At 40.3% G+C, this 115,343-nt stretch carries 78 protein-coding genes and 3 pseudogenes (1 of these 81 running past the window's edge); 42 read left to right on the forward strand and 39 right to left on the reverse strand.

Annotated elements, in window-relative coordinates; genetic code table 11:
• Positions 1 to 723: 723 nt before the first annotated feature.
• On the reverse strand, positions 724 to 885 hold the full coding sequence (locus CYAN7822_RS36345) for a putative eal/GGDEF/PAS domain-containing protein (RefSeq protein WP_013334772.1): 162 nt from the start codon (positions 883 to 885) through the stop codon (positions 724 to 726).
• A 321-nt stretch (positions 886 to 1,206) separates the two neighbouring features.
• Between CYAN7822_RS36345 and CYAN7822_RS34990 the strand changes: the two genes are divergently transcribed.
• The 10 genes from CYAN7822_RS34990 (at position 1,207) to CYAN7822_RS30415 (ending at position 11,520) form a co-directional block, all read left to right on the forward strand.
• Positions 1,207 to 2,934, forward strand: coding sequence for a DUF3854 domain-containing protein (locus tag CYAN7822_RS34990; protein ID WP_049802779.1), 1,728 nt, complete (start codon positions 1,207 to 1,209; stop codon positions 2,932 to 2,934).
• A 31-nt stretch (positions 2,935 to 2,965) separates the two neighbouring features.
• Positions 2,966 to 4,375 carry a hypothetical protein gene (locus tag CYAN7822_RS34995; RefSeq protein ID WP_049802780.1) on the forward strand — a complete coding sequence of 470 codons (1,410 nt, stop codon included), beginning with the start codon at positions 2,966 to 2,968 and terminating at the stop codon, positions 4,373 to 4,375.
• 115 nt (positions 4,376 to 4,490) lie between these two features.
• The gene (locus CYAN7822_RS30385; protein WP_013334773.1) at positions 4,491 to 4,733 is read left to right on the forward strand and encodes a type II toxin-antitoxin system Phd/YefM family antitoxin; all 243 of its coding nucleotides are present in this window, start codon (positions 4,491 to 4,493) and stop codon (positions 4,731 to 4,733) included.
• Entirely contained in the window at positions 4,730 to 5,101 is a 372-nt protein-coding gene (locus tag CYAN7822_RS30390; RefSeq protein ID WP_013334774.1) for a type II toxin-antitoxin system VapC family toxin, read from the forward strand. Before CYAN7822_RS30385 ends, CYAN7822_RS30390 begins: the two co-directional genes overlap by 4 nt.
• 127 nt (positions 5,102 to 5,228) lie before the next feature.
• The gene (locus tag CYAN7822_RS30395) at positions 5,229 to 7,784 is read left to right on the forward strand and encodes a protelomerase family protein (protein WP_013334775.1); all 2,556 of its coding nucleotides are present in this window, start codon (positions 5,229 to 5,231) and stop codon (positions 7,782 to 7,784) included.
• A 116-nt stretch (positions 7,785 to 7,900) separates the two neighbouring features.
• Positions 7,901 to 8,983: an IS1 family transposase gene (locus CYAN7822_RS30400; RefSeq protein ID WP_013334776.1), complete on the forward strand. Its 1,083-nt coding sequence runs from the start codon at positions 7,901 to 7,903 to the stop codon at positions 8,981 to 8,983.
• A gap of 237 nt (positions 8,984 to 9,220) precedes the next feature.
• A complete protein-coding gene (locus CYAN7822_RS30405; protein WP_041934240.1) occupies positions 9,221 to 9,577 on the forward strand; it encodes a hypothetical protein in 357 nt (118 codons plus the stop codon).
• Between the two features lie 106 nt (positions 9,578 to 9,683).
• Positions 9,684 to 9,893: a hypothetical protein gene (locus CYAN7822_RS35000; protein WP_049802781.1), complete on the forward strand. Its 210-nt coding sequence runs from the start codon at positions 9,684 to 9,686 to the stop codon at positions 9,891 to 9,893.
• Positions 9,859 to 10,608: a hypothetical protein gene (locus CYAN7822_RS36350; protein ID WP_049802782.1), complete on the forward strand. Its 750-nt coding sequence runs from the start codon at positions 9,859 to 9,861 to the stop codon at positions 10,606 to 10,608. Before CYAN7822_RS35000 ends, CYAN7822_RS36350 begins: the two co-directional genes overlap by 35 nt.
• Before the next feature lie 396 nt (positions 10,609 to 11,004).
• A complete protein-coding gene (locus CYAN7822_RS30415) occupies positions 11,005 to 11,520 on the forward strand; it encodes a hypothetical protein (protein WP_041934241.1) in 516 nt (171 codons plus the stop codon).
• Positions 11,521 to 11,690: 170 nt separating this feature from the next.
• On the opposite strand, the gene CYAN7822_RS30420 is transcribed toward CYAN7822_RS30415, so the two are convergent.
• Complete coding sequence (locus CYAN7822_RS30420) at positions 11,691 to 12,161, reverse strand: type II toxin-antitoxin system HicB family antitoxin (protein WP_013334778.1); 471 nt, start codon at positions 12,159 to 12,161, stop codon at positions 11,691 to 11,693.
• A gap of 73 nt (positions 12,162 to 12,234) precedes the next feature.
• Between CYAN7822_RS30420 and CYAN7822_RS30425 the strand changes: the two genes are divergently transcribed.
• A complete protein-coding gene (locus CYAN7822_RS30425; protein ID WP_013334779.1) occupies positions 12,235 to 12,594 on the forward strand; it encodes a hypothetical protein in 360 nt (119 codons plus the stop codon).
• A 15-nt stretch (positions 12,595 to 12,609) separates the two neighbouring features.
• On the opposite strand, the gene CYAN7822_RS30430 is transcribed toward CYAN7822_RS30425, so the two are convergent.
• Genes CYAN7822_RS30430 through CYAN7822_RS30440 form a run of 3 tightly spaced genes read right to left on the reverse strand, consistent with a single transcriptional unit; the run spans position 12,610 to position 15,646 of the window.
• On the reverse strand, positions 12,610 to 13,122 hold the full coding sequence (locus CYAN7822_RS30430; RefSeq protein ID WP_013334780.1) for a TniQ family protein: 513 nt from the start codon (positions 13,120 to 13,122) through the stop codon (positions 12,610 to 12,612).
• On the reverse strand, positions 13,119 to 13,967 hold the full coding sequence (locus CYAN7822_RS30435; RefSeq protein ID WP_013334781.1) for a TniB family NTP-binding protein: 849 nt from the start codon (positions 13,965 to 13,967) through the stop codon (positions 13,119 to 13,121). The genes CYAN7822_RS30430 and CYAN7822_RS30435 overlap by 4 nt, the downstream gene beginning before the upstream one ends.
• Positions 13,961 to 15,646: a Mu transposase C-terminal domain-containing protein gene (locus CYAN7822_RS30440; protein WP_013334782.1), complete on the reverse strand. Its 1,686-nt coding sequence runs from the start codon at positions 15,644 to 15,646 to the stop codon at positions 13,961 to 13,963. The genes CYAN7822_RS30435 and CYAN7822_RS30440 overlap by 7 nt, the downstream gene beginning before the upstream one ends.
• 222 nt (positions 15,647 to 15,868) lie before the next feature.
• Between CYAN7822_RS30440 and CYAN7822_RS30445 the strand changes: the two genes are divergently transcribed.
• Positions 15,869 to 17,401: a hypothetical protein gene (locus CYAN7822_RS30445; RefSeq protein WP_013334783.1), complete on the forward strand. Its 1,533-nt coding sequence runs from the start codon at positions 15,869 to 15,871 to the stop codon at positions 17,399 to 17,401.
• Between the two features lie 154 nt (positions 17,402 to 17,555).
• Here the strand turns inward: CYAN7822_RS30445 and CYAN7822_RS39235 are convergent, their stop codons facing one another.
• Positions 17,556 to 17,750: a hypothetical protein gene (locus tag CYAN7822_RS39235; RefSeq protein ID WP_041934242.1), complete on the reverse strand. Its 195-nt coding sequence runs from the start codon at positions 17,748 to 17,750 to the stop codon at positions 17,556 to 17,558.
• A 106-nt stretch (positions 17,751 to 17,856) separates the two neighbouring features.
• On the opposite strand from CYAN7822_RS39235, the gene CYAN7822_RS40270 reads away from it, so the two are divergent.
• Positions 17,857 to 17,985, forward strand: coding sequence for a hypothetical protein (locus CYAN7822_RS40270; protein WP_280990439.1), 129 nt, complete (start codon positions 17,857 to 17,859; stop codon positions 17,983 to 17,985).
• 389 nt (positions 17,986 to 18,374) lie between these two features.
• On the opposite strand, the gene CYAN7822_RS30460 is transcribed toward CYAN7822_RS40270, so the two are convergent.
• Together CYAN7822_RS30460 and CYAN7822_RS35010 are read right to left on the reverse strand one after the other, a co-directional pair.
• A complete protein-coding gene (locus tag CYAN7822_RS30460) occupies positions 18,375 to 19,820 on the reverse strand; it encodes an IS4 family transposase (RefSeq protein ID WP_013334785.1) in 1,446 nt (481 codons plus the stop codon).
• Between the two features lie 580 nt (positions 19,821 to 20,400).
• Complete coding sequence (locus CYAN7822_RS35010) at positions 20,401 to 23,400, reverse strand: phage/plasmid primase, P4 family (RefSeq protein ID WP_013334786.1); 3,000 nt, start codon at positions 23,398 to 23,400, stop codon at positions 20,401 to 20,403.
• A gap of 1,412 nt (positions 23,401 to 24,812) precedes the next feature.
• Between CYAN7822_RS35010 and CYAN7822_RS35015 the strand changes: the two genes are divergently transcribed.
• The 3 genes from CYAN7822_RS35015 to CYAN7822_RS30490 all read left to right on the forward strand — a co-directional run bounded on the left by CYAN7822_RS35015 (position 24,813) and on the right by CYAN7822_RS30490 (position 31,794).
• Complete coding sequence (locus tag CYAN7822_RS35015; RefSeq protein ID WP_013334788.1) at positions 24,813 to 29,456, forward strand: bluetail domain-containing putative surface protein; 4,644 nt, start codon at positions 24,813 to 24,815, stop codon at positions 29,454 to 29,456.
• A 68-nt stretch (positions 29,457 to 29,524) separates the two neighbouring features.
• A complete protein-coding gene (locus CYAN7822_RS30485; RefSeq protein ID WP_013334789.1) occupies positions 29,525 to 30,139 on the forward strand; it encodes a PEP-CTERM sorting domain-containing protein in 615 nt (204 codons plus the stop codon).
• Between the two features lie 266 nt (positions 30,140 to 30,405).
• Positions 30,406 to 31,794, forward strand: a complete 1,389-nt coding sequence (locus CYAN7822_RS30490; RefSeq protein ID WP_013334790.1) for a transposase — start codon at positions 30,406 to 30,408, stop codon at positions 31,792 to 31,794.
• A gap of 177 nt (positions 31,795 to 31,971) precedes the next feature.
• Here CYAN7822_RS30490 and CYAN7822_RS39835 read toward each other — a convergent pair whose 3' ends face one another.
• Entirely contained in the window at positions 31,972 to 32,262 is a 291-nt protein-coding gene (locus tag CYAN7822_RS39835) for a hypothetical protein (RefSeq protein ID WP_162052190.1), read from the reverse strand.
• Between the two features lie 13 nt (positions 32,263 to 32,275).
• On the opposite strand from CYAN7822_RS39835, the gene CYAN7822_RS30495 reads away from it, so the two are divergent.
• The 3 genes and pseudogenes from CYAN7822_RS30495 to CYAN7822_RS39245 form a co-directional block, all read left to right on the forward strand.
• Positions 32,276 to 32,587, forward strand: coding sequence for a hypothetical protein (locus tag CYAN7822_RS30495; RefSeq protein WP_245602836.1), 312 nt, complete (start codon positions 32,276 to 32,278; stop codon positions 32,585 to 32,587).
• A gap of 319 nt (positions 32,588 to 32,906) precedes the next feature.
• Positions 32,907 to 33,407, forward strand: a complete 501-nt coding sequence (locus CYAN7822_RS39240) for a hypothetical protein (RefSeq protein ID WP_049802783.1) — start codon at positions 32,907 to 32,909, stop codon at positions 33,405 to 33,407.
• Between the two features lie 338 nt (positions 33,408 to 33,745).
• Positions 33,746 to 34,240, forward strand: a pseudogene (locus tag CYAN7822_RS39245) (IS1634 family transposase); the annotation flags it as partial.
• Positions 34,241 to 34,340: 100 nt separating this feature from the next.
• On the opposite strand, the gene CYAN7822_RS30510 reads toward CYAN7822_RS39245, so the two are convergent.
• Positions 34,341 to 34,697, reverse strand: coding sequence for a hypothetical protein (locus tag CYAN7822_RS30510; RefSeq protein ID WP_013334792.1), 357 nt, complete (start codon positions 34,695 to 34,697; stop codon positions 34,341 to 34,343).
• Between the two features lie 124 nt (positions 34,698 to 34,821).
• Here CYAN7822_RS30510 and CYAN7822_RS30515 point away from each other — a divergent pair, with 124 nt between their 5' ends.
• The gene (locus CYAN7822_RS30515) at positions 34,822 to 35,166 is read left to right on the forward strand and encodes a hypothetical protein (RefSeq protein ID WP_013334793.1); all 345 of its coding nucleotides are present in this window, start codon (positions 34,822 to 34,824) and stop codon (positions 35,164 to 35,166) included.
• A 221-nt stretch (positions 35,167 to 35,387) separates the two neighbouring features.
• Here the strand turns inward: CYAN7822_RS30515 and CYAN7822_RS30520 are convergent, their stop codons facing one another.
• The 5 genes from CYAN7822_RS30520 to CYAN7822_RS37055 form a co-directional block, all read right to left on the reverse strand.
• Positions 35,388 to 35,699, reverse strand: a complete 312-nt coding sequence (locus CYAN7822_RS30520; protein ID WP_013334794.1) for a hypothetical protein — start codon at positions 35,697 to 35,699, stop codon at positions 35,388 to 35,390.
• Positions 35,696 to 36,187, reverse strand: coding sequence for a cysteine peptidase family C39 domain-containing protein (locus CYAN7822_RS30525; protein WP_013334795.1), 492 nt, complete (start codon positions 36,185 to 36,187; stop codon positions 35,696 to 35,698). The genes CYAN7822_RS30520 and CYAN7822_RS30525 overlap by 4 nt, the downstream gene beginning before the upstream one ends.
• A gap of 137 nt (positions 36,188 to 36,324) precedes the next feature.
• Positions 36,325 to 36,573, reverse strand: a complete 249-nt coding sequence (locus CYAN7822_RS30530) for a hypothetical protein (RefSeq protein WP_157872016.1) — start codon at positions 36,571 to 36,573, stop codon at positions 36,325 to 36,327.
• 369 nt (positions 36,574 to 36,942) lie between these two features.
• Positions 36,943 to 37,815 (reverse strand): NF038130 family PEP-CTERM protein, encoded by an 873-nt coding sequence (locus CYAN7822_RS30535; protein ID WP_013334797.1) that lies wholly within the window; start codon positions 37,813 to 37,815, stop codon positions 36,943 to 36,945.
• Positions 37,816 to 37,950: 135 nt separating this feature from the next.
• Complete coding sequence (locus CYAN7822_RS37055; protein ID WP_013334798.1) at positions 37,951 to 38,151, reverse strand: hypothetical protein; 201 nt, start codon at positions 38,149 to 38,151, stop codon at positions 37,951 to 37,953.
• Positions 38,152 to 39,315: 1,164 nt separating this feature from the next.
• Here CYAN7822_RS37055 and CYAN7822_RS30540 point away from each other — a divergent pair.
• Positions 39,316 to 60,090: pseudogene (locus CYAN7822_RS30540) on the forward strand (CARDB domain-containing protein); the annotation flags it as partial.
• 114 nt (positions 60,091 to 60,204) lie between these two features.
• On the opposite strand, the gene CYAN7822_RS40600 reads toward CYAN7822_RS30540, so the two are convergent.
• Positions 60,205 to 60,822 carry a pentapeptide repeat-containing protein gene (locus tag CYAN7822_RS40600; RefSeq protein ID WP_425365354.1) on the reverse strand — a complete coding sequence of 206 codons (618 nt, stop codon included), beginning with the start codon at positions 60,820 to 60,822 and terminating at the stop codon, positions 60,205 to 60,207.
• Positions 60,823 to 61,932: 1,110 nt separating this feature from the next.
• Here CYAN7822_RS40600 and CYAN7822_RS40605 point away from each other — a divergent pair.
• Positions 61,933 to 62,340: pseudogene (locus CYAN7822_RS40605) on the forward strand (Ig-like domain-containing protein); the annotation flags it as partial.
• On the opposite strand, the gene CYAN7822_RS37060 reads toward CYAN7822_RS40605, so the two are convergent.
• Together CYAN7822_RS37060 and CYAN7822_RS30555 are read right to left on the reverse strand one after the other, a co-directional pair.
• A protein-coding gene (locus CYAN7822_RS37060) for an IS5 family transposase (protein WP_173362888.1) occupies positions 62,303 to 63,084 on the reverse strand; the annotation gives its coding sequence in 2 pieces (ribosomal slippage) (positions 62,303 to 62,757 and positions 62,757 to 63,084; 783 coding nt in all). The pseudogene CYAN7822_RS40605 and the gene CYAN7822_RS37060 sit on opposite strands and share 38 nt — an antisense overlap.
• Positions 63,085 to 63,797: 713 nt before the next feature.
• A complete protein-coding gene (locus tag CYAN7822_RS30555) occupies positions 63,798 to 65,519 on the reverse strand; it encodes an endonuclease (RefSeq protein WP_013334800.1) in 1,722 nt (573 codons plus the stop codon).
• A gap of 736 nt (positions 65,520 to 66,255) precedes the next feature.
• Between CYAN7822_RS30555 and CYAN7822_RS30565 the strand changes: the two genes are divergently transcribed.
• Positions 66,256 to 67,887, forward strand: a complete 1,632-nt coding sequence (locus CYAN7822_RS30565; RefSeq protein WP_013334801.1) for a ShlB/FhaC/HecB family hemolysin secretion/activation protein — start codon at positions 66,256 to 66,258, stop codon at positions 67,885 to 67,887.
• Here the strand turns inward: CYAN7822_RS30565 and CYAN7822_RS30570 are convergent.
• On the reverse strand, positions 67,884 to 70,301 hold the full coding sequence (locus CYAN7822_RS30570) for a two-partner secretion domain-containing protein (protein WP_013334802.1): 2,418 nt from the start codon (positions 70,299 to 70,301) through the stop codon (positions 67,884 to 67,886). The genes CYAN7822_RS30565 and CYAN7822_RS30570 overlap by 4 nt on opposite strands.
• A 55-nt stretch (positions 70,302 to 70,356) precedes the next feature.
• On the opposite strand from CYAN7822_RS30570, the gene CYAN7822_RS30575 reads away from it, so the two are divergent.
• Entirely contained in the window at positions 70,357 to 71,052 is a 696-nt protein-coding gene (locus CYAN7822_RS30575) for a ferritin-like domain-containing protein (protein WP_013334803.1), read from the forward strand.
• Between the two features lie 157 nt (positions 71,053 to 71,209).
• Here the strand turns inward: CYAN7822_RS30575 and CYAN7822_RS30580 are convergent, their stop codons facing one another.
• Positions 71,210 to 73,330: a CHAT domain-containing protein gene (locus CYAN7822_RS30580; protein WP_157872018.1), complete on the reverse strand. Its 2,121-nt coding sequence runs from the start codon at positions 73,328 to 73,330 to the stop codon at positions 71,210 to 71,212.
• Positions 73,331 to 73,529: 199 nt separating this feature from the next.
• Between CYAN7822_RS30580 and CYAN7822_RS30585 the strand changes: the two genes are divergently transcribed.
• Complete coding sequence (locus tag CYAN7822_RS30585; protein ID WP_157872019.1) at positions 73,530 to 73,868, forward strand: hypothetical protein; 339 nt, start codon at positions 73,530 to 73,532, stop codon at positions 73,866 to 73,868.
• 16 nt (positions 73,869 to 73,884) lie between these two features.
• Positions 73,885 to 75,879: a CHASE2 domain-containing protein gene (locus CYAN7822_RS35025; protein WP_013334806.1), complete on the forward strand. Its 1,995-nt coding sequence runs from the start codon at positions 73,885 to 73,887 to the stop codon at positions 75,877 to 75,879.
• Here the strand turns inward: CYAN7822_RS35025 and CYAN7822_RS30595 are convergent.
• Complete coding sequence (locus CYAN7822_RS30595; protein WP_013334807.1) at positions 75,876 to 76,136, reverse strand: helix-turn-helix domain-containing protein; 261 nt, start codon at positions 76,134 to 76,136, stop codon at positions 75,876 to 75,878. The genes CYAN7822_RS35025 and CYAN7822_RS30595 overlap by 4 nt on opposite strands.
• A gap of 264 nt (positions 76,137 to 76,400) precedes the next feature.
• On the opposite strand from CYAN7822_RS30595, the gene CYAN7822_RS30600 reads away from it, so the two are divergent.
• From CYAN7822_RS30600 to CYAN7822_RS38200, 6 genes are all read left to right on the forward strand, one after another.
• Positions 76,401 to 77,165 carry a hypothetical protein gene (locus CYAN7822_RS30600; protein WP_013334808.1) on the forward strand — a complete coding sequence of 255 codons (765 nt, stop codon included), beginning with the start codon at positions 76,401 to 76,403 and terminating at the stop codon, positions 77,163 to 77,165.
• Positions 77,166 to 77,679: 514 nt separating this feature from the next.
• Positions 77,680 to 79,320 carry a hypothetical protein gene (locus CYAN7822_RS30605; protein ID WP_013334810.1) on the forward strand — a complete coding sequence of 547 codons (1,641 nt, stop codon included), beginning with the start codon at positions 77,680 to 77,682 and terminating at the stop codon, positions 79,318 to 79,320.
• A gap of 344 nt (positions 79,321 to 79,664) precedes the next feature.
• Positions 79,665 to 79,892 carry a hypothetical protein gene (locus CYAN7822_RS30610; RefSeq protein ID WP_013334811.1) on the forward strand — a complete coding sequence of 76 codons (228 nt, stop codon included), beginning with the start codon at positions 79,665 to 79,667 and terminating at the stop codon, positions 79,890 to 79,892.
• 333 nt (positions 79,893 to 80,225) lie between these two features.
• On the forward strand, positions 80,226 to 81,182 hold the full coding sequence (locus tag CYAN7822_RS30615; RefSeq protein ID WP_013334812.1) for a tyrosine-type recombinase/integrase: 957 nt from the start codon (positions 80,226 to 80,228) through the stop codon (positions 81,180 to 81,182).
• Positions 81,183 to 81,766: 584 nt separating this feature from the next.
• On the forward strand, positions 81,767 to 82,450 hold the full coding sequence (locus tag CYAN7822_RS39840) for a crossover junction endodeoxyribonuclease RuvC (RefSeq protein ID WP_245602837.1): 684 nt from the start codon (positions 81,767 to 81,769) through the stop codon (positions 82,448 to 82,450).
• 607 nt (positions 82,451 to 83,057) lie between these two features.
• Positions 83,058 to 83,216 carry a hypothetical protein gene (locus tag CYAN7822_RS38200; protein WP_013334814.1) on the forward strand — a complete coding sequence of 53 codons (159 nt, stop codon included), beginning with the start codon at positions 83,058 to 83,060 and terminating at the stop codon, positions 83,214 to 83,216.
• A 406-nt stretch (positions 83,217 to 83,622) separates the two neighbouring features.
• Here CYAN7822_RS38200 and CYAN7822_RS38205 read toward each other — a convergent pair whose 3' ends face one another.
• Complete coding sequence (locus CYAN7822_RS38205) at positions 83,623 to 83,790, reverse strand: hypothetical protein (RefSeq protein WP_157872020.1); 168 nt, start codon at positions 83,788 to 83,790, stop codon at positions 83,623 to 83,625.
• A gap of 68 nt (positions 83,791 to 83,858) precedes the next feature.
• Between CYAN7822_RS38205 and CYAN7822_RS35035 the strand changes: the two genes are divergently transcribed.
• Positions 83,859 to 86,066: an AAA family ATPase gene (locus CYAN7822_RS35035; RefSeq protein ID WP_013334816.1), complete on the forward strand. Its 2,208-nt coding sequence runs from the start codon at positions 83,859 to 83,861 to the stop codon at positions 86,064 to 86,066.
• 735 nt (positions 86,067 to 86,801) lie between these two features.
• On the forward strand, positions 86,802 to 86,873 hold the full coding sequence (locus tag CYAN7822_RS36360; protein WP_071881462.1) for a DUF2949 domain-containing protein: 72 nt from the start codon (positions 86,802 to 86,804) through the stop codon (positions 86,871 to 86,873).
• Positions 86,874 to 87,313: 440 nt separating this feature from the next.
• Here the strand turns inward: CYAN7822_RS36360 and CYAN7822_RS30640 are convergent, their stop codons facing one another.
• Positions 87,314 to 87,748 (reverse strand): response regulator transcription factor, encoded by a 435-nt coding sequence (locus tag CYAN7822_RS30640; RefSeq protein WP_157872021.1) that lies wholly within the window; start codon positions 87,746 to 87,748, stop codon positions 87,314 to 87,316.
• 233 nt (positions 87,749 to 87,981) lie between these two features.
• Between CYAN7822_RS30640 and CYAN7822_RS30645 the strand changes: the two genes are divergently transcribed.
• Together CYAN7822_RS30645 and CYAN7822_RS30650 are read left to right on the forward strand one after the other, a co-directional pair.
• Entirely contained in the window at positions 87,982 to 88,197 is a 216-nt protein-coding gene (locus tag CYAN7822_RS30645) for a response regulator transcription factor (protein ID WP_013334818.1), read from the forward strand.
• 59 nt (positions 88,198 to 88,256) lie between these two features.
• Positions 88,257 to 88,979, forward strand: a complete 723-nt coding sequence (locus CYAN7822_RS30650) for a sigma factor (RefSeq protein WP_013334819.1) — start codon at positions 88,257 to 88,259, stop codon at positions 88,977 to 88,979.
• Here the strand turns inward: CYAN7822_RS30650 and CYAN7822_RS30655 are convergent.
• The 16 genes from CYAN7822_RS30655 to CYAN7822_RS30730 all read right to left on the reverse strand — a co-directional run bounded on the left by CYAN7822_RS30655 (position 88,958) and on the right by CYAN7822_RS30730 (position 109,842).
• The gene (locus CYAN7822_RS30655; RefSeq protein ID WP_013334820.1) at positions 88,958 to 89,374 is read right to left on the reverse strand and encodes a hypothetical protein; all 417 of its coding nucleotides are present in this window, start codon (positions 89,372 to 89,374) and stop codon (positions 88,958 to 88,960) included. The two genes, CYAN7822_RS30650 and CYAN7822_RS30655, sit on opposite strands and share 22 nt — an antisense overlap.
• A 169-nt stretch (positions 89,375 to 89,543) precedes the next feature.
• A complete protein-coding gene (locus CYAN7822_RS30660; RefSeq protein WP_013334821.1) occupies positions 89,544 to 91,271 on the reverse strand; it encodes a hypothetical protein in 1,728 nt (575 codons plus the stop codon).
• Positions 91,272 to 91,286: 15 nt separating this feature from the next.
• Complete coding sequence (locus tag CYAN7822_RS30665) at positions 91,287 to 92,477, reverse strand: hypothetical protein (protein WP_013334822.1); 1,191 nt, start codon at positions 92,475 to 92,477, stop codon at positions 91,287 to 91,289.
• Between the two features lie 72 nt (positions 92,478 to 92,549).
• Positions 92,550 to 94,532, reverse strand: coding sequence for a hypothetical protein (locus tag CYAN7822_RS30670; protein WP_013334823.1), 1,983 nt, complete (start codon positions 94,530 to 94,532; stop codon positions 92,550 to 92,552).
• Positions 94,533 to 94,641: 109 nt separating this feature from the next.
• Complete coding sequence (locus CYAN7822_RS30675) at positions 94,642 to 95,052, reverse strand: hypothetical protein (protein ID WP_013334824.1); 411 nt, start codon at positions 95,050 to 95,052, stop codon at positions 94,642 to 94,644.
• 73 nt (positions 95,053 to 95,125) lie between these two features.
• Entirely contained in the window at positions 95,126 to 95,941 is an 816-nt protein-coding gene (locus CYAN7822_RS30680; protein WP_013334825.1) for a hypothetical protein, read from the reverse strand.
• Between the two features lie 2 nt (positions 95,942 to 95,943).
• Positions 95,944 to 97,704: a type IV secretory system conjugative DNA transfer family protein gene (locus CYAN7822_RS30685; protein ID WP_013334826.1), complete on the reverse strand. Its 1,761-nt coding sequence runs from the start codon at positions 97,702 to 97,704 to the stop codon at positions 95,944 to 95,946.
• Positions 97,701 to 98,363: a hypothetical protein gene (locus CYAN7822_RS30690; protein WP_013334827.1), complete on the reverse strand. Its 663-nt coding sequence runs from the start codon at positions 98,361 to 98,363 to the stop codon at positions 97,701 to 97,703. The genes CYAN7822_RS30685 and CYAN7822_RS30690 overlap by 4 nt, the downstream gene beginning before the upstream one ends.
• Positions 98,363 to 100,033, reverse strand: a complete 1,671-nt coding sequence (locus CYAN7822_RS30695; protein WP_013334828.1) for a hypothetical protein — start codon at positions 100,031 to 100,033, stop codon at positions 98,363 to 98,365. Before CYAN7822_RS30695 ends, CYAN7822_RS30690 begins: the two co-directional genes overlap by 1 nt.
• An 8-nt stretch (positions 100,034 to 100,041) precedes the next feature.
• A complete protein-coding gene (locus CYAN7822_RS30700) occupies positions 100,042 to 100,767 on the reverse strand; it encodes a hypothetical protein (RefSeq protein ID WP_013334829.1) in 726 nt (241 codons plus the stop codon).
• Between the two features lie 7 nt (positions 100,768 to 100,774).
• Positions 100,775 to 101,917: a hypothetical protein gene (locus CYAN7822_RS30705; RefSeq protein ID WP_013334830.1), complete on the reverse strand. Its 1,143-nt coding sequence runs from the start codon at positions 101,915 to 101,917 to the stop codon at positions 100,775 to 100,777.
• A gap of 11 nt (positions 101,918 to 101,928) precedes the next feature.
• Positions 101,929 to 102,975, reverse strand: a complete 1,047-nt coding sequence (locus CYAN7822_RS30710; RefSeq protein WP_013334831.1) for a hypothetical protein — start codon at positions 102,973 to 102,975, stop codon at positions 101,929 to 101,931.
• Position 102,976: 1 nt separating this feature from the next.
• Complete coding sequence (locus CYAN7822_RS30715) at positions 102,977 to 106,117, reverse strand: hypothetical protein (protein ID WP_013334832.1); 3,141 nt, start codon at positions 106,115 to 106,117, stop codon at positions 102,977 to 102,979.
• 32 nt (positions 106,118 to 106,149) lie between these two features.
• Positions 106,150 to 106,782, reverse strand: a complete 633-nt coding sequence (locus CYAN7822_RS30720; protein WP_157872022.1) for a hypothetical protein — start codon at positions 106,780 to 106,782, stop codon at positions 106,150 to 106,152.
• Positions 106,783 to 106,867: 85 nt separating this feature from the next.
• A complete protein-coding gene (locus CYAN7822_RS30725; RefSeq protein WP_157872023.1) occupies positions 106,868 to 108,589 on the reverse strand; it encodes a hypothetical protein in 1,722 nt (573 codons plus the stop codon).
• 143 nt (positions 108,590 to 108,732) lie between these two features.
• Entirely contained in the window at positions 108,733 to 109,842 is a 1,110-nt protein-coding gene (locus CYAN7822_RS30730) for a relaxase/mobilization nuclease domain-containing protein (protein WP_049802788.1), read from the reverse strand.
• A 549-nt stretch (positions 109,843 to 110,391) separates the two neighbouring features.
• Between CYAN7822_RS30730 and CYAN7822_RS30735 the strand changes: the two genes are divergently transcribed.
• The 6 genes in view from CYAN7822_RS30735 to CYAN7822_RS30760 are tightly spaced (at most 24 nt apart) and all read left to right on the forward strand, a layout consistent with a single transcriptional unit that may run on beyond the window.
• A complete protein-coding gene (locus CYAN7822_RS30735) occupies positions 110,392 to 111,501 on the forward strand; it encodes a ParM/StbA family protein (protein ID WP_013334836.1) in 1,110 nt (369 codons plus the stop codon).
• 6 nt (positions 111,502 to 111,507) lie between these two features.
• Positions 111,508 to 111,873 carry a hypothetical protein gene (locus tag CYAN7822_RS30740; RefSeq protein WP_157872024.1) on the forward strand — a complete coding sequence of 122 codons (366 nt, stop codon included), beginning with the start codon at positions 111,508 to 111,510 and terminating at the stop codon, positions 111,871 to 111,873.
• A gap of 23 nt (positions 111,874 to 111,896) precedes the next feature.
• Positions 111,897 to 112,802, forward strand: a complete 906-nt coding sequence (locus tag CYAN7822_RS30745) for a hypothetical protein (protein WP_157872025.1) — start codon at positions 111,897 to 111,899, stop codon at positions 112,800 to 112,802.
• Positions 112,799 to 113,524 (forward strand): DUF6753 family protein, encoded by a 726-nt coding sequence (locus CYAN7822_RS30750; RefSeq protein ID WP_013334839.1) that lies wholly within the window; start codon positions 112,799 to 112,801, stop codon positions 113,522 to 113,524. The genes CYAN7822_RS30745 and CYAN7822_RS30750 overlap by 4 nt, the downstream gene beginning before the upstream one ends.
• Before the next feature lie 24 nt (positions 113,525 to 113,548).
• Positions 113,549 to 115,042 (forward strand): ATP-binding protein, encoded by a 1,494-nt coding sequence (locus CYAN7822_RS35040; protein ID WP_013334840.1) that lies wholly within the window; start codon positions 113,549 to 113,551, stop codon positions 115,040 to 115,042.
• Positions 115,020 to 115,343, forward strand: the 5' portion of a protein-coding gene (locus CYAN7822_RS30760) for a hypothetical protein (RefSeq protein ID WP_013334841.1). Its footprint extends 18 nt past the window's final position; 324 of the gene's 342 nt are visible here — the first part of the coding sequence; it begins with the start codon at positions 115,020 to 115,022; the stop codon falls past the right edge of the window. Before CYAN7822_RS35040 ends, CYAN7822_RS30760 begins: the two co-directional genes overlap by 23 nt.

Consider the following 115,343-nt stretch of genomic DNA (forward strand, 5'->3'; position numbering starts at 1 on the left):
TTGATTATGCTGAGTGATATCCCGAGCTCGCCGGCGGGCCCGTCCACTAGAAGTCTTATTTAGCAATCGTTTCAGACATTTCATTAACATCTTTATCTTTATCTAATTAAAATGATTAGTCTGACAAAGAGTTATCTTTATCGATTTAGGATCAGATGCGCTTTCGCGCAATTTGTTAAACAGTTTTTCGATTAACAATTCCGGTTCTCCACGTTGAAGTATGCTAGTTCATCCTTATAAGCCATATAAGCCGTCGGTTTTAATTAATTTCTAACCTTAACTAACTCAAGTTCTTGTTGTACAAAGCTCAGAGGGGTTCAGTTAGCATACTTCAGCTTGTAGAGCCACAATTCCATGATCACATTATAGGTGATTATGGGAAAATTGGCTATTTTCAGCTTCAAACTGTTATAGGGTAAGCTTTTGGGGCTTACTGAACTTAAGCCGCTGGGAGTTGGTTCAGCCGCGCTCTCGAAAAAATAATTGATCAACTCAGATAAAGCTCACTCAAGGCTAAAGTGAATTTATTGCTAGTTAAGGGTTTGGGCTGTTTTTAACTTTATCTTTATTTAAATAAATGTGATAAGGATAAGCTCACGTCACGTCAGACAAATTTTTTAAAAACTTTTTCTAGCCGCTTTGTGTGCCTTCAATTTTTTCATTATTGTTGAAATCAAAGTTTTTTTTGGGTCATCGTTTCTTGTCTTCAGCAGATGTGATCGTTCATTCTTTTTTAGATTCTTCAAGCTTCAAGCCTTCAGCAATTAAAATAGCCGCCGCCTGGCTTACAGACCAGTGTTTTGACTGGGCATATTTTTTGAGCTTTTCTTTTAGCTCTTTAGAAACCACTGCTGTGATCGCGTCGCTATTTTTTCCCCTAGGCATAGTTGTTTCATTACAGTTCTAAACTTATCATAACTTGTATGCACTTCTTTAGCACAATAAGTTATTATAAGTTATGTACTTCTTTGAACTTAAAAGTTAAAAGGAAACAAAAATCAGTGTCTTTGGGGTAAGACACTATGACTGGACGGTTACTTTTTAAAAACAAAAGGCTGGCTGCTTCCGAATCGTAAATTTTTGAAAAAATTTAGGAGACTAAAACCAACCCCTTTCTAATTATCTAATTAATATTATTGTCTCTTAATTTTTGGAAAATTGGTACTACAGGGAACACTGGCATTCAACTAATTGCTGGAAGGTTTCATGAATCAAAAATTAATTGACGTTCAAACCCAAATAGACTGGCATTCATTTCATTTAAAAGAATGGATAAACGGCAGTGCAATTTCACCAGAACTTACTCATAAATGGCTTGAACATTACTCAAATAAGGATGCGATTGCTGCTCTACTAGGTTGGAAAAGTTACCACCATACTCCGGGTTGGGCAGTGCGTTCTGTTGACCCATTAACGGGCAACCGCACCAATTCCGGCCAATTCAAACCGAATGAACCACTTTTATTCCCTGACTCGGGTAAACCCGCCAAATACTTCAGCTTCCCCAAAAATGGCAAATCTGACCCCTTGTTCAGCGTCATGGTTTTAAACGAGTGGGTTATAATTTCTGAAAATGTCGGAGTCCCGATAGATAACGAGGATATTGATGAAAACTGTGACGATTTAGGATTTTGGCGATGGGTCATCAAAAACCCTACTATTCCCATTGTCATCACCGAAGGAGCCAAAAAAGCCGCTTCTTTATTAAATCATGGTCATGTGACAATTGCTCTGGCCGGGGTGTGGAATGGCCAATTAAAGAAAAAACTGCACCCAATTCTCAAACATTTCCTCGTTAGTGGCCGTCGGGTTTATCTCGCCTTCGATGCTGATGTGGTGGTTAAGGAAAACGTGGAAGCCGCTTTAAAACTGTTTGGTTCTCTTTGTGAGAAGCAGAATACCTCTGTTTATATCGTCCAATGGGTTTTAGAATTAGGGAAAGGGGTCGATGATTTGATTGTTAAGGGAGGGGTAGAAGCGTTTAGGGCTGCTATGGAACAAGCACACTCTTATACTGATTGGCGACAAAGTTTAGAGGATAAATATCGTGCTGCCTGTATTGAAGATGAAGATAAGGCAGATTCAGCATCGGTTAGCCGCAACAAGAAGAAAAAACAACCGCCATCCCCAAACCGCACCGCCATTAAACTCTTTGGAAAATATCGCTCCTTATTGGCTTGGGATGATGCCGCTTCTACCTGGATGCGCTATGAAGCCGTCACTAAAGGGGTTTGGAGTCCTGAAACCCGTTTAGCTGTAGAAGCCGCTATCGCCGCCGAACTCGAATCCGATCCGAACATTGGAGTCGACTACAGCAAAAATTACCTGACAGAGGTTGTTTACCATTTAAGGTTAAAGGTATTGGTTAAACAGTGGGTGCAGGCCGACAGCCGCCAATGGGTTCCTATGCTTGATGGGGTCTTAGAATTAGCTACAATGAAACTGCACTCGCACTCTCCTGGGTTCCGCCTAACGTGGTGTCTGCCTTATCGATGGGCAGATCGTCATATAGGTTGTCAACCGATTAAAGATTGGTTGCTAGAAATTATGGAGGGAGATCCTATAGTTGCTGAACTGTTACGGGCTTATCTTCGTGCTATCGTTACTGGTTCGACTCATCTTCAACGTTTTTTAGAACTCATCGGTCCAGGGGGGACAGGAAAAAGCACATACTTAAAATTAGCGAGTGCATTGGTAGGGAATGAAAACTGCGTCGTTACCGAACTCAAGCACCTAGAGCAAAACCGTTTTGAATTAGCCACCCTCATTCATAAGCGGCTAGTGGTCATCACCGACGCTGATAAATACGGCGGCTCGGTTAATGCCCTTAAAGCGATCACCGGTGAAGATCATCTTAGAATTGAAAAGAAACATATTCAGGCTGACGGTAAGGGCATTAAATCTCAAGCTATGGTGTTGATAGCGGAAGAGTGAAGTTATTCAGTCGTCTGATTACACGAGCGGCTTGGGTCGTCGTCGCTTAACTCTTAATTTTCAGTGCCAAGTACCAGAAAACCAACAGCGTCCTTTAATTGAGATGGAACCAGAGGGGATAAGCGGAGAATTTGCCCCCTATCTTCCTGGATTGCTAGAGTGGGTCTTAGAGATGGATAGGAATCGCATGACCCAATTAATCAAGAATACCGCCGTCAGCGTCCCACACCTTAACCGCATTCGATTAGAGAAGCTGTGCGAGACTAACCCTTTGGCTGATTGGGCGGATTTTTGTTTGTCATTGTCCAAAAACGCCAGAACTTACATAGGAATAGCCAAAAAGGATAAATCACCTGATAGTCCCAACATCTACATCGGTGTGAGTCAATGGATTTACCCAAGCTATTGTGAATACACTACAGCTACAGGACATAAGCCCATCTCGCAGCGTCGTTTTACTGGGCTATTACATGACCTATTGGTGTGTCAGCTTAAATTGACGGACATTAGTCGTGGCAAAGATCGCAACGGGTCATTTTTTGAGGGGATCTGTATTCGGACTGATAACGATTTTTCCCCCAGAATAATATCGGGTACGGAACTCCGTACCATTGACCCTGATATTCCTCTGACTGGTTCATTGAGTTCATCGAATAATAATCCTTGTGATGGGTCAGCCTACGTTAGTGATGAGTCTGTGATGGCTAGAACCGTTACCGGCGACGGATGTGATGGGTGTGATGGGTTATTGACCACCCTTGAAAAAAATAAAAATTATGAAGCTGAAAATGTAGATGATACTCGATCAGTCCGGTTATCTGACAAAAAAGTCGCTCGTGACCCCTTCAATGATTGTTCAACTCCCAAAAATCCTTCACCACAAGGCGTTGACCCATCACACGACCCATCACACACCCATCACGCACCCCTCACGGACTATCACACACCCGTCATAACTCATCAAAATGCCCATTTACTGCCTTATCTAAATCTTATTGGCAGTAGAGTAAGTTCGGTTGCTCACCGAAGAAACGGCATTGTTATGGGTTTGAGCGTCAATGAAAATTTAATTTTCCTCCACGTTCAACTCGACGGCGACAATTTCCTCGTTCCCATCGATGTCAAGAAATTAGTATTAGAAGATGGACGACCTGTTTACAAAAATTTAGGGGTTGCTCAGGGGAAAAATACCCCTCCTCACCCCGATTACTCCACTTACCCTCATCCTACTTCGGCTGATCAACGGGCTGCTATTAATCGCGCTATGGCGGTTAAAAATGCATTATTAAGTGCGGGAGATAAGGCACAACTTGAATCTCTCTGTTCACAGTACAACCGTTCCGAGTTGATTTGGGTTTACCGCCATCTGTTGAGCGATAGCCAACGAGACAACCTCAAACAAATTGCTGCTACTGTACAGTTAAATCTTTGGAACACTTAAACTATCGAATAAATAAAGATATAGGAGAGGGCGCACCCGGCGCAATCCTATTCTTTTTTGGGCTACACTATAACTAAGCTAAACTTAGCTAAGAAATCGGACTCTTAGATTGAAAATGAAAATTACTAACATACACCAAGCCAAAACACACTTATCCCAATTGATCGAAGCTGTTTTGCAAGGAGAAGAAGTAGTTATCGCTAAAGCCGGAGAACCCTTAGTTCGCTTGATTCCTTATACTCCCTCTATTCCCACAAGAACGCCTGGGTTTTGGCAGGGACAGGTTAAGATGTCCCCCGACTTCGATCAAACTCCAGAAGATGTGATCTCTGTTTTCAACGACGATACACAGCTATGAGCTATTTACTCGATACTCATACTCTGCTGTGGTGGCTCGATAACGATCCCTCTATTCCCGAGCGGGTCCTTAACATCATCGCTCCTTCAACGAATATTATTTTTGTATCTTCTGTCAGTGCTTGGGAAATTTCTATCAAAAAGGCCATTGGCAAGTTACAAGCTCCTGATAATTTAGCAGAAGCCATCGCTGTTAACCACTTTGAGCCTCTTAATATTAAGATTTCACATGGGATACTAGCAGGCTCTTTACCCCCTTATCACAATGATCCCTTTGATCGGATGCTGATTGCTCAAGCGATGAGTGAAAATCTCTCGATCATTACCAGAGACTCTCAATTTGCTCAGTATAAAGTATCTACTATTTAGGATTGATTGAGCAATTATTCATTATTCAGGCTTAAACTAATTGATTGTTAATTGGGCTTGACAATTCCCTTATCGGCTTTTAAGATAAAGATGAATTAACAGATAAGGATAACTCAGTCCCTTCCTTATGCCTCGAAGCAATCAACCCAAGTTACCCGATGCGACTCAGATAGAACAAATCAATCAAACCATTAAACAGCTAGGGACACAAACCGTCAGGGATAAAGTTGTAGCTGCCTACAATCAACGCTTAGATGAAATCGAATCAGCTTCACATCAGTTAACCCCCGATGATAGGGCCCGTAAACGCTTCCGTAAGCTATCAAATGACGAGTTGCTGATGTTAGCCCTGACCTTTGTGGCTAATCTGATTGAGATGAACAAAGGCGGCACTGATACCGAAGAGAAAGTTAAAGAACTCTGTGAAGCCGAAACCGCACTCCTAGAGAGAGGTTATCCCCAAGAAACTATTGCCAAAAACCATCACCCCCTCTACGTCAACCTGGTTAATGCGGCTATTTACGAGGGGCAGCTAACTCTAAATGAGCAAAATTCCTATTCGTTCGACATCTACAAGCAGTCGGGGGAGTTAGAGACAATAACGGCTCACTACGCCCAACTTTATCTTAAATATGACAGGGAGTTCTACCGGCAAGTCAAACAACAATCCAACGAGCGCAATAACATTAAGCAGGATACCCCAAAACCGGTTCGGCTTTATCCTTATCTCGATAAGATTAAGGAGTTATTGCAGTCCGAACATCACACCGAACTCGCCGCCGCCATCGCCGCAGCGACGGGACGACGATTCTCGGAGGTCATCGAAAGGGGTACATTTGTCATACCCGATAAGCCTTCATCAGCTTATGAGTTAATTTTTTCTGGGCAGTTGAAGAAGGCGACGGAGGCTCCTGCCTATTCTACCTACTCAATTGTTCCTGCCGCTCTAGTTGTAGCCGCACTTTACAAACTGCGCTCTATTCCTAAAATAGCGGCTTTAAAGGGAGCTACAGTGCAGAAGATTAATACTTTGCTGCCTACGGTTAATTACCAGATTAAGCGGCATTTTATGGAGACGGGTATCGTTGAAGTGTTGGAGGGGGAAATCAATGTAACCGTTCATAATTTACGCGGCATTTACGGTGCTATAGCCGCTCACTTCTTTTGCCCTAATTTAGCTCAATTCCCGCGTTTCCTCTCACAACAGTTAGGGCATTTGATTGGGGATGAAGCTGTTGATAGTAATTTAAGCCGCTCTACTGAGCATTACTTTCATTATTACCTTGTGGCAGAAAATGGTTATAAAATAGAGGCTATGGGGATTAAACTCGATGAGCCTCAACCGCTCTCAAGTTTTGTTGAATTAGCTGAACAATTCATAGAAAGTGATGATGAATGGTGTAAGCTCACCGGTGTCATTGCGGCTACTGGGGTAGCTCCTGACGATCTCCTCAAACACTATATTTATAAAGAAGTTGCAAATACTAACACCATCCTCTACACCGAACAGCTTCACGCCCCTAATACTCCCTACTATAAGTTAATTACTCTTGTGGAGGCACAATTAGTCTGGGATACCATAATTTCCCTGAAAAATCATCCCGAACTAAAGCCTTACCTTGATACCCATACGGGCAAACAAACTCTAGCTTATGTACGTGAGCGAATAGCTGACTATTTGGGACAGTTGGGGGTAGAAACTTATCAGTTGGCTATCGATCAATATAAAGTGTTAGCCGCACAATTGGGAATCCCACAAGAGATTGAGACTCCAGGGGGCATTGATGAACTTGAAACTAAAACGGTTTCTATTAAAACCGTTGCTTGGGTTAAAAAAGAACTTGAGCAATTTAAAGCTATCTTAGGTACATCCACTCACAACGAAACCCTCATAGAAATTATTCAGTTAGCCCGTCAAGCTTTAGCCGCTCAAGAAAATCAAGTTGAGCCGCATTTATCGGTTATTGGGGATGAACGCTCTAGCCCATCTATTGATGGTGACACGAATTTGACTGATGAGAGCGCTCCCTTTGAGATTATCCCACCTCCTCCTACAACCGGCGAACCCACATCCTCAACAGGGGAACTATCTGTTAATGGAGACAACCCACCCGTCGAACCAACAGAACCAATTATCTCTGTTGCAGAGGAGATAACAGAGTCATCATTGGAACGCCAAACCGAGAACGCCCCCCTCGATGTCATCAACTCTATCCAGGAGTTGGATATTCCTTTAACTCCCCCGATCACAACCACCAACGACTCTGCCCTCAACAAAATCGTTGATTACTTAGCCGCCTTAAACTCTAGATTTGATCGCTTTTTCGACTCCTTTGCCGCACCAACACACCATCGCCTTACTTCAAGTAATGTTGATCACCCCCCCCCAAGACGGACTCGGGGTAGTGCGGCTACCGAAAAACGAATAACATCGGCTATTGATGCCCTGATGAATTATAACGCCGGGGTAGATTACCAAAGGCGTTGGTATATCAGCGCCCCCGTCATCAAGTCCCTGGCTGGTGGGGCACAAGTTACTATCAATGAGACTCTAAAAAATAGGAAGGATGAACTTGATGCTCATCATCAATCATTAGGGTTGCGACCACAACATAATCGTTCTTTCCATCAGGGGCATAATATTACCGATTTTGTTACAGTCTTTGAAAATGCACATTATTAGTTTATGCAGTATTAACTTTATTTTTTCTGGGTAGTCCCTACAAAACCTTGGAGTTAAAGTTGTTACGGCAGTTCAATCCGTTAAACTAATAAGAAGTCGTCAACTTTTTTACGGCAATGACAATTGAGGCTTATAACCCAGATTCTACCCATGTTCTTTTTCCCCATTTTTGTCCCTGTAAAGATTGTCCTTATTATTTAGATCTCGACAATTATATTACCAAAGATGGGACATATTCAGTTAAAAATGGTAGTAACAAAAGGCAAAGATTCTATTGTCACGGCGGGGGACATCGTTTTTCAGAAATGGCCTATTCACCCTTATTCGGTCATCATGGCAGCTTTAAAGAATATACTCAAACAGCTAAGATGAGTAGCTATGGCCTCAGTTGCGACCAAATAGCCGATGTTTTAGAACGGGATTCCAGAACTATTGGGCAATGGCAAAAAGCTCTAGGGCAAAAAAGTCGAAGTGTCCACCTAGCTTTATGTTGCTTGATCGGGTTAACTTTAAGTTTCTTACAAATCGATGAAATCTGGTCATATTTGAAGAGGAAGAAAAGGCAATTGTGGGTTTTTATTACTTTAGAAGCACAGACCAAGTTTTGGGTTAATTTTGAATTAGGAAGCCGTACTACTCATACAGCAAATCGTTTACTCAAAGGGATTATTTATTTAAAACCTTGGGGATTTGAAAAGTTTTTCTCGATTGTAACCGATAACTTAGCCGCCTATCAACGAGCGATTTTTTTCTATCTCCGTACAGTTCAATTTGCTTACCTTCAAATCATTAAACAGAGACGAAATAAACGACTGGTTGCTGTTAAAAAACGCTTACTTTGTGGACAGGAAAGCGATTTTCCAGAAAAGTCTCAAAATACTTCTTATATCGAACGATTTAATTTAACTTTACGTCAAAGAGTTTCTTTCCTCAACCGCAAAACTTTAGGCTATTGTAAGAACCAGAACAAGGGAAAATGGTTAATGTGGATTAACCTTTTTAATTATAACTATTGCCAGTTCCATAAAAGCCTACGTGAGGATTTAAGCGGCCAGCCAATTAAATTTCAACGTCGATACAATCACCTAACTCCGGCTATGAAAATGGGGTTAACTACAACTCAGTTGACTTGGAGAGATTTGATTGTTGCTCCTATTGCCGAAAACGCTCACAAATTCCCCACCTCCACTGTTTGGTAAGGACTTCGTAAAATTGTTGATGTTATTGAACCTATTACTGAATCGTCATTAAGTAATGAATCTGACTCACAATTCATTACTCAATTACAGCATCGTGAGTCGTCAATAACTCCAAAGCCCGAATCAAATCATCCCACTGCCCCACCAGAACCAGCCGCACACCCAATAACTCAACCCGAACCCGGTTTTATTCGTGAAGCGGCTAAATTCTTAGAGTCCGATGATCCTTGGTGTAAGTTGACGGGTTTGATCGCTCTGACTGGTGCTGCCCCCGATAATTTGCTCAAACTCTTTGTTTTAAAAGGCATTAAAGATGATCATGCTATTTGGTACACTTTACAAGTCCATCCGGTTGATACTCCTTATTATCAATTAGTCACTCTTGTTAAGGCTAAACTTGTTTGGAAAGCAATAGCTGATCTCAGAAGCCACTCGGAAATTAAACCCTACATTGATACACATACTGGGGGGCAAATTAACGCCTATGTACGCGAGAGGATCGCTGACTATTTGGGGCAGCTAGGGGTTGAAACTTACCCACTCGCCATTGAACAGTATAAAGAGATTGTTAATGATTATAGGCACTCCGAGTAGAGATTAATTTTTATTAGTTATACCTGTTTATTCTTTAACTACTGTTTCCGTTGTCGTCCGACAGATCATTAAGGTAGGTAATAGCTACCGGGGAGTAGCTAAAACAATGGAGCTAGTCTCATCACATTCTTCTTTCGGAACTCCTCATTATAGTAGTATTAAAACTTGGGTTGGAAGAATTGGTTTATATGAATTACAACGTCCCAAAGAAAAACGTAACGATTGGTTATTCATTGCCGACTTAACTGTAGAATTAGGTAAGTCTAAAGCTTTGGTTATTTATGGCATTCCTAATCGCTATTGGCTCCCGATATAAATTACGTCATCCAAACTCTTCCCTTCCAACTGATGGACAAATCCTTGCTCTTGAAGTCACCGACGAAGCCACTGGTGATTGGATTTATAACGTCTTACAATCCGTGAGCGAACAAGTCGGCACTCCTCTACAAATTATTAGCGATAGAGCCAGTAATCTCTATAAAGGCATTCAACTTTTTCGAGCCGTACATTCTGGAGTCATTCACACCTATGATGTTACTCATGCGATGGCTAACCTGTTAAAAAAACAGTTATCTTTTGATGAAACCTTTCAAAATTTTTTAACCGACTGCCATCAATGTAAGCTCCAACTTCAACAAACTGAATTAGCTTTTGCCGCTCCTCCGGCTCAAAGAATCCAATGTCGTTATTTTAACCTTGAACGTTTAGTTAATTGGGCTAGTCATATCCTTAAAAGTGATTTAGCTTTATTCTCCGAACTCCTCCCCAACTTGTCCCTTTCTCATCTTTCTTCTAGATTAGAAGATAAATTTGGTTGGTTGAGGACTTACCTTGAGCCGATTAAAATTTGGAAACATCTCCTTTTTATGACTCGCACATTGGAGAAGCAACTTAAGTTTTTCGGTTTAAACCCTGGCTCAACTTCTTCTTTTTTGGAGCGGTTATCTCACCGTAAAATCCCTCATTTTCTCCAACCTTTTCAACAGCAAATTTTTTCTTATGAGCGAAGAACAAGTTTCTCAAGCATTTGATTTTACTCTTTTAGCAACTTCCGATGTTCTTGAGTCTCTATTTGGTCGTTATAAATATTTTTCGTTCTCGCTGTTCAATTAAAGAGCTTCGTTCTCTACTTTTGACGATTCCTTTAAGTACCGTTCATTTTACCGATCAGTTTATTAGAGAGGCTTTAACTACCGTTCGTTGCTCAGATTTATCGATTGGGGGTTAATAATACTTTTGGACAATCCATGCTTTCTAAAAGAAAAATTCTTTTTTCAAGTTAATTTCTATTTTTAGCCCGCTCACTTCCAGCCGCATGAATATTGTGTCTAAAATTTTACCGCTTTTATCCAATTTTCAACATCCTACCATCTGTCGAACCAACAGAACAAATTATCTCTGTTGCAGAGGACATAACGGAATCGTCATTGGATCACCTCACAGTGAATGCCCCCCTCGATGACATCAAGAAGACCCAGGTGTTGGATATCCCTTCAACTCCCCCGGTCACAACCACCGACGACTCTGCCCTCAACAAAATCGTTGATTATCTAGCCGCCTTAAACTCTAGATTTGACCGCTTTTTCGACGAAGTTGCCACATCAACACACTATCGGAAAAGTTCAGGTAATATTGATCAACCCCCCCCAAGACGGACTCGGGGTAGTGCGGCTACCGAAAAACGAATAACGGCGGCTATTGATGCTTTGATGAATTATAACGCCGGGGTAGATTACCAAGGGCGTTGGTATATCAGCGCCCCCGTCATCAAGTCCCTGGCTGGCGGCGCTCAAGTTACCATCAATGAGACGCTTAAAAATCGCAAAGATGAACTTGATGCTCATCATCAATCATTAGGGTTGCGACCACAGCATAATCGTTCCTTCCATCAGGGTCATAATATTACTGATTTTGTTACAGTCTTTGAAGATGCACATTATTAGTTTATGCAGTATTAACTTTATTTTTTCTGGGTAGTCCCTACAAAACCTTAAGGGCTTATTTATTTAAAACATTGGGGAGAAAGAAAAGTTTTTATCGATTGTAACCGATAATTTAGCCGCCTATCAACGGGCAATTTTTCTCTATCTTCGTCCTATTAATATACTTATACTCAATCTAGATTAATCAAGCCAAGTTCAATAGCAAATCCCAAAACGGCTAAAGCTCGTTCTAGAGTTGATACTTTTGTTGGGTGAGACGGATCTAGAATTCTTCTGGCCTCTTTTTCATCTACTCCCAATCTCCTAGCTAATTCTACTTTTGTTAATTGTGCTTGGCTCATCGCTATATTTAAAGCCCCTTTGAGAGCCATTTGAATTGGTACACCTATATAAATTTCTCCTTCAATTAGACTGCTGGGTGTCGGGAGCAAATTCCCTTTTTTAATGGATGTGGCGATCACGCCTTCCAAACATTTCCTTGATGCTGCGATCGCTTCATCGTAAGTTTTCTCCACAATTTTTAGTTCCGGCAAATCCCGAAATGTTACTATCACTCCTTCGGGTAACGATGAAGTTATTTTGGCAGCAAAAGTAAAAAGGGGTGTGTTCCCACTTGGTTTGCGCTTTTTTGGACTATTCATGCTACAATTTCGGTCAATATTGTCCGACCTGCGGATTACGTTTATAACTATTTACCTATAATTGTTCACACAGATGCCATCAGACCAACAACCCAAAATTGAGTTCACCAACGAGATTGCCACTCCCGAACAAATCATCAATACCATGATTGACTTGCGCCTTGCTGTTTATGAACTCGAACAACAAATTGAGACTTTACGCCCCGATTTCTTTGCCGCTTGCCTAGCTCTCAATACCGAAAAAATCACCTTAGAAAAAGCCATTATCACCAAAAAACTCACACCGGGAGTTTGGAATTACTCACCTGAAGTTAAATCTACCGAAGCTCTATTGAAACAACTTAAACGTCAATTTCAAGAAGATCATGAACCTATCCGTGGTCGGGATATTACTTGGATCATTAAACTTTTAGCCGTAAAGGAAGCTTATTGAGCCAAATCGCTCATTCTAATTGATTTTAACGGGCTTTTGATAGTTACCCATTTCGACAAAGCTTAACCAGCATCGCTCACACTGCCCCAGTTCCCACTTCGCCGGTAGGCGAAACTCGGTTCCACATCCTGGACAAGTTGATAATAATTCTAGAAGATGAATTTCACACTTTGTTGTTGTGGCCAATTGCCATATTTTTTGGTGAACGGGTTTTTCACCGTAACACTTTCCGCACAAGCGCGTTCTTAAATATAACTGTAATCCCTGTGCCGGTAGCATTTGCGATAAAGTCTCGACAGGGACTTTTAGGTAGCCAGATAAAACCATTAATTGTTGGTAATTGGGAGGTTTTCTTTTTGAGGGTACTTCCCATACTGTTAAATCATTTTTTTTCATTTTTATAAGTTCTGCCAATCCCTGAAGCGAGAGACGATTGGCTCGTCTAAATCGTGCTAAAAAATGTTCAAAGCTTTCTCCTGGGTAGGGCGAAGGAGTAAATAGCCAACCCATTCCCTCTTTTTCCCTCATTTATATTCTCCTACCACTTCTTTCAATTGACTTTCGCTGATCTTTGCCTCTCCTTTTTTCAAGCTGCGAATAGCTGCTTCTCGTAAAATCATATCCAATATTCCTATATATCCTCGCGTTGCTGGTGCAAGAATCCTCTGCATTTTACTATTGCCCAAATTTGATTTTGAAGGGAGTTTAAGCACTCTTTCCTCCCAAATTACGCTAGTTTGTGCCAACTGGCGTGGGTTCATTCTTTGAAATCTATGACAGGACATAAAACGATGATAAACTTGCTCATCTCGGCGAACGACTGCATCAAGTCTATCTGTCCCCACTAACACCACTGAAATCTCTAATTTATCAAAAATGTCTCGGATTTCGGCAAAGGTTTGGCTACGTAAACGATGAGCTTCATCGATAATCACCATCTCCACCTGACAGGCTTCTAAAGCCAAATAAACCCTTTCTCGCATCTCGGATACAGTGCCTCGACTTAGTTGATATTTTAAATAATCAAGGATTCCTTTAAACAGATCACCCGGTCCACTCTCTGGGGAAGATTGCCAATACACTACCGAGATCGAAGGAGGTTCTCCACGCTTTAATACTGGTGGTGAGAGCAGACGATAGGCATTACAGGCTACGCTTTTTCCCGTTCTTGATTCTCCTACCACTCGGCAAGCTTGGCGGGATAATTTTTTACCATCCAACCATTCGTGTAATGACTTCATCTGTTCTAATTGAACGATCACTCTTCGCTGCAATCTTTGTATTTGCTCTGAAATTGTTTCGTCCTCTACGACGGATTTGAGGGGATTTAATACCTCTTGAGTCATTAAAGCGGTCACTTCTTTCTCTACCATCCGTATTCTCTCTCTAATTCTTCATAATCATATACCCGTACATCGGGCACTTCAATTGGCTCTTCTTCAATATCTTCTTTGTTTAACTCAGGGGGCATAATTTCGGGGATAACTTGTTCAAAATTTTCAGGCTCGCTCTTTCGCCGAGCGGTTTTTTGGGGGTTTCTTTGGGATTTTTTACCTCTTTTGAGCGAAAAATTGCGGATGCTTTCTACATATTCATCCCTATCCCTTACTTCTTCTAACAACGATTGATTTGTTACTACTTTAGCTTGTTCTCTTAAACGACGCGCGATCGCTCTAGCCTCTGCCATCGATAAACTTTCAGTTTCCCAATCCCTAGCGTGTGCCCGGCTGATAAACACTTCCGCTCTACCTTCAAGCTGATATACCCACACTGTCGTGATATCTCGTGGGTTATACCTTAGTATTACCCATTCTCCGGCATATCCCTGCAAATGCTCTCCTTTATATACTAAATTCGCTAATTGTACATAACCTTCTTTATATACTCTTCTCTTAATCCGCTTCATCAAACATCGATCTAATTCTCTCTCTCCAATCAGTGCAATTTCTCCGGTCCTTCCCCCTTCCCATCTGCCCAATCGGGTTTGTTCCCCTACTCTGGCATCTATTCCCCCGTTATAGCGATGCACTATGTAGCGCACCAGAATTTTTTCTAATTGATCCAATGTCAGACAAGCTTCGGCTTCAGCTTTTGATGAACGGCTTTCCCGATTTCTTCCCGTATATCCTGGTAAGCTGGCAAATACTTCCCTATTGAAGGTTCCAAATGGTCTTTCCACTATTCCTCCTTCGGCTGGATACCTTCTTCTACAACAGACTATCCCTAGTTCCGTAGCGATCTGCTCTATGTGTTTTGAGGCAAATTCTTTTCCTCCATCTGTATATAAGTATGACGGAATGCCATAAGTTCCCCATTCACTCTTTAATTGATACTCACTTCCATACTGTTTTGGCAAAATTCCGTGCCTTAAGGCTAATGCTACTATAGCTGCACTCGGAGTTTCCATCCCCAAATAAATTCCCATGATGCACCGAGAATAACTGTCTATTACCGTCGTCAACCACGGCCTTCCCAATATTTCTCCACTTCGATCCACTACAAATACATCTACTTTGGTATGGTCGCATTGCCAGACTTGATTGCTGTATTCTACTTCAATCTCTATGCCTTCTCGACTTTTTAAAGTCAATTTTTCCCCTTTCCACCCCAAACTTCGGATTATCTTGGTCTGGCTTTCTACAAGGCGCGACAATACCCTGTACACCGTTGCTCTTGATGGATAATTTTCTTCTCCCAATGCCACCGCTCGTGCCTCGACTCGAACGGCTACCTGGGCCCGACTCATATGAAGTGAACCTCGATTGCCCTCTCGGTATGTTTTGAGGATGTATTCCTCCCATTCTTGCGTAATTCTATGTTTTCCTTTATCTTCTCTTTGATGTCTCGTTAAGCCGCTTGTTCCTTTTTCCTGCCAAGCTTTTACCATCCTTTGAAGGCTTCTGAGGCTTATTCCCAATTTTTGGGCTATTTCTTTCTGCTTTTGCCTGTAGCTCGTCTTGTCCCCTGCCGCCAACAAGCTTTTTACCGCTTCTATCCTTTCTTTCTCTTGGGGGGTGAACTCAATTATCTGTCTTTTTGGTTTTGGCTCCATTTTTTTCTTTTAGGTTTTTTCTTTGCCCCATTTTATGACATTTAAAGTGATATTTTCAAGCTGTAATTTACGTCATTTATTTTGAGACAATTTTGGGGGGCTTTTTTTCCTGTACTACTTTGGCTTGTGATCCTTATCTGACATTCATTGTAGCCTTTTTACAACGCGACAAATAATTTGAGACTCGCGTCATTTAATTTGAGATTCGACACCAACTCTTCGATGCCCATCAGTCGCCAGCTTCGTTATCAACAACAGTGTCGGGATAACTGGAAAGAGAATGCGACTAAAAAACAAGAAAAAATTCGGGAATATGTACAACTTACTCGCTCCCTTAAAAAAAGCCGAGATAGCTGGAAAGACCGGGCAAAAAAAGCCGAACAAAGAGTCAAAGAATTAGAGAAACAAATGGGAATTACTTCTTCTACTGAAAATGCTAAGAATTCTTCCCCTGACTCTTCATCTGATAACGATGATAATGACGAGGATTGCGATCGCATTGCTCATCATCACTACACCCTTTCCACTATCTCTATTGCCGTTCAACAGATTATAACTGTGGGGCATAGTTATCGAGGTGTCGCTAAAACGATGAAGCTTACTTCCAGGGATGATTCTCCTCATTACAGTAGCATTAAAACATGGGTTGAACGCATTGGTTTATATGAGCTACAACGCCCTAAACAAAGTCGTGATGATTGGATATATCTTGTCGACTTAACTGTTGAATTAGGGAACACCAAATCTCTAGTTATTTACGGCATTCCTCACACTATTTGGCTGACACAAATTCTGCCAAAGAATCGAGGATTAAAACCTACAGATGGAGAAATTCTTACAGTTGAAGTCACTGAACAAGCTACCGGTGAATGGGTTTATTCGGCTTTAGCTTCCCTTAGTCAAAAAACCGGAACTCCTTTTCAAATTATTTCCGACCAGGCCAGTAATCTTAAAAAGGGAATTGAATTATTTCAAACCTTACACCCTCAAGTTATTTACACTTATGATGTTACTCATGCGATGGCTAATTTATTAAAAAGAAAGCTGTTAGATGATGAACTTTTTCAAAACTTTTTGCAAGAATGTCATCTATGCAGACAGCAAGTTCAGCAAACCGAATTAGCTTTCGCCGCTCCTCCTTCCCAAAGAAGCAAGTGCCGTTATTTTAACCTGTATGGTTTAATCAATTGGGCGACCAAAATTTTGGGTTCAAGTCTCTCTTTATTCTCCCAACTTATTCCGGGTATTTCTCTGTCTCAACTTGCCCTGAGATTAGAAGAAAAATTCGGCTGGCTTTCCGCTTACGGTTTCTCTCTCTGGCTTTGGCAATATCTAATATTAATGACTCACACGCTCTTAAAACAGCTAAAAACTTTAGGTTTAAATTCGGATTCAGTTACCCTTTATAAACAGTCTTTATCTTCCTTGAAAATTCCTGAGAGTCTCGCTCCTTTTACTGAGCAAATTTTGACTTATTTGAACCAGCAAATTCATTCAACTCATTCCCTGCCTCTTCTGGCTACAACTGACGTTCTTGAATCAATTTTTGGGCGCTACAAATATTTCTCAGAACGTTCCCCCATCAAAGAACTTCGTTCATCGCTTCTCACTATTCCTTTAACTACCATTAATTTTACACCTGAGTTTATTAGAAATGCTTTAACTACTGTACGTTCTGTTGACTTATCCCAATGGGTTAATAAAACTTTTGGACAATCTCAGCTTACAAAAAGAAAAATACTTTTTTCTCATTAATCTTTATCTTTTCATTCTTATTTAATTGATGACATGAAAATTGTGTACACAATCTAGTGAAATGACGACATAAAAGTTGTGTATAAAATATAGTTATACCTCCCTAAATTTTCCACTTCCTAGCGATAGGGCAACTTGTTACCCTTCTATCCCATCAAACTACACCGCTTGATAAGTCTTTATCTGGACCTAACCCTACACCGGCTCCCACGGAGTCAACATCAAACCATAGGAGTCGCACTACCAAAGAAACTACCCCTAACTCTACCGATACGGAGTCAACATCAGTACCTGTCAAGCCGAAAAATACTGCGTCTCTTGAAAAGATTAATAGAGCGATCAATGCCATTATCGATTTAAATAACTCGGCAACGGCTAAGAAGGATAAATGGTTAGTTTCCTTAAGCGCCCTCAAACAACTGACGAAATGTGGACAAGACACTATAGCGCGGGTGTTGGCTGATCGGGCATCGGAAATTGAACAGCATCATGCCGCTCATGAATTGGGCAAATTTCACAATAATAAGGGCAAGTTCGCACCAGCCATTACTGAGGTGATTCAATTAGCTCCCCCAATAGAATAACCCCTCATTCCTTTCTGGCGATACAATGAGCGGCAAAAACCCCCAAATTGTAGTATGAGGCAAAAATTGCCTCAATATACTACAAACGATTTGACGAGCTTTCAATCCTCTATTTTCGGGTAAATACATCTCGCTCCTGTAGTATGCCCGCTCACTTATGCCTGCAAGCCTGCTTTTTCACCGGAAAAAAGTTCTCTTGTTTAGCCATTATTGCCAGCAGGCAACGGGACACTTTTATTGACAATCAGGTATTAACGCGGGCACTCTGTACGAAAGAACCCGCTTTCATTCCACAATTAGTTTCTGCACATTCTGCCTTATCTAAAGAGGAACAACTTTAGATAAGGCAAAATTGACTCATAATTCATTTTTTTCAGTCTCTTTGTACCTTAGTCACATATTTTGTTACAATTTCCTTTCACTCTCTCCATATCTTTATCTTTATCGCTATCCAATTCTTTTAACACGGCTACCATAAGTTTCCACATTGCGGCATAGTCCATTAATCTTTGCCAACCTCGCCATAATGTCATTACACCGGGTTCGCCATCCCCTTTCCTGCCTAAAAAACCTCCCAATCTTGCTATCCACCTTACACATTGATATATAGTCGGTATTTCTTGGGGTAGCTCCAGTTTCTTATTGATTGTACAATATAACGACTGCCATTCCTCTTCTTCTAGGGCTACTGTTGCCGGCTGATGGGGATCTAATCTTGAAGTATAAGTTAACCACAGCAAACGCCAAGCGACAATTGAATAACAGGCTAACGCTCTTAGCAACCGCTCCCCCGTTTCTAACTGTAATTCTTCGATTTTACAACCTGACTTAAGTACATAATGATAACGTTCAATTAGCCACCTCATACTGTACCATTTTAAGTAATTAAAAGCATCAGACACATTATTGATCGGCAAAGTTGTTAATAATAACCAACTGACTTTTTGTTCTTTGGGTGGTGGGTTAATTTCTTCAGCTAAAATTGCTCCTACTTCCACTGGTTCTAGATATTTTAGATGAGGGTTGTTATTGGGAACCGTTAGCTGCAATGTAGTGTATTTGACCTGTATTTTCGCTTTTCTCGGTTTTCGCCTGGGGGTTCTTTGCAGATCTAAAACCATTTCTCCCTTTACTTGCTGACTTTTTAAGTGGCTAAATAGTTTTTGCACTTCTTCTGGTTGTTTTGAACTTTTTACCGTGCGATCTTGCGCCGCTCTAATCAATAAATGGGATTTTTCTCGCCTCGGAAAAGCGAATAATTCAAATATATCTCCTTCCCGGTCACATATCGTTACTACTTCCGTTTGAGCGGGCACTAACTCCTGTGTCTCTTTCAAAGATTCTAACCATCTGTAACTTTCTTTTTCTTCTATCTTTCGTTTCCTCTCTTCATAAGTTTTTCCCTTTCTCATCTTTTTTCTTACCCAGGCTTTTTGTTTAATTAATCCTAACGGTATGCCTTCTGAGGTAACAGCTAATACGTTATGAACTTTTATTCCTTCTGCCCCCTGTTTACTAATTTCTCCTAAACCCCTTCTTGTGGCTAGTGAGGCAAATTCCAAGTCCGTCGTATCTTGTATTACTAATACTATTGAGTGATTTTTAATTCTTAAAAGTGTAGCGTCTCTATGAGCCGCTATTATTTGTGACGCTTTAACATGAGGATTACTCCAAAACTCATACGCGGCTTGGGCTTGTGAGGGATTTTCAAATGTTTGGGGTATGGTCTTGTCAGGTTTTGAAGCCAAGCCTTCTACAATGACACTCAGCCTTTTATTTAATCTTTTATCTCCCAAATCTGCCGTTTTTAGTTCTTCCGTTACCCAGTTATTCATTTTTTATCCTCCCTCTTAAATACACTATTTAATTTTTTAATATTTTTGATTTATTTTTTATTATTACTTTGTCTATTTAGTTAACTTAGGTTGGTCAACATCTTTATTTTTTTTGAATAATTAATCTTAACTTGTATTTGTTTATCACCCTTATTTATATTAGCTTTTTTGAGTTCCTTTTAATAATTATTATTGAGCGACCCCTAACTCCTTTTTTGCACTCCTCTGTCGCCAACTGCTACAACCTGAGTCAACATTTTTTTTAAATTGGATTCAATATTTCTTTTATGCCGCTTTTTAGGAACTGAGTAGTTACTATGATCTTTTTTAAGAAGAGTAACAAAATTTTGCTAGAGATTTTGGATACTTTATACTCTATAAGCTTTTTGGAGTTTTCACCGATTTTTAAGCTTCTTTTCGGTAACAGTTATTATTTATTCAAATTGTTTTACTTAATTTAAAATTGTTTTACCGTAGTTTAATTATCTTTTTATTTCTTCATCTTATTGACTCAAAAAGGCAATTTGTGACAAGCTCAAAATAGCTCAAAGCCTTATCAATCTTAGCTTTTAGATTTCCATTAATTGTTAAGATACATGTGACTAAAAGATAGCACATCATCCGTCACCATGCCGTCACAAGGGGAAGAATTGTTAAGGTCTGTAACAGAATGCGGGTCTGTTGATGAATATGGAGCGTGATTATTAGGTGAGTGACCATTGGGGGGTAAATTAGTCGGAGACGGCGGGGGTGACGAGCCGCTAATTAACAACGGGTCAAGATCTTCGTCATCTCTGAGTTTCAGCCCCAACAAATAAGCCCCATAGCGGTCACGTCCTTTGGTAACATTCAAGTTCAATTGGTTAAGCGACAGGTCATGTAACAAATTGACGAATCGGCGAACTGAAACGGCTTTAGCCCCAGTTGCGTGACAAAATTGGGCGTAATTAGCATAGAGCCACCGGTCAGTATTGAGGAACCAGTTAGGGCTATCAGATGACTTATCTCGGTTGGCTACCCCTATAGGACTTCTGTAATTGTTTCTAATCACCACCGATACATCCATCCAGTCAGCTATAGGGTTGGTTTCGGTGAGAATTTGGGCTTTATAATATTGGAACTGATGATGTAGCGTTGGGGTTTCTTTAATGATCTGTTCGGTGTCAGACGGGGACATCGATAGCACCCAGTTCATCAACCCAGGCAGATAGGGCACAAAATCTCCCGTTACTCCCTTATTGTTTAAGGAAATTAGGGTTTTCTGGGATTTTAGGGGAATTTTATTGGTCATGTAAACCGTTTGCCGCCGCCGCTCTAAACCCGATGTATAATCAGCCGATTGTATTGGTTCATTAGCGCAGATCATGACACGGCCACGAAAGTAAAACCCATCTAGCGGCTGCTTAAATTTCTCCTCATAACGTAGCTTATCCTGACCGGTCAAGGCTTTGAGGACTGATACGTCGCCACCCCATTTCTCGGCATCGGTGATGACCACCAAACGGGCATTATATAATCTAGCAGTGTCAAAACGATTTTCCTCTAAGTTGCGGAGTGTGGTGCTGATGGTGTTGCGATCTCCGATTAAAGCAGTGGCCAATCGCGTTATGGTTCCCTTACCGGTTCCACCAGGCCCAATTAACTCCAAGTAACTTTGGATGTCAACACGGGAGGTAACAACTGCATTAAGGTGAGCGCGGATGAACTGAATAATCTGCTCATCGCCCTTAGTCATGACCTTTAACCAGTCTACTATAGGCTCACAAGTGGCGAGAGGGTCGTAATTGTAGGGCAGACACCAGGTTAGCCTAAAGCCTGGTGAGTGTGGGCTAAATTCCCCAGTTTCTAGATTTTTCACCCCATTGTTAAAGGGTAACAGCCCTTCGGTTTCATCCCATCCCCTGACGGCTAGATGAGCTTTGAGTAGGGTTTCTATGCCCGTGACGAAGTTAGAGCTATAGGTGGGACGTTGATTTTTTTCATCTAATTGCTGCCTGATATCAGCTAAGGTTTCTAATTCGGTAATGATGATTTGCCAGATGTAGTATTTTGGCTCTTTACTCCATACTCCTTCGGACTGTGCGGCATATCGATACCATTCCTCTATTTGAGTATTCCAGGCTAACACACAACGATAACGCTCGGCTAACCACACGGCTATGTTACTAGCCGCCCAAACCGGTAGCCCTAAGTTATCCTTCTCGTCATTGGGGATGAGGGACGAGTTACCGTATTTCATCTCTAAGGAAGCCCGAAATGCCTCTGCGTCCTCTCCCAAATGCCCTCGGATAGTGTTCCAGAAAAAGGTTTCTGCCTCTAGTTTATAATGGGCAGGGATGGTTTTTGAATAGGCGACTGCTTCTGTTAAGATCTTTTCTATTGCCGCATCTGAGTTCGTGCCATACTCATTGATGATTTGTTTGGCTTTCCACCTGTAACCATGTTCTGATTGGTCAATTAGGGATTTTAAGGCATCAATCCCCTGTAAATTTACAAATTCGTCGGGATCTAGTCCATCGGGCAAAGTAGGGGGGACATATACGGAAATGCCTTCTCTACTTAGCCGCATTAAGTTCGAGTTAGTCCCCCCAATCCCGCCACCATCAGGGTCGCCGAGATGATAGACTTTTTCAATCCGGTTGCGTTTGAGGGTTTCGATCTGCTCGTTGCTGAAGCTTGCGGCTACTCCACTAACTACGCGGGTTTCTCCTAACGCCTGGAGTAATAGGGCATCAAAAACTCCCTCAACGAATATTACTTCTCGATGACCAGCAGCTAAAGCACGGTCTAGGTACAATGGCGATCTCTTTGTACTTGTGCCAGGCAGGGCAAGGGTTTTGGGTAAGCCTTCAGGAGCCACTTTTTTGTGATACCGTCCGTAAAGGGTCAGTGGCCGTCCCCGTTCGTCCAGCCAGGGAATAGTTATATAGCCCTCCCATTTTTGCTGCGCTACCCCTGCCTCTTTAATCTCGGTGGCGGTAAATCCTTTGTGTTTAAGATAATCCACCACATCTGAGCGTTTACGGTAATAACCTAAGTTAAAGTCCTTAATTTGCTGTTCAGTAAGTCCTCGTTCGTTGATTAAATATTCACGGGCGACGATTCCTAATTCACTCGAGAGTACATCTGAGCAAATTTTATTGGTGGCGGCTAGTATTTGAAGTTTTGTTTCCCATTTGTGCGCCTTTTCGATTTCTTGGGGAGATAATGTTTTTTCTGGGAATGGTATAGTGGCTAATTCACATAATTCCTTGACGGCATTGAGGAAATCTCGCCCCCTAGCTCTTTCCCAACCTCCCCTGTTTATGCTGTGGATGTAGTCGGCGGCACAACCGGCAAAACCGTCTCCCGCATCGAAAAAGCCGCCATCTGGAAATACTGTGAAAGAAGTACCTGACTTGGAATGTCTAAAAGGCGGCACTCCCCTTAGTTTTCCTGTGGCATCAGGGCGGAAGTTGTGGGGGTAGCGGCTATAAATAATTTCGGGAGTTAGGCGGGCTAATGCTTGATTGTAAATGTCTATTAATGAAGTAGAAGCGGTGAAATCCAGTTTCTTTTGACGAGATTGAGTGGTTAACATATCTTCTCCAGTTTGGATGTGAATCCTGGAGAAATCTGGTTTAATAGCCGCAAACCCTTATCCTGTCTTATGATCAAGATGATTATTCTAAAAAACTCTGGGGGAGTTTTGGAAATGGTTAGGAATTTATAGATTCCTTGAGACAGAATAGTCTTAGTGCCATGAACCAGAATTTCTCCAGTTTTGTCTTTAATTAAAGGCAATAAAACATTTATTTCCGTTTAAATGGGACAAACGGTTTATAGTGTCGTGTCTATTCACATAACTCTGATTTCTTACCTATTTGCCTTGTTCTCAAGTCGACCAAGAGAACAATAACGGAGCGGCTTCCACCAGCATCCGCCGCAATTTTTTACAAAAACTCTCCCACAACTATTGCACAACGAGCCAATAGTTTAGTACAATCAGAACTATGTAAATCAAAATTACCTCTGTTCCATCGTTACCTCCTTTGAGGGTAGGACGGAGAAATCATGAAAATCACTCTCTAGAATCGCTGTCATTAAGTTTCTCAGGCTTCGACAGCGATTCGTCGATCTTAGAGGATTTTCGATAACTTTCCCGTTGTACATAAAATTCGATACAAAGTATCTTTATAGGATAGCCTATAGAGGCTGTGCATTCCAAGCTCCTATAATAAATTTAAACTTATCAGCAGCCAGTTACTGATAGGTACGGAAACTGAGCCATTAGCTGGCGACAGGAATTTAAACAGCCACAAGTTTTTTGTCGCTCATCAGACTGATAAAAAGTTAAGGGATATTTAATTAAAGGTAAAATTTTAAATCTTGTTCGTTTTTTAAATTTGAGTTGGAAACGATTATTACCCATAATAATTGATGCCTCCTTAATTGTACTAAGGCTGGTAGTCGTTCTCCACAAGTGTTTTCCGCACTTGTAGAGGGCGCATTAAATTATATATGGTTCAATCGTATCATAATTAGTTGATGTTGCGGCTCCTATTTTAGATAGCCGCACTATGGCTTTTATGAGCGAGCTAAACGGGAGTGCCCTTTTAGCCGCACTTATTTATCGCGGGTTTCATTAAGCGGTTAGTTTGATAATAATCGTTATCTTCTTTTTGCCAAGCGATCACCAAAAGTTGGGAAGAACCCATTTATCGTGGAATTCGACAATCACAAATTCTCGATTTAAAGATGAAAAAATTAAATAATTCTATAAATTTGACTAAGAAAGCCGAATTGTTGTAATTTTAGGTTGCTACCCTCTTTGTAAGCGAACACAATCCTATTGTTGTTGAAGTTAAGTAAATGGACATTTATTAAAATTAGCTGTTTGACAATCTGAAAGTGTTCCTTTTTAAAAAATAGACGAATCTTATATCAAGAATTGTTAAATAGATATAAGATGGCTTCTAGAACTAGCTTATTTAATCATAAGGACAAATAATTATGGCAGATTTGACGGCAAAAGAAGTTACAAACTTATATTTATACGGAACAACAAATACTCCTACAAATCTTGTTGATGATGCCCTAATCCGTACTAATCCACTACCGGCAAATGTTTCTGTTTCTGTTAGTAAACAAGATTTTATGGCAGGTGCAGGTAGATTTGCTTTAGGGGCACAGTTTGAGCTTATAAAAAAGTTCTTCGATCCAGGGTTTTTAACTCCCTCGGTTAACCCTGGAAGATATACTAAAAAACAACTTGCAGATATATTCGGGCTGGAGTTTTTTGGCTGGAACATGAGGCAACTTGCCTATCAAGATAATACTGATGATTATGCAGAGCGCGTTTATGTGTATAACTCCCAGTCATTTCAAATTTCTGATGATGCCGTATTCGTTGTTGAAGCAAACGGCTCAAAGCGCATAGAGAATTTTTATGTTGAATTTAATAAAGGCGTACCCGAAAATTTTGATTTTGAGGGAGGAGGTTTTATTGCTTTTATTGGTAATCCTTCTCTTCAAAATCAAATTGATCCGTCCAGGATTGGTCGAAAAGTAGATATAGTTTTTACGGGTTCCTTAACTGGTATAACGTATGATTTAACATCATTTAACAATGATCGTGTAAAAATATCATCTTGGAAAGGAATAAGCCCTTTAAAATTAATATCAGATATAGACAAACTTTCAAAGGATTTATTCAACAGTGGAGTAACTAAATTTCTCGACGGTAACAAACCCATAATTTACGGAACAAATAAAGGCGATACATTATCTGTTCTTGATATAGGCGACTCAAGTCTTTATCCTACTTTAGCACCCTATTCTGTCAATGGTGGAGTTTTAATCGGGGGTGATGGCAATGATCGTTTATTGGGCGTACCATTATCGGTCAATGATGCTGATAAATTCTATGGGGGCAAAGGTAATGATGAATTGCTTGGTTTTGATGGAGATGATACTCTTAGTGGCGGAGCCGGAAACGATACTATAGACGGAGGAGATGGCACGGATACAGCTATTTATTCTGGTAATTACGCGGATTACAAACTTACTCTGTCAAAAGCAGACTTCAAAACAGTTACGATTACTCATGATGGTGGTACACAAGAAGATGGAATAGACACTTTAACAAATGTTGAATTTGCTCAGTTCAAGGACAAAAAAGTTCCGTTGAAGGGTTTGGATTTAGCATTTGTCATTGACACAACAGGTAGCATGTTGGATGATATTGATGCCGTTAAAGCTAGTACCAGCGAGATCATCAATAATATCTTTGATGGCAGTTTTCCATTTGCTCGTGTCGCCGTAGTTGGCTACAACGATCCAAGTACGGAAACTATCCTCTCCTTTACAGATCAAGATAAAATCGAAGATAGAAAAAACGCAGCACTTAACGCGATCAATAGTATCTCGGTTGGCGGAGGAGGCGATTTTCCTGAAGCTGTTAATGCTGGGTTAATTCGTGCATTATCTGGAGGAGCCGGTCAATGGAATAAACAAGCAGTATCTCGAAGCATTATTCTTTTCGGTGACGCACCTGCTAAAGATACTGAGCTTGAAAGTCAAGTAATTGAGCTTGCCGAGCAAGTTGGGATATCAGGACTCAATGGTGTCATTATTGGCGAGGATTCTTCAACGTCTGCTGATTTCGAGAGCCTCGCTACTCAAACAGGAGGGAAAACCTTTAATGCTAAGGATGCCAGTCAAGTTGTCTCGGTAATTTTAGATACAATTGATGACGCAAAAAAAGCACCTATTGCTTTCAAAGATAATATTAATACTGATGCTGGCAACATATTTACCATTGATGTACTTTCTAATGATAGCGATCCCAACGGTGATCCTTTAACTATCACAAAAATTCAAAACCAAGATCTAACTCTAGGACAACAAATTATTTTAGCATCTGGGGCAATAGTTACTTTTAATTTTGATAGTAGCATTTCCTATAATCCCAATGGGAAATTTGATTTTTTAAATCCAGGAGAAACAACTACTGATGATTTCAATTATACGATAGCAGACGTGACAGGTAAAACTGATACGGCAAAAGTTAGCGTTACTTTGTTTGATACTATATCTAATAGTAATATCGCTGAAAATCAACCTATTAATACAGTTATTGGCGACTTTACGACAACCTATCCCGCTCAAGGAAAAACTTTTACTTATAGTCTAGTGGCAGACGAGGATGCAACGAGTAGCAGCTTGTTTTCTATAAATAACAATCAACTTAAAACTAATGCTATTTTTGATTTTGAATTCAAAAATAGTTATACTCTTAAAATCAAGGCCACAGATCAAAATGGCGTATCAGTAGAAAAACAGTTGACCATTCGTATTGGTGATGTTAACGACAATCCCACAGATATTACTTTGTCAAAGATTAACATTGCCGAAAATGAAAATGTTGGGATGACTGTAGGAAATTTTAGTAGCACAGATCCAGATAATGCTAACACTTTTACCTACAGTTTGGTTTCTGGAACGGGTGACACAGATAATACTCAATTTACTATTGTAGGTAATGAACTTAAAGTCAACGCCAAATTTGACTATGAAACTAAAAATAGTTACAGTATTCGAGTTAAAACTACAGATCAAGGCGGTTTATCTGCGGAAAAATCGTTTACTATTGCGGTCACTGATGTTAACGAAGCACCGACAGATATTATCTTGACCCCACAACCCGCCGGTGGAAACTTACCAATAGGGACAGTCTTTGGTAATTTCAGTAGTCAAGACCCCGATAATGGTAATACCTTTACTTACAGTTTGGTCAGAGGTTTGGGTGATACCAATAACGATTTATTTACTATAGTAGATAATCAACTCAAAACTAACGCCCCCTTGAATACGAAAGATGCCTTTAATTACAGCATTCTAGTCAGAACTACTGACCAAGGCGGTTTATCTTTTGACAAAAAGATAGAAATTAAAAAAATTAAAGGCGTTGGTTGGGGAGATGTACATTTTGTAACTTTTGATGGATTGAGTTACGATTTGCAATCGGGTGGAGAATTTATCCTAGTCAAGTCTACTGTTGATGATTGGGAAATTCAAACTCGTCAAGAACTTTTGATAAATAACCCTTCAGTTTCCGTTACCACAGCTTTTGCTACAAAAATTGATGGTCATAAAGTTGTATTCGATCTAGATTACGAGGGTAATAAGAGATTGAAAGTCGACGGAAATTCAGTAATATTATCAAGCAGTCAAAGTTTAACTATTGGAAATTCTCTAATTGAGCGCAAAAATAATGTATACACTTTTACTTATGCTGGCCTTGATGGGATTAGAGCTACTGCTGACGATGATCAACTAATTGCTTCGGACTATGGAGGTTCTATCGATATCAATGTTTTTCCCTCTAACGGTCGAGCTACCTTACTTCAAGGACTTTTAGGAAACGCAGATGGTATTAGCTCGAATGATTTTGCTCTGCGCGATGGAACGTTATTAAATACCAATCCAAGTTGGGGTGAAATAAATGGAAGATATGCTTTTGAGTGGAGTGTTCGTGAGGGTGAATCCTTATTTGAGACTCCTGTATTACCTGTAACTCTTCCTTCTCGACTTACACTAGAAAACTTTACTCAACAACAGATACAAGCGGCTACCAATGCCGCTATCAAAGTGGGAATACCAGATAAGGTTTTAAATGCTGTTGTTTTAGACTTTTTGATTACCAAGGATGAGTTTTTTATCAATAGTGCAGCGGAGATCTTCTCGCCGAAGCTCAGTATTACCAGTTCTTCTATAGCCGAGGGAGACAACGGCAGTCAAACTGTTCGTTTGCTTGTGGAATTATCTACTGCTAGTACAAGAACCGTGACAGTAGATTATGCGACGCAAGATGGTACTGAACTTAACAAAGCGCTCGCTGGAGAAGACTATACTGCTGCCAATGGAAAATTAACCTTTCTTCCTGGTACCACCGCACTCACCTTAGATCTTTCTGTTTCAAGTGATACAACGGTAGAGTCTGATGAAACTTTCTTTGCTAATCTAACGAATCTTAACGGAGCAATTTTTGCTACTAGCCAAAGCACTATTAACATTCTAAATGATGACTTAACTTTGGCTCCCACCTTTGCTGGTACTAATGGGAATGATGATTTTACAGGCGGTAATGGCAATGACATTATCAATGGTGAAGGAGGGGACGATAGTCTTAATGGTGCTGGTGGCAATGACACACTCAATGGAGGAAGTGGTCAAGATGTTCTTACTGGTGGTGATGGCGCTGATACCTTTGTCTACAACAACTTCACTGACTCATTATTTGCTAATCCTGACCGCATTCGCAGTTTTAATCCGACTCAAGGCGATCGCATAGATTTAGCAAATATTCCTACCGCGACCTATAATGCCGGTCTTATCCCTGCTGCCAATTTAACCTCTGCCGTAAACGCAGCTTATGCTGACGCTGATCCTACTACTCCTGGTGAGCAAGCATTAGGTGTTAATCAGGCAGTATTTTTTAGCTTTGGTGCTAGTAGTAAATCCCGACGTACTTACCTAGCCGTCAACGATACCACATCTAGCTTTAATGCTAACACTGATCTGTTTATTGAAGTGACAGGCCAAGTTGGCACTTTAGCCCAAGGATCATTAAGATCCAATCGCTACTTTGTCTAGCGTCATTTATACACTGAATAGTTTTTAATTCTTGTAAAAATTGTCAACCATTTAATGACTTTTGCCTCATGAATACACAAATTAAATGTAACTCCAATTATCAGCAAATTCTCAAGTTTAGTTTTGCCATTTCTGCGAGTCTTGGGATTTGGGGCAGTTTTCCTGAGAAAACGACAGCAGCAGCTATAAATTTTGGTAATGCTTTTGTTTCTAAAAATTGGACTTTAATTAACACTAATGCTAATGGAAGTATAGACAAAAGTCATGTCACATCAGGTATAGTTATTCTTACAGGAGGGAATAATCGAAGCAATTCATCTGGTATTACGGATTGGACTATCCCCATTGATTTCTCAAGGGCGGGTTCGGTTCAGTTTAACTGGAGCTATTTTACCTTGGATACTCCTGGCTTTGACTCAGCAGGTTATCTCCTCAATGGAAACTATACCCCTTTAGCTGTTAAAGATGGAGAACAAAGCACTTCGCCTGTAATTTTGACACTCAAGAATGGTGATGTCTTTGGTTTCCGAGTGGCAACTGCAAGTAATAGCGATGGTCCAGGTGAATTGACGATATATGGCACATATCAAACAGTAGTTCCCGAACCTTTAACAATTTTGGGAGCAGGGACGGCTGTTGTTATAGGCACATTTTTTAAGCGCCGAATCCATAAAAAGGATTAAGTAACTAGGCATAATTAATTGTATATCTGAACTTCCCGCCATACTTATCTACTATTTTGCGCCTAAAAGCTTTGCACGACAAGCTTTTAGCCTGCTACCTCTTGTATCCTTACATGGACACTTTCTCTCGATGTGTTGACTTCTTTATAGCGATTACTATATTCTCAAAATACATAAGTAGGAGCAGCCCTTTCAAGGTGTTGTCATTTGCCCCGATTTGTAGTTAGGTAAAGAAATCCAGTATTTCCGAAGGGTAAATAACTATAATGGTTCTCTCTCAAGTGTTTGAGCGTTTTGTCGAAGCCAGTCCGGTATCAGTAATGGTACGCGGACTTCTCGAAAAAGTTTTGTGCCCTCAAAAACTTGATGATTTATTTGAAAGAAGCACTACAACTCAGTACACAAGAGAGTTACTGTTTTCGACAGTTGTGGAGATGATGAGTAGCGTCGCTTGTGGGATTCGACCATCAATTCATGCCGCTTATCAGGCTAAAGTATCTAACATAAGTGTTTCGGTCACTTCTGTATATAATAAATTAAATGCAATGGAACCGAGTGTTAGCGCAGAACTGGTTCGAGAAACAGCCTGTGAGATGGAAGCGATTATTCGACATTTGAATGGAAATTTATCAGATTGGTTGACAGGTTATCGAGTTAAAATTTTAGATGGTAATGCAATAGCCGCAAGCGAACATCGTCTAAAACCATTACGCTCATGTAATAGTGCGCAGTTGCCTGGGCAATCATTAGTTGTACTTGACCCAGTTTTAATGTTAGCAATTGATGTCTTTCCAACAGAAGATGGTCATGCCCAAGAACGCTCTCTATTACATAAGGTTTTAACAACAGTAGAAGAAGATGATGTATGGATAGCTGACCGAAATTTCTGTACCTTAAACTTTTTAAGTGGTATCGTAGCTCAAAAAGGCTTTTTTATTATACGTGAACATCAATGTTTCCCTTGGTATAACGAAAAAGCTCTTAGTTATATTGGTTTAGTAGAAGGAGGTGAAGTTTTTGAACAAGCTATTACCGTTAGTGATGATAATGGATATTTATCCACTCTTAGACGCATTAAAGTTGTCTTAGAGGAAGCCACACGAGATGGATCAGATGAAATTTTTATTCTCACGAATCTTCCTGTAACTGAAGTCAATGCGCTTTTAGTTGCTCAACTCTACCGTAAACGCTGGACTCTTGAAACATTATTTCAAATTCTCACAGTTATTTTTAACTGTGAAATTAAAGCTCTTGGTTATCCCAAAGCGGCTTTATTTGCTTTTTGTGTTGCCTTGGTTTCTTATAATATTCTTGCTGTCGTTTTAGCTGCTCTTAAAAGCGTTCACGGCAGTGAAAAAATTGAACAAGAAATATCAAGCTATTATTTAGCTGAAGAAGTTCGTGGAATTTACCAAGGTATGATGATTGCTATTCCACCGCCGGAATGGAACGTTTTTAAACAAATGAGTCTAATTGAATTGACAAATGAGCTTCGGCATTTAGCGGCTCTGATTAATTTTTCCGCTTTTATACGTCATCCTCGCTCTCCTAAAAAGACAAGGCGACGATTTAAACGTACTCCTCCTCCCAAACGTCCTCATGTTTCTACTGGTAAAATTTTAGCCAAAATTCAGGCTAAAAAACGAACACCTTGAAAGGGCTGCTCCTAATAAGTATAATCGTCTCAAAACACGCACGTCATTAAGCCTCAGAGTAAATTGTCCCCAGTACATGGTAGTGGCAAAATAGCTGAAACTAGCTCGAATGAAGGTTTCGTCTTTTTTCTTAGAGGCGAGTTCAGGCATAAAACCTTTTATAACCCTATACCTCTATTATTCTCCCGTTGCTGCCTCCTTTAAGCCGCTCCCGAATGCGCCTTTAACCACTGACGGGGGTAGGACTTGAATCACCCATCGGTGATGGTTGAATGAATCATGTAGCCGCTTGTTGTTTTTAGTGGAGTTAAGTATGATAATTTTAAGTCCACTAACAACCTTTTTCCCATGTCCAGCCCCTCCTCCATCCAATCTCAAATCTCCAACATGGCTAGTAGCGGCTTCGTGGCTCCTCCCAACACCACCGATAAGTAGCTTCGTCGTTCCTAAGAACGACTTGAAATACACCTATTATCGTCTTATGAGAGCGTATCGGGACAAGGATGGGAAGTTAAAGCGTAAAATGCTTAAATACTTAGCCTCTGATAGCAGCAAGGCTTATAAGAATATGGTTCAAGCCATTAAGCGCCGCTTCCGCATTCAGGCTCTACAGACGCAACTTCTTCGGTTGATGAGGCAACAACAGCCAAAACAAACGCGAAGAAGTAGGGGAGGTTCAGCAGTTAATAGTCCACCAACCACTTCCGAAAGAATGCTATTGGTTCAGTTACAGCAGCAGTTAACCGAGTTGATGGGAAGAGTTGAGAGACTCGAAAGAGAAGTCACTCGTTAGGCAAAATTCTTCCGCCTGAACCCCCAAAATTCCGGATAAAACTGATGAAAGGCCAGTTTTGTGCCCAATTTTCGCTTTTTTTTTTGACATCCCAACCTCCAACTCTAGCTGTTGAGTGTACGGAAAATGTTGGTACGATAAATACTTGGGCATCTTTTCTTTACTTTTCCGTTGATTCTTTAGCACCAAATCCTAAATTCTTAAAAGTGCCTTTAACATCATCCCAAATTAATCCGCAGTAGTAATACTGCTTCTGCCTGAGATTGACCCAGGGCAAAGAAGTAGAGGACGAGTCATCGTTCAATAGACCCAAAAATAAATGGATTTATTATCATATTATCAAAGTTATTTTAAAAGCTCTTTAACCAAAAGTGAACTATTAACTTTACAATTATTAATCTGGTTACTTCAAGTTCACAAACAAGTTAGAATAGAAAGGTTGACGGCTTGTTTACCTATTCCTATTTTAGATGAAAGCCGTCGAAGAAAAATTCAACGGTTTTTAGAATCTAAAAAACTTAGCTTAAGTTTATTCTGGTTTCCTTTAATTAAATTAATTATTGAAAAAGAGTTTAAAAAACAAGAAAGTTTGATTCTTGTTTTAGATAGAACTCAATGGAAGAATAAAAATATTTTTGTTATCAGCGTATTCTGGGAAAAAAGAGCTTTTCCTGTGTATTGGTTGACTTTAAATAAAAAAGGAAGAAGTAACTTACAAGAACAACAAGCATTAATTAGACCAGTCATCAAACTTTTATTTAATTATAATTTAATAATTTTAGGGGATAGAGAATTTCATGGTGTAGAATTAGCTTACTAGCTCAAACAGCAAAATAGAAAAAGAAAACATCATATTTATTTTGCTTTTAGAGAAAAAGGAGAGGTAAATTTTAAAAAAGCTAAAAAAGACTATCAACTTCTTAAAGATATTGATACAGTCCCTGGCGTTAAAATTTTCCATTCTGATGTACAGGTTACAAAAAAGAAAGGATTTGGTAAATTTAATTTAGCTATTTATTGCAAAAGAAATTATGGAAACTCTAAAGAAAAAGAACCTTGCGCCGTGCGACGGCGCATTGGTTTATTTTGACTAATTTGCCTTCTTTAGATGAAGTTATTAAGTATTATAGGAAAAGAAGCGGCATCGAAGCGCTGACAGCTTCTCTAGAAATTAATCAAACCCAAGTTTATGAATTACAAAAAAGAGCAGGAAAATTTATTTTAGCGACTAATGAACTTAATAAGAGTAAATTTAGCTCTGATGATATTTTGATTAAATATAAGGAACAGCAAGCCCCAGAACGCGGATTTGCTTTTCTTAAAGACCCATTATTTTTTGCTGATAGTGTCTTTCTTAAATCCCCTCAAAGAGTTGAGACAATGGCGATGTTGATGGGTTTATGTCTTCTGGTTTATTCTTTGGGGCAAAGAGAACTACGTCGCCAATTACGAGAAGCCAAAACCGGACTCAAAAATCAGTTAGGTAAGTTAACTGAACGCCCTACTTTAAGATGGATATTTCAGTGCTTTCAAGGGATTCACTTAGTCGTATTATCAGGGGTTAAACAAGTTGTTAATTTAACGGAAGAGCGAAAATTAATTTTAAGTTTTTTCTCTTATTCTTGTCAAAAATATTATTTTTTATCTGGTTAAAAAAACACTCTTGTTGTCTCAAATACATAAGTAATAATAGACTGCCCAGTCTGAAGCACTGGATAATTTTAGCTCCCCATTTATTCTCAATAGTGATAAGTTAATGAAAATTTTTTCTAATCTCTGGAAAAAGTTTTTTTATTCTAAAGAGAACTTTTTTCAACCGAGTATTTTGACTTAATTTTGGGAAGCAGATAGAGTCGTTTTCATATTTCTTTGATAATACATTATTGAAGTGCGGAATGTGGGGTTGAAATTTGAGTTTTTTGGCTTCTTGATCGTAAAACCAACGCCACCCGTATCTTCCATCGGGATTTTGTAGTTCGTAACGGACACATCGTAATTTCTTAAAAACTCCTAAAAGAGTTTTGTGCTTAAATACCTGAAAATAAATACGAGCCGGTTGACTATCTTCCCCAGTATGAGTAACGATTTTGGTTTGTTCCTTGTGATTCATATTGAAGTAACTCTTCTAGTTATTACTCGCCAAGTACATCAATTTTACTTGACTTAATTTAAGATATTTAATAAACTCATAAAAGATTTAATAATCATGACGAATTAGGAAGCTTATATTTATTATGTCAGATCATCAAGCAAGTTATATGGTTAACGCAATAATTGGTCGATTATACTTAAAGAATAAGGCATTTCAGTCTCTAAGTTTTCTTGAACAACAGTCGGTCGCTCTAGACATAATTGAAGAATCACGGCACTGTGATGTTAATCTCGGCGAGATCCTCAGTGATGAGTGCTTCTCTGACTATAAAGATGTTCAAGAACACAGAACAATAGCGACCATATTTCAAATTTGTTCCTACTGCGGTAAAGCCTCACAAAACGTACTTGATTATGGAAATAGTTACAGTAAACAAGGAATCTGTTCAGATTGTGTTACTAAATATTTTCCCTCTGGACAAGTATAGCACTACGTCTATGATTTCTTTTTTATCGAGTCTGCTAAGTTCCCAATATCGAGATTTCAACGATTGTTTTTTGTTATTAAATTAGAGGCAAGCAAGCGTATTACCGATTGACAAGGCAATCCAATATTTATTGGTTAAAAAGGCGAATGGAAGAACCTGAAAAAATTCGTCTCAAAATTTAACTTCCACATAGCATTATAATAGCTCGTTCAATAATCATATCAACGGACTAAATACTCTACAATCTCTAAGGGACGTAAGGCAGAAAATTCTCCAATATCAGTAGGAAGATTAATAGGAATGGAATTATAAAATGAACAGACGAGTTGACAAATTTGACTGGCTAAATCTTGATTAAATCTAAAAAAATCGCAAAACTCTTGCGAGCCGTGAGTGATTAAAATAGTTTGACCGGCAACTGTATCGACTTCAACCGTGACATCAAACGTAAGCGATTGATTTCCGGCTTTAATTTCAATTTTAAAAACTTGAGGAATGTTAGTTGTCTGAATTTTTAATAGTTTAATTTTCATGATTTTCTCAAATAAACTCCTTGTCGATTCCAGTGTTTTAAAAATTCTCCTAGTTCCATTTTATACTTTGTGCCCTCCCCCTGTGGATCTCGAATTTTAACATTATTCTCATCATCTAAGCCATCAACAATAACAAAGTGCCCAATTTTTGCACCGGCTTCCCACAAAACTGCCGTCCAAGAACCAGTAGTATTTAGAACTTGTATTAACTGAGTGGGAGTAGCGCCTGGTATAATCAATTCTCCACCTGCCCAACTCCGCGACTTTTCTGAATCCACATTATTTAATGCACGAGCAAGACTAGCTACATCTGAAGGAATTCCCGTTAAAGAAGCAAGCAAAACTTGAGAGATAATAACACCTCTATCTAGTAACAGCATTTCCCCACAAGCTGCTCCACAAGAAATATCTGATACCTGTTGAATAACAGCAGCGTCTTTTCTTTCATCAATTGTTTTCCATCTTCCTCCTGCACCGGCTAATTCCATGACGGACTAAAATTCTTCTAGCTTTAATCAAATGTTTTTTTAATTATAACATAAGTCTTGGTTTAATATTTTTATTACTTCTGCCACTATTAGACTAAATAAAATTCAAAAGTTAAACCGTACAATATTAAATACTGTTAAATTCCCTGTTCCGGTAAACTCGGTGTCGGTAGCGGCTCTTTTTCCGGCAAGAATATATTACTTATTGTCTGGCAGACTTGCCGAGTAACAAAGGCTCTTTTCGCATCGAATCCCATTAAAACACATTGCCGGCTCAATCCCAGTACGATTAGTAGGAGCAAAAAAAGTGCGGCTATTGGTGAAATGCCGACAACAATTAAGCGAACTACTTTTTTCCATTGAAACGTTAATTGCTTAGGATTCATTTTTAAAAAAGAGACGGGGGAAACTCCCCCAAGCTTAATGGCGCTTATCCCACCTCCCATGTTTTTTTCTTCTTTTTCAAGAGGGAAAATACTTAAATTTCAAGCTCTAAGCTGAAGCCGCTATAAGTTTTTCCACGCCGTACCTTGAATATTGGCCGACCTTGTGGACAGAACAATAATACCACTTTAAGGAGAAATGAATAAGCCGCGTTCGCTGTTACATCTCTTAACACAGTGAACTTTATTTATGTCCAGGTACTTACAGTTAAAGCTTTTGTCTTCTTTAAAAAAAGAACGTTTCCAGTCGGCTTTGACTAAGTGGTCGCCACCCATTTTCAACACCTTAGCCCTGCCCACTCGGTAAATTAATTATACTTTTTTGCGTTTTATTAAAGTCGTGCCCAATAATCCTAACGTCATCAATCCCGCAATTGATGATGGTTCGGGAATAGAGGTGGCTGTAGGAGGAATTCCATTAATAGTAACTTCAAAGTTGCCCGTATGACCGCCGAATCCATCATTTAATCCGGAATTGGTCGCCTGGAAACCGTAAAGAAAGTTAGTTTCTCCGTTATAAGTATATTTAACAACTTCACTAGCTTGAAATCCATTCGGTAAAAGAGTTGCAAAACTTGCAAATTTGGGATTATTAGCATAAGCTACTTTTAAATTTATATAGCCTGCTAGTCCAATATTAATTACTCCTGTTGTATCATCTTGGTTAACGTATGAGATATTCGGGTCACTGGTGGCTAAAAATCCTCCATCCGCCCTAAAATTATTATACATATTTGCCGCTTGGCTAGTCCCGACAAATAGACCATAACCGGCTTTGGTGATGAAATCATTAAACCACTTGTTAGCCAAGTTATTCGCCCCGTATGCGTTATTAAGAGTAGCTCCAAACCAATCAGTAGCCGTAAGACTACTTAAAATCAAAGATTTACCCCCAATAGTCCCCATTAATGTTGTATTTTTGCTGAAATCAAAGTTCGTTTGTTCACTACTGGCGGCTAATTCTACGTTACCTGTGGGAGTGGCAGCCGCTCCGTCTAAAACTGATGCTATATTGGCTGAAGTTTTGGCAATGGGAAGCGTCTGAGTTCCAGATACGCCAAAAACTAAATAATCATTGGGGGCTGTTCCTCCTATAGTTGCTCCTGTTAAGCTTCCTGCAAATGCAGAACTATTAAAAAATACAAGACTAAAACCCGATAAAATATTAATTAAGCATTTTTGCATATTTTTTCTGTTGGCTTTGAATTTTTCAATTTTTCCAAGATGATCTCTTTAGAGAATTCCCTTTAAATAATTATTTCTGCTTGATTTTTACAAAACTTTACGGAATTTAAAGAGGCTGAGAAGCAAACTAATCTATTAGTCTGATATTAATGACTCTCTAGCCGCTAGGCAAGCCGCTTCACAAGTCGAGAAAATGTATTGGTTCTCTTGTACCGAGCCATCCCTAGTTCGGATACAAAATTGATAGCATTTTCCATGAGTGTAAAAAATTAATACCATTGCCCCCTGATATATATATAACTCTTCTAGGCGAAAACCTGGAGCATTTATATTCATTGCTTAAAAGCACTCTCATGATGATTATTGGCTAAAACGGCTTCTGTATTCAGAATAATTCAAATCTTGAAAAAGATGAATCGATTTTACGTGATTGGCGACAGGCCGCACGATGTTCGCTGCACAATGGCAATAGGAGCTTTGACAATAGCTATCGCTTCTAAACGTATTCTGTGGACAAGTTAATCGAGTGCGGGAGTTGGGGAGTTTGGGAATCTTTTCCCCCTCCCGCCCAATGAGAGCGAAAAAATCGGCTTAAAAGAGTAAAAAATTCGGGTTTGAGCGGCTCGAACGAGAAGTTAAAGGGGCGCAAATTTCTTCTACCCGAACTCCCTAGCCATGCCTTTCCTCTCGTGACCTAAATTTTGGAGACAAAATTTTCGCATATTTCACAGCATTTGAGGGCAGTCTAGATATAAAGCCACTAGAAGTTAAACAAGCTGTTGCTTTTAAATAGACTGATGCTCAATACTTATCAAAAACTTTAGCTTATGAATAAAAAATTGGTAAAGATAAGCTACTGTTTATTTTAGATAACTTTTAAGGGATTTTACGGAGAAGAAAAATCTAGAGAAATTAATAAATAAGAATGGCTTTTACAATTTCTTAAAAAACACGGACGTAATCCAAGACTTTTTTAAAATTTAAATCAAGTTAAACTGGGCAAAAATCCTGGTTTTTACTGATGAACAAGTAAAATTTCTTATAGTAAAATTATGAGCGAGATTTTCCTTAAATTTTTTCCTAAAAAATCTAGCTATTAAAAATTAAGTTATTTAAGATAAATAGAATGAATAAAAATCTAAAAATAAAAAAATATATACAGAAGTTTTTAACAAGCTTCTCCAAGAAAAACCCAAAAACTGAAAACTTAATGCCTCTAGCTGGTGCGAGCCGGTAAAAATTCAGCTTGCTAACAATCGAATGACCAATTCAGGACACTTGATGAAAGTTGAGCGGTTTTCAAGACAAAAATCTCGCTCAAGATTGTCACAGCGAAGTTTCAGTCAACAATTATTTTCTGGGTTTATATAACTTTTAAAAACCGAAATTATGGAAAGTTTAAATATCACTTCACCTTTTGAGAGCGGACTGGGAACTGAGCAACCAGGTCAGCAAGGAGTTCCCAACCTCTTAAGCGATCAAATTTCTTCACCCTCTTTGATGCTATCTGTAGCGAACCCAGAAAGCTTATTGGAAATCGCGGCAGCAAATACGGTTGGGTTAACACCTAACCCATCAATTCGGGCCCCATCTGCTCAACAGTTGCCAGCAACGGGAACTGACTCATTACTGGGCAATTCTGGAATAGTTAATGCCCTTGCCGCCAATGTGACATCGAATAATGGGGAAACTTCATCGAGTCAAAAGGGAGCAATTGCTTTAGCCACAGGCCATTATTTAATTGATGGACTGGGAGGAGATGCGGGTTTCGGAGAAAATTATTTAGAAAGAAATGACGATGGTTCGACAGATTTTATCGATATTACCGCAGTTTTCCCGTCTGGATTAAACTTTTTTGGCAAAATTTACCAAGGGTTTTACATCAATAATAATGGGAATATTACGTTTAATGAGCCATCAAGCACTTTCATACCTTTTGCGCTAACGGACAACACACAAAATCCAATTATCGCCCCTTTTTTCACCGACATTGATACGCGAGCAGGTTCACTAACCCCATCACCCGGAGGCAACTCCAAAGGAACAAATTTAGTTTACTGGGATTTGGCTCCCGAAAACAAAGTAATAACCATTACCTGGGATGATGTCGGAAAATTTTCATGGGGAACAACTCCCAACGCCTTTCAACTGCGTTTAATTGGTTTAGAAAAAGGAGACTGGGCAATTGAATACCGCTACGAAACTATACAATGGCATCGTGGAGATGCCAGAGCCGGATGGAACGCGGGAAACAACAACAACTTTTTTGAACTCCCTCAATCTGGCACTGAAGCCATGCTGGAACTAGAAACAGCCAGCAACATCAATGACCCAGGAAGATTTTTATTTACCATACGCAATGGAATCCCAAACCGAGTTCCCAGCGATATTATATTATCCGCCACATCAATCAACGAAAATAGTGCAGCCGGTACGATAATTGGAAATTTATCGACCCTAGACCCAGATCTTAACGACACCCATACCTACACATTAATCAATGATGGACAAGGAAACTTTGCCCTAAACAATAATCAACTAATCGTCTCCGCCAAGGCCAATTTAGATTATGAAAAACAAACCAGCTACACTATAGAAGTTCGCAGCCAAGACCAAGGTTTACTTTATACCACTAAAACCTTTACCATCAACATTAATAATATTTTAGAACCCGATGTCAAACTAACCACAGCCACCAGTCCTGTTTCGATTAACTTAGGAGAAAGTGCATTGGTCAACTGGACAGTAAGCAACATCGGCGATACTGCAATGAGTGTGAATTGGGAGGATGGAGTTTACCTTTCTGTTGATACAACCTGGGATGAAAACGATCGACTGTTAACCCAGAAAAAATCTTCTTTAGCCTTATTAGGAACTGAAAAGAATTATACACTTAATCAAGATATTATTATTACCCATACAGAAACGGGTAATTACTATCTTTTATTTGTTAGTGATAAAAATAAAACTTTAACCGAAACCAACGAAAATAATAATATTCTAGTCAAAGAAATTCAACTTACCGCCCCTGATCTAACCCTTTCTGCTCTCAACATTCCTTCTCAAGTAATCTTTCAACCTCGCCAAAAACTGAACCTATCTTATAAGATAACCAATTCGGGAACCAGCACAGCAACAGGGTGGTTTGACCGTATTTACCTCTTCTTAGATGGAACCCTTAATAACAGCATTCTCCTCGACACCATTTCCCACACCTCACCCTTACTAGCTAGTCAAGAAACTACGGTTTCAAAAGAAATTACTCTGCCGGAAATAGCCGAAGGAAACTATAAAATATTAATTGTCACCGACGCAGATCAAACCCTCATTGAAAGTCCAAGCGGAGAAAGCAATAATACTCTCCTATCAAACACGATACAAATTGCTTATCCTGACTTAATAGCAACGATAACCTCCTTACCCACCACAGCAACCAGTAACAGCACTATCCCCCTCACCTGGACGACCAGCAACCGAGGAAAAGCACCCACCCTCGACGGATGGCGTGAACGCATATATCTTTCCCTTGACAACCAATATGACGCTTCTGACTTGTTATTAAAAGAATTTAACTCCACAAAAATATTAGCAGCCAATAGCGATCAAGAAAACTCAATCAACCTCACCCTCCCAAGAGAACTCAACGGGGATTATTACATCCTCCTTAAAAGCGATGTGGATAACAGCATTAATGAAGGAATAGGAGAACAGGACAACCTTATTGCATCACCCATAAAAATTAATTTAGCACCCTACGCCGATTTAGAAGTTTCACAAATTACAGCACCGACTTTAACAGTAGCAGACCGGGCTACACTTAACATCAGTTGGACAGTTACCAATAAAGGAACAGGTATTGGACTAGAACCGAGTTGGGTCGATAAAGTTATCCTTTCTACTGATGAGATTTTAGGCAATAGTGATGATAAAGTAATCAAACAATACACCTACAGCGACGGACTTCAGGTAGGAAGTTCTTATACGAGAAATGAAAGTATCTTACTTCCTCCTGCCTTTACGGGTCGTTATCACCTATTTGTTCAAACCGATGCCCAGAACGCAGTTTTTGAAAACGGCCTCAAAAGCAACAATACCCTCATCGCCTCTAATATTGTCGATATCACTCCCCGTCCCTACGCCGACTTAACCGTCTCATCCGTCACGACTCAAAACAACGGCAGTAGCGGACAACCTCTAACGGTATCTTGGACAGTAACTAACTCAGGCATAGGAATAACCAATACCAACACTCTTACTGACGAAATTTTCTTATCTAACGACCCGACTGGGCAAAACCTAATAAAATCATTATTGAGCTTTGAGCGAGTGGGGGCTTTAGCCGTTGGAAACAATTATACCAAAAGTGAGAACATCATTCTTCCTCACGGCATCAGTGGAACTTATTATCTAGTCGTTAAAACCGCAGGACCCGATGAATTCATTTACATCAATAACAACAGTTCTATCTCAAACCCCATCAACGTAGCACTGACCCCATCCCCTGACCTCCAAGTCACCTCCATCACAGCACCCTCGCAAATTCAAGCCGGACAAAAAATCGATGTTACCTGGACAGTAACCAATACCGGAGTGGGAGTTGCCACAGGAGAATGGATAGATGCAATCTTCCTCACTCAAGTTGGTCAACCTGACGCTAACCCTATTCCACTCGCCACATTCTCCTATAACTCTCCCCTTCAAGCTGGCAAGTTCTATCAACGACTTGAACAAATAACCCTTCCTTCTACCTTAAATGGATCTTACCAAATACTGGTCAAGACCAATAATAGCAATTCGCTTTATGAAGGTGGAGCAACAGCTAACAACAGCACGTTAGATGATAGTACCATAACCATCAGTCAACCACCCCGCCCTGACCTCCAAGTAAGCTCAATTACTGCCCCCGCTACGGTAAATGCTGGAGGAACTCTAGACCTTAGCTTCACCGTAATCAATCAAGGAACGGCGGCTACCACGTCCAAGTGGTTCGATAAAATTTATTTATCTACAGATTTAAAAATTGATAGTGGCGACCTACTGCTAGGAAACTTAATCAATCAATCTGCGTTAAACCCTGGAGAAAGCTATCAAGGGAGTTTAACTTCAGCCATTATCCCCAAACGCTTTAGAGGTCAAGTCTTTTTAATCGTTGCGGCTGATGCTGACTCTACTATCAACGAATTTCCTAACGAAGATAATAACACTTCTTCCATTGCCTTAAACGTAATAGGATTAGAGCCATCAGATTTAGTAACATCCAATGTCGTTGCTCCTCAAGAAGCTTTTGAAGGCTCTACGATTAAGATACGCTATAAAGTCACCAATAGAGGTTTAGGAGAAACCGACCGAGACAGTTGGACAGATACAATTTGGTTAACCAAAGACAGAAATCGACCTTCTGCTACTAATTATAAGGAAGAACCCGAAGATATCTTACTGAAAACCATCACGCATCAGGGGTCTTTAGCTAAAAATGCTGATTATGAAAAAGACATCAGCATTACCCTACCGGAAAAAATTTCAGGAGAGTGGTACATTACAGCTTGGAGTGATGCTTATGATGTCGTTTTAGAAAACACTCTCGATATAAACATCAATCCCGACGACCCGAATGAAATAGATAACAATAACTATAAAGCGCGTCCGATAGCCATTTTACTGACACCTCCTTCAGATTTAGTCGTCACGAACATAACGTCCACCGGCCAAGCACAGGGAGGAAATCCCTTTTCAGTGACCTGGACAGTGAAAAATCAAGGCAATAGTGCGACTAATAATGAAACTTGGATAGATAGTATTTATTTATCCGACAAACCGACTTTAAATGCTACAGGTGCAAATATTTGGCACTTAGGAGATGTCAAACAAACCCGTAATTTACAAGCCGGTCACAGCTACACAGATACCCTTGATGTCATTCTTTCCCCTGCGGTTAAGGGTCAATATATCATTGTTAAAACCAATGCTGATTCGAGTACAAATATTTGGGAAGGACCTTATAACAACAACAATGAACTGAGTCATAATACTAATGTTACTAACACTCCCGCCGATTTAACAATCAAATCTATTATTGCTCCTAAAAATAATTTTTCTGGTGAACCCATTACCCTCAAATGGACAGTAGAAAATAAAGGCGGTGAAATTTGGTCAGGGACTAAATATTGGTCAGATGAAGTTTGGATTTCTCCTGACCCCACTTTTATTGAAGAACGGGCGACCAAATTGGGGTCTTTTCTTTATACTCTCTCACAACCTTTAAAAACTGGAGAAAGTTCGACCCAAGAAAAAACGGTGACTTTACCCAAAGGAATTGACGGAAATTATTACATTTATCTTAACCCAAACGCTCAAGGAATCATTCCTCAAAGTGGCGATAATACTGAATCCAGAAAACAGTTTACTAGCCGAGTTTTTGAAGACCCATCTAATAATCTTTCATCCCAACAAATCCAAGTTACTTACCGCGAACCGAATTTACAGGTCAGTGATTTAATTGTTCCCACTACCGCCCCTTATTCTGGGGATACTATTGCCGTTTCTTGGACAGTAACCAACAGGGGAACTCGCGCCACAAGAGAAAATTATTGGGTGGATAGAGTCTATTTATCCCGCGACCCTTCTTTAGATTGGAATGACCAATACCTGGGAAGCTTTGAGAGAACTAATCAGTTAGGAATTGGCCAATCTTATCAAGGTAGTGCCAATATTACCCTACCTGAAGGAATCGAAGAAAATTTTTATTTATTGGTCTTTAGTGATGCCAATATTATCGATGCTAACGACAGTCAGGTGGCTTATGTAGCACCGATCAACGCCAAAATTTATTTTGAAAGAAATTATCCTTTTAACTCAAGCCGTGTGCCCGAATTCAAAGACGAAGGCAACAATATAAAGAGTATTTCTTTACCGATTAAAGGAAGACCGTTTCCCGATTTACAAGTGGGTTCAATAATCATTCCCGAACGGGCAACTATCGGTCAAACCTTTGACTTAACTTATACTGTCACGAATCGAGGAACAGGTAGCACTCCGATATCTCAAAGCCATTGGCAGGATTTAATTTATTTATCCAGAGATGAATATCTCGATGTCAATTCCGATTATTATTTAGATTTTGTTCCTCAGAATAATAAGATTTTAAATCCTTTAGATAGTTATACTATTAACAAAACCCTCTCCATCCCTACTTATTTAACGGGGCCTTTCTACGTTTTTGTCATCACTGACCCAGCCGAATTTAAAGCTAAAGGGGGAAAAGTTTTTGAAGGAAATGGGGAAGGAAACAATGCAACTGCCTCCAAGCAACCTTTATTATTAGAACTGCCACCTCCATCAGATTTAGTCGTTAATGAGATTACCGTTCCCTCCACTTTAACACCAGGGTCTTCGATTTCTATCGACTGGACTGTTACTAATACCGGAATTAATGCCGCTAACGGAAAGTGGACTGATGCGGTCTATTTATCCACCGATAGTATTTGGGATATTGACGATTTACTATTAGGACGAGTTGAATATAAAGAGGGAACATTAGCCCCTAACCACTCCTATAAACAAACCTTAGAAACGGTCGGAGTCCCCCTCAAACCCGGACAATATCGACTAATTGTACGTCCAGACATTTATAATCAAATTTATGAAGCAGATGGCGAGGCGAATAATTACACCACATCGGCAAGTCCCCTAACAATTACCGTTGACGACCTTCATCTAAATACACCCATAACAACAAGCCTAAAAGACAAAGACTGGAAACTCTATCAACTTCAAGTTCAAGCCGGACAAACATTAAAGATAGAAGTAGATTCTCAAGATAATAATAGCTTGAACGAACTGTTTGTACGTTATGGGGATGTGCCTACGGGAACAGTTTATGATGCGGCATACACAGGACAGTTAAATGCCGACCCCTCTGCGATTATCCCCACAACAGGGGCGGGTACATATTATATATTAGTTCGCCATACCCTAGGGGGGAATTCGACCCCTACCACTATTAAAGCTTCAGTATTACCTTTTAGCATTACCGATGTGGTGAGTGATATAGGCGGTGATAGTCGTTATGTGACGACCAATATTAAAGGGGCGCAGTTTAAACCAGGTGCAATTGTCAAACTGATACGTCCCGGCATCGCTGAGTACACCCCCGTCAATTACAAAGTCGTTGACAGCACCCAAATTACAGCCATCTTTGACTTAAGAGATGCGAATCACGGATTGTATGATGTTAAAGTTACTAATCCCGACGGGTCAAGTGCCATTGTTCCCTATCGCTATTTGGTAGAAAGAACGATTGAACCTGACGTAACCGTAGGGTTGGGAGGACCGAGAATCATCACACCCGGAGGAACGGGGACTTACGGTTTATCCGTTACCAGTCTCACCAACATCGATACTCCCTATGTTCACTTTCAGTTTGGTGTACCAGAATTAGGGAATAATGATTTTGTTTATGGATTATTCAACTCAACGGTTACCCAGGCGGCAGGAATTAACAAGCTGCCTTATCTTCAATTAACCTCTAATTTGCGAGGTCAACCTCCCAATACCCCGGCTAATCTTCCTTGGGCGAGTTTAATCAGTAATATTAATACTAATGGAGTTAATTTAGCCCCAGGATATGTATTTGACCTCCCCACTACTACCACCACAGGAAGTACCTTCAATATACAAACCTATCCAGGGTTAACTCAACTGCTGGCCTTACAACCCGATGCTTTCAAAGAGTTGCTGCCGGATGAACATGGTTCGATTGCTTTCAAGTTTAACATCCTCGCTTCAGCTACCGCCCTGACTCGCTCTGAATTCATCACGACTCAAACCGCAGAAGCTTTACGACTGCGGACGGGTATTCTTAAAGATGCAACGACCTCAATTGTCTTGAAAAATTTAGCGGCTGATAAAGATACCTGGACGACTGCTTATCTAGCCGCTTTAGAAGAAGCGGGACTGTTACGAGATGAAGATGAAGCGCCACCGATAAGAACTAACCCCCTAGTCACGAGTTTGATGTCCACTTTAGCAACAGGGATACTTTTGGGGGCAAATGGGGAACAAATTTTAACTGATGGCAATTTAATTAGCTTTTTTAGCAAAATTCGCACGTGGTACGGGGATAACCCCAATTTAATTGGGTCAACGGAACTTCCTTCGGCTTCTAATTACAATTTAGGATTATCTAGTCCCACCCATTTTGAAACCTTTAACATATACGTTCCCTATGGAAAGGCGAGGGTGGACTTACCTGCCGGGGCGACGGTTCCTCCCCCCAATTTTAACCGCTTTTTCACTCCCGATGGAACGATAGGAGAATTGGGCAGGTTAATTGGTCCAGTAGGGGTATCTCAACAGGGATTTATTCCCACAAGTCAAGCTTTACCTTACACCATTCAGTTTGAAAATTCCCCACAAACTAATCGTCATGTGGGAGAAATCCGCATCGTCACTCAACTCGATTCTGATTTAGACCCTCGTTCCTTCCGCCTTGGGGATTTACAATTGGGAGATATTTCACTTCATATCCCCAATGACCGCACCACGTTTAGCGGTGATTTTGATTTCCGTCAAAGCAAAGGGTTTATCCTCAGAGTCAATGCTGGATTAGATATCTTATCTAACACAGCAACATGGTTGTTACAAGCGATTGACCCAAAAACCGGAGAAGTGATTACCGATATCAATAAAGGGTTATTAGCTCCTAATGATAGCACGGGAGCCGGCGCGGGTTTTGTTACCTACACAGTGTTACCGGATTCTGATGTGACGACAGGAACCCAAATAACCAGCAGCGCCCGAATTCTGTATAATACTAGCGCACCGATAGATACTAGCACCCTACAAAATGTCATTGATAGTCAAGCCCCCACAACAACATTAACCGCCACTCCATTAGTTCCTGGAGGGTCTGATTATCATCTTAAATGGAGTGCAACTGATGATAATAATGGGTCTGGTGTCAAGCATATTACCGTTTATGTGTCGGATAACGGGGGCAATTTTACCGTCTGGAAGCGCTTCTCGACGGAGACTGAGGGCGTTTTTGAAGGACTTGCGGGTCATCATTATGAATTTTTAGCAATAGCTACCGATAATGCTGGTAATACAGAAAAACCGTCAGGTATTACCGTTCCCGATGATGGGTATAAGGTGAATTTAGGGACGTTACCCACCGTAGGTCAAACTACAGAACCCGTTATTAAACCGGCATCACCTCCAACGGCGACAATTTCTACCAATCCTCTATTTATTGAAGCCACTAAAGCGATTCCCAATGCCCAAACGACGACGAAACCGAGTGAATTTGGCCAGATTTTACGTCCTTTTACTGCCTCAGCTTTTGTTACTGGTATTCCGTCGAGTGGGGCGAATATTGGACCAATGGCGATTGTTACTTTGGAAGATGGGTCAGTGATTGCCAGTGGAGGAAGTAATCGGGGGTCTCTGTTCCATATTCCCCCAACTGGGGCAACCAATGGGGAAAAACAATTGTTATCCCAGTTATCCACTCCGATATTCGACTTAGCTTTAGATGAAAATGGCAGTCTTTGGGCGACAACGGGGGGAGGTGCATTACTTCGATTAAATCCAACTACGGGTAAGATTGTTAGCAGCTACGGAGATGGTTTAACTCAATCGTTAGCGATTAACTCAACAACGGGATTGATATATGTAACTTCGGGCAGGGGAATAGAAGTATTTGACCCGATTAAAGAAACTTTCACTCATTTGAGTGATTTACGGGTGGGAAATTTAGCCTTTGCCCCCGATGGGAGTTTGTGGGCGGCGCGTTGGCCGGATAGGGGGGAAATTGTTCGCTTCGATGCCAATGGTAAACCCGAATTGATGTTGAAGTTCGACCTTCCCGTTGATTCGTTAGCGTTTGGAAAGAAAGGAACAGCATTAGAGGGATTGTTATTTGTCTCTTCTAACAGTGGGGAGTTATTGATGGTCGATTTAGCTACCCGTCAGTCGATTAAGGTTGCCCAAGGGGGTAGTCGGGGAGATAATATTGAAACGACAAAAGATGGCCGCCTTTTAATCAGTCAATCAAATCAAATTGATGTATTTTCGCCACTTTTATCACCTCGTATCAGTTTTACCAATCCTGTCTCTAATGATTTGGTGGCGTTACCGAAAGGGGTGTTAACGGTTACTTTTGATTCTGATATGTATGTGGGAGAGGGGACAGAAATGTTCTCGGTACTTAATCGGAGTAATTTTTCCCTTATCGATGATGCCAATCATTCGATTAATCCCCATTCTGTCCGTTACGACGCAGCGACTCGCACCGCATTTTTATCCTATAATGCCCTTAATCCTGACCAATACACTCTAAAAGTCGATAATAATCTCAAAAGTGCGGCGGGAGTGGCCATGAAAGACGATTACACCGTCGCCTTTACCGCTATATCTGATTTCTCCCCCTTCGTTGACCTCCAGTTTACTAATACCCGTTCCCATCGAGGCAATAAAACCATCTCTTTTGATGTCTCCCTGACCAATAAAACCAATTACGACCTACAATTACCCCTAGCCTTACTTCTACAAGGGTTAACCTCTTCAACCAATAATAATGATAACAGTGCCCTTTTGGTTGACTTAAGTAATACCCTTCCCGATGGGCGCTTACATCCCAATCAATCGATTACCGGTTACACCCTTACGGTATATAATCCCAGTTCTCTCAAACTGGACTTTGAACCGGCAATCTATACCTTACGTTATAACAACATTGCACCCATCATCACTTCTACTCCCAATCGAAAAGCAACCGTCGGTCAATCTTGGAGTTATCAACTTTCGGCAACTGACCCCGATGGAAGCGTTATCGGTTATCTACTTTATTCTGCCCCAGAAGGAATGAGTATTAACCAACAGGGATTAATGACTTGGACACCAACCGCCACTACCCCCATAAAAACCGACGTTATTCTACAAGTTTATGATAGTCGTGGTGCTAGGACTACCCAAACCTTTAGCATTGATGTTACTGGAGGAAATCATCAACCCGTCTTTAACTCTTTAGCGAGTGAGATTAAAGGGAAACAAGGACAAAAAATCGAATTACCCATTAATGTCACAGATACAGACGGGGATGTGTTGCAAGTTTGGGCGAATAATCTTCCAGGTGGGGCGATTTTTGACCCCATTACCCAAGTTCTAACCTGGACACCGACAACAGCAGGAACTTATAAAGATGTTACCTTTATTGTCAGTGATGGAATCGAACAAGTTCAAAAAGCAACCACTTTTATTATTGCACCCACTAATACTGCACCCACTTTATTGCCTCCTACCCCCAAAAGTATTCAAGAAGGAGAAAGAATTCGGTTTCAACTACAAGCAAATGACCCAGAAGGGACTCAACTGACCTATTCTAGTAATTTATTGCCTCCAGGAAGTTATCTTGACCCCAAAACCGGAGTATTTGAATGGACACCCAGTTATTTTGCCGCAGGGGTTTATAACATTCCTTTTACAGTTAGTGATGGGGAGTTAACTACTACTAAAACCGCTTTAATTACGGTTAATAATGTTAATGCTGCCCCCGTTTTCGATAAGTTAGATAATTGGACGATTGCAGAAGGGCAAACCTTACGTTTTCAAGCGTTTGCTTTTGACCCGGATAATCCAGGTTTTATCCTACCAAATCGTTTATCAAACGGACAATTAACCCCCCTTGAAGGCAGTCAACCGACGGTTACTTATACCGTTTCTAATTTACCTGAAAGGGCGACTTTTGATGCTGACACAGCTATTTTTAGTTGGAAACCCTCTTTTACTTCAGCAGGAACTTATAATGTTACCTTTAGTGCTACTGATGACGGAAATGGGTTAACTCCTATTACCAGTAGCATTACTGTTCCCATTACTGTGAGTAATGTTAACCGTACTCCTACAATTGTTGAAGTATCTAATCAAACTGTACAACGGGGTCAAGTTTTAAACCTTAATATAGCTGCAACCGATTTAGATGGAGATTCTATTACTTTAAGTGCCACCGGATTACCGGGTTATGACCTTCCTTCATGGGCAAGTTTTATTGATAATGGGAATGGGACGGGTAAATTAACTTTAACTCCTGGTATTGGTGATGTTGGCAATTCGACGATTACTTTAAAAGCGAGTGATAATCAGAGTGAAGATGATTATTCTTTTATTGTTTCCGTTGTTTCTTCCAATGAACCGCCACAGATTAAATTTATTGGGGATAAGGTAGCGGTTGTCGGAACACCTCTAGAATTTACAGTTTTGGCTGATGATTTCAATCAAGAAACTCTCAGTTTTAGTTCGATTAATTTACCTCCAGGTGCGACTTTAACACCTACCAATATTTACGGACAAGCACTTTTTAACTGGACTCCGACTTCGTCGAATCTTGGCAATCATTCCGTTACCCTTAAAGTTAGTGATAGTGGAACGGGAAATTTAAGTAATATTTTATCCACCGAACAAACCTTTAATTTAATAGTCCGAAATAACAATTCTGCACCGATATTAAATCCCATTAATAACTTAACCGTAGCTGAGGGAGAAACTTTAACCTTCACGCCCCTTGGAACAGATATTGATGGGGATACTCTAATTTATAATGCCACCAATTTACCATCGGGTGCGGTTCTAAATCCCACGACGGGAACGTTAACTTGGAAACTCGATTATTTCTCGGCAGGAATTTATAATAATATTCAACTGACCGTTAGCGATGGAAATTTGAGCGCGACCCGAACCTTTTCTATTAATGTTAATAATACCAATCGCGCTCCCATTTTAACGCCCATTACTCCTCAATCTGGACGGGAAAATGTTGAAATTTCTTTTTCTTTAAGTGCCGGAGATATTGATAATGACCCAATTTTTTATTCGAGTACGTCTCCTCTACCAACGGGTGCTTCACTAGATGCTTTAACAGGGAAATTTAGCTGGAAACCGAATTACTCGCAAGCGGGAAATTACGTTTTAAACTTTACCGCCACGGATGCTAAAGGGGCAACCGATACTCGTTCAGTTATTATTAATATTAAAAATGTCAATCGTAATCCCGTTTTAACGGTTTCTCCCCAAATTGTAGCATTAGGAGAAACTTTAACCTATCAAATAGCTGCAACAGATGCTGATGGGGATAATTTAATTTATAGTGCTAAATATCTTCCAGAAGGTGCTACTCTTAACTCACAAACCGGAACCATTAGTTTTACCCCAACGCCAGGACAGGTAGGAGATTATTTAATTATCTATGGAGTCTCCGATGGGTTGGCGACGACAACTCAAAATGCACTAATTCGAGTGGAAACCGTCCCTACTTTACCGACAGTTACCCTTGATGTTACCCCAGGTTTTCCGGTTATCCCAGGACAGAAGGTGATTATTAGTGCTGTTGCCGATAATTTTACCGATATTAAGGGGTTAACGTTAACTGTTGATGGAAAAGCTTTAGTTTTGGATTCTTTCAACCGTGCCTCTTTTACTCCCTCCACTTCGGGACGTTTTAATCTTGTGGCGACAGCTACGGATGCTGCCGGACGAGTCGGTCAAACCTCAACCGTGTTGAAAGTGCGAGATGTAGCTGATAGCGATGCGCCGATAGTGGCTTTTGCGCCAGGGACAGGAAGTAGTATTATTAGTTCTATCACTGATATTGTGGGGACTGTCGCGGATACAAACCTCGACAAATGGGTGCTGTCAATATCCGATTTCGGGGAGAATGATTTCCGCACTCTCTTCGAGGGACAGGGAACGATAACAGGAGGTATGTTAACTCAGCTTAACCCGACTCAGTTGGCGAATGGGTTTTATCATCTACGGTTGAGTGCAACGGATATTAAGGGGAGAACGGCTGATACACAAGTTGCCCTAGAAGTCAATAGTTCTCACAAAAATAATTACAGTAATAGGGTGACAGATTTATCAGTTTCTTTGGCAGGAACAACCCTCAATTTAGTGCGGAGTTATAATTCTTTGTTCTTGGATGAGGAGGGAAGTTTTGGTCAGGGGTGGCAATTGGCGAATCGAGATTTTGATCTCAGTAGCAATGTAACAACGGGGATTGAAAGTGGAACGCGCTTGTATTTAACCTTACCCACAGGGGAAAGAGTCGGGTTTACTTTTGCACCCATTAAACAAGAGATTACTGGAGTAACCTATTACACCCCCGCATGGGTTGCGGATACAGGTGTTAATTGGACTATAGAGTCGGAAAAGGTATTATTAACTAAAGCACTCTCTAGTTTTTATGACCTTTATACGGGTCAACCTTATCAAGCATCTGCCTACAAGTTAACCGCCACCGATGGAACTGTATATCGCATGGATGCAAGAGGGCGAGTGACTGAACAAGTTACGGTTAATGGTACTCGTCTGTTTTTCAGCGATAGCGGAATCTTGAGTTCAAGTGGGGAGTTTGTCAGTTTTGTTCAAGATGATGCAGGACGATTGACACGAATTGCTGCTCCTGATGGGACAACGCTTGTTTATGATTATAATTCGTCAGGACAGTTGATGAGAGTGCGAAATTTGTCAACGGGTCAGAGAACTAATTTGGGTTATTCAAAAGATGGGTTGACTTTAATTGCTGGAGAAGAGGGTAAGGTTATTTCCTATCAAACTACGCCTGTGGTGTCTTCGGTTACGGGTGATTTGGGAGGCGCGGTTAAATTTATCTCTTCTAATATTAGTGAGAATTTAACTTCAGGTCAGACGGATTATTATAATTTTAATTTACGAGAGTCCGAGTTACGTTCTACGGCGACAGGAAGGGTTTTATTAGGGGTTGAGGTACAGGGAGTTAACGGTTTACCGGTACTACAAAAAGGCACTTTAGTGGCTTCAAAAACTACAAGTAATAGCACGTTTGGTTTGTTTTCTCTTTCCGATGAAGGGTTGAATTTACTGTCGGTTACGGGAGAGGGTAATTATCAGTTGAGGTTGAGGGTTGCTGGGGATGTAAATGCTGATGGGGAAGTTAATGGGGTTGATAGTCAGTTATTGAATGAGGCGATTAAAAAGGGAATTTACGAGACTAAATTTGATTTTAATCGAGATGGGTTGATTAATGGGATTGATGTGCAGATATTAGGGAGTAATTATGGGTTTAGTGCGAATAAGGCACCGGTTGTTAAGTCAACGAATGTTCTCACTCATGAAGATTTAAGTGTTAGTATTTCCTTGAAAGGTTTGGCGACGGATGCGGAAGGAGATGAGATTTTTTATCGCGCTGTTAATCCGGTTAATGGAACGGTAATTTTAACGTCGGAGGGGAAAACGGCTTTATTTAGACCTAATAAAGGTTATACGGGAACAGCTATTTTTGAGTTAATAGCGGATGATGGGTTTAGTTCTAGTAGTCCGGCAACGATTACAGTTAAGGTGAGTGATGCGCCGTTGATTAATTTAGATTTTGTTGAACGAAATCCTCGTTTGAAAACCGGAGAAAGGATGCAGTTGGTGGCGGTTGGGGATTTTGCCGACCAGCAAGATGTCATCTTGTCGGGAGATTATTTAACGTGGAAGTCGGAATCATCGTCAGTTGCGTCTATTTCTTCGACGGGATGGGTTAAGGGGTTAACCGATGGGACGACTATTTTTAGTGCGTCTAGGGGTGGGATACAGGCGGTAACCGCTTCAAGGGTGGGGAATATTCTTGCACCGAGTAATGATACTGAGTTTAATATTGCTTTAGCTGAAGATTATGGTTTAGGAATTTACCCACAGGCCGTAACTCTTACTAAAGGGATGACACGCCAAATATTAGTAGGAATCAATGAGCATCCTACATTAAATCACGTCCAGGCAGGTTTACCGAATACTCGATATTTTGTTAGTAATCCAACAGTTTTGCAAGTTAATTCTAATGGTTTAATTAGCGTTAAAGAAGAAGGTTTGGCCAATGTCACCGTTGTCTATGGAGCCTCGGAAAAAGTTATTCCCGTATTGGTAGAAGCACCTTTAGGAACAGGGTCTGCCTCCGTTGGAGTCGATGGGGGTGTAGTACAAGGCTTAGATGGGTCAATAATTACGATTGCTCCAGGTGCTTTAGATGAAGAGCAAAATGTAAGTATTACGCCCTTAAAACCTGAAGATTTCAGTTTACCTATTCCTGATTACTTTTCTGTTGCAGGTGCTTTTCATCTTAATTTTGAACAAGAACGCTTAGATGTTCCTGCACAGGTAGCCATTCCCGCTCTCTCTCAACTCGCTCCAGGGACAGAAGTGCTTTTCGTAAGATTAGGAGAATTGCCTAACTCAACAACTACATCAACGTCGCCAACTTGGCTAATTGAAGAGTCAGGAATAGTAGGTTCAGATGGCAAAATTCGCACAACTTCACCACCGTTTGCAGGACTAACCACCAGTGGATTTTATGGTGTTTTTACCACAACCGATAAACTGGCTTTTTCAAATTCACAAGTTTTAGCTTCCCAGGTTCAAACTTCCGTAATCAACGAATCGGCCGCCACATCTTTTACTTCCATGGCCATGAGAGTAGGTTCTGTTGGGTTAGTAGCTACTTCACTAACCAGTTTTGGACTATTATTACCACTAATGGCCTACTTAAGTTTAAAACTTTATCATAATCAATCATTAGAAATCATAGGAATACCCAAATACGGTTTACCAGTTAGTACCACAACAGGTATTCAAATCAATCCGTCTGGTGTTCCCACCTTAACTGTTGAATTACCTACCCCAACATTGACTAGCTTCAGACAAAATATTGAAAAAGTTAGCTTAGAAACTGATTCTCAATATGGACGAGTTATCTACTTAGAGGGAAGTCGATTTGGCACAACTATTGACGACCTAGAAGTCAACTTCAAAGCCGGTAATCAGATTTTCAAAGGCACTATTATTAAAGAACGCAGCACTTTAGAAAAGATTGCTGTAACTTCTACAGTTCTGGCTTTAGGAGATCAAACCGAAGTTTCTGTAAAAAATCGTGCCAGTAATTTACCAGAAACCGAAAGAGAAAGCAAAACTGTTGTAATTCCTATCCCCTGTAAAGTAGGATTAGCTCTAACCCCCCAAGTCGGTCGTGATGAAGTCACTTTTTTGAATGCTCTCAATCCTTTAGAAGTTATTGAGAATACTAATAGTCAAGATTTGGTTATCGCTAGTGTACCTGTGGGAACAGAAGGAATTCAAGATAGTCCAAGACATTTGGCTATTACTAAAAATGGGGCTCGCGCCTATGTCCCCTTAGAGCTATCTGCTCAAGTCGCTGTAGTCGACGTACAAGGATTGCGACAGTTGGATACCGATTTTGATCTAGCTGGGATAAATCCGATTAAGCTTAAAAATTCTAGTGCTATGCCTTCCTCAATTGTGGTAGGTTTTCAGGATAAGTATGCCTATATTGGCGATCGCCGGACGGCAAGTATTTATGTTATAGATACAAATATTTATTCTCCGTTTTATAATCAGCACGTTCAAACGATTCAACTTGATGAAATTACTAGCCCAATTGCTAAGTTAGCGATTAGCAGCGATGGTCGTCGTCTTTTTGCCACGGTTTCTGGTAATTCTCAATCAAATGGCGGGAAGATTATTGTTGTTAATATTGACTTAGAAGACCAATATAAATCTACCGGTACGTGGCACTCCGTTATTGATGTGATTAGTGTTGAGCGAGGGGTGTATGGGATTGCTTCAACTCCGGATCCCCACAAAATGATTTTTACCAATCGAGATAACGATAATAAAGGCATTGGCATTCTTTCAATTCTTAATGATGAGCCAACAAATTTTACGGTTGATTCTCCCAAATATGTAAGCTTGAATTTGGGACAAGAATTAGATTATTTTGATGTTAATGAAGCGGTTGATGTCACTATCACCCGTGATGGAAAATACGCCTTTGTTTCTGCTCGTAACAGCCGTAATTTTGGGCAAGGTATTCCTAGTATTGATGATCCCAAAGCGGGTAGTAATATTGGCATTATTGTAGATCCCTTGGGTTCTAATCCGCGATTAGTTGCGGCAACTCGACCTATTCCTAATGGATACACAATGGAGCTAGAGCTTGCCCATCGTGATGATTTTCTTTATGCTACTTATCCAGGTATCGGTAGTACCTTGGCTTTTAATGTCTCTGAAATTATTGAGACGATTGAAGGGTTAGAAAATGGAACAGAGACTTTTTATATAGATCATTTAAAAAGAGGTGTGGGTTCTCCTATCTTTTTGAAGGAGACAAAACGAGAAGTTACTTTTGAAGATCTGAAATATGTTCCGATTGATAATATTAATCCTTCAATTAGTGTGGCTTCAGATTATCAGCTTGTCCAAGAATCTTTGATTTCTAATACCTCGAACTTTGGAGTTCCCGAAGGGTCTAAAACGGCTCCTTTAGGCGGTTTTTTCAATAATCAGGGGTTAGCAACGACTTTTTCCACTTCTGTCATTAATCTACTTGCTCCTGTTCCCGATGGGGTTGTTTCAGAGTCGGAAAAAGATAAGTTACTGCGTCCCACTTTTATCTGGGATTTTAAGGGGCGGCCAAATTGTGCCCCAGAAGATTTACAAATTGGTAAAGTTGAGCTTTTTGTCAGTGTATTTGATAAAGGTTATGGTTTACTGCCAGAAGAGCGATGGGAGGGAGTAAAAGCAATATCTTCTAATGGAGATGCTAACCCCAATCGAATTTTAACAGCTACGTGGAGCAATGGAGTTTGGACTTGGGCGGGTGGAAGTCAACCGGGTTCAAATACTCAGTTTCAATTGCCTAGTGACCGTATTTTGACGGCGGGTCAAACTTATTATTGGACTGTTCGCTTAACTACTGGTGATGGACAACAGATAACTCCTCAGAAAGCGGCTAAATTTGAAACTCCGTTTGCTTCAACTTCTACCCCTTTCAGTAGTATCACTATGTTGACTCGCGGACTAGAGATTACAGATGGCGATAAAATTGATAGTCAATTTGAATCTACGGCTGAATATTTAGCTCAAGTCGGTCAAGGATTTGTGATGTACTACGACGAAAAAGAGGGGAAATGGTATCGCAAAAATGGGTTTCAAAAAGATTACACTCTTCCTAAAAATGAAGACATAAAGGGTAAACCTTTAATATTAATTGCTGGTTGGGATTATCAAACAGGAACAGATTGGAATAGTGGTTTTGCTGAAGCTAAAGCTGATACTCTCTTTGCCTCCCTAGTTCAATTGGATCTATCTTTTGGTGGTCGTATAGGCAATAGCAACCAACCCTACAATTCAGAAGGAAAACTTATTCGAACTGAGGGAGCTATTTTTAAATCTCCATTACATTTTGTTGGTGTTGGTCAAGGTGCAACAATTAACAGCGAAATCATCCAGCGTATTGGAACTTTTTACCCTAATGTTTATGGTAAAGAAATTGGAAAACTCGATCTTCAGATGACCACAATAGATGCTTTCGATCCCACACAAACTATTATTCAAAAACGAAATTTATTCGATCCAGATGTTAAAATTTGGGAAAATGTAACTTTTGCAGACAACTATTATCAGAAGGTAACTTCTATACCTGAAAAATTAAAAGATCAAGCATCTCGTCAAAAACTTGATTTTTCAGGTCTAGAACTTAAAGGTGCAGACATGAACATTCTTTTAGGAGAGGTCAACAAGTCTGAAAGCCGTATTGGGTTTACCGACGAGGATCGGACTACTAAATCTCACCAACGATCACTAGGATGGTATTCTGGCACGTCTAATCTTAGTCAAACTACTTTTGCATCAAACAGCGAGTTAATCTATCGTAGATTGGGAGATTTGTCTTTAAATGCTTTCGGTCAACCCACAGCACCAACTTGGTACGCTCCTGACTATCTAAATACACCTTTTAAGCATGGAGACCCCCAAGCTCCTTGGGAAGGTATAGGAACAGGTTGGTTTTATTCAATTCTCGGCGGTGGTAAAGACAAACGCCCTCAATCAACTGTTGAACGTACACCAGTTAGCTACGATAACACAAATGTTAATAGCCAACAAGGCGAGAAAGTCAAAGGTGATTATACAATTCCTACCTTATTTAATGGAAATTTTGAGGCAATTACTGCTTACTTTCCTTCTCAACAAACTATACCGGGGTGGTCTTTCCAAAATAATGTTCTTCAAAAGAACTTAGTTCAGTTTTCAACTTCTCCTGATAATTGGCGTTTAAAATTAGGTGGAGATACTTCCCAAACCACTATTACACATAATCCTTTTGTTGTGCCCGATTGGGGTGATTTACGATTTGATCTTAGTGTACTACCAGATTCAATTGATCGAAGCGGAAGATTAACTGTCTCTTTAAAGCCAGTAAATTCAACTGATGGATCGGAAATCACAAAAACCATCCTTCTACAAAAAGCTGAAGAAACTATGGGAGCATACGAAACAGATCAATGGAAAATAGGATATGGTATTGGTTTAGGACGTTTTGAAACCTTTAACATTAATGTTTCGTCCGAGCTTCGAGGTAAACCAGTAACTCTTACTTTTAAGCTTGAAGATTCCTCTGGCTTTAAGCCGACGGTGTTTCTCGATAATATCTTTTTCAAAAGCGATTTGTTCCATTTGGGAAACCCAACAGAAGCCAGAACTGATACGGCCTATTATAAAACCAACTATTTGATCGAAAAATCTCAATACAGTTTGTCTTACAATAGCGAGAAAAATACTGCCAATTGGGTTAGTTGGGAGGTGAATAAATCTTGGTTGAGTGATGATGATTTTGACCGCCCTAAATTTGGTCCTGATCCTGATTTGCCGAACACGAATTGGTATCGAGTTAGAGATGAAGATTATAGAGAAAGCACACCGACTTTGCTTCCAGATCCAGGACAAAGAAAACTTTATCTCCAAGGTGGTCACATGACTGCCGCAGAGGACCGAACTAGAACACAGAAAGATTATATTGCAACCTTCTTAACAACAAATTTGCTGCCACAGCATGAACAAAATAATAACGGGCCTTGGAAAGGACTAGAAAAATATCTTCAAACACAGGCTAATAATGCGAATCTAGATTTTACGATTTTTGCGGGCGGCCATGACACTAAAAAAGATAAAGGCTCTATAGATGTTATTGATGACCAAGGTAAGCCCCAAAGCATCAATGTTCCTTCTTATGTGTGGAAAGTTGTTGTTTGGCGCCAATTTGGAGAACCCATTGAGAAGGCTGAGGGAGCTTTTGCAGTCTATATGTCCAATGATGATATTGCAGGCAAACCTTGGACTGATCATATAAAATCAATCGCATTCGTTGAAAATGAACTGAATAAAAACCCAACTTTTCCTCAATATAATTTCTTATCTGGAATTCAAGATGAAACCCTAAGAAAGAAACTCAAAACTGAACAAAAGTTGCCTCCCCGTGCTTCCTTACTGGCTAGCAATTCTCTTGCGTCTGAAGACATCGCTACATCAGTCACCTTCAGTGCGGATACTTCCGTCGGGCATAATCGTTTCAACGAACCAAGCTCTCTCGAATATCACTCCGTTCAAATTGGCAAGAGTGAGATTAGCCCTTGTGAAAATAGCATGAATCACGGTATTGCTGAAGTCTGCTTCGGTCAAGTCAGCATCACTAAAAACAGTACGATCCATCCGAACTTGACTCAAATTGGCTCCTCTGAGGTTAGCACCTTGCAAATTGCACCATCCGAGATCCGCGCCACTCAAATCGGCAAAACTCAAATTAGCCTTGTAAAAACCCGATTGCCAGAGAATAGCCCCACTCAAATTGGCGTGACTGAAGTCAGTTCCCTCAAAGTCGGTTTCGGGCATATGAACACCTCTCAAGTCAGCCCCACTCAGATTGGCACCCCTCAAATCAGCAGCGATTTTCGAGTAACTCAAGTTAATTCCCCTCAAGTTAGCTCCCCTCATCTCTATAGTTCCTCCATCATTGAGGTAACTTCGGCTAAAGTCTTTCTCTCCGAGAGCGTATCGGCGCAACAACTCTTGAGGTTCAACATTCCTTCGTTCAACTTTCCTTCTAGTCATACTGATGCGGTAAATAATATCGATCAAATCAACCATAGCGCACTTTCTTTGTGGAGTATTATTCTTTCTCTCAAAACCGCTTTTGACATTGATTTAATTGTTAAAAATCTTCCTGATGGACAACTCGGAGAATCTTATGTGACAAACTTTGATGTTCAAGGTCGTCCTACTGGCGGTACAATCATTATTGATGATGATGCTAACGGACTAGGCTGGTTTATCGATTCTACCCCTTGGGAAAATAGCGAATTTAGTCAATCTTTCAACGAAACAGCTTTCAAAGCTTCCTCTAACTCAGAAGCATTTGGCAAATATGATCTCCTCACCACCATACTCCACGAAATGGGGCACATTGCCGGCTTCATCAATGGTCACGACAGTTTTGACAGTCACGTTCAATCCGTTAACGGTTTTCCCGTCTTCGTTGGTGATAACTTTACAGCTAAACTAACAAGCGATCGCTCCCACCTAGATTCTAATCTCTATCCCTACGACTTAATGAACACCTCCCTAGCGCCCGGTGTTCGCAAACTGCCTTCACAACTAAACCTTCAAATCTTAAACGCTATCCGTTCTACAACAGGAGGAACTACCAACAATACCCTAACAGCGCCGCTTACATCCTTACCCCTCCTTGCTATCCTCAACGGCGATTTCTCTATTTCTAAGCCAGATAATCCTAATTTCGGTTGGAAGGGACGGGGTGCAGTTAATATTCTCAATCAAAAAGCCGTATTAACTGAAAACTCCCCATTCCTATCTAATTTAACTCAAACCTTTGTCATCCCAACGAGAGCTAAAACCCTTCAATTTACTCTGACTGACACCCAATTAGGACACAGTAACCTTGTACCACCTGACGCATTTGAAGTCGCACTACTTGATGCTACTACCCTCACCCCCTTAATCAGTTTAAACGGGTTAACTCAAACTGACTCCTTGCTGAACTTACAATCCAACGGGACAACTTATTACAATCCCAAAGTTACTTTAAGCGGGGCTTCCAATACTTCGCGTATCGTTAAAGTAGATCTTAGTGGAATAGCAGCAGGAACAAGCGCTACCCTCTCGTTTGATTTACTGGGATTTGGCGCTAAGGATAGTTCTGTGACGATCGATGATGTCCTCATTCTAACTGACGAGCAAAACCCTCCCATTGCTGTTAATGATTCTGCTACAACTAAACAGAATCAGTTCATCGTTATTGACGTTCTTGCCAATGACAGTATAGGAACGTTTAATCCTCAAATTAAAACGGATTCATCTCACGGAAAAATAGTTGTTAATTCTGACGGGACAATTAGTTATACTCCTGTTGGCAAGTTCTCTGGGACTGATATGTTTAGTTATTTCCTGACTGATGAAAATGGGCTTATTTCTAATGAAGCAACAGTCACTGTTACCGTTGAAAATTTATCTCCTAATATCAAAGAAATTATTACTAATAAGATTATCAATTCAGGAATAAGCACAACTTTTAAAGCTGAAGCTTCAGAGGCTATTTATAAAGTCAATCTTAAGAAACGAGGCGACGCAACATTATCCTTGTCATAACTGCATAAATAGCGGCTTCACTCATTTCTGATAATTTTTCATAATCTTTACTCAAACGACGATACCAGTTAAACCAGCCGAACGTTCGTTCCACAATCCATCTTTTCGGTAAAACTTTAAATTTTTTGTCTGAACGCTTTATTACTTCTACTCTTGCTTGAATCATCAACCAAATAGCCAGAGCAAATTTATCACCACTATAACCAGCATCTACCCACATTAAAGCCACTTTTTCAAGCAGTTTGGGATTTTCTTCTAATAGTTCCATTACCGCCGTCGCCGCTAAGACTCTTTCTTGACCATGAGCTTCAGCTACAATTACTTTCAAGATTAATCCTAAACTATCAACTAATAATTGCCTTTTTCGGCCTTTGACTTTTTTTCCACCGTCAAAGCCATACACATCCCCCTTTTTTCGGTTGTTTCCACCGATTGGCTGTCTGCTATGATTACACTACTTTGCGGAGATTTCCCTACCTGTTGACGAACCATCTGCCGGAGGGTGTGATTGATTTTTTCCCAAACCCCCTTTTTGACCCATTTGCGATAATAACTATAGACTGTGGAGGGAGGAGGAAAATTTTTGGGTAAATATCTCCATTGGCATCCGGTCTTCAAATGATAATATATCGCATTACAGACTTGTCTAATATCTGTAGTACGCGGATGTCCCCCGGATTTAGCGGCTGGAATAAGTGGGGCAAGCAATTCCCATTCGGCATCAGATAAATCACTTGGATACAAGCAGATCGCTCCTCACTTTTGATTGCGAACAATTACCCAGATTAGATTAATCGTTTTTGGCCTATTTTTTTCTTGTCTTTAGATTTACTTTATAAACACCCTCTAAGAGGTTTTTCATAATTTTTAATTGACCCGTTTGTGTGATTATTTAATCATCAACCTTTGGGCGAAAACTTTTATCTTCCTTGATCTATATTTTCGGATTTTTTTTCAAGATGACTTGCTTAAGTTTATTCAAGTAAAATTTTTAAATAATCTCAATAAAAACTTTTTTGCACTTCTCTAACAAAACTTGGGAGTTTAACTACTTTAAGAAGGATAATACAACAAGTCATTGTTTTTAAACCCTTTACTACTTTCATCCTCACACCAATACTTTACTGGCTGCCCTGTATCTAAATAACGAAGTAATATTTAATATTTGAATTATCGGCGGCAAGTTTTTTTAAAAGCTTCCTATCGCTTCAAGTGAGTGCTTTTGTGCCGCTAGGGCGGGAAACTTTTAATTTGGCCCGCTCGGGGAGTAGCATACAATTTTATCTACCGTCAGAAGATGCGACTACAATCAACAACTCCTGATAGAGGCATTGTTGAATTCGACTTTAAGAAGGGATCAGCGTGGCTTTTCCCAGTGGCTGTTGACATGGACAACTGACTTCTAGCCTGAAACCGCGCTGATTCCGTAGTTCTGACTGGCTCAACGAATGTACTGATTATTCACAGAAAGCCCGCTCAGCCAGTGTGGAATCTAGAATGAAAGGATTTTCATTTCCCTGCGGGGTTCCCGCGATTTTACGCGAACGTAATTTTTCGGGTTCATCGACCGGATCTGTCGCCTGCCATTTACAGAGCGTCTGTTTCTGTTTTTCGAAAAAATTCTGATCGGCCGAGTCGGGGTAGACGGTACGGAAGTAGAACATGGCTCGGGCGATGTCGCCTTTTTTACTTTCCCTCGGCTCGAAAGAGGTCGCTCGTTTGTACTCGCTGTATTGATCTATATTTGACAAATTCGGTTTGACTTTCAATTCGTCATCGTCGAGATACCAAGCGGTGGTTTCGTTGTCGGGAATATCGGCGAAGGGAAAATTCTGCCGGGCCGAGTTGATCTCGTCTCGGGCGGCGAAGAGGTTATGTAGATCGCTTTTGGCCGGGCCATAGGCTCCGAGACTTTGAGGCCAGACGTGTTCGGCATTAATACCCTGTCGCGTAGCTTCCTGTCGAGGTCTCGACGAGTTTTGATCGATCTCTACAGCGTATCCGGCATAGATATCCGTAACGATGCCGTCAGAGTTATCGATTTCGGTGTACAGGAGATCTCGCGCTTCCCCGTATCCGAGAGTAGACAGGGGCGAGTATTGGCGATCAAGCTGTTCTAATAACTCGTTCCCCGCGAGAGCAGGAAATATGAAAGCTTTCGGTGCATCGTTTGCCGAAACCGGCGGGATCACTACTTTAGAAGAAGGAAATATAGTAAAGCTGGCTATCACCGGGTCGTGATCGCTAGCTCGCCCAGGTTTTCCCGCGTTAACGTGAACGGCTTTTATTTCCGGCTGCCCCCCACTAGCAAGGTTTTCGCTAACGAGAATCTGATCGATTAATTCGCGATTCCCTTTAAAAATAAAAGAGTAACGCTCGGCCAACGGAATTTTCTCGGTTAAATTCTCCAGGACAGTACCTAAAAGCGTTTGTACGGCCGGGGAGTCCGGTGTATCGTTGAAATCGCCGAGAACGATAATACTCGCTGTCGGATTGGTTTCGAGGAGATCGCTCACGAATTGATTGACGAGTTTAGCTTGTTCTACCCGTTGCCCAAGAGAAGCTACCGCGCCACCACTTTTTGACTTTAAATGATTATTGATAATGGTTATGGCGTTGTTGTTGAAGGTGAATTCTCCGACGAGCGGTCGGCGGCTGTCGGAGAACGCCACATTACTTGAGAAACGCTCTAGTTTCTGTAGCTTGACTCGAGCGGGATTGAATAAAAAAGCCACTCGGATATTGCCTCCCGGCTGACCTCCCTCTTGATCTTTTTCAGGAGGAATATCTCGATACAAGTAACTCGGCCCTCCTGCCGATTTGATCGCGTCGATTAAAGTATTAGCGGTTACGGAGGCATCGACTACCGAACTTAGCTCGGCTCCGTCATTATCCTGTATTTCCTGTAAAGCGATGATGTCGGGGGCTTGAAGATCGTTAACGATCTCTTTGGCTAGGGCGGAGAATTTTCCCTTTGCCACATCATCGTCGACGTTATCGGGGTCTTTATCTTTGACCTTAGCCAGAGCTTCTTTTTGGGGATCGAGGTTTTCCACGTTAAAGGTGGCGACGCTTAATTGATTAAAATCTTTTACCTGAGCTAGCACCGCCGGGGCGAGAGCGAATTGCGCGAGTGAGTAGAGGACGATAAAAATTACAATGCACAGTAAATGTAGCATTTTTCTCGTGTATCTCATGTAAATTGTCCCAAAATTTTTAATAACTTGGCTCTTCCCTAAAATATCACGAGTTTAATCTTAAAAAAGGGTTGTTAAGAGAAGTTTAAAAACTTCCCTTATTCTAGTTAATATTGACTTAAATTTTGAAGATTGATGTTAATCCTCCAAAGCTCGTTTAACCCTAGGGAGGCTGACGTACCAGGAAATGTCGAATATTTTCTAACCCTAGACTTACAGAGTTATTAACCCTGATTGGTCCGACTCTCCTTTCCCCTTCAATATTACTCAAGTCAGTGATGAACTGTTGTCTGAGCTTAATGGTTGTCTGCCCACCGTTGTCAAAAAAAATAGTAGCTCGATTCTTATTAAACTGAACCATTACATCATAGACTTCGCCTGTTCCTTAAGGGAAACGAACCTCTTCTAATGCTTAATAGTATGCTGTCGTACCCCCAAGGGAGTGTTTTGACGGGGAGATAATTTTTCAAAATATATAGCGGCATTTTTTCCCAAGTTACCAATATTTTAAAGTGACTAATATCGTTTACAATAGTGAAGACTATTTTCGCTGAATGCTTATTAGTTTCTTTCATAGTCGAAAGAATCTCCTCAGAAATACAATAAGGCATTTAACGCCCAATTTGTGTGGGTTAAATAGTCAGCGTTGGAAAAGTCAAGAGCTTCTTGTTTTCCCATTACTTAGCCAGAAAACATTTATTAGTTTAGTTTATCAATAATGATTAACAACTCTTTAAGAGAAAAATTACAGGTAGTTCTTTGGAGCCTGTTAATTCATTTGTTAAGCCTTTCATCAATTGCTACACATTCTGAAACAGTATTAGCTCAAAATGCCCCCGATTTTTCTTCTTCTTCAAATGAATTAGTTGAATCCTTCATTTTGAAAAAAGTACAACTATTAAATTCCACAGTGCTTACTCCTTCTGAAGTTGAGCAAGTTACCAAGCCTTATATTAGCCAATCAGTTACCTTTTTTGATTTAGTAAAAATCCAGAGTGCCTTAACTAATTTATATATTCAAAAAGGGTATGTCAATTCAATCGTTGTATTACCGGCTGAACAATATATTAATGATGGAGTTGTAACTTTTGAAGCCAGAGAAGGAAGCGTCAAATTGGAAATCACCGGTTATCAATCACTTAATCCCCAATATATTCGCTCACGATTAGCACGATTTTTAGATACACCGATGGAGCTTAGAAAAATTGAACAAGGATTAACTTTACTGAGACAAGATCCTTTATTTACTAATCTTGAAGCTAATTTAACGGAAATTCCTTCAAGCCCAAATTCTCCTAATAATTTACCCCCAGAAAGCTTGCTGACAATTAAAGTAGTAGAAGCCCCCAAGTGGTCACTCGGAGCGGAAATAAATAATGATGAAAATTTTACTGTTGGGGATACGGGAGTCAGGTTTTTTCTAGAAAATCAGAGTCTTTTAGGACAAGGAGATAATTTTCGATTTGAGTATAAAATTACTGAAGGACTAGATCGCTTGTTAACTGCCTATACTTTGCCAGTTAACGGCAAAAATGGAAGAATTGATTTAGCCTACCAACAGACTGATGCTGAAATTGTACACGGACTATTTGAGGTTTTAGATATTAAAAGTGAAGCTTTTACTGCCTCTGTCGGCTTCACTCAACCGGTTATTTTTACTCCTAGCGAAACCTTTGAACTAGGAATACGAATAGATCGACGGGAAAATCAAAGTTATGTTTTGAATGATGAGCTTTTTTCTAACGTAAAATTAACCGCATTTAGATTAAACCAAACCTATATCAAACGCTCGGCTGATTCACTATTTTTAGGCTTATCTCAGTTTACCTTTGGAGACTCTAATTTAGAAATCGATCCTTTTTTCTTTAGTTGGCAGGGGCAAGTTCAATTTTTAAAAAAGATAGATGACAATAAGCAGTTTTATACTCGTGTGGCACTTCAACTTTCCCCCTCTACTCTACCGCCTTCTGAAGAATGTACAATCGGAGGCCGTAACGGTAACATTTTTATTTTTGGCAATATCGTTCGGGGATATACAACTAATGGGCGTACAGGGGATAGTTGTTTTGCTTTTAATGGTGAATTAAGGTTTACTTTAATTGAAAAAGAATCTTTATCCTTGCAGCTTTTTCCCTTTGTCGACTTGGGGACGGTGACGAATACAAGGGATAGTTCGCTCAATCCCCAAACTTTAGTGAGTACAGGTTTAGGTTTGCGTTTAAATATGGGCAATTCTCTCAATTTGCAAGTTAATTATGCTATTCCCTTGGTTAATACCCAAAATATTCCAGGGGATAGCCTCCAAAAACAAGCAGGCAGTTTTTCGCTTCAGGGACAGTTTAGGTTTTAATGACAACCTACTAATTTAAGCCGCCCATCCGGTTGCCGCACTAATCCCACTGCTTGCCCCATCGGGATCAAATCTTCGATTTGATAGTGCTGCGTCCGAGTATCGGGAGTTGGGCGAGTTCCTCCCCTTCCAGGCGTTGAAAATGAGTAGGTTCGTGAATTGTTTAAACAACTTACGGCTGCCACATTCTCAAAACTAATAAAGGAAGGAAATTTCACATCGGTTGAGTTGAGTTCGTATAAATTTGAGTTGATAGTAACTGTTCCATTGATCCCCAGTTGTGAACTAGCTGTAATATCACTACCAAATGACGTAAAAAGCCCCAATGTATTAACTTTGATATTGCCACCCGCTCCTTCAAAAGCATTGGCGTTAATTTGACTATTATTCGTCAGAGTTAAAAAATTTGTATTGATGTTGATATTACCCCCGTTGCCGGTACTACTGGCTGAAGTAGAAATTTGACTGTTAGATAATCTTAAATCTTGGGAAGTAATATTTATATTACCTCCTGAGTTGGATCTCGTCGTTGCCGTAATCAAACCCTTTTGCTCTAAATCAAGTCTAGCCGCATTAATTTGAATTGAACCACCGCTTCCTTGAACTTGATTGTCAACAGCAATATTCCCCTGATTTGAAAGAATTAACTCTTTTGTGTTAATTATGATATTACCCGATTCGCCGATGGTAGTAGGTTTTAATCTCAGTAAATCCTGCAATCTTAAAGAGGGAACTAAAGCTGATGAATTAATTGTACTACTAACATTTAATTGGCTCCCTTTTACGGTCACAGATTGAGAGGAATTAATCATAATTGTTCCTGCATTCCCCCTAGCCAACGTCGAAGAAGTAATAGTTCCCCCTTCAAGTACACTTAAATTGACTGTATTAAGATTTATATTTCCTGCGTCCGCATCTCCCAAAGTCGTAGTACCAATAAGACTCTGTAGTCCTTGAGGCGTAGTTCCGCTTAATTTAATAGTATGACTATTAATATTAATATTGCCACTTGGCCCTGTTGAGAAAAAACTATTGGTAGCTACTCCGCCTCCATCAGTTAGATTTATGGAAGAACTAATAATATCAATATTACCCGCTTTTCCGGTATTCACAGAAAATGTATTAATCGTGCTAGGAAAATTGGTCGAATCAGAAAATAGTGTTGTAGGGACTGTTCCTTCAGCAAACCCCGAAACTTCAATTAGATCACCGGCTTGTATCGTTATTTTTCCTCCATTTCCCGATGAAAATGCACCGGCTGCTAATGCGGAACCTCCCGTTATAAATACTTGCCCTGATTGTAGATCTATATCTCCTCCTTTTCCTCTAGAAAAGGTCGTTGTTGATACGGCGGCATTATCCGATACGGTAAATTTTGGCGTTATTATTTCGATATTCGCCCCTTGACCAAAGCCTATCATTTCAGTATAGATACGACTTCGTAGAGGATTATTTGGCAATCCTCTTCCCTGAACGGTTACTGATTCCGAGGCATAAATTTTTATTCCACTGAAAGATGAACTTTGATTTTGAATAAAGATTAAAGAGTCATCTTTAACCCTTACATTTCTTCCTTGCAATTGAATAAAATTCGGGAAAGTTCCATAAGAAAGGATTAAAGATTTATTCAATAAATCGATATCCCCAAAAATATCGGTAGGATTATAAGTAAAAAGTAATCCCGCATCGGAAAAATTTATATTAACTTTTCCTGAGCGTATTGCTCCTAATTCAACTCGTCCATTAGCCGTTGATAAAATTCCTCCATTTAAAGAAATATCGCCCCCCAGAATTGCCAAAGTTTTTCCACTATTAACTTGCAATCCCTCAGTGGGAAATTTAGAGACGGGAAATGAACTGACGATTAAATTATGTCCTTGACTATTGATTTGAATGGGGGCAGAGTTGTTAAATTCAAGTCCAATGGGAATATTGACCGTCAAAAGAGGATTTTTAGAAGGAGTCGAACTAAATTTTAATCCATCTGCAAAATAAATACTACTTGCGGTAGTTGCCAAAAAAGAACCTCCAATATTTAAAGCGGCATTAGGTCCAAAGATGATGCCATTAGGATTAAGAAAAAACAAGTTAGCCGTTCCATTCGTTTGTAGTAAACCGTTGATGTAAGAAACGTTGCCACCCGTTACTCGACTAAAAATATTTTGAATAGTCAACGCATTATTAAAGTAAGCCGTGTTACCGGTTTGCAGGCTAAACTCTTGAAAACTGTGAAATAAATTAGTCCCGGCTCGTGTTCCTCCAGTAATTTCAATAATATTGTTATTTATTGTCGTATGAGAATTATTAGGCAAAGATTGATCGGGGATAATTTGAGCTTGAATTGAAGAAGGATGAACAAAGCAAGCAATTAAGCCACTTATTTTGAGAAATTTAAGCTTTAAGTTAGATTTCACTAAATTCTACTAATGTTACTATAGAATTTTTCCACTGTTATCTAATAGTAGCACAATGGATTTATTTACCAAGATTTTACATATTTTAGGCTCTGGAGCAACCGCTTATATTCTCTCTCGGAATTTACGAGATTCTCGAACTCGTTGTGATCTTTTGATGCGATTTTATATCTCCGAGTACACTTCTGTTCCTTTTTTAGAAGCTCTCAAAGAACGTGCCATACAAGAAAACGATCAATGGTTGAGTGACCAATTAGCTCGTCATGCAGCCGATGAACTCAAACACAGTCGAATTTTTGCTCATGCTCTCAAACAATGTGGCAGCGAACCTATTAATTTTGATAACTTACCGCCTCAGAAAAAAAATAGCTCTAGTTCTTCATTCAATACTTATTTTGAAGGATATAGCCGAGAAGAACTTTCTCCACATAAAATTAATTGGATTACTTACGCCGGTAGTACATATATTTTAGAATCAGATTCAGGTAAAGATTATGCACGTATGGCAAAAATATTACCCGATGATGATCCCGTACTACGTAAAATTAAACAGGGGATTTTAAGCATTGCTAAAGATGAAACCCGACACGCCAGTTATTGTTATGAAATACTTACTCGCCGCCTCCCCCAAGCTAAAGTTAATGAGGTTGTAGAATATTGGCGAATCCGTAAAGTAAAAACGATATGGGCTATGGCTAATAAAGTCATACAAAATAACGGAAAGATGCCTACTTTACCGGCTCAGAATTAAAGATAGCTCAAGAAGAAAATCAAACTCGTCTAATTATTAAAGCACTCCCAAATCTATAAAAAGGAGTGCTTTAATCTATTTTTTTTTAAACTAATTTAAGAACAACCCGAAGATTCCCCTTTAAAATTTGAGTAGGCCATTTTTGGGCAGCGAAAAATTATCGTAATATAATAAAACTTGACCAATAGGCAGGACGATTAATTTGATCACTTCTTTTTATTCTTTGAATCTGAGCTAACTGTAAAGCTTGATCTATATTATTAGTCGTTTTCCAAAGAAAATAAAAATCGCTCATAAAATCTGTTGTAGCATCATCATGAATTTTCCATAAACTGCCGACAACAGAAGAGACTCCTGTCCGCAATCCCAAGCCGGCTAAACCCAGTACGGCATATTGATTCCCTTGTGCTGTTTCACAGGAACTAAGGGTAAGATAATCAAGAGAGCTAGAAAGCGAGCGCAAGAAATTTTCAAAATCCGTCCAGGCTATCGTTTGTTCCCCAATATTAATAGAAGTATTTTCTATTAACCCTGAAAATTGACTTTCCGTCGCCAAATGTAACAAATTATAAGAATTCTTTTGCAAATTATTTTTGAGATCTATCAGGCTATTGACGGTTAACTTATGTCCTTCAGTAACAGTAGCAATTTGCTCCGTTTCCGCTTCGACTCCTCTTAAATCTGCTTCAGCATTGACAATCATCAAAGAAGACGGAAAATCAATTTGATGACTCTTAAAACTTTTTAATCCTGATGAATAAGAAATCTGAAAACCTTCAATTAAATATTTGTTCCCATCAAATAAAGCCGCCATAGACACATTTCGCAAAAGCCCATCATTAATAAAAATCAAATGTTCTATCTGTTTGGCTTTTAAAATAGGCAGAAGATCGGCGACAATTAAGTTAAATAAAATATTTCCGTTGTTTTTTGTATTGGGCAGATCATCACCGAATCGATCAGCTAATTGTTTACGCCAAGTAATAATTAACTTATTCAATTCTTCCTTTTGAATCGGGTGCGAAGTTAAATGGTATGTTTGATCCGGTAATTCAAGGATAATAGACACCTGGTTATTGAGAATAGCGGTGTAAATAAGTGCTTCTCTTGAGGTTAATTTATTTTGAGCCGCTTGGGCTTCAGGTGCTACGTTACATACACTTCTAAAATATCGCTCAACCTCGGTTAAAGCGGTTAAATTTAGGATTTCTGTGGCTTTTTTTAACTGGGCTTGACTAGCTAATGGGTCTTCTAATAGTAGTTCTAAATAATTACGTAATATGCCTTGAATAAGATCAATTAATTCAGGACTAATTGGCGCTCCGGCTAAGTCTTTCCGCAATTGCTTTATCGAGAAAAAGGCTTCCTCATAAACTTTTAAAGCGTTATTTTTATCCCCAAGTTCCTCAAACGCTTTTGCCGCCAAAGAAAGCCAACGCCCCCTTAAATGCCAATCGGGATTTTCCCCTATTGGTAACTGCGCTTCGATACTTGCTTTTATAGCTCCTCTGTAATCTTTGTGTTCTAGTAAATATTCTCCCCAATAGCCCCAAGCCCAGGATTTTCCTAGAGGCTGCTTGCTTTTTTGAGCAATCTCGATGGCTTCAAGATAGAGTGAACGAGAATCGACCCCTTTTAACTTGGCTCCTTTCAGCAAAAATTCTATTTTCTCTAATCCTTCAGGATATTCTCCAATTGCTGCATATAAAGATTGAATGTCAATGGCTTCTCCTAACTCTCCTAAAACGAGGGCGGCTTTAATAGCCATCGCACTTTTTAAGGAAGCACTCGACATAATTTCCCGTAGTAGTCTAACCGCTTCAAGACGATTTGAAGTAATCTCATTATTTAAATTCTTATTTTGAAAGGAATTAGTTGTTTGCCCCTGCTGCTGATAAACATAAGCTTTTTCTAAATAAGCTTGAGCCAAATTGTATAACAAAGCCGCTCGATTATTGCCGGTAAAATTGTTGAGTTGAGTTAGCGGCGATAATAGACTGATTGCTTGTTGATAGTGACCACTTCGCAAGGCGATATTTGCTGAGATCGCCTGAGCCACTGCCTTAAATTCCACAGGCAGAAAAGGCTCAATCTCCGTTAACCTTGCGCGAGCGGCTGTTAAATTTCCTTGTTCTATCCATTGTTGAATTCTCTCTAAAAGTAGATGACAACTTTCTTGAAATTCACCACATTTCGACTCAACATTTGTGGGAGGTGCTGAGATAACAGACCTATCTAAAAAAGGAGAAACAGTAATCACCACTACCGATATAATCACTATAATTACAAATTTTAGAATTTTTCTGACTCTTGGCATGAGAAGGAAGAGGTTGTTAATTCTCGCAATAGTTCTTAACTTCATTTTTTTAGTTAATCATGGTGTAAGTTTAGCTAAATATAAGCCCCCTAAAAGCAAACCTGTAAACACAACTTCAACAGGAACAAGGGGTTGTTCAGAGCCATCAGGCGTTTTATCGGTGGTTGGAGCCGATATTGAGGAGAATTTAATTTGGCAAAAAACTGGGTTAGCCAATCCGACTTTACTATACTCAATCAAAAGTAATAAAGAAGAAACTTTTTTGATTGTCATTACCGACCCCCAAGGGGCATTAATTTTTAAAAAATCTATGCCTATTTCGCCGGCTCAGAAGACTATTTTAATTCGTCTTGAGCAACCGATACAAGAAGGAATTCATTATCAAGTGACAGCCGGATTACTTTGTCAAGGAGATCCTGAAGCCGCAACAATTATCAACAGTTTGCTGGTGAGGGGAGAATTTTTAACTTTTTTAGACCAAATTTCTCAAAACTATTAAAACTATAAATCTTTTTATGCCATTTTCATTTAGCCAAAACCGTCAAAAAATTGCCTTAAAAGCGGGGATTATCCTTGGCTCATCTTTAATAGTTGGGTTGTGGCGATTATTAGGAGGATTACAATATTCGGAATGGTTGCTATGGGATGTTTTTTTTCAATTAAAACCGTCTGAGCCTTCTGAAGATCAAATTTTAATCGTCGGGTTTTCTGAAGAAGATATCAAAAGGTTAGAAAGTACCCGTCTTTCAGACCGTCAACTCGCTTCGCTTTTAGAAAAAATTAATCAAGGAAAACCTAGCGCGATAGGCGTTGATTTTTTTCGAGATTTTCCCGCCGCCCCTTCCTACCACGAACTGTACCAGATGCAAAAAAAAGGTCAACCCCTATTTGACCAATACCCCGTACCCCCAGGGCACCAAGAACTGATAGATATTTTTCGCAAGAATCCTCATATTATTGGTGTAGGGAAGCAGACAGGGGAAGAGGGCGACCCCGACTTTGATCAAATCGCTCCTCCACCCATTAATTCCGAGCAAATCAGCGATGTCAGCCTCATAATTGACGGAGACGGGGTTCTCCGACGAGGATTTTTGTTTCCCAATACCGACACGGCGCTTCCTTCTTTAGCTTGGGCTGTGGCGAGGATTTATCTGACCAAACATGGGATCTCCGACGAACACGGGGGAGAAAATAATTCATGGTTATCCTTAAATGGAGTAATATTTGAACCCTTTAAAAATTTAACAGGCCCTTATACCAAAGCCGACAGTTATCTTTATCAAATTTTGATTAATTGGCGAAAAAGTAACTCTCAAGAAAAACCTTTTCAAATAATTTCTGTCGGAACAGTTTTTGAGCGAAAGTTTGATTCGACAATTTTTAAAAATAAAATTGTTCTTGTCGGTACGGTTGCGCCTTCTCTAAAAGATAAATTTTTGACTCCTTTTAACCGGCAGTCAACCGATACGCCTAGAGAAGTTAACGGAGTTGAAGTTCAGGCTCATATAGCCAGCCAGATCATTCGTGCTGCCTTGGATGGGCGGCCACTCATTAAACCGTTAGGAGAGCCTTTTATCTCAATATTAATCTTAGTTTATCCAACGGTCTTACTTTTGTTAATTCCCAAGGATTCTTTAAAATTTTTAATCTTGCTTCCTTCAGTATTTTCTCTCATTTATATAATTTTGGCATTTATCTTTTTTCTCTACGGCTATTGGATTCCTGTCATTCCTCCTCTACTTTCTCTTTTTCTATCTTTTTTACTGGTGATTATTTTAGAAGCGGCTCAAAAAGAAAAAGAAAGTTCGAGTTTTCTTGAGGTTGAGTTAACATCTCACTTATTATCCAAGCGGCTCAAACCATTAGTCAATAACATACGGACTAATTTTAAATTGATCAAGAAAGAATATTTTGCTTTATTTGATTCTGACTTATTAAGTTCAACTAACGCCCCGAAAATGCCTGATTTAATAGAGCATCATTTAAATGAATCACAATACTCTTTAGAAATGATGATTCTCTTATTAAATAGCTATTTTTCCAACTTAGCCGCTTTAATTAATCCTTATTATGATGTTCCTAATAATCAATTGAATGATCAAAGCCTTAAATCTACAATAGATTGGGCTATCTGGTTAATTAACCCTATTATTTTTGATTCTTATAAAATTGACCTGAAAAATAGTCTTATTAGAGAATCGCTTGAAGAAATCGGCATCAAAATAAGCATAGAAGACATGATTTGTTTACTTATAAAAATTTTAGATGAGGCCGTCAGTTCTTTTGATGGTGTAACGACTAGAGAATCTAAGTTAAACAACTCCCAATGGATTGAAATAAAATCTAATCAATCGACTCAAACTTTAATGATAGTTATTAAAATTCTTTATGAGCCTAAATTCAGCACTTTCCAAGCTATCCAGAATCTCCTCAAAAAATATAAAGTAATTTTAAAAATTAAAAAAGAAAATCAATCAGTAACTTGGAGTTTCAGCTTTAACAACCGTTAATCTTGAGAGGGTTCTCCATCAAGAGCACAATTTTTAAATAAATCTGATAAAGAAATACTTAAACCTTTAGCCAGTTTTTCAATATTCCTAAGCGAGATATTGATTTTTCCCGTTTCAATATTAGCAATATAAGTACGATCCAGTCCTGTTCGATGCGCCAAATTTTCTTGAGTTAGATTTAGTTCCTTTCTACGCTGTTGGATGGCGCGACCGAATTTAATTTGTATGCTAGAGACAATTGGCTTTTGCTCACTCACTCACTTATCAATCAATTTTACCATTAATTCTCAAGATTATATCTGTTGGGCCATCCTTAATCCTAAACTTAAAAATTAAAATTTTCGCCCCTTTTGTGGTTTATACATAACATTTGTGGTTCATACATAACATTTGTGGCTTATACATAACATTTGTGACTTATACATAACATTGGGAGATAAAATTTTCTTTGTTCTTAAAAAGAGGCGCGAAAAAATTATGTTAATATCTTTAAATAGCTCAATAAATAATCAACGAAATCAGTGGGTAGAATAAAAAAAGAAGATAAAATCATCCATATCAGAGAAGATGTTAGTTCGGATACAATTTTTAATATTCTATTCATTACGCCTTCTAATCCAGCTATGGGAATACAAATAGCTGATATGTATAATCCTCCTCAAGGTATATCGCCCGAAAAATTTCAACAGACTTTAAAAAAAAATGGAAGAGATTTAGCCTTTATGATTAAAGTGGCCTCTTCTTACAGAGAGGCTTTAAGCATTATTGCTAGGAACAATATTTTTGTTATAGAGTCATTTAGCGCAACTCATTTTGAATATTCTAATAAAATTCATGGAGTAGCTTTTGAACTTTATTCTAATTTTGAAGAAGATAAAACCTTGGGAGATTGGGAAAAATTTTTAGAAACGTTAATCTCGAGTTGGGGGTTGGCTAGATGCCGCTTATTATACGGATTTATTGCTTTATTAAATCCCGAACAAATTAATAATCCACAAATTTTAACCAAATTACTTAGCTATGGTGTTCGCTCAATTATTTCTATACCTGTAAATCCCGATGAAGTTGAAATGAAGCTGCTTAATTATTGCAAAGATATATATGGGCGCAGCGAGAATTTTTCTTTGGAAACCAGCGAAGCAGAAACTGAAGAAGGTTATATTCAAGTAACGGAAATCCTACGCTACAAAAGTCCCGATGGAAGCAAAGCCGGGCTAACTTTGCCAAAATATAAAAAAATTATTAACCAACAGGGAAAGGTTTTTTACCAAATTGACAACATTTAAAAAACCCACTTTACCACTTCTTGCCCTTGCTCTAACTTAGATTTAACCCTAGGGGATTGCTTGATAATACTTCCTCCTTTAGATAGAATTTGCTCAGGAATTCTCAATTTTTAGCGAGTTGAACCTTAGCTTAATTGCCAGCGTCGGGGGAGTTAAATTGCCAGAAAAAAAAATATTAATTTACTCAGACTTGTGTGCTAAAATCCAGAGTAATCCAAAATAGCCATTGGTACTATAGTTTCATCAAACTATAGCACTTGATAATTTCGGCTTACCTTTAACAACACCACTATGTTAACACCAATACAGACTCATCAGTTAAAGAAAACAAACAGACAGAAAATTATTTTATTTACACTCAGTCTTGTGACTGTTAGATCTCAAGCACTGTTTAAAACGATGGAAGAAAAATTAAGGCTCAAAATTTCCCTATTAACCCTATTAAATAAAAAATCAGCTTTAATAGCTGAATAAGTTTGCAAGTAATTAAATCACAGTAACTCTTAGAGGAACCATGACTACACAAATTTTAGCACAGAAAGAGTCAAAGCAACCAGCCTCACGCCATTGTAAAGACAACACCACGCGGCTGAGTTTACCAACAATTATCGAGGAAAAAGCTTCTTTCCTGGCTGAAGATCAAGACGTGGCGAAAGCCATTGAAATCATCTCCCAAATACTCCCCAAAATTGGCGTATTATTCGAGCATTTAGCCCAATTAGGGGAAGCCGAGCAGATCTTACAGAACAAATGTGGAGCCATAGCCGCCATTGAATGTAAAGAAGATTATGAAGATTTTGTTAAGGCGGACGGCGAACTGCACAAGAAGAGTCTCTACCACGCTTTATTACAAAACTATTTTCCTGACTCAAATTTGTTTAAATGGCTAGAAATGGGCTATAAAATTCGTTTTTGGTACAAAAGTGTTAAGAGTAGAACAGCAGCAACGGTCATTGAGTCCAAATTAGATTTACTGAAATTGGGGCAGCCTATCGGCAATTATCAAGTCGGGCAGCGAAATAAAAGTGAAGATCCAGATGAGCCAATTTTTCAAAAAGTCTTGGAATCGATTGATGACGGCACAATTTTTGCACAAGAGCGAGGAAACATTGAACTTGATACTTTAGAAGAAGGTCAACTGATAGAAATCGACCAACTTATTAATGCAACTCTTTCTACCCCCTCTACCAGCGCACTAGAGGCAATTTGTGAAGTAGAAGAAAAACTGAGATCCCCTGAACACTTACCGCTATCTTACATCGCTAGTTTCGAAAAATTAACGGACGAATGGGTTAAAACTTGTCCCGTTGTGCGGCGAGGAACCTTAAAACTTTTAAAATGGAACTCTATTAAGCAGAAGATTAAAGTGGTTGACTTGAAAAAATTAAAAGGCGAATGTTTACCGATTCAACTGGAAATCATTAAGCACAGGGATATTCTGAGCAAGCGATTAGGTTGGAATGAGACTGAAGTTGACCTGTTGTTGCAACAAGTTTTAGAACTAGCACAGAAAAAAGAAGAAGAATCGCCCCATACGCACTCGTGGTTTAGTCGTCCTGTTGGAAAGGTCATGCAAGAATACCGCCCTCTTCCTTGGATTAGTGATGTAGAGGAAGTTCTGGAAACTTCAAAGGTTGCTGGAGAAAACCTGGATAAGCTCCGCTACGATTTAGGGGTTTTTACAGAAGAATACGATTGGCAAATCGTGGCGGCTAAATTCAAGCTAGATGTTGATGAGATCGCATCTCTTAAAAAAGCCACTGAAGAATTGGCAATAGAAAATAATCGCCCTTTAGATCCATTTACGGGACTAATTCGCTCTTACAAAGATGATTTATTTCAAGCGATTGCTATTAGCGGACGAGATGCCACCAAATTACTCAAAAAAACAACGATTAAATATTCCCCAGAAGAAGTAAGAGAACTGGTAGAAGAAAAAACCGGAGAATTGAAACAACAACTCGAAATGGAGCAACAATCAAGAGAACAGTTGGAAACTAAAATATTGTCCTTGGAAGAACGTTTTAAACAAGAGCTTGAAAGGGAACGCATTGAACGTCAAAAACTCGAGCAGATGATGCAGCAAATTTTGGCACAGCAAGTTATTTCTGTTAATAATAATGGGCATCAGCCCGTAGTGCTTCAAGAGTCTTGAAAACTTTTTTTCTTGTTGAGCAAGCAAATTTAGTTAATGTCTGTGAAACTAATTTCTCGCTCTTGGGGTAAAACTAGAATTTTCCCCCCTGTTGGTGATCGCCTGATTCCAAGCTTTTCACGCTGTACATAAAACGTTTTAAATACCAAACGTTATTGTACTAGCAATACCTATGAGTGCCAACGTTCAAAAAATTGCTCAAAACCTCTGAAAAGCCGCCGACCCATTACGGGCTAATTCGGTTTTAAAATCCCAAGCCGGTTTGTCTAAGGTAGCGGATATGACGGAAATTGAGGAGAAAGGAGCTTTTGATAATTACTAACAAGATTTTCCGGAAAAAATAAGTGATAGTAGATCTCAGTTGTATGATTAACGAGTTTGGGAGATCGCAAAGTCAGTTGTACCGGGAACTGAAGGCAGGAAAAATCGAAAAACGAATTTCGGCTCGGGGCGAAATTGGATCAATACCAGAAAAACATTTGCGACATATCGGTAAACTCACAGAGCAGCAGTGGGGTTTAGCATGGGAAGAAGCGGTCAAAACTGCACCACCAAGCATATTAGAACCATAAGCCAGAGAGTGACTCCCAAAAATTTGATGACCTTTTTAGCCTAAAAGTTACAAAACTTTACAACTAAATTTCAAGAATCGCTCTTAAAAAAGATTTTTTATCCATAGTTGAAAATTATTGGCTCATAATATGCCTCCTAATTTCAACTTATGCGTAACAATTTTCAACTTATGGGTGAACGGACAATTTTTTCAGTGTGATCGCCAAGGGAGAAATTCTTTAGGCGAAAAATAGCTTATGAAAAACAGACTTTAAATAAGTTATTTTTGGCAATGGAGTTTGGCACGGGCGGTTTGAGCTAAAGTTAAAATATCCTCTCTTATCCAGTATTGTATGACCCAGTTGGTCGAAAGAGCGGCTCACCCGTTACAATTGTCTCTACCGTTACCCCTGACGGCTCATCCGGTATCGGTGTACCTGGGAACCCTTCGCCCCAATTCCGTCCCCATCGTTCGCCGTCACCTTGATGAACTTGCCCAAATTTTGACCGATAATCAATGCGATGCCATGACGCTCAATTGGGGGCAATTACGTTATCAGCACACCGCATCCCTACGCGCCGTTTTGATCCAAAAATATTCCCCCGGTACAGTCAATCACAAACTATGCGCCTTGAGACGAGTTTTGAGAGAGGCTAAAAAATTGAAGTTAATAACCCTAGAAGATTACAGCGATGCCATTGAAATTGATAGTGTTAGAAATCATCAGCCCTCCCTTAAAGGACGGGCACTATCCTCTCTTGAAATACAAGTTTTATTCACCCATTTGTTAGAGTTATCGACCATCAGTAGTTTCAGAGACGCTGCTTTATTAGCCGTTTTACTAGGTTCTGGGTTACGTCGCGCCGAAGTCGTATCCTTAGATCTGGCTGATTTCAATCACAGTACCGGTGGAATAGAGGTTAGAGAGGGCAAGGGAGGCAAAAATCGAACCGTTTATCTGCCGGATTGGGGCACGTCATTAGTGGTTCAATGGCTAAACCTGCGCGGGTTTAGACCGGGGCCATTATTCTACGCGGTCAATAAAGGTCAACGCATCGTCAAGAGACGCATGAGCGGGCAAGCCGTCCTGTACATTCTGCAAAAACGCGCCTCCGATGCCGGTATCGAACAAGTTTCCCCCCACGATCTCAGACGGACTTTTATCTCCGGGCTTCTCGATGCCGGTATCGATCTAGTCACCGTGCAAAAATTGGCCGGTCATAGCGATCCGGCTACCACCGCCCGCTACGATCGCCGGGGCGAAGAGGCTAAACGGAGGGCGGCCAACACGATCAACGCTCCTTTTTGAGGGGACATATTTTGTGATTTGCCCTTAAAGCTTGAAATGTGTGTAAATTAAAAATGTAGCTAATTCTAGTAGCCTTTTCTTTGATCTGAGGCGCGTCATGTATGCGAATGTCTCTATCCGTTATCAGAACAGACGGCGGAACTTCTTCCAGGGCGGGTTTATCCTCGACGACGATCGCCGAATACGCCCAAGCCCTGCAAGAGGGGTGCATTTTCCCTCCCGTGGTGGTTTTTCGGGATGAAAATGAGTTCTATTGGCTGGCTGACGGTTTTCATCGCCTAGAGGCGGCGCGATGCTCGGGTTTTCGAGAAATAGAAGTTGAGCTATCGCTCGGGAGTCGTCGTGATGCGATCCTTTACGCCGTCGGCTGCAACGCCGAACACGGGATGAGACGCTCGATCGCCGACAAACGTCATGCTGTGAAGATGATCTTAGACGATCTAGAATGGAGGGAATACAGCGATCGTGAAATCGCTCGACTGACCAAAACCTCCCATACGTTCGTGGCCAAAATTCGCTCTAGCATCACTGACAAGGTTGCCACCGAACGACTGTATCAGAATAAATATGGCGACCTGGCCTACATGGAAACCGCGAACATCGGCAAATCCATCCCACCAGAGGAAAAGCCAAAAACCGTGCGACTTCAACCGGCGGTCTGGAAACGCTTGGAAGAGTATCAGCAGCAATCCGGTCAAGCCAGTTTAGAGGCAGCGATCGCTTCATTGCTAGAGATTCCCTCATCTGAGGAAACCTCGGTCAATCCAACTGGTGAACCGCGCACCTTGGGAATCGATCCGGCCTTGGGGACTCTGCGGTGGGCGGTGTTGGAACGGGCGGACTCCGAGTGCGAACTCCCTCCTCTGTTGGACTACGGTACCATCACCACAACCCCTAAATGCCCCACCTCGCAACGCTTATCGGAATTAGAACAAGATTTAGTGGTGCTGCTGCGAGAATTTTGTCCAACCGAAGTGGCCATCGAGATTCCCTTCCTCAATACCGATTCCGAGATCAATCCCAAACATCTACAAAATGCTTTAGAGGTTATAGGAGTAGTGGATTTGGTATGTTATCGTGAATGCTCGATCGTCCCGATTCGCCTGTATCGGAATCAATGGAAATGTCATGTATGCGATTTTCGGGCCTCGGATGAAGATGTTACGGATACAATAGCAGGGCTTTTTGATTTGCAAGTAAAGCCGAGTGAACGGCTCGATGCGATCGCCATCGCTTATGCGGCTATCTGCGGTGTTGGAGAAAATTAGGATTTTAAATTTAAACTTTGAGTTTAAATTTAAATAATTAAGCTCTCTTTACTGCGAAAAAACTGGATAAAAGATTTAAATTTCAGCTAAAATTTCAATAAAGCCGTTGATTCTACTTTCCCTTTTCAATAGTATCATTGTTCAAAAGCTCAGAACGAACTTCTGGTTTTTTGGGGTTTTAACTAGAGAATCAAAAATAGAAATTATGAAAATATTTCGAGCTTTTTTTAGATTTAGCTGTTCTGGAAGCCTCAGATGAATGGGGACAAAACCCCAATTCATCTCGGACTGCAATACAAGGTTTACTACAGTCATAATCTGCCTGATAAATTTCGTATTTTTGTAGCTGATTCGGTTACAACATTATCTTTAGTTAAAATTTTTTTGCCACAAAAAAATTGATTCGTATCCAACATGATGATACAATAATATTTAAATAGACAAGAAATTTTTTAAAACATTCAAAGTTCAAGAATAAGCCTCATTAAAACTTTCTGTTACATCTTCTGCACCAGCCACCTCGGCAACTATTTCTTAATTGCTATTCCCCTCTGGGAGATTTAAGAGTAAACTAGATCCCAAAAGTGCATGATTACAGGTCGAACTTATGCAAACCCTGAGAACCTCTGCCCAGACCCCCCAAACGCTAAACAACCGTCCTTCTAATGGTTGGGTACCTTGGCAGGACGGCTTTAGCTCCTATTCGGCGGGTGTTCTACCTCAAGTTCTCTATTCTGTACACTTATCAATGGAGGCAGGACAATGAAAGAGTAACAATTTAAATTTTCTGATGACATCATTCTAACAGCTATCCCGTGACTTGTACAGGTAGCTGAGGTGAGATTTATGGTCAAAATTTAAATAATTGCTCTTTTAAGCGTCAGCAATCGCCTTCATTGGTTCTTATCCACGAATTATCTAATGGAGAACCATGATTACATCACAATTATCTTGTTTTAAATTAATGTTTGCCCCTAGGCTATTAATTTCTTACAGCCATGAAAGAAATCAAATAGCGATCGCCCCAGGCGTAAAGCAAAAGTTTTAAGGAAACTGATGTAAGGTTTCATAGGACTTACTCCATGTGTCCTATTGCTGGAAATTGGGCTACGGTGATCAGATTGCAATCTGTTGACCGACAGGGTTTCTATGCCAAAAAAGCCCCCATCTATTCAGTTACAAAAAAAGAAAATGCTGGAGATTCCCCAAGGAGTAAAGTTAGTGCCGAGAAGCCAGATTAAAATTTTAACCTGTGCAGTGCGATCCTCATTTAACAGGTATCGCTTCCCCAACTCCATCCAAGAGGCTTCACCAGCCTCAAAACGAATAATCACTTTCATCTTAAAGTGACTTTGACTAACTTTACTAAAAATAAGGAATCTCCAGCCCCACTCAATCCTGGAGAATTATGACTACAGCAACGATAGATAAGACAACACAACACAAATTTTTGGCCAACCCCGAAGCCGAAGAGTTAATACTTGGCGGTATTTTATTCGACCCGAGGGCGATCGCACGAGTGGCGGACATCCTATCGCCCGAACACTTCTATGTACGCGCCCACGCCACCATCTATCAAACAGCCCTAGAAATGTACCGAGAGGGGCTGCCAATAGATTTGATGACCGTTAAGCATCGCTTAGAAGAAAAAGGTCTTCTAGAACAAGTTGGGGGGATTTGCCGATTAGCCACCTTGATCGAGCGAACTGTATCAGCCGCCAATATAGATGTCTATGCCAAGAACATAGTCAGAAAGCATTGGGAGAAGCGGGAGATACAGGCACTCTCACATAAAATCAACGAATGGGTTGAAGATCCCAACTATTCACCCGCCGATATCCAAGAATTGATCGTCAATCAGGCCCAGGCGATTAATATTGCCTCTGGTGATAAATCCCTATTAAACCGAGCGATCGCACAGATCAAGCAAATTCTCAAACAACCCGATCGCACGGAACTCCAGCAGAACGCCAAGCTTGAGCAACTGCGCTCCGAGTTAAAGATCAATCCCTACCAATGGGAGAGAAATTTTGTCGAAGCGGCCAAAAAAGAGCTTAAAGGGGATACGGAACAGGCCAGGCTGCGCTTGGAAGTGCTGGCTTACGTGCAGACGGGAGATATTTACGAGAAAACGCTGCTCAGGGGCAGAATTTGCAGCCACTACCGCATAAGTAAGTCCGAATTGAATTATCTGGCACAACAAATCGAGAAGGAACTAGAAAGTGTCGCCGTTACGGATTTTCTCTTTGACGATTTCTTGAACACCGGTACGGTAGCCCTAAATTGGGTCGTTCCGGGGTTATTGCCAGTGGGGGAAACCGTTATCTTGGCGGCACTGGCCAAGACCGGTAAAACCTTACTGGCTACAGACGTAGCTTATTCGATCCTGAGCGGCGATCGCGTACTGGGGGAGCAACCGGGAGTTAAGGGCAAAGTTCTCTTAGTCACCTCTGACGAGTCCCCGAACTCCACAAAACGACGGCTACGAGCAAAAGGATTCGACCTATTGGTCAACCGCAACGATCTGAGGATCATGACCAAATTAGATATCAACGATCTATCGCCCCTAGAAGTAGCCCTATCGGAGCATCAACCGGTGCTGGTAATTATCGACTCTTTAACTTCGATTACCGAGAATCTGGGAGTTTCGGAAAAAGATCCGGAGTTTGCCCGTTCTATTTACCGTTTGAAAAACTTAATCGGCAGTTATGGCGCGTCAGGAATATTAATACATCATGAGAACAAATGTCCGGATGCCAAGGGAATCAACCAAGTAAGCGGTAGTGCCAGAATAGTAGCCGCTACCTGGGGGGTATGGCAACTCAAGGCCGTTAACCCCAATGATGAGCAAGATCCCCGTCGTTGGTTGAGGGTCAAGCCGCGCGAGGGGGAAGCCGTTTGCCATATCCTCAAGCTCAATCCTAAAGATCTATGGGCATCTGAGACGATTTTTGAATATGTTGGCGAATTTGGCGATGAGAATGGGGAGAAACGGACGCAGGGGCAGAGGGTGTTAGATCTGTTGGCTCGATTTGCCCCACATGGCCTGGATTACAGCGAAATTGACTCATACTTGAATATCGGGCGATCGCTCTATACCGTACTGGACCGGTTGGAAGACCGGCAGTTAATTACCAAGCAGCGATCGCAAGTTAACCCCAGGCGTTGGATGTATTGCTTGCCGGGTTCGGACGATGACGGTGGAGATGGTGGCCAACCTATACCCCCATCGGATAGTCCACCACCGACTGAACCGCAAGCATCACCGCCTTCACCGGTGGCAATGGTTTCCTCTTCACCATTAGAACTTGGTAATGGGGAGGAAACTCAAGCCGCTCCCGATAGGCCTACCCCCAACGACGAAACCCAGGAAGCCGCACCGGTTGAAGACAATAGCCCCAAAGACCCAAAACCCGCACCGGCTCCTAAATTTAAGATCGGACAAAAAGTTGATCGCTATATACCCACATATGATATAACCCAAAGAGGAAAAATGATCGTCAAGCGAGTTTTTAAAGTTTTTGAATGGGTTTACTTATTGAATGATCCTGCCCAAACTTGGGTTTATGAACGATATCTCAAACCCACTTTAGTTGATGATAATTCGACCCGTTAAACCTTCTCTAACTAAGGCATCAATAACCCTTAAAAAATCGATTTTAAACACCCCTGTCACTAATTAATAACTTGGGTAGCTAAAGGATGTAGGTTTGTTATATTGTCTAATAACAAGCTAAATTTACGCTGCTTAAAAATCGAGGCAAAGCGGTTTTTAACTAGAATTTACCAGTGGATAAATCCGCTTTATATTTATCCGCTTGTTCAAGGGATCATTTAAGGCAAAATAAGCCGTAGAGAGTGGAGCTAAAAAAGCCTTATCTGTTTGACAAACAGGTTGGGAATGTGAGGATTACTATTTTTAGGTGCTGTGTTCCCTTAAATGATAAATATTATTATTAAGTTAATTGTTAAGTTCTGTAATAGCTCGGGGAACTCCCCCCCTCTATAGGGTATATCTAAATCGGTTTAACTAATAGCTAAAACTCTTGATATATCTACTTTATAGCTTATTTAACAACTTCGTCAGCAAGTATTCAACAGTTATTCAACACCGATTGAACAAGCTCCGGGTTTGAAATACTAAAAAGCTTATTTTAAAAGGGTTTCAGAGTTTGTCAACATGAAGGGGTCTGTTTTGGGGTGAGTTAAAAAGGTTGACCCGTTAATGTCAATAAGAGCCATAAATGAAAACCGAAGAATTGTCGGATACTCTCTTGTGTTAATGCCAAATAATTGATACTATTACCATAAGTAATCAGAAGCTTGATAATTAAATAAATTTGTTTCCTTCATGCTCTTGTGGCAGTACGGACTGATTACGTTGGCTCAATTGGACAGAATTGTTACCTGGCAAGACCAATAGGTTGAGCAACAATTGTATCTTTAATGGATTTAAGAGAAAAAAAAATTAACTAATTGATTGACTTCGGATTAAAACTTAGTTCCCACAGAAACGAGAATAAAAAATTTGCCGAAGCCACTTTCTCAACTCGGCTAGAATTTGAAGAGTTCATGATCTCATCAAGATTATTAGAACAATCGAAATTTATCTTGAAAATTTGCCAGAGAATAATGGCGATCAAAAGTGATAACATAAAAAGCCGTTGATAATTATTGATGTACTTAATTGGAGCCTGGATAAGCTGTGGGATTAGTTTACTCATGATTTTGCCAGAAATTAAATGATCACTTTGCCATTGGCTTCTCTACAATTTCAATTATTTCGTTAATTAACCAAGCAATTCCTTAATTAAATTTTGACTCTCTGCCGTTTAGAAAACGGCAGATGGTCAATACAGGAGATCAAGAAGGAGAGGCGTTGTCGGAGAGTTTACGGGCAATCCCGCTCTGAAAAACTTTAATGATAACTTCTGCCGTCTTGGAACAGTGCAGCTTGTTTCTGATATTGCCGAGATGGGTTTTAACCGTGCTGATCTTGCAATTTATGCAATTAGCGATCAAACGGGGTTTGTAAATTCCCTGACAGATAAGCCTTAAAATTTTTTGTTCAGTTTCCGTGAAGGAAGTCGAATAGTATTGAGCTAAATTATCCGACGGAAATTCTTCAATAAATCTCAAGGAGCAAAATTTATAGGCCAATTCTTCAAGATCATTCGCGTGCATTTTAAGGCGAATAGCTTTTAATCGGTAACAAATCGTCGACTCAGACAAATTCAACTCTTTTCTTAGCTTAGAGTTCTCAACGCTTCCTTTACAAAAAGCTTTGACAATTTCCATTTCAGTTTCATCAAATAATGAAAGCGAATACATTATGCAAATGTTGAGCGTAGTAGGATTTAGTTTTCATTTTAGGAGATTTTCTAATTTTTTTCGTTAGCCATAAAGTTGAATTAAAAATTTATTCAATAGACTGATGACAAGCTCCCAAAAATGCGAGAAGGTACTAATACAAAAAAAACAAAGATGTTTGAAAACTTTAAACTTTCCTAATCAATCCTCTCCTGTTATTGATGAATGATTTACCTCTAAATTTAACACCAAGACAAAAAAAAGTTCTGACACTTATCTGTCAAGGGAAAAGCCGAGAAGCGATCGCAGAATATTTACAAATTAGTGAAAAGACCTGCCATTACCATACCGGAAATTTAACCAAACAATTTGGGGTAAAAGAACTCTACCAAGTTGTTGCCCTAGCTTACCAACATAACATAATTAAGGCTGGATAATCAATACTTAAATCAGTCAAAAGGCAGAGAACATAAATCTATCTTTGAGAGTATTTGCTATGAGAACCAAGAATAATCTTGAACAAATTTTACAAACCTATCCTTCGTTAACTTTTGAAAATGAAATAGAAAAACAAAAAATTATCAGCGAAATAAATAAAAGTTTAACAAATATTGTTGAGAGTTTTTCCCGTAAAAACTCTCTTGAAGTAGAAGATTTATGGCAAGAATGCTTTCTGGTAATTTTCAATATAAGAGTTAAATACGAACCATCTCAAGGGAGTCTTAAAAGTTTCATCGTCAAGTCGGTCAGAAACAGAATTTTCAGGTATATTCAAGCCGTTCAGAGACAGAAAGTCATGTTGCTCGATAAAAAAAGTAAAGCTCAGAGATTGCGGGTTTTTTATCAAAACTGGCAGAAGCAATACGGAAGAATGCCAAGCTTGCGGGAAACGCAAGAAAGCCTAAGATGGAACAAACCTACAATTTTAAAAGCCGAATTGGAAATTCAAAGGCGGCACAGTTTCTCCTGGGAACAAGAACCCGCTTTAGGGGATTGTATTTTACAACCTCAATTATCTTCTGACGAAAAAATCTTTTATGCTCAATTCAGGGAAATCATTAAAAACTGCTTAACTTCAACCGAGTACAAGAATTTAAACATCGCTTATCCCATTAATGAAAATTTCCAATTTCCCGCGCCAAAAAATCATCGAGCTTATGATCTGAAGCTCAAAAAGATTTTAAATAAATTGAAGCCTCATTTTTTAGATTGTAATTGAGAACTTAGAATTAGAGAATAGGTGGAAAAAATTACCCCAAAAGGAATTCCCAAGAAAAGAAGTGAAACAGCCGCTAGATGAAAAATTTTGAGCGAGTTGAGAGGAAGACTAAAAAAAGACAAAATTCCTAAATAGATCAGCCAGAGTAAAAGGAGAGAAAAATCAAGTTTTAAAGGGTAAGGTCGCTTGGGAAAATAAGCTTGCCATCCTCCCCAGAGCTTGATAATAATTAAATATACGGACAAGCCGCTACAAACAAAAAGGATTAATTGAGCGAATGCCCCAAATGGTGATAAGTTGGCCTGAAAATTTGAGACTAAGCTAATTGCTGGATCTAGACCTAAAATTAGCATTAAAAAAGTCACAATAAAAAAAATAAATTGAGTTTTGCTCATCTAAAAAACTCCGTAAGTAGGGTTTCTACCGAAAGCATCCCATTTTTGTAAGTGCATAGCTCAAAGTGACGATAGGCAAGGGTTTTGGCGACCATAAAATGGTTAAAGTGCTTTCAATGGGATGCTCCCTTTCTACCCAATAAAATTTGGTGGTAGAAACACTGTTTAATCAAGCCCTCCTTCGATAAAGCTCAAGAAAATTTCTTGAATGTTGCAACAATGAGCCTTGACCCAAAATAGGAATATCAGCATCAATTTTTGCTCCTTCCCCTCCATAATACATTTGAGCAATACGTTGTACCTCTCGCTCACCACTAAAAGGAGCTTTAGTAAAAGGGTCGATTTCTGCGGCTGTAGCCGTGTCCAATCGTTCAAGATAAGCTTGAAATGCTTTTTCTTGAAAATTTTTGGGAAAATATTTTTGAATTTGACCCTGCGTAACCTCGCTTTGAGTCAACTGAGGAGGAACTTGAGCCATGCGGCTTTGATTCCACATCTGATACATGCCGATGCGATAGCCGCAAACCTCATCACGACATAAATAAGGGGAAACCGCAGCGTAATCGACGCTACCAAGCGCGTTAGCAAACCGTTGAACCGACCAGCTAAGGGCTATTGAATTATTTTGAGGTTGAATTGAAGGAGCTACTTGTTGAATGCTAGAGGACGACATAGAATTATTATTCAAATCAGTATCAGTCCTTGAATTAGCGGAGGCTATAGCGGCACTCCCAGTATTACCTGAATTGAAGACTTGTTTTTGTTGGGTACTTGGCGACTTTAAAGGTTGAATGGAGCTTATGCCCGCTTCAATCGAACTTAATCCCTCAAATCCGGCAAAAATATCCTCATTTTCTTTATAAACGGGTCCCGGAAAAGGACCGATAAAATAAGGGGTACAACCACAAATATTACAGGCTCTGACAAAATATTTGGATGTAACCTTCCCAGAAGCCGGGGAGATGTCCCAAAGAGCAACCTTAAAACCACTCCCAAAAGGCAAGCGTCCTGTGGGTTCTTTGCCTCCATTCGCCCACCGCAAGCATCCAGAACCCCCTTCTACGTTCTGTTTTTTTCCAGAAATCCAACGAACCCCTTCAGGGGGGAGGCTGACCGATGAGCCTATGTTTTCGGGGTCATCAAGCTCAACATAATCGCAGTTCCCCGAGCAGGCAACATTCCATCCCTGTAGATCTGAACCACTAATAGTGCGCTGCTGTGGACCTTCTTGATTTCGTAGGGCATCTATACGAAAAATGCCCGTATTATTCGTAATTAAAGGAATTGGCATTTTTGAAAGAGGAATAGATTCAAAAAAAGGCACTTGTGCCAGTTTTTGATTATTCCAGCCAGGTAAACTAGAAAGCGAGAGATTATAGAGTCCCGGAATAGCACTTAAAGGTTTACCGCCAATATTGAGAGAGGTTAGCGGGGAATCTCCCAATAATAGATTTTGTTCTAGTGCTTGAGATAGGGTCATGTCTTTTGGCATTGATTCCAAGCCCGGAAATTGTGAGGCAGGCATATTGTTTAAACCCAGCAGAGGCACTAAATCTTTAAGCTTCTGCGAGGCGATGAGGGGAAATTGCCCGATAGAGATAGAATTAAAATTGCCACCTCCCTTGGTGATCATGTCAGATAAGCGAAACTTTCCCACGCCGAAATTTTCTAAGTCTCCCAACGTCAAAATTTCACCAATAGGCTCTCCGGCTTGCCAGGATCGCTCAAACCCTCCATATTGCCCTCCTCCAGACAACTCGATCGGTCCGAAACAGGCGAAATGGAAATTAGCCATTTCCCCACAAGAGGGATCGTTAACTTTTACTGAGGCGGATGCGGCGCATAAACTACCCCAGAGTAAAATTGCCAATGGAAACCGGTATTTTAAGTTAATCATGAGTTTTAAAAAAATTTATTGAGAAATATCATTGTTTTGTTGTAAATCTTGTTTTCGCTGCACGAACCGCTCAAGATTGTGTTTTAAATCGACGGAAATTTTGGCAGCCATTGCGGGAGATAATTCTCCGTCCACGTGCTGCCACTTACCGTTGCCAAGAGAAAGGGCCACTAACTTATCACCGTTGGAATGTTCAAAGGTGAGTAATTTCTCTTGGGGATTATAATTGACCGAATAGGATTTTGTGCGGAATTCCGGTTTTTCGGCGGCTTTGAGTAATTGTCCCAGAACCGGCGCGATATCCATCGTCTGTTTTTGCCGATAAGCACTATCTAATTTATCGGAAAGGGAACTCAACTGTTGAGTTCCCAAAGAAGACATCGTATGGCGTGAAACTTCCTGCCCCTGCCAATTATCCAGAAACTTCTCTTTGTTAGAAGAGCGAACTGTCCACTGTCCGACTTTTGTCCCCACCGGCAACTGCCCTATTCGCTGTTCGATATTATTGACGAGAGCCGCTTTTTTTGGGTCCGATTCAATATAAGATTCTTGGATAAACAAAGCCTCTCTTAAAGCCATTAAACCATTTTTTGCCCTGCTAACAAGAGATTGCGCCCAGTTTTGAGTTTTTTCAACGGCTTTCTGGTGGTATTGATGGATACTCTGAGCGAATGGGTCATTCAATTTGGGCGGAGCAGCCGCTTGTTGAAGGGCTAACGATGCCGGTAGCGATTGCACCTGCTGTTGTGTCGTTTGATCTATTATCTCATCAATAATATCCTTAAAAGGACGGGAATCCTTTTGCTTGAGAAATTGTTGAAATTGGAAAAAATCGACCTTTATGTCTTGCTGCTGACCTCCACTAAATAAAGTTAATTTTTGTTCTTCTTTTAAATACAGAACTTTCTCTTGATTGTTGTTAATTTGCAGGAAAATTGGCAGTTGTTGATAATCTTTTTCGACAATTTCTTCAAGGATATCTTTAAAAGGACGAAAATTTTTTTGTTCTAAAAAGGTCTGCATTTGAGAGAAATTGATCTGATAGTCCCGTTGCTGTCCTCCACTAAACAAAATAAGTTTTTCTTGGTCTTTTAAATATAAAGCTTTTTCCTGATTGTTGCTGATCTGCATAAAGCCAGGGAAATCTTTAAAGTTAGCATAACTAGCTGAGGAGTTTTCTGCCTCTTGGCGTTGAGCGACATTCATTTTTACAAAAACTTTGAAAAAGTTTATAGAAGATGTTTACTGAACAATGTCAACCGGCATCTACTGCCAAGTTCAAGCGAGTGTAGCCAGAATTTTAGCTTTATTGAACTCTTCTTGCTTCGTCTTTTCCCATTTTTCTACCTTGTCTTTAACAGTAGTTGTAATAGCATTAAAGGTAGTATCCGACAAATCTCCTTCAATATATTTCCATTTGCCATTACCAAGTGATTGAGCGACAAACTTTTCGCCGCTTTTAGATTCAAAAGTCAATCGTTTTTGGTCGGGGTTATAATTGAGGGTATAATTTTTGTTTGAATAGTTGAAATTGTTGACGTTTTTGAGAATTTTCGCCAAAATAGGAGCAACTTCTTGGGTTTGCTGACTACGGTAAGCCACATCCAATTGGTTTGAGAGAGCCTCTAATTGATCTTTTGAGAAGCTTTCTATAGTCGTAGCAGAAACGGACTGTCCCTGCCTGTTATGAAGAAATTTATCGGTACGATCGGGTAGCTGTAGCTCCGCGCCACGAAGGGATCTCACCGTCAACCCATTAGCGTTAGTCCCCGGCTTTAATTGGCTTACGCGACGCTCAATGTTATTAATTAAAGCATCTCTGGCTTGTTTGGCTTGCTCGGAGGGAACTATATTAGAATCTCGAATTTGTTTAAGAAAGTGTGCTGAATCTAGAGTATTATCTTTACCCATTAACTTGAGTTGTTGGCCAACCTTACCAGGTGAGACTTTAAACGCAACAAGGGTACGCTCTGTATCTAAGTCCGATAAAACAAAAGTATTTTTATCAACGGCTTTTAACTGATAATCACCTAGAGAAAATTGATCGTCTCCCCAAGTTCTCTGAGCCGCGTTAAATTTATCGTAAAGGGTTTTCATCAAGTTGTTAGTAGCAATCGCCTCTGGACGAGAAGCGATCCAGTTCCCCAATTGAACAGTTTTAGTGGAAATATTATCTTTAAATTGCTGAGTTTTTTGCTGAACGTTTGGCTCAGAAAAAGCGGATTTTAAAGCGGCTAACCAGTTCTTACTGTGTTCGACAGTTTTAGATAATGCCTTTTTAAAAGTTTGAAGCCAATCTTGAGTTTTAGATACGGCATCTTGGGTATACTCATCAATTTCTTTAGCTAATGAATTTTTTAGCTTAGTGGCAGCCGATGAGTTCTCTTCAGCTAAAGAAGCTGGTAGTGATCGCAGATCGATCATAAAATCTTGAACGTCTGCGATTAGCGATTTGGGTAAAGGTTGAGTTGAAAATTCTTTAAAATGAAAGATCAACTCAGGTTGATAAAGAATAGTTCTAAAATCATCAGGGCTAATATTTTCATAAACTTTAATCTCTGATGGTGTTTGTAAGTGTAACTTTTGGGTGTGAGCATCGTAAGTGTAACTGACGGATTGGTGCTGCGCCTCCTGAAGAGGAGGGAGTTCCCGTATAATCTCATCGACAGAAGCATCATCAGGAGCGAGATCTATTTGTTTTGTATTTGCATTCGCAGAGGAGACGGGTTTTTCTTCTGCTGTCGGTGGGTCGGTAACTTGTTCTTCAGTAGATACTGTTTCCTTATTTAAAGGTGCAGAACTGTTTACGGGTACTTGTGTAACATTCTTAGAAGGAGTATTTGAGTTAGTTATCTCAGCAAAAGAGATATCTTGCGATTTAGAGACCGGCGATTGTTGGGTTTGAGTGGTGTTAACTAAGTCTTTTTCGCTCAAATTTCCTTTTTCGACTAACGTCCAAGTTCCGTTATTGTTGATAACTTTAGCCGGATTAGCTTGGGTTAACTGAGCGGGTGAAAATTCTTTTTCTTTTGGTAAATTAAATAATAAGGACAAGGCTTTTGCACTATGTTCGTCGAAGCGAGCATTAGGAGCAATTTCTAAGATAAATCCACCTTCGGGTGAGGGACTAACCAGATAATTTCCTCTTTTGTTAGTATTTAAAGTAACGTTTCCCCGAGAATTCCCGTCTCTCCATTGTTCTATAGTTTCTTGGCTTAAGGTAACTATAATTGGTTGTTGTGTATTATTTTCTGGAGTCATGTCGGTAAAAAAAAACTTTTTTTTGAACTATTGGCTTATCACTCGAATTAGACAAAAAAGATTTAAATTAGCTGAAGAAACTCCCAGCTCTTTTCTGGGAATCTATAACTTAAGTTTTTTGGGTTGACAAATAAGCAGAAATCTTAGCTTCTAATTCCGTAGAATAGCGTTGGACAACAACTTTGTCTTCAATGCCAAATAAAGCTAACACGCCATTAAATAAATACATCTGAGTAATAATGTCTTCATGTGCGATTTTCGGGTTCGGCACATGGTTAACATAATAACGAAAATAATCAGGCTGATAAGTTAAATGGGTTTGAAGTATTCCATTATAAAATAGTTTAATCTCGTCAGGAAGTTTTTGCTCAAGAGGAACTTTAAGGTATGAGACAAGCTCACTCAGAACTTTCTCGTTCTCTCGTAAATATTTTTCAATTTCTGGCTCTAAGTTAATGTTGGGTTCTAAGATTTTTAATTGAGATAAAGTGCCTTCAATATCGATAATTGAGCTTGACATTTTTACAGAACTCCTAAAGTATTAAACGGATTTTAACTTAAACTTTTAAAATAAATTGCCCTTAAATTTTTATTTAATAAAATTCTAACACCGAGCTTTCAGAACTAGATTGGTTGGGGTCGATAACTTGTCCTTTACTGTTAGTGCGGAACTCGTTCAGTTCCCCAATCTGTTGAATAAAAATTAAAGATTCGGGGCTTAAATATCCCGAATCATATTGCCATCGTTCAGATTCGTATTTAAATTCCAAAATATCTCCCCCAATAGCCAGAATCATTTTGCCGTTCTTTAAGGCCAAATATCGCTTCATGGACTGCTCTCGGATTATAGCCTCGATCCATTCTCGCTGTTGCCATATCGGATCTGACGTTTGAAGGGGCGAAACCCTTCTTGAGGAGGGATCGAGAGAGGGCGCGGGAGTTGGAGTCACATCGGGTTCAACTTCTGAGGATTGAGATTTTAACTCGATAAGCTCCGACTCGACGCAAAGAGTTTCTAATTCTTCTTTAATAAGCATCAATTCAGGAGCAACTTCCACTCGAGGCAAGATACCTTGAAGATGCCAGTAACCGCAAAGAGCTTGTCCAAGGGATAATTCCCCACGCTTAACCCCTAATCCCAGGCGAAATGGAGAAGCCGCTAACTGATAGGATGAATCTACCGATGGATAAAGGAGACTGCCCCCTCCGGTAATCTCCCAGGTTGGAGACGCAGTTTCAAGGGCTTCGAGTAAATCAAAAAAACTTCTCTCCTCAAAATTATTGGTTAATGAACCTGCCCTATAACCATACATTAATTGATTATTTTGATAGATCCTTAAATTAGGAGCGGGCATGAAAAATAAGGATAAATTCTCTATATTTTCTTGAGCTTCAGACGGAATGAACATAATTAAAAATTAAAATCAACTAAATTATTTCCTTTGTCTTCTCCTGAAGAATAAGGAAGTAAGCTTTCGGCTAAATTTCGTCTTTTCTGAATCTCTTCAATTAAATCCCACTCGACTTGTTTCACTCGGTTGATAAGCCAAGGATAAACTTTCTCTTTATAGAATTTTTCACATTTTTTTTCTAAATCTTCATAGTTTGATGCTAAGGGAATTTTAGGCAAATGATAGGGTCTAATTCTCTCCTTTAGTTTCTTATCTCTAGGGTCACGCAGTTTTTCGACATACTCAGCACCGATATAGATGCACTCTCCCTGCACCATCGAATTAATTTCATCAGCACTCATCAAAGGAATTTGCGTGATCTGCTCACTGATACTCTTCGAACCTCCAGAAGTGCCAAAATTACGACTACGAGAATTATTTTTGAGGATGACTTCGGTTTGCCCCAAATAATCGGATAATCCCTTGGCGGTATTTTCAGTACCAGGGTTAAACCAGAACCGATGATTGGCCGGGCTGCGGATGATATTAGCATTTTCTCGCCCATAACCCTTCTCTAATTGATTGAACTCTTGATAGCCCAGGATTAGCACCAATCCTTTAGACCGCAGCCGGTTAGCCCAGTCGGGAAGTTTATTCAAAATAATGGTCGGGAATTCATCAAAACAGCAAATTAAAGGATCTTCGCGTTTTTCAGCAAAATTATAATCGATTAGGATGGTAATTACCGCCGCTAATAGTGGATTAACGACCACTTGACGCTGAGTATCACTTTGGAATATCAGCATCTGCTTGGAACCCAATTTAAGGTTAACATTGGTTTTGCCAATATAACTCCGCATTAAATTACTCTCAATGAATTCCTCTAATAAATCGGTAGCTTGCCCTAAAATCCCCCCACTGGTCGGTGCTGCATCCGCGACGGCCATTAATTGCTCAAAAGGAACCCTAACCCATTCAGGAAAATTGGGATTATTGTCTTCTTTAGCCCGTTTGAGACGCTTGGGTAAATCGGGAAGACACAGAAACTGAAAAGCCATGGCCAGATCGGCAGTATCTTTTGATCCAAGGGTTTCGGTGTACTTAGCAAATTGGATTAGGGCAGTAACGAGCCGCTCCCCGGCAGGTCCGAAAAACCCGTCTTTTTTGCCACCCCCATCCCCACCTCTAAGATTCTCTTGAAAGACTTTAGCGATCGTGCTGGCCATCGCTTTATCATTATGATCGCTCATGAAGTCCAAAGGATTAATCGTACAACTGTAATCACGTCCTGGGGCGAAGATATTAACATCATATCCCTTAGATTTAGCATAAGTTGCCAGAAAAGACATCTGCCCATCAAGTCCCCTACTGTCAGCCTTAACATCGTAGAGCAGGATGGGCAACCCCTGGTCTATGGCGGACAACAATAAGGGATTGATCACCGAATAAGTTTTACCACTACCTGATTTTCCCACCACTTCAATTAAAGGATTACACGAGGGCACTAATAGAGGCAATTTACGCCCAAAAAAAGAACTAAAAAAACTTGGATTAAGCTCAGGGGGATTACCTATATAAAGACAGACTCGCTTAGGGGAAGGCTTTTTTAACTGATTCAAGCCTATTCTCCTAGCCCGGCGGATGACTTTCGGGTTGGCCCAAGCCGCAATTGTGAGCCGGCGTTTCTTGTTGCCCCATCCGTCACCCCAGAACATTAATAACACAAAAAAACCGACCCCAACGGCAAACATCGCTACGGGGTTATCGAGGAAAGCGTTCATAATGAAGACTCGGATTTAATTTGAAGACCTATTTCGCCCAGACGCACTAGGGAATCCCAAGACACATTACTTTGTTTGGCGGCTCGCTCAAGGGGCATCTGACGGGCGAGTTCAAGACACGATTGAATCGATTGAATTTTCGGATCGTCTGGAGACGCTTGCCCAGTTTTCAAGATATGAACCAAGCCTTCTTGAACATCATCTAAAGTGGCAGTACCGAGTGCGGTTTGCAGAAACTGCTGCGCTGGAGAATAACTTGGCGCAACGACTCGGATCACTCGTTCCGACGGGGCGACCACACGAACAAACTGAACCTGAAATTGGTAGAGGTTGCGGGTTCCATCGGGCGATTGCGTATTGATCAAGACATTGGGACCCGACGTAAAGGTTGCCCCCTGTACAATCAGAGGTTTAATCTCCCGCAAAATTAATGTCTGCGCCTGTCCGGGTTCCTTATCAGTGTTATAGACCAAGCGGCTATCGTCGCTGATTATAAAATGGTCAATAACTTCACCGTTCTCAAAATTGATGGCTGTTGCTTGTCCTGGAGCGACCCTTATTGTCGTAGAACCCGATCGCAGTTGATTGGCAGGAACTTCAAAGGCCAACGCAGGTCTTGCAATCGCTAAAGCAATGACTAAAGAAAGTAATTTTAGCATTAATTGATCTCCAGTACAGCGTTTAAGAAAATACGGACTTCGGTTTTGGCACGAACGACAAAAACCGGCTTATTATTGACGTTAGTCGAGCTACTTTGTTGTAAGCGATTTTCCCACCGGTCTTTGAGCGTTCCAAAAAACCCTTGGGCGAGCCCGGCGGGTACGTTATTGTCGCGGCTACTTGAAGAAGAGCTAGAACTAAAGCCGTAGCCAGACTGAACGATTTGAGTTTGGGTTTTGGGCTGATTGATAATTTCAAACCCTCGATCGGCAGCCCCTAAAATCCCCAAGATTAAATCCTGCCGTGCTATTTCCCCGTTGCGAGGATCGACCACCTTAGCTTGCAGGGGTTGACCCGATTTGCTCAAAACCAGCAAGTAATTCGACGGAATCGGCTGAGTAACGGGTTTCCCATTTTTGATATAGGAAATACTGGTAACATTGGCACTCATTAACCCATTAGAAGCCACCCCCGTAACTTGGGCCGTCAAGATCGTTCCTTTTGCTAAAACGATCCTTCCATTATTTCCTGTCAGATTTTGAGTCAATTTAATCGTAAAAGGAACGTTACTACCTTCAAAAACCACAATCGGCATCTCCAACTGACCCACTAATTGAGTGCCAACGGGGTAAACCGTAGGGGATGTATTAAAATTATTAAAATTGCTATCTTTTAGTGCCGCTTTAGGGGGAACTAGCTCGCCACTTCCCTCAGTACCGGCAGCAATTAGCTTAGAATTACTTTTAAGAGCAGTGGGACTTTTTTGGTGAGCGTAATATTGCCACGTAATTTCACCATTATCGGGTTCTCCTAGCCGGATAACAGGAATATCGTCCAATGTGGCTCCTAGAGATTCATCCGGTTGAGGAGATTGAGCCAGTATTTGATTTGACTGGTTCTGATTGTTCTCGGCAAAGCCGCTCCAACCCCTTTTGGAGAGAGTTTCTCGGCTGGCTGTGGGGTCTTCTGGTTTTTTTGAATTGTGCGGCGAGACGTTTTGTCGAACAGAGGAAGGCGGCGGATTATAGGTGAGCGGACGATAACTAGAAGATGGAGAAAAAACGGTCTCGCTAACTCGAGGCGGGGGAGTAGAAACCGTCCGAACCGAACGATAAGTCGGCGGAGGAGGAGTCTCGCTAACTCGAGGAGGGGGAGGGGAAGTGGTACTAACGGGACGTTGAGAGCTATGGGCGGTGGATTTAGCTTTAACAATGGTCGAAGGCTCCCCTGAAGCATCTTGAACCGGCACCGTCCCGCCGACTTTTTCTCCTAGGAGAATTAGTCTAGCCTGTCGTTGTTCGGCTTGTTGTTGGGCTTCGGCCACGGGGTCGACCTTCTCCTGTTGGGAAGAGGTCGATGCGGACTGATTCAACGGTTTACTACCATTAAATAACATCAAAATTAAAATAATAAATCCGACCCCCAAACCCGATATAAGAGTTAGAATAACAATTCTCAACCAAGGATTTTTAGTAGAGCTAGAATCTTCTTCTATAGAAGATAAATCGAGTTCTTCGGGGTGGGAAGAAACAATAGATATTGGGTCTGATAGCTCATTTAAGATTTTTTCTTGTTCCAAGGGAGTTAAAGTGTTTTCTTCTGAATCGGGGGAAATATTGGCTTCTAAATCCTTCTCTTCTTCAATTTCAATACTTGAAAAATAACTCATAATGCTCCTCAATTATTAGGATTAAACTCTTTCGCATCAACTAACAATAAGCCGCTTGCCCTCAGACTCATCAGTAAATGTCTTATAGGTGAAGGGTTTTTGTCTCCTGTTAGAGGGAAATAGGGATCGACGGCTTTCCAAACGAAGGTTTTGGTTAGTCGGGTATGTTCATCTAATTGACCGGGCTGTCTGACCGTAACCGTAGCGATTACATCAATTTCGTATAAGTTTTCACCGGTTTTTCTCGGTGATGACATCCACTCAATATAAATATCACTTTCAGCCTGGCCCGAGAATACACCTTGTGGAACTTTGTCGACGATTTTCTCGATCAAGGCATTGGCGAGGTTGCCAGAGACTAAACCAGAAGCATAATAGACCGATGAGGGAATTTTATTCTTCTTACTCCCGGTTACGAACTCAAAACCGCTATCGGGTTCAGTTGAGCCGGGGAGTTTGTTGCTCCATTCCCACAGGAGAGTCAGAAATTGTTTGGTGGTATTTTGAATGACGGTTGCTTCTCTGTAGTTGGCATCCTGTTCGGCAATGATTGCCGCCGAACCATCCTGCAACTGCACGAAGGTAGTCTTTTTGCTATTGGCTGCTATTAGTGCCCAAACTAAACCCAAATTAACCAAAACCGAGAGGCACAAAGCGATCGCCAAAAAAATAAAACTAGAGGCAGCCCGGTTTTCCTGTTGTTTAATTTCTTGAATTTGAATTTCTTGAATCATTGCCACCTCACACGACAAAAATTCTGGCAACGGAAACGACGGTATTTGTTGCCGCCGACATAGCATCGCTGGCCGCCCGTGAAATGCCGTTGTACAGAGAAATTCCGCCGAATGTGGCGGCAGAAGCGGCGATAAGCGGGGAAACGATCGAGGCAAATAAAAGAAACCCGATATCGGACAATAGCTCAGGAATTCCACTATTGCCATTAATGCTGGAGATAGAATAAATTGTGATCGCCATCAATCCAGTTAATATGGCATAGCCGAGATTGGTTCCGATAATAGCGAAAAACCCGGATAACCAAACCCAGAAAAAATTTCCCGCCAGAGGGAACAGGGATAATCCCAAGGCAACTGGGGCTAGTAAACCTGTAAACAGCAAGGCCAGTTCTAGTCCGTTCGACACCGCCCACTGTAAGGCGGTGAGAATGCCTTGAGCAATGCTAATAAACTGCGAAGAAAATAAATTAGTCATTATTTGATTCGGATTTAATCCTTCTTTAATTCCATCGAGAATAGACGCACCTCCACTAACAACCGAACAAATAGTCATGTTACAAATTAAATTGGCTAAATTACCATTTAAAGTATTTTTGTTGCCATTGGCTAATTCTTCCAAAGCCGTTAATCGATCGGGGTCAGTAATGCACTTTTGCAATTCTTCTCCTTGATAAGATTTGCATTCTGCGAACAGTTCTTTGACTTTTGTATTGCTAAATTGACTATTCTGTATCGCTTCGATGGCTGTTTTAATATTTAATCCATTAATCTGAACATCATACAATTGTCCGATTTCATAATAAACCACCGTTCGAGTCATTTTGACGGAGTAAGCCAGCAAATTTCCATTGCCCACAGTAAAAACTGCAACAAATAACACAGGCACAATAAACTCGATAATCTTGCTCCAATCGTACTCTCCATTTCCCCGCAACAAATCTTGCTTAAATTTAACAACCGAATAAACGATCCCAATGGCGGCTAATAACGTTCCTATCTGGATCAACCCCTGCCATAAACCCGAATTAGTAGAAACCGCATCATTCCAAAGTGAGTCCCAAGATTGAGCGTTAGCCTTCATAACAGAATCTGAAACGTTTAGGAGTCCGGTTGACTGTTCATATCCGAATGTATTTGCCAATAGATACATAAAAACCCTCGCTATTGTTGAGTTCCCGGAATCATCAAAATTCCCGATACCGAACTGGCCGTATTTAACGCAGCCTGCTTTTCCCGATTTTCTCTCGTATTTTGTTCGGTTGACGACTTTAACTGTTGAGCTTGAGTGGTAGTTTGTAGAGCTTGAAGGATCTGCTCCTGCTTACTGGTTTGCAGCAATTGAGTCGCCACTTGCTGTTGAGCCACCATCTGTTTACTGTTCTCTCTATTTTGCTCGGTTTGCTTGGCCAATATTTGACCAATTTGATGGAATTGCTGAGATATTTGGCTATTTTGACCCGCTTCTAGGGCTATTTGCCCCGAAATATTTCTCAAGATCTGAAAACTGGTATCAGTAAGCTGGCTTTGATCGGCCAATGCTATTGAATCCGTTGCCAAACCGTCAACCGAATTAGCCAGAAGCTCTATATTGGAGGAAACTTGATTGGATTCGTCGGCCAGGTTCCCAGATTGATTTGAAGCCGCATTACTACTGTTTTCATTATTAGAAGCTTTGATCAGTTCATCTAAAATCTTTTGCTGGCTGGTTTCGCTGACCCCAAGCTCCAGTCCACTATTACTCGCTATTTCGGAGATTCCGTTGCGAAAATAACTATTTTCCAGAGAATAAGGAGGAACGACTGTTTCTGTATAGTTACCATTTTCATCCACATTGTAAATTATATTGCCATCATAGACAATATCGTAGATGAGACTGTCTTGGGAATCATCTAAATTTTCAAGATTAGATGCAAAACTCCCATTTGTATTGTTATTAGAAAAAGTTGTTTGCTTCTGTGTTGACTCCAATAGGGTCAAAATTTGGCTTAAATAGGTACTGGGATTGGGAAGTCCCAAAACTCCACTGACAACAGAAATCCCCGTCGGCAGAGTCGCTTGGATCTGGGAAATAACAGAAGTATTATTCCCAAATAATATCGAAAAAGGATTAGTATCAGAAGAAGTGGAAGTGTTCGATGGCAGAGTGGCTGCCATGAGAGGAGAAGCGTCAAACAATAACAAAAGTAATAGAAGGAAAACACGATTCATTTTAGGCAGCCTCCCTAAATTTTTCTTTTAAAGCTTTGGCAAAAAGGACTATCTCTTGGACAGTTGGAACATCTGAAATATATTTTTGCCTCAATTTTTTCTCATCTGGGCTATTGGCTAAAGCCGCTAATTCGACTAAAGAAATTGGATAATCGACTTGCCAATAATTCCCATCTTTTCGCAAGAGCCAATGGCTAATGAATTCCTCAGAAGAAATTCCGAATCGGGAAGAGGCATTTGGGCTGATCAATCGTCGCGGAATCCCTAAATGTTGATGATAAACCTTAGCCGCTTCTTCATTAATTAGGCCAATCAAAGCAACATCTAAATTGGCCATAATTTGAGAAGCCGCAGGCGCTTCAATCACTGATTCTAAATCTTGACCGATCAAAAGTGTGCCCTGCCCAAACTTTCTCCCGACAGCCGACCTTTTGCCCACCATAACCGTAAAATTGCGAGAAGCGCGAAAGATGGTTGAACACTCATCCATCACAAATAAGCTATGGGAATGAGACAAACCGAGATTTGTACAGGACATCTGAACAATGTTAGCGATGGCAAGAGCGTTTTGGTGGTCGCTTAACCCAGAGAGGCTAAAGAAAATCAAATCCGCGTCAGGATTGACCATTGAGGGTTGAGAGAGAACTCTACCGATATTCGGGTCGTTGATCTTCGCCTCCAGCATGAGACGAATCCGGTCTAACGTCTCCTTCTGTATCGCAGAGGCATTGAATAATTTTAGGCGTTCCACCGAACAAAACGGCAGAAAATCGGTCAAGGTGGGCTGACGTTCCCAGTCCGCCGAGCCAAAACCCGCCTCGAGTGCCCTCTGATATCGCTGTTGAATTTGAGCAAATGCAAAAAACGCATCTAGAGCTTTTTGCAGGAGGGCACGAACATTCTGTTCCAAGGCTTCATCCTCAATCGTCCCCATAATTAACCCAACGAGAAACTCCTTAAGCTCAGATTTCCAGATCGGTAGGCGAATTGAGCGTAATTGGGAAGATAACTTGCGTAGATCGGGAATCATTAGGGGATTGTAGGCTGTTTTGAGGATATCGATATAAGCCGCCCGTTTCCCGTACATCTGACAGACTAGCTCGAATGTCGACGACCCCCCCATGCTCAGATCCAAGCCGAGTACGGGACCGTGAGTAAGGGCATGACGGATCAATCCAAAAGACATTAGGGATTTCCCGCCCCCTTTTTTGGCAGAAACCAAGATATTATAAGGGTTATTGCCGATATTTAAATAAAGTGGCTTGGTCTGACATAAAAATTCGATCCCTCCTACCGGATCTAGATCCAACGGACAACTCAGGGGCATTAAGCTCGGAGCTTCAGAAGAGGGAAAAACGAGTCTGGGGTCAAAGGTAAGTAGTCCCTCGCAGGTGCTGGTCAGTTGCCTAGCGACAGTAATAGGTAAACATTCCAGCCACCGATGCCAGCACACCTGATCTTCTTCGATCAGTTTCACCGTCCCGAAATGGTGTGAGAGATGCTGACAGGCCCGTTGAAGCTCTTGCGGTTGTTGACGGTAAATTAGGGCTGTAAAACCGATGCTCACCGGCTTACGCCCGTCGTAAATCAGTTTTTGGGCTTCCAGGGATTCTTGTTGCTGCATAGTAGCGGCAACATCGATCACGCGCCCCTGTTGTGCCGCGTGTTTGTTATTGGCGGACCCCCGTTTGGCCGTATTATCGAGATCTTGCTCGATATGGCCTAAATTAGAGGGTTCTAACTCAACCCAAAACTCCACATCTCGAATTTCTGACGAATTCAACTTATTAAATAAAAATCGCAGAGCCTCCCGATAGGTGCCATAGGATTTGGGCTTACCTTGTTGCTTCATGCCCCCATCGAGGCTCATGGCGGCGATGTACTGACCGTTACAAAAAACCCAATCGCGGCTCGTCACATCCGGAGTGGCTTTTTTCCCATTAGCTCCCATCAACAAAATGCTTAAAATATCCTTGCGGTAGTTTTGCTGCACTTCGGCTACCACTTGTCCCCGGCTATCTTGAGACACCTGAATTAACTGAGGGATAGCCGGAACACTAGAATTGGCCGGGTTGAACCGATACCATAACTCTCTCCAGATCGTTTCGGCAGAAAGAGGAGAAACGATGAGCTTCCCTTTCTGCCTGAGAATCATCTGCCAGGGCATGAATCCCTCGCTATGGAGGGATTGACCTAATTTGGCATAAGTCAATTTTTGATGATAAACTTGGGTATTGAGCAAATATTGTGCAAATCCATTCCATATTTTCATTCCTTGCCCGATAAAATTTCCAAGCCAATCGTTCTTTCGTGCTAGGGCTTTTTCATAGCGCCAAGAACAGTAGATCCTCTGTTCCCAAATTTGTCGCAAGCCTTTTGCGGTCAACTCCCGGCTCCGTTGCTTTTCGGCACGGTGAAGAAAAGCGTTCAAAGTTAAGCCGCGTGCTTCACAATTTTGAATATCTCGCTCTAGCTGTTTTTCTCGGCTTAGTACGTCACTCTTCTTACCGATATAAAACTTGATTCGCTCTGCGTCCACCAAATATTCACACAGATTGGATAGAGCTTCGTAAGAGGCGACCACATCTTCATCAAAAGGCTCGTGGTGAATGGGTTCGACTTCAAAAGGAATATTGGCTGACCACTTCCCCTTTTTATCGCACAGCAACAGGGCAGCAAACTTGTAGCCATCTAATTGAACTTCGATGATGCCATGCAAATCGCAGTCAGCCTGAAACGGTTTCAACGTCACTGTTTTGCCCGATTGATTCTTAACCTTGACCATTTTTCGATTAAGCTGAAGTTTTTGATGATGAAGAGTCGGCTCCCCCTCGGTGCTGATAAAATCACTAACCTTATTAGTATAGGTTTTACCAGGGAGAGGCACGAACCGGTTGATAAAAAGCCAGGGACGAAAGCCACTCAGCCCCACCCAAACCCCCGAAAACCACACAAATAAAATAAATCCAAATTTTACGGGAATGCCCAACCCGGCGGAAAATACTATTGTGAGCGCACCGATATAGAGGATGGGTTGAACTTGATCTGGAGGGAGAAAAGGCAAGAGAAAAAAAGGAGGTTTGTTGCCAAATGCCGGTACGACCTGAATATAAGAGTCAGCCGTTTTTTGTTGCTTGTCCATCGTTTAATCCTCCTTTCAATCGTCGAAGCGCCCTAAGTAAGTAGCCACCGGCTGGCCGCCTCAACAATTAAAACTCCACCGACGACAATACCGATAAACATGACGGCAGGGCGAACATCCTGCTGCTGCTGCCCCTGGACGATCACCGCGACAATTCCCCCGATCACCGCCAATGCTACGACAACGCGGATAATATCGAAAATTACCGTAACCATACCGGCTGAACTACAGGTAGTAGTTCCCGTAACCGTTGATCCCCCACCTGTGGTTGCCCCAATACCGCTAGTGGTGCTAGTAGCCGCGCAAATAATATTCTGCATTTTTTCTTGTGCCGTTACCAAGAAAAAAGCGTCAGAAGGCCCGATAGTCAATAGAAGCCAGGATAGAGTCAGGGCTAATGTGAGGATATGCCAAATTTTAATGGTAATTCGGTAATTGGTATAGGGAACTTTAATGTCAACCTGCCGGATCACCAATCCATCATTGGATATAAACGGAATGCCGATAAACGGATAAAGCAACCCAAAAATTACTCCGGCTAGCAAAAGCACATAGGGAACCGTATAAAGATAGTATCCGAGTGCCCCGAAACCCAACATCAGGCAAAACCAATCAAAAGGGCGAAGGTTGCCAAAAAATCGTTTTTGATTTAATGCTAAAGTCATTTTTTTCTCCTCAAATACACTTTCTTTGCTCTGAATATGACATATTAGATGCGTTTGCCCTGGTGCTAAAGTCATTTCAAACTCCTCAGACAGATAAAGCTAATTGATTTTCCCGTACTCTCGTCGTTTCTACCGGACGATGCAAACGGTTAGCCAATTTAGCCAAAGTTTCCTGGTCGAAATGATTGACTTCTATGGTTTCCCGGCTTTGCCATAACAGGGTTTCATCGGCATTAGAAGTAGCCCGAACCAGACAGGAACCATTCTGCGGCTCAAAGGTAAAACAGCAAAAATCTCCTACCTTGAGATGGCCTCCTTCAACAAATTGAGGAAGTCTCTTTAATTCCTCAAAAAGAGCAGCTTCCCAACGTTTCTGTTGAATAGTTTCCACTTCATTTGGCAAATTTTCGACCCGGGAAACCAAATCAGGAGAAGAAGATTTGATCGCAACATATTTATGCTGTTTGTTCTGCTCCTGTCGTTGGATCACCAAAGCGACTGTTCCACTTTGATCGCTCACCACCAAACCGTCTCGACTCCATTCCAAGGTTTCCCCCCGGTCATTGGATAGAGCATAAGACAAATTGGGATTAAAAAGGCGACCCGACGCGGCTTCTCGCGCGGCCAAAAAATCACGGACATGACAGTAAAGTGCCTCTGCTGAGATTGCCCCATTGAGAGATTCTAGAGGTTGAGATTGAGAATATGCCTCCTCAACTAACGTTTTTAGCTCTTTAGCTCTCGTTTTTAGCAAAACAATCGCCCCACTGAGGGATTCGTTACTAGAAGATACCGTTAAAGGTTTAGGCATTCGTTCAATATCGAGAGCTTGAAGCAAGCGGCTCTGATAATCGAGTAATCGTTCACAGACTTGGGCTATTTCGCTACGTTCACCTCCTTTAAGTTCAAAAGGTTTTATTTCCTCTTTCCTGGCCGACAACACCAACTCGGCTAAAGGAGACAGTTCATCCATCGACTTGCCAACGTCCCGTAAATCTTTGATATAGTCCTTCACAGGAGAATTGGGGTCATATTCCCTCGCCTGGTGGGAACGGATGAATTCTCCCATCCCACCAGTTAATATTAGGGAAGCACCAGCCAGATTCAAAGAAGCCTGGATGATATCGAAACCGGATAATTCGCCCCCATTGCGAAAGTGTTGAGCTATAGTTGTTAGAAGTTCCCCCGATTGAGAGAGCAACCGATTTTGTTGCTCGGGCTTCACCGGTTGGGCTAAGGCACTTTTAAGTGCCGCCATCGAGTTAAACGGTTGCCCCAAATCGTTGCCTTTCACCACTACCATCGGTTTAAGAGATGGATCGTAGTGATGGGCGATCTCCTCCCATACTGGTAATTTAATTTCTACTTCTTGCAATTGTTTGCTGTATTTGCCGATTCGCGCCAAAGCCTCTTGAGCGATTTCGGGAGATAATGGCTGCCCCTCCTCGATAAGGCTTGCTAGGTTCATCCCCCATTGGAGATCCTCAAGATTGAAACCAACCCCATCAACCCCCGAACGATGGGATTGTTCGGCTAAATGGCAAACGGCTTTTAAGAGAGAATTGTTTGAAACCTCCTGTTCGTCAACTTCACGCTCAGGCAAAAGGTAATAAACACCGACGATCTTGTCCTGTTCATCCCGTTGGGATCGAGCCAAAATGCGTTCCCCAGTCTTAGAGGAATACAAATGAACCAAGTTCTCCCAATCTTGAGGAGACTGGAGTTTCAAGGAGCGTCCGATATCGAGCGCCCGTTCCAGGCGCTTTGATAATTCAGTTTTTACTTGCTCATTCACTGGGTTCATCATTCGTCTCAAAATTTTTGCCTCTATATATCTAATTACGGAGTTTTTGTTGATTTTTAGATCAACATCAAAAATAAAGCATATAAAAACTAAATAAAATGAAATTAATTTAAATTAATTAAATAAATTGCCTAACTGTTATTTGCTTAAAGCGTAAGTTCGTTGCTTGACTTTGCTTCGATATTCAAATGTTGCGAAACGTAAAGTTTCTCGAACTCAATGCCCTTTGGCTGATGAGACTCGTCGCTGACACTGGCGATTACCACATTGAGATACTTCAACGCCATGCGCCGCCCTATTTTCTGTTTAATTTTGTTAAATTGCTCTCCCTGAGCGAGGATAAAACGAATACTATCCCAGTTCCAACGATCCAGAAGGGCTTTTTGAGCTATTTGAGCTAAAGTCTCTGCATCTTTGCCGTATTTCCGATAAAGAAGAAGGGCTTGTTGCTGAGTTAACCAAGGCGAGGGATTTGAAACGATGGTGGGATAGCTCTCGTTTGAATGCCCTAAGAGGTAACGATTTAGTCCGTATTCGCTGAAGCCGCGTCCCAAATTTGACCCCGAAAAATGAAGGTTTTGATAGTGATAAATAATTCCTTTGCGGAAAGATCCCTCCATCTTGAACGAAACCTGTATTTCCTGTTCTTTTAGTCGCTCGACCAGTTCGCTAACACTTTTTGAGGCAAAAGCGGCTAGGGTAATCTGTTTTTGCAGTCGGGTTCTAACACTTTCAACGCCACTACGACGTTCCCTCACGGTTGGGGAAGTCGCCAAACATTGGTTCGATGAAGGGGTCGGGGTCAGATGATAGCGTTTCTCGATTTGTCTGGCTACGGCCTGTGTTTTTAGGTAATCCCAGGAGTCGCTGACTAACAGTCCGTTGTTAGTAACGCGGCTGGCCACGATGTGTACGTGGTCGTGTTCTCTATCTCTATGCCGCACCGCGACGTAACGACAATCATCAAAACCCATGCCCAAGAGATAGTAGTTGACGATGCGCTTCCATTTGCCTTTTGATACCTCTTGGACTTTGGGCAATGACAGGGATACGTGGAATACTGGGCGCTGTACCCGCTTGCGTTGGCTCGAGATCTCATTGAACTCGCTGACACGCTCGCTTATCGTTGTACCCTGTAGATTCTGGCACACCAGTTTGGCTTTGGGCTTGCTGAAGATGTAACGCAAGACCCCATCAAAATTCTTGCCCTTGACTATCTTGGTTAACACGAAATCTTTTTGACCCTCATTTTTCACCTTGCCCCCTATTTTGACATAGCTTGCTTAAAGCCGTATCGATACCCCTAAAAGCGTCGAAAATTTGTAGTACAATTTAAAATCATTAAACGGCTTTAAAATGACGAAAAAGTATGAAGAATTGAGAAAAAGCCGAATAACGGTTCAGCTATTTTGGGAGTAATTACATCAAAATAGACTTAATCGATAAAAAAGTGATTAATTGTTCGCCAATGACAAAAAAACTGTCAAAATTTTTCACAAAATAGGGAATGAGAAGGAGGATGTAGTATTAATGTAAGAGAAAAAAAATGCTTTTAGAGTAAAAAACGTAATTGTTGAATAATTACGTCAAAGTTGCCCTCTTTGAAAGAAGGCTCTGTCGAGAGGCCAAAATCAAGGAAAAAAAGGTTGCAATTTTTTTTAAAAAGAGGTAAGTTAAAATCAAATGACAGACTTGCCCCTCCAAAGTCTTGTTAAGATCGTTATCCCCCCGAGCGACACACTATCAATAAACTTATCCCTCACTATCGCTGTAGTAAGTGAGTAAAAGTAAGCTTTTGGAAAAAAATGCTCAAAAATAAGATTTGTATTGACCTAGGGTCAAGTGAAATTAAGACTATCTACCAATTAGGGAACAATCATCCGACTGCTATTACCCTATTACCTAATATTGGTCAAATCAGCGAAAGTCGACTCAACCATCACCGTTCTCTGAACCAAACACTGAAATTATCGGAAGATATCAGTTGGATAACAACAACGAAAAAAGCAAGCACAGCAATTGCTACTGATTCACTTGCCTACGAATTTTATGAAATAACTAATTTAAACAAGCTAAAAACTGATGAAGGATGCTACCGAATAGCCGCAACTATCGGAAAAATGTTTTTATTAGAAGGAGTAACCCCCTATGAGAATTTTCCTTTATCCATCACGTTGTTACTTCCTTATAATGAATTTAAAAAAGAAAAAATTCAAGCCTTTAAAATAGTTTTAAAAAAGATACTTAAAAAGTATTATTATCGAGATAATAAAATAACTATTGAACCTAAAGAGATAAAAGTTTACCCTGAAGGATTAGGAATTCTTACTTTAAGAAATCAATCATCTCAACTAGAAAACGGAAAAAAAACGATCATAATTATGATCGGACATCGAAATACAAGCTACTTAATTTTTGAGGGAATAAAATATGAAAGCGGAAAAACAATTAATTTAGGCTTTCATAGTTTCTTAGAAATGTTCTGCAAAAAATCCGTTGGGCAAGAAGAAAATCGAGAAACTGTATTGGCTTTGTGGAAAGCCAGAGAGAACCCCAACTATTTAACAAAAATTGTTAAAAGCCAAATTCAAGAAAACCGAGAGAATGAGTTAGCCGTGTTAACAAAAAATTTCCATAATTTAAGAAAAGAGTTGTGGAGCAACATCAACGAATGGTTGAAAAAAGAACTCAATAATTTTGAATATCATGAACTCCTTTTTGCTGGTGGAACTTCGGAATTTCTACAACCTTATATTAATGAAGAATTTAAAATGAAAACGATAAAACCTCGACTAATGACTAAAAGTTTAGCTCAAGATATTGAAAAATTTTTAATTTTAAAAACTGAGAAGAAAGAAGATTTGCTTATGCGTTTAGCTGATTGCTATGGACTATTTCAAGAAGTGTATAATTAAATGAATATGGGCAAAAAAATCACCTTGAACGTCAACTTTAAAGGGGAAAACGAACTGAACCAAGTTTTAAATGAGGAAATGCTGATTTTAGATAGTAGTGAAATCAAAAGTCTTTTAATTAAAATTTTAAAAGGAGTTTATTTACCCATAATCAGCAGCAAAATTTCCCCTTCTGAACAAAAAGAGTTAATCTCAGAACTATTAAGTCTAAAAAATTACTTCCAAGGACTAATTAATAATATGCAGTCCATCTTAGATCACCTCTCGAGAAACTCAGTGCCTTATCTGGCTGAACTTAATTTAACCCAGCCGGATAGTCAAGAAGAAATAAAAAATAAAGTTAGCAATCAATTTGAAAATTTTTGTGAATAAACTACCTTAAAAATCCAAAACAAATGCCAAGGAAAAGAAAAATGGAAGGAGAAACCTACAATAATTCAGGAAATATTTCTCAAGAAGAAAAAATCCAAAACCTCGTCATCATTGGGGGAGAAAAAGGAGGAACCGGAAAAAGCTATGTTTGTAAGCATCTAATCGCCTATTTGATTAGACATTCCACAGAGGAAGATAAATGGCTTAATAGAATAACCGTATATGATGCCGATCCATCTGTGGATGACGTATATCAAATTTATCAAAATTATCCCTGGATGTTGAAATTAGAATTCACTGATAATAAATATAGAATTTCTGAAAGTCTAGAAATTCTCGAAAGTAACATTAAACCTCTAGTCATTATCAATCTTCCCTCAAATGTTCAAAAGAACTTTGATAATGCTTTTGAGCAATTCGGACTATTTCAAGAAGAAATTCAGCATAAATTTTATGAAACCACTTATTTCTTTTTTATCAGTGATGGGTCTTTTCAAAGCACCAAACTTTTTTTAGAGCATTTAAAGAGATACCAAGGCAAAAATTTTATTAAGACCGTTTTAATTTTAAATGAAGGACAAAACGGACAAAGTGATTCCTTTAAATATCTAGAATCAGTAGATTCAAAACAAGCCAAATCGTTTCTCGAAGAAATTAACCGAAATAAAATTCCCGTTTTAACTTTTCCCGAATTGTCCCCGGCACTCCGATACCAATTAGAAGATTCTCTGTCTCAGGGAGAAAGTTTTGATAATTTAATTAATGGAGGAGATAAATTAACCGTCTTAAAAAGAAGCAACTTGAATCAATATATTAAAAAGATTGATCTAGTTTTTAATTTAATCATTGGGAATCCTGAATGGATTAAATACACAGAATTGACCGAAAGCTTAAATTATAAAGATAACCAACTTCCTATACAAAAATGACAGCCACCTTAACTATTGAAGAACTTACTGAAGAAATTAAGGCTTACCCGGAAATACAAGAAATTGTTGATTTAGCTCTTTCTGATGTAGATCCAAAACTCGCCCAACAAGTTTTTTTCTACCTCATTAAAACTAAGGTTAAGCCCAACGACCCCCTATTTGTCCTAATGTTGACCTGCCGCTACTATTCCTTAATTACCCTCAATGCACCAAACGTCATTGGGAATGCCTTTGAACTGGGAATCACTAAACTATTGGGGGCACTCTCAGAAAAACTAGATAGATTGCAGAGTATCAGCGTGACCAACGTTGAAACGCAAATCGCCCTTTCAGTCAACAAATTGCTCTCAAGACAAGATAAGGCAACACCGCGTCAAAAGTGGATAAAGAGAGGGAAAATCGCCGGGTTGTGTATGGGGCTGTTCTCTTTAGGCGCTTCTTTGACTTATTGGTGGTTCGAGCAATCTCAATTAGCTTCCCTAAGTGCGAATAACCGACAACTATTGGCTTGGGCGAAAAGCCACGAGGGACAATTAGCCCGAAAGATTATGCAGTGGAACCCCAGTTTAATTGATGGTTCCTGCTCTGATGATGTAGCCCGATTGGGGATTGGATGGGGAGAAGTCCTAGTCAAGAATGGCAAGATTGTGGGAAATAAACAAGCTACTACGGGATACTGCGTCGTTTGGCGAGTTCCTCCCAATCAACGAAAATTTCAGTGACCAATGACTAACAACTAATAAACAATGCTTAAAAACTTTTACGCCATTAAATGTCCACCCATAGATCGAGGAATATTGCTCAAAAAATTCCGCTCTTATTGGCTGTGGAATCCAGGCACACTCTCTTTTAAACCTTCAGATCCTTGCCAACCGGAATTGGCTACCCCTAATTGGCTATATTGCCTGGATTACAAAAATAATATCGACGAAAATGGTTTTCAAAGGAGCGAAACTTATATTGTCGAGGGAATTCTCAACCCACTCAGCCGGGAAGATAAATATAAATTAATTACAGCCTACGAGTATCTGAGCCGCCATAAAGGGAAAAACCTAATTTTACTCGATAGCCACATTGATTTACCCGCAGATCTTCACCCTTTGATTGAAATTAAAGAAGTTCCTTTACCTCAAGGAGATATGCTGAGAAAACTGTTGATACAATATGGCAAAGATTCTCTTTCATATCAAACCGGCTGCTTGGGATTATCGATAGGAGAGATTAAAACGATCGTTCCATTAGCTAAAACTCCAGAGGACGTTCTAACTTACAAAGCTAAAAAACTTAAAGGTAGAGGATTACAACTGGCTCCTGAACCCGATGTGCCGGATATTGCAGGGTTAGATTTGCTCAAAAAGGACTTAGAAACTATCGCCGCCCTCTTTCAACCTACAGCCGGACAGATAGGACTGAGGCCACCCAAGGGCATGATGCTTTGGGGGCTACCCGGAACCGGCAAATCCCTAACCGCCAAACTAGCGGCTAAGTTGACCGGTGCTTTATTGATAATGTGCGATTGGAATCAGTTGCTAGGAGATTCCGATGCCGAGAGCCTGGACAACCTGAGCTACGTCTTAAACTTAGTCGATCTGCTAGGACCTACAATACTAGCGATCGATGAATTTGAGAAAGCCATCAGTGGAAGTTTAGAGGGTGGAGTAACCACCAAAATGGTCGGCAAACTCCTCAACTGGCTCGAAGACCACACCACACCAGTTATCTTACTCGTCACGATTAACCATTTATCGTTATTGCCGCCAGAAATGTTCAGAAGATTTGAATATATCTGGTTCTTCGATAACGATTTGTCAGAAAAAAGTCTGTATGAAATTTTTAACCTACACTTTAAAAAACGGTTCCCTTCTTGGCTAGAGAACATTTTTACAACAGAAGAATGGGAGAATATTTTAGTCAATTACGCCAGCTATACTCCGGCTGAAATTGGAAAAGTCGTTAAATTAGCACAAACAAAATTATATGTAGCGATTGAACGACAAACCTCATCAAAAGCAGTGGAATTGGTCAATAATTATCCATTAACCTATCCCCAGAAATTTTATCAATTAATTTTAGAAGTTCAAAAAGAAATCCAAGCTTCTATCTCAGTTCCCTTCCTCAATCAACAATTGGAGCAAATTCGTATGTATCAAGGATTTGCGCGTCCGGTCAGCAGGATTTCTCCCTCAAAAAACTTTTTTAATAAAAATGGTCAAAACTATGAAACTGCGCTTTTCAGTTAAAAATCCTTTTTTGCCTAGGTTTTTAGCAACCTCTACCGATAGGGAAAAACAAACCGAGAAAATCTTGAAATTTTTAGAAAATGGAGAAAACTCTGTTCTCAATCGAAATGTTTTCCGTCGTTATTCCTTAGAATATAATCCTAATCTCAGTTTAACTGAGCAGCTAAATAATTTAGAGGCAAAAAAACTTCAAGAAATCTTTATTGATTTAATTCATCAGCCCACCGTCCAGTTAATTAATTGGAGTTGGAGAATTGTTTTATTAATTTTAGGATATTTTTTCGTTTCAGCTTTCGGATTA

The organism is Gloeothece verrucosa PCC 7822 (assembly GCF_000147335.1).
Lineage (GTDB): Bacteria > Cyanobacteriota > Cyanobacteriia > Cyanobacteriales > Microcystaceae > Gloeothece > Gloeothece verrucosa.

Excerpts from the sequence above, each read along its gene's own strand:
- CYAN7822_RS36345 (WP_013334772.1), bottom strand. The coding sequence starts at position 885 with ATGCCTAGGGGAAAAAATAGCGACGCGATCACAGCAGTGGTTTCTAAA.
- CYAN7822_RS34990 (WP_049802779.1), top strand. The coding sequence starts at position 1,207 with ATGAATCAAAAATTAATTGACGTTCAAACCCAAATAGACTGGCATTCA.
- CYAN7822_RS30385 (WP_013334773.1), top strand. The coding sequence starts at position 4,491 with ATGAAAATTACTAACATACACCAAGCCAAAACACACTTATCCCAATTG.
- CYAN7822_RS30390 (WP_013334774.1), top strand. The coding sequence starts at position 4,730 with ATGAGCTATTTACTCGATACTCATACTCTGCTGTGGTGGCTCGATAAC.
- CYAN7822_RS30395 (WP_013334775.1), top strand. The coding sequence starts at position 5,229 with ATGCCTCGAAGCAATCAACCCAAGTTACCCGATGCGACTCAGATAGAA.
- CYAN7822_RS30400 (WP_013334776.1), top strand. The coding sequence starts at position 7,901 with ATGACAATTGAGGCTTATAACCCAGATTCTACCCATGTTCTTTTTCCC.
- CYAN7822_RS35000 (WP_049802781.1), top strand. The coding sequence starts at position 9,684 with ATGGAGCTAGTCTCATCACATTCTTCTTTCGGAACTCCTCATTATAGT.
- CYAN7822_RS36350 (WP_049802782.1), top strand. The coding sequence starts at position 9,859 with ATGGCATTCCTAATCGCTATTGGCTCCCGATATAAATTACGTCATCCA.
- CYAN7822_RS30420 (WP_013334778.1), bottom strand. The coding sequence starts at position 12,161 with ATGAATAGTCCAAAAAAGCGCAAACCAAGTGGGAACACACCCCTTTTT.
- CYAN7822_RS30425 (WP_013334779.1), top strand. The coding sequence starts at position 12,235 with ATGCCATCAGACCAACAACCCAAAATTGAGTTCACCAACGAGATTGCC.
- CYAN7822_RS30430 (WP_013334780.1), bottom strand. The coding sequence starts at position 13,122 with ATGAGGGAAAAAGAGGGAATGGGTTGGCTATTTACTCCTTCGCCCTAC.
- CYAN7822_RS30435 (WP_013334781.1), bottom strand. The coding sequence starts at position 13,967 with ATGGTAGAGAAAGAAGTGACCGCTTTAATGACTCAAGAGGTATTAAAT.
- CYAN7822_RS30440 (WP_013334782.1), bottom strand. The coding sequence starts at position 15,646 with ATGGAGCCAAAACCAAAAAGACAGATAATTGAGTTCACCCCCCAAGAG.
- CYAN7822_RS30445 (WP_013334783.1), top strand. The coding sequence starts at position 15,869 with ATGCCCATCAGTCGCCAGCTTCGTTATCAACAACAGTGTCGGGATAAC.
- CYAN7822_RS39235 (WP_041934242.1), bottom strand. The coding sequence starts at position 17,750 with ATGGCATTGATCGCTCTATTAATCTTTTCAAGAGACGCAGTATTTTTC.
- CYAN7822_RS30460 (WP_013334785.1), bottom strand. The coding sequence starts at position 19,820 with ATGAATAACTGGGTAACGGAAGAACTAAAAACGGCAGATTTGGGAGAT.
- CYAN7822_RS35010 (WP_013334786.1), bottom strand. The coding sequence starts at position 23,400 with ATGTTAACCACTCAATCTCGTCAAAAGAAACTGGATTTCACCGCTTCT.
- CYAN7822_RS35015 (WP_013334788.1), top strand. The coding sequence starts at position 24,813 with ATGGCAGATTTGACGGCAAAAGAAGTTACAAACTTATATTTATACGGA.
- CYAN7822_RS30485 (WP_013334789.1), top strand. The coding sequence starts at position 29,525 with ATGAATACACAAATTAAATGTAACTCCAATTATCAGCAAATTCTCAAG.
- CYAN7822_RS30490 (WP_013334790.1), top strand. The coding sequence starts at position 30,406 with ATGGTTCTCTCTCAAGTGTTTGAGCGTTTTGTCGAAGCCAGTCCGGTA.
- CYAN7822_RS30495 (WP_245602836.1), top strand. The coding sequence starts at position 32,276 with ATGAGAGCGTATCGGGACAAGGATGGGAAGTTAAAGCGTAAAATGCTT.
- CYAN7822_RS39240 (WP_049802783.1), top strand. The coding sequence starts at position 32,907 with ATGGATTTATTATCATATTATCAAAGTTATTTTAAAAGCTCTTTAACC.
- CYAN7822_RS30510 (WP_013334792.1), bottom strand. The coding sequence starts at position 34,697 with ATGAATCACAAGGAACAAACCAAAATCGTTACTCATACTGGGGAAGAT.
- CYAN7822_RS30515 (WP_013334793.1), top strand. The coding sequence starts at position 34,822 with ATGTCAGATCATCAAGCAAGTTATATGGTTAACGCAATAATTGGTCGA.
- CYAN7822_RS30520 (WP_013334794.1), bottom strand. The coding sequence starts at position 35,699 with ATGAAAATTAAACTATTAAAAATTCAGACAACTAACATTCCTCAAGTT.
- CYAN7822_RS30525 (WP_013334795.1), bottom strand. The coding sequence starts at position 36,187 with ATGGAATTAGCCGGTGCAGGAGGAAGATGGAAAACAATTGATGAAAGA.
- CYAN7822_RS30530 (WP_157872016.1), bottom strand. The coding sequence starts at position 36,573 with ATGAATCCTAAGCAATTAACGTTTCAATGGAAAAAAGTAGTTCGCTTA.
- CYAN7822_RS30535 (WP_013334797.1), bottom strand. The coding sequence starts at position 37,815 with ATGCAAAAATGCTTAATTAATATTTTATCGGGTTTTAGTCTTGTATTT.
- CYAN7822_RS37055 (WP_013334798.1), bottom strand. The coding sequence starts at position 38,151 with ATGAATATAAATGCTCCAGGTTTTCGCCTAGAAGAGTTATATATATAT.
- CYAN7822_RS40600 (WP_425365354.1), bottom strand. The coding sequence starts at position 60,822 with ATGGTTGATTTGATCGATATTATTTACCGCATCAGTATGACTAGAAGG.
- CYAN7822_RS30555 (WP_013334800.1), bottom strand. The coding sequence starts at position 65,519 with ATGCTACATTTACTGTGCATTGTAATTTTTATCGTCCTCTACTCACTC.
- CYAN7822_RS30565 (WP_013334801.1), top strand. The coding sequence starts at position 66,256 with ATGATTAACAACTCTTTAAGAGAAAAATTACAGGTAGTTCTTTGGAGC.
- CYAN7822_RS30575 (WP_013334803.1), top strand. The coding sequence starts at position 70,357 with ATGGATTTATTTACCAAGATTTTACATATTTTAGGCTCTGGAGCAACC.
- CYAN7822_RS35025 (WP_013334806.1), top strand. The coding sequence starts at position 73,885 with ATGCCATTTTCATTTAGCCAAAACCGTCAAAAAATTGCCTTAAAAGCG.
- CYAN7822_RS30605 (WP_013334810.1), top strand. The coding sequence starts at position 77,680 with ATGACTACACAAATTTTAGCACAGAAAGAGTCAAAGCAACCAGCCTCA.
- CYAN7822_RS30615 (WP_013334812.1), top strand. The coding sequence starts at position 80,226 with ATGACCCAGTTGGTCGAAAGAGCGGCTCACCCGTTACAATTGTCTCTA.
- CYAN7822_RS39840 (WP_245602837.1), top strand. The coding sequence starts at position 81,767 with ATGGAAACCGCGAACATCGGCAAATCCATCCCACCAGAGGAAAAGCCA.
- CYAN7822_RS38200 (WP_013334814.1), top strand. The coding sequence starts at position 83,058 with ATGCAAACCCTGAGAACCTCTGCCCAGACCCCCCAAACGCTAAACAAC.
- CYAN7822_RS38205 (WP_157872020.1), bottom strand. The coding sequence starts at position 83,790 with ATGAAAGTGATTATTCGTTTTGAGGCTGGTGAAGCCTCTTGGATGGAG.
- CYAN7822_RS35035 (WP_013334816.1), top strand. The coding sequence starts at position 83,859 with ATGACTACAGCAACGATAGATAAGACAACACAACACAAATTTTTGGCC.
- CYAN7822_RS30640 (WP_157872021.1), bottom strand. The coding sequence starts at position 87,748 with ATGGAAATTGTCAAAGCTTTTTGTAAAGGAAGCGTTGAGAACTCTAAG.
- CYAN7822_RS30645 (WP_013334818.1), top strand. The coding sequence starts at position 87,982 with ATGAATGATTTACCTCTAAATTTAACACCAAGACAAAAAAAAGTTCTG.
- CYAN7822_RS30650 (WP_013334819.1), top strand. The coding sequence starts at position 88,257 with ATGAGAACCAAGAATAATCTTGAACAAATTTTACAAACCTATCCTTCG.
- CYAN7822_RS30655 (WP_013334820.1), bottom strand. The coding sequence starts at position 89,374 with ATGAGCAAAACTCAATTTATTTTTTTTATTGTGACTTTTTTAATGCTA.
- CYAN7822_RS30660 (WP_013334821.1), bottom strand. The coding sequence starts at position 91,271 with ATGATTAACTTAAAATACCGGTTTCCATTGGCAATTTTACTCTGGGGT.
- CYAN7822_RS30665 (WP_013334822.1), bottom strand. The coding sequence starts at position 92,477 with ATGAATGTCGCTCAACGCCAAGAGGCAGAAAACTCCTCAGCTAGTTAT.
- CYAN7822_RS30670 (WP_013334823.1), bottom strand. The coding sequence starts at position 94,532 with ATGACTCCAGAAAATAATACACAACAACCAATTATAGTTACCTTAAGC.
- CYAN7822_RS30675 (WP_013334824.1), bottom strand. The coding sequence starts at position 95,052 with ATGTCAAGCTCAATTATCGATATTGAAGGCACTTTATCTCAATTAAAA.
- CYAN7822_RS30680 (WP_013334825.1), bottom strand. The coding sequence starts at position 95,941 with ATGTTCATTCCGTCTGAAGCTCAAGAAAATATAGAGAATTTATCCTTA.
- CYAN7822_RS30685 (WP_013334826.1), bottom strand. The coding sequence starts at position 97,704 with ATGAACGCTTTCCTCGATAACCCCGTAGCGATGTTTGCCGTTGGGGTC.
- CYAN7822_RS30690 (WP_013334827.1), bottom strand. The coding sequence starts at position 98,363 with ATGCTAAAATTACTTTCTTTAGTCATTGCTTTAGCGATTGCAAGACCT.
- CYAN7822_RS30695 (WP_013334828.1), bottom strand. The coding sequence starts at position 100,033 with ATGAGTTATTTTTCAAGTATTGAAATTGAAGAAGAGAAGGATTTAGAA.
- CYAN7822_RS30700 (WP_013334829.1), bottom strand. The coding sequence starts at position 100,767 with ATGATTCAAGAAATTCAAATTCAAGAAATTAAACAACAGGAAAACCGG.
- CYAN7822_RS30705 (WP_013334830.1), bottom strand. The coding sequence starts at position 101,917 with ATGTATCTATTGGCAAATACATTCGGATATGAACAGTCAACCGGACTC.
- CYAN7822_RS30710 (WP_013334831.1), bottom strand. The coding sequence starts at position 102,975 with ATGAATCGTGTTTTCCTTCTATTACTTTTGTTATTGTTTGACGCTTCT.
- CYAN7822_RS30715 (WP_013334832.1), bottom strand. The coding sequence starts at position 106,117 with ATGGACAAGCAACAAAAAACGGCTGACTCTTATATTCAGGTCGTACCG.
- CYAN7822_RS30720 (WP_157872022.1), bottom strand. The coding sequence starts at position 106,782 with ATGACTTTAGCATTAAATCAAAAACGATTTTTTGGCAACCTTCGCCCT.
- CYAN7822_RS30725 (WP_157872023.1), bottom strand. The coding sequence starts at position 108,589 with ATGATGAACCCAGTGAATGAGCAAGTAAAAACTGAATTATCAAAGCGC.
- CYAN7822_RS30735 (WP_013334836.1), top strand. The coding sequence starts at position 110,392 with ATGCTCAAAAATAAGATTTGTATTGACCTAGGGTCAAGTGAAATTAAG.
- CYAN7822_RS30740 (WP_157872024.1), top strand. The coding sequence starts at position 111,508 with ATGGGCAAAAAAATCACCTTGAACGTCAACTTTAAAGGGGAAAACGAA.
- CYAN7822_RS30745 (WP_157872025.1), top strand. The coding sequence starts at position 111,897 with ATGCCAAGGAAAAGAAAAATGGAAGGAGAAACCTACAATAATTCAGGA.
- CYAN7822_RS30750 (WP_013334839.1), top strand. The coding sequence starts at position 112,799 with ATGACAGCCACCTTAACTATTGAAGAACTTACTGAAGAAATTAAGGCT.
- CYAN7822_RS35040 (WP_013334840.1), top strand. The coding sequence starts at position 113,549 with ATGCTTAAAAACTTTTACGCCATTAAATGTCCACCCATAGATCGAGGA.